105 protein-coding genes, 1 tRNA gene, 1 other RNA gene and 1 pseudogene (1 of these 108 running past the window's edge) are annotated in these 113,303 nt (G+C 67.3%); 51 read left to right on the forward strand and 57 right to left on the reverse strand.

All coding sequences use genetic code 11. From position 1 onward, the window contains the following. Positions 1–57: 57 nt before the first annotated feature. The 6 genes from AUL32_RS00005 to AUL32_RS00030 form a co-directional block, all read right to left on the reverse strand. Complete coding sequence (locus AUL32_RS00005; protein ID WP_062110884.1) at positions 58–792, reverse strand: spermidine synthase; 735 nt, start codon at positions 790–792, stop codon at positions 58–60. A 365-nt stretch (positions 793–1,157) separates the two neighbouring features. Beyond that, positions 1,158–2,195, reverse strand: coding sequence for a ribosome small subunit-dependent GTPase A (gene rsgA / locus AUL32_RS00010; RefSeq protein ID WP_062110885.1), 1,038 nt, complete (start codon positions 2,193–2,195; stop codon positions 1,158–1,160). A gap of 717 nt (positions 2,196–2,912) precedes the next feature. Beyond that, positions 2,913–4,064: an alpha/beta hydrolase fold domain-containing protein gene (locus tag AUL32_RS00015; RefSeq protein WP_202814366.1), complete on the reverse strand. Its 1,152-nt coding sequence runs from the start codon at positions 4,062–4,064 to the stop codon at positions 2,913–2,915. Between the two features lie 44 nt (positions 4,065–4,108). Next, positions 4,109–4,648: a DUF4142 domain-containing protein gene (locus AUL32_RS00020; protein WP_192847397.1), complete on the reverse strand. Its 540-nt coding sequence runs from the start codon at positions 4,646–4,648 to the stop codon at positions 4,109–4,111. A gap of 217 nt (positions 4,649–4,865) precedes the next feature. Beyond that, the gene (locus AUL32_RS00025) at positions 4,866–5,825 is read right to left on the reverse strand and encodes an AraC family transcriptional regulator (RefSeq protein ID WP_062110887.1); all 960 of its coding nucleotides are present in this window, start codon (positions 5,823–5,825) and stop codon (positions 4,866–4,868) included. 528 nt (positions 5,826–6,353) lie between these two features. Next, a tRNA-Ser gene (locus tag AUL32_RS00030) sits at positions 6,354–6,443 on the reverse strand. A 350-nt stretch (positions 6,444–6,793) separates the two neighbouring features. Between AUL32_RS00030 and AUL32_RS00035 the strand changes: the two genes are divergently transcribed. From AUL32_RS00035 to AUL32_RS00050, 4 genes are all read left to right on the forward strand, one after another. Continuing rightward, a complete protein-coding gene (locus tag AUL32_RS00035) occupies positions 6,794–7,126 on the forward strand; it encodes a hypothetical protein (protein WP_062110888.1) in 333 nt (110 codons plus the stop codon). A 3-nt stretch (positions 7,127–7,129) separates the two neighbouring features. Then, positions 7,130–7,798 (forward strand): peptide-methionine (S)-S-oxide reductase MsrA, encoded by a 669-nt coding sequence (msrA, locus tag AUL32_RS00040; RefSeq protein ID WP_062110889.1) that lies wholly within the window; start codon positions 7,130–7,132, stop codon positions 7,796–7,798. Between the two features lie 344 nt (positions 7,799–8,142). After that, a complete protein-coding gene (locus AUL32_RS00045) occupies positions 8,143–9,141 on the forward strand; it encodes a BMP family lipoprotein (protein WP_061973857.1) in 999 nt (332 codons plus the stop codon). 135 nt (positions 9,142–9,276) lie between these two features. Beyond that, positions 9,277–10,215, forward strand: a complete 939-nt coding sequence (locus AUL32_RS00050; protein ID WP_062110890.1) for a nucleoside hydrolase — start codon at positions 9,277–9,279, stop codon at positions 10,213–10,215. 35 nt (positions 10,216–10,250) lie between these two features. Here the strand turns inward: AUL32_RS00050 and AUL32_RS00055 are convergent, their stop codons facing one another. Next, a complete protein-coding gene (locus tag AUL32_RS00055) occupies positions 10,251–10,460 on the reverse strand; it encodes a SlyX family protein (protein ID WP_062110891.1) in 210 nt (69 codons plus the stop codon). Next, a complete protein-coding gene (locus AUL32_RS00060; RefSeq protein WP_061973864.1) occupies positions 10,457–10,909 on the reverse strand; it encodes an acyl-CoA thioesterase in 453 nt (150 codons plus the stop codon). Before AUL32_RS00060 ends, AUL32_RS00055 begins: the two co-directional genes overlap by 4 nt. Positions 10,910–11,075: 166 nt before the next feature. Here AUL32_RS00060 and AUL32_RS00065 point away from each other — a divergent pair, with 166 nt between their 5' ends. Genes AUL32_RS00065 through deoA form a run of 9 tightly spaced genes read left to right on the forward strand, consistent with a single transcriptional unit; the run spans position 11,076 to position 19,357 of the window. After that, complete coding sequence (locus AUL32_RS00065) at positions 11,076–12,605, forward strand: ABC transporter ATP-binding protein (RefSeq protein ID WP_062110892.1); 1,530 nt, start codon at positions 11,076–11,078, stop codon at positions 12,603–12,605. Next, complete coding sequence (locus tag AUL32_RS24335) at positions 12,602–13,549, forward strand: GIY-YIG nuclease family protein (protein ID WP_082659036.1); 948 nt, start codon at positions 12,602–12,604, stop codon at positions 13,547–13,549. The genes AUL32_RS00065 and AUL32_RS24335 overlap by 4 nt, the downstream gene beginning before the upstream one ends. Then, on the forward strand, positions 13,546–13,995 hold the full coding sequence (locus AUL32_RS00070; protein WP_062110893.1) for a VOC family protein: 450 nt from the start codon (positions 13,546–13,548) through the stop codon (positions 13,993–13,995). The genes AUL32_RS24335 and AUL32_RS00070 overlap by 4 nt, the downstream gene beginning before the upstream one ends. Further along, positions 13,992–15,128 (forward strand): ABC transporter permease, encoded by a 1,137-nt coding sequence (locus tag AUL32_RS00075; RefSeq protein ID WP_061973869.1) that lies wholly within the window; start codon positions 13,992–13,994, stop codon positions 15,126–15,128. Before AUL32_RS00070 ends, AUL32_RS00075 begins: the two co-directional genes overlap by 4 nt. Beyond that, entirely contained in the window at positions 15,128–16,096 is a 969-nt protein-coding gene (locus AUL32_RS00080; RefSeq protein ID WP_062110894.1) for an ABC transporter permease, read from the forward strand. Before AUL32_RS00075 ends, AUL32_RS00080 begins: the two co-directional genes overlap by 1 nt. Positions 16,097–16,099: 3 nt before the next feature. Beyond that, positions 16,100–16,495, forward strand: a complete 396-nt coding sequence (locus AUL32_RS00085) for a cytidine deaminase (protein WP_061973872.1) — start codon at positions 16,100–16,102, stop codon at positions 16,493–16,495. Beyond that, positions 16,492–17,292: a purine-nucleoside phosphorylase gene (locus tag AUL32_RS00090; protein WP_062110895.1), complete on the forward strand. Its 801-nt coding sequence runs from the start codon at positions 16,492–16,494 to the stop codon at positions 17,290–17,292. The genes AUL32_RS00085 and AUL32_RS00090 overlap by 4 nt, the downstream gene beginning before the upstream one ends. Further along, the gene (deoC, locus tag AUL32_RS00095) at positions 17,289–18,047 is read left to right on the forward strand and encodes a deoxyribose-phosphate aldolase (protein WP_062110896.1); all 759 of its coding nucleotides are present in this window, start codon (positions 17,289–17,291) and stop codon (positions 18,045–18,047) included. Before AUL32_RS00090 ends, deoC begins: the two co-directional genes overlap by 4 nt. Further along, entirely contained in the window at positions 18,047–19,357 is a 1,311-nt protein-coding gene (gene deoA / locus AUL32_RS00100; protein ID WP_062110897.1) for a thymidine phosphorylase, read from the forward strand. The genes deoC and deoA overlap by 1 nt, the downstream gene beginning before the upstream one ends. Positions 19,358–19,520: 163 nt before the next feature. Here deoA and AUL32_RS00105 read toward each other — a convergent pair whose 3' ends face one another. The 7 genes from AUL32_RS00105 to AUL32_RS00135 form a co-directional block, all read right to left on the reverse strand. Then, positions 19,521–20,051, reverse strand: a complete 531-nt coding sequence (locus tag AUL32_RS00105) for a retropepsin-like aspartic protease family protein (RefSeq protein ID WP_062110898.1) — start codon at positions 20,049–20,051, stop codon at positions 19,521–19,523. 888 nt (positions 20,052–20,939) lie between these two features. Then, positions 20,940–21,569, reverse strand: coding sequence for a uracil phosphoribosyltransferase (gene upp, locus AUL32_RS00110; protein WP_061973880.1), 630 nt, complete (start codon positions 21,567–21,569; stop codon positions 20,940–20,942). Positions 21,570–21,610: 41 nt separating this feature from the next. Further along, positions 21,611–22,636 (reverse strand): adenosine deaminase, encoded by a 1,026-nt coding sequence (add, locus tag AUL32_RS00115; protein ID WP_062110899.1) that lies wholly within the window; start codon positions 22,634–22,636, stop codon positions 21,611–21,613. Continuing rightward, positions 22,633–23,826: a phosphopentomutase gene (locus AUL32_RS00120; RefSeq protein WP_062110900.1), complete on the reverse strand. Its 1,194-nt coding sequence runs from the start codon at positions 23,824–23,826 to the stop codon at positions 22,633–22,635. Before AUL32_RS00120 ends, add begins: the two co-directional genes overlap by 4 nt. A gap of 248 nt (positions 23,827–24,074) precedes the next feature. Beyond that, positions 24,075–24,638, reverse strand: a complete 564-nt coding sequence (locus AUL32_RS00125) for a TadE/TadG family type IV pilus assembly protein (protein ID WP_062110901.1) — start codon at positions 24,636–24,638, stop codon at positions 24,075–24,077. Then, positions 24,638–25,084, reverse strand: a complete 447-nt coding sequence (locus tag AUL32_RS00130) for a TadE/TadG family type IV pilus assembly protein (RefSeq protein WP_062110902.1) — start codon at positions 25,082–25,084, stop codon at positions 24,638–24,640. Before AUL32_RS00130 ends, AUL32_RS00125 begins: the two co-directional genes overlap by 1 nt. 326 nt (positions 25,085–25,410) lie before the next feature. Next, positions 25,411–25,863, reverse strand: coding sequence for a pilus assembly protein N-terminal domain-containing protein (locus AUL32_RS00135; protein ID WP_062110903.1), 453 nt, complete (start codon positions 25,861–25,863; stop codon positions 25,411–25,413). A 263-nt stretch (positions 25,864–26,126) separates the two neighbouring features. On the opposite strand from AUL32_RS00135, the gene AUL32_RS00140 reads away from it, so the two are divergent. From AUL32_RS00140 to AUL32_RS00180, 9 genes are all read left to right on the forward strand, one after another. After that, on the forward strand, positions 26,127–26,318 hold the full coding sequence (locus AUL32_RS00140; protein ID WP_062110904.1) for a Flp family type IVb pilin: 192 nt from the start codon (positions 26,127–26,129) through the stop codon (positions 26,316–26,318). Positions 26,319–26,492: 174 nt separating this feature from the next. Further along, positions 26,493–26,999: an A24 family peptidase gene (locus AUL32_RS00145; RefSeq protein WP_062110905.1), complete on the forward strand. Its 507-nt coding sequence runs from the start codon at positions 26,493–26,495 to the stop codon at positions 26,997–26,999. A 106-nt stretch (positions 27,000–27,105) separates the two neighbouring features. Beyond that, positions 27,106–27,933: a Flp pilus assembly protein CpaB gene (gene cpaB, locus AUL32_RS00150; protein WP_061973896.1), complete on the forward strand. Its 828-nt coding sequence runs from the start codon at positions 27,106–27,108 to the stop codon at positions 27,931–27,933. A gap of 3 nt (positions 27,934–27,936) precedes the next feature. Beyond that, entirely contained in the window at positions 27,937–29,535 is a 1,599-nt protein-coding gene (locus tag AUL32_RS00155) for a type II and III secretion system protein family protein (protein ID WP_062110906.1), read from the forward strand. Then, positions 29,532–30,236, forward strand: a complete 705-nt coding sequence (locus AUL32_RS00160) for a CpaD family pilus assembly protein (RefSeq protein WP_062110907.1) — start codon at positions 29,532–29,534, stop codon at positions 30,234–30,236. Before AUL32_RS00155 ends, AUL32_RS00160 begins: the two co-directional genes overlap by 4 nt. Positions 30,237–30,246: 10 nt before the next feature. Beyond that, entirely contained in the window at positions 30,247–31,521 is a 1,275-nt protein-coding gene (locus AUL32_RS00165; protein WP_062110908.1) for an AAA family ATPase, read from the forward strand. A gap of 99 nt (positions 31,522–31,620) precedes the next feature. Then, positions 31,621–33,096: a CpaF family protein gene (locus tag AUL32_RS00170; protein ID WP_062110989.1), complete on the forward strand. Its 1,476-nt coding sequence runs from the start codon at positions 31,621–31,623 to the stop codon at positions 33,094–33,096. Beyond that, the gene (locus tag AUL32_RS00175) at positions 33,093–34,091 is read left to right on the forward strand and encodes a type II secretion system F family protein (protein ID WP_062110909.1); all 999 of its coding nucleotides are present in this window, start codon (positions 33,093–33,095) and stop codon (positions 34,089–34,091) included. The genes AUL32_RS00170 and AUL32_RS00175 overlap by 4 nt, the downstream gene beginning before the upstream one ends. A gap of 7 nt (positions 34,092–34,098) precedes the next feature. Continuing rightward, complete coding sequence (locus AUL32_RS00180) at positions 34,099–35,088, forward strand: type II secretion system F family protein (protein WP_062110910.1); 990 nt, start codon at positions 34,099–34,101, stop codon at positions 35,086–35,088. 86 nt (positions 35,089–35,174) lie between these two features. Here AUL32_RS00180 and AUL32_RS00185 read toward each other — a convergent pair whose 3' ends face one another. Continuing rightward, positions 35,175–36,020, reverse strand: a complete 846-nt coding sequence (locus tag AUL32_RS00185; protein ID WP_061973907.1) for a tetratricopeptide repeat protein — start codon at positions 36,018–36,020, stop codon at positions 35,175–35,177. Between the two features lie 109 nt (positions 36,021–36,129). Between AUL32_RS00185 and AUL32_RS00190 the strand changes: the two genes are divergently transcribed. The 3 genes from AUL32_RS00190 to AUL32_RS00200 all read left to right on the forward strand — a co-directional run bounded on the left by AUL32_RS00190 (position 36,130) and on the right by AUL32_RS00200 (position 38,809). After that, the gene (locus tag AUL32_RS00190; RefSeq protein WP_062110911.1) at positions 36,130–37,512 is read left to right on the forward strand and encodes a leucyl aminopeptidase family protein; all 1,383 of its coding nucleotides are present in this window, start codon (positions 36,130–36,132) and stop codon (positions 37,510–37,512) included. Positions 37,513–37,586: 74 nt separating this feature from the next. Further along, the gene (locus AUL32_RS00195; RefSeq protein WP_061977659.1) at positions 37,587–37,937 is read left to right on the forward strand and encodes a MarR family transcriptional regulator; all 351 of its coding nucleotides are present in this window, start codon (positions 37,587–37,589) and stop codon (positions 37,935–37,937) included. Continuing rightward, positions 37,934–38,809: a C40 family peptidase gene (locus AUL32_RS00200; RefSeq protein WP_062110912.1), complete on the forward strand. Its 876-nt coding sequence runs from the start codon at positions 37,934–37,936 to the stop codon at positions 38,807–38,809. Before AUL32_RS00195 ends, AUL32_RS00200 begins: the two co-directional genes overlap by 4 nt. A gap of 135 nt (positions 38,810–38,944) precedes the next feature. Here AUL32_RS00200 and AUL32_RS00205 read toward each other — a convergent pair whose 3' ends face one another. The 11 genes from AUL32_RS00205 to AUL32_RS00255 all read right to left on the reverse strand — a co-directional run bounded on the left by AUL32_RS00205 (position 38,945) and on the right by AUL32_RS00255 (position 51,752). Beyond that, a complete protein-coding gene (locus tag AUL32_RS00205) occupies positions 38,945–39,886 on the reverse strand; it encodes a 2-hydroxyacid dehydrogenase (protein ID WP_062110913.1) in 942 nt (313 codons plus the stop codon). A 204-nt stretch (positions 39,887–40,090) separates the two neighbouring features. After that, the gene (locus AUL32_RS00210; RefSeq protein ID WP_061973916.1) at positions 40,091–40,729 is read right to left on the reverse strand and encodes an NUDIX domain-containing protein; all 639 of its coding nucleotides are present in this window, start codon (positions 40,727–40,729) and stop codon (positions 40,091–40,093) included. Further along, on the reverse strand, positions 40,726–42,372 hold the full coding sequence (locus AUL32_RS00215) for an ABC transporter ATP-binding protein (RefSeq protein ID WP_062110914.1): 1,647 nt from the start codon (positions 42,370–42,372) through the stop codon (positions 40,726–40,728). The genes AUL32_RS00210 and AUL32_RS00215 overlap by 4 nt, the downstream gene beginning before the upstream one ends. A gap of 10 nt (positions 42,373–42,382) precedes the next feature. Then, positions 42,383–43,573 carry a cation diffusion facilitator family transporter gene (locus tag AUL32_RS00220; RefSeq protein ID WP_062110915.1) on the reverse strand — a complete coding sequence of 397 codons (1,191 nt, stop codon included), beginning with the start codon at positions 43,571–43,573 and terminating at the stop codon, positions 42,383–42,385. Beyond that, positions 43,570–43,995 (reverse strand): type II toxin-antitoxin system VapC family toxin, encoded by a 426-nt coding sequence (locus tag AUL32_RS00225; protein WP_187301296.1) that lies wholly within the window; start codon positions 43,993–43,995, stop codon positions 43,570–43,572. Before AUL32_RS00225 ends, AUL32_RS00220 begins: the two co-directional genes overlap by 4 nt. 5 nt (positions 43,996–44,000) lie before the next feature. After that, on the reverse strand, positions 44,001–44,234 hold the full coding sequence (locus AUL32_RS00230; protein ID WP_061973923.1) for a hypothetical protein: 234 nt from the start codon (positions 44,232–44,234) through the stop codon (positions 44,001–44,003). Between the two features lie 6 nt (positions 44,235–44,240). Next, positions 44,241–45,365, reverse strand: a complete 1,125-nt coding sequence (locus tag AUL32_RS00235; protein WP_061977660.1) for an ABC transporter permease — start codon at positions 45,363–45,365, stop codon at positions 44,241–44,243. A gap of 140 nt (positions 45,366–45,505) precedes the next feature. Beyond that, complete coding sequence (locus tag AUL32_RS00240) at positions 45,506–46,591, reverse strand: microcin C ABC transporter permease YejB (protein WP_062110916.1); 1,086 nt, start codon at positions 46,589–46,591, stop codon at positions 45,506–45,508. 56 nt (positions 46,592–46,647) lie between these two features. Then, positions 46,648–48,528, reverse strand: coding sequence for an extracellular solute-binding protein (locus tag AUL32_RS00245; protein ID WP_062110917.1), 1,881 nt, complete (start codon positions 48,526–48,528; stop codon positions 46,648–46,650). Continuing rightward, positions 48,525–50,516, reverse strand: coding sequence for an extracellular solute-binding protein (locus AUL32_RS00250; RefSeq protein ID WP_062110918.1), 1,992 nt, complete (start codon positions 50,514–50,516; stop codon positions 48,525–48,527). Before AUL32_RS00250 ends, AUL32_RS00245 begins: the two co-directional genes overlap by 4 nt. 333 nt (positions 50,517–50,849) lie before the next feature. Further along, complete coding sequence (locus AUL32_RS00255) at positions 50,850–51,752, reverse strand: c-type cytochrome (RefSeq protein ID WP_062110919.1); 903 nt, start codon at positions 51,750–51,752, stop codon at positions 50,850–50,852. A gap of 412 nt (positions 51,753–52,164) precedes the next feature. Here AUL32_RS00255 and AUL32_RS25850 point away from each other — a divergent pair. After that, positions 52,165–52,827 (forward strand): annotated as a pseudogene (locus AUL32_RS25850) (3-deoxy-manno-octulosonate cytidylyltransferase); the annotation flags it as partial. A gap of 117 nt (positions 52,828–52,944) precedes the next feature. Beyond that, entirely contained in the window at positions 52,945–53,769 is an 825-nt protein-coding gene (locus AUL32_RS25855; RefSeq protein WP_062110990.1) for a prephenate dehydratase, read from the forward strand. Between the two features lie 277 nt (positions 53,770–54,046). Here the strand turns inward: AUL32_RS25855 and AUL32_RS24900 are convergent, their stop codons facing one another. The 3 genes from AUL32_RS24900 to AUL32_RS00270 form a co-directional block, all read right to left on the reverse strand. Beyond that, entirely contained in the window at positions 54,047–54,193 is a 147-nt protein-coding gene (locus AUL32_RS24900; RefSeq protein WP_148639972.1) for a DUF1127 domain-containing protein, read from the reverse strand. Between the two features lie 141 nt (positions 54,194–54,334). Next, the gene (gene nudC / locus AUL32_RS00265; protein WP_062110920.1) at positions 54,335–55,309 is read right to left on the reverse strand and encodes an NAD(+) diphosphatase; all 975 of its coding nucleotides are present in this window, start codon (positions 55,307–55,309) and stop codon (positions 54,335–54,337) included. After that, positions 55,306–55,722, reverse strand: coding sequence for an HIT family protein (locus AUL32_RS00270; protein WP_062110921.1), 417 nt, complete (start codon positions 55,720–55,722; stop codon positions 55,306–55,308). The genes nudC and AUL32_RS00270 overlap by 4 nt, the downstream gene beginning before the upstream one ends. A gap of 30 nt (positions 55,723–55,752) precedes the next feature. Between AUL32_RS00270 and ffs the strand changes: the two genes are divergently transcribed. After that, positions 55,753–55,849: signal recognition particle sRNA small type (gene ffs / locus AUL32_RS00275), an RNA gene on the forward strand. 208 nt (positions 55,850–56,057) lie between these two features. On the opposite strand, the gene AUL32_RS00280 is transcribed toward ffs, so the two are convergent. Next, positions 56,058–56,660: a methyltransferase family protein gene (locus tag AUL32_RS00280; protein ID WP_062110922.1), complete on the reverse strand. Its 603-nt coding sequence runs from the start codon at positions 56,658–56,660 to the stop codon at positions 56,058–56,060. 312 nt (positions 56,661–56,972) lie between these two features. On the opposite strand from AUL32_RS00280, the gene AUL32_RS00285 reads away from it, so the two are divergent. The 3 genes from AUL32_RS00285 (at position 56,973) to recR (ending at position 60,055) form a co-directional block, all read left to right on the forward strand. Next, complete coding sequence (locus AUL32_RS00285) at positions 56,973–58,988, forward strand: DNA polymerase III subunit gamma/tau (protein WP_062110923.1); 2,016 nt, start codon at positions 56,973–56,975, stop codon at positions 58,986–58,988. Between the two features lie 52 nt (positions 58,989–59,040). Continuing rightward, the gene (locus tag AUL32_RS00290; RefSeq protein ID WP_062110924.1) at positions 59,041–59,364 is read left to right on the forward strand and encodes a YbaB/EbfC family nucleoid-associated protein; all 324 of its coding nucleotides are present in this window, start codon (positions 59,041–59,043) and stop codon (positions 59,362–59,364) included. Positions 59,365–59,449: 85 nt separating this feature from the next. Next, entirely contained in the window at positions 59,450–60,055 is a 606-nt protein-coding gene (gene recR / locus AUL32_RS00295) for a recombination mediator RecR (RefSeq protein ID WP_061973941.1), read from the forward strand. On the opposite strand, the gene AUL32_RS00300 is transcribed toward recR, so the two are convergent. After that, positions 60,052–60,531, reverse strand: a complete 480-nt coding sequence (locus AUL32_RS00300; protein ID WP_062110925.1) for a monooxygenase family protein — start codon at positions 60,529–60,531, stop codon at positions 60,052–60,054. The two genes, recR and AUL32_RS00300, sit on opposite strands and share 4 nt — an antisense overlap. Before the next feature lie 61 nt (positions 60,532–60,592). On the opposite strand from AUL32_RS00300, the gene AUL32_RS00305 reads away from it, so the two are divergent. The 4 genes from AUL32_RS00305 (at position 60,593) to AUL32_RS24355 (ending at position 65,015) form a co-directional block, all read left to right on the forward strand. Beyond that, complete coding sequence (locus tag AUL32_RS00305) at positions 60,593–61,132, forward strand: TetR/AcrR family transcriptional regulator (RefSeq protein ID WP_062110926.1); 540 nt, start codon at positions 60,593–60,595, stop codon at positions 61,130–61,132. 83 nt (positions 61,133–61,215) lie between these two features. Continuing rightward, positions 61,216–62,451, forward strand: coding sequence for a lytic murein transglycosylase (locus AUL32_RS00310; RefSeq protein WP_082659040.1), 1,236 nt, complete (start codon positions 61,216–61,218; stop codon positions 62,449–62,451). 95 nt (positions 62,452–62,546) lie between these two features. Beyond that, positions 62,547–63,455, forward strand: coding sequence for a cation diffusion facilitator family transporter (locus AUL32_RS00315; RefSeq protein WP_062110927.1), 909 nt, complete (start codon positions 62,547–62,549; stop codon positions 63,453–63,455). A gap of 75 nt (positions 63,456–63,530) precedes the next feature. Then, positions 63,531–65,015 carry an AlbA family DNA-binding domain-containing protein gene (locus tag AUL32_RS24355; RefSeq protein ID WP_156421263.1) on the forward strand — a complete coding sequence of 495 codons (1,485 nt, stop codon included), beginning with the start codon at positions 63,531–63,533 and terminating at the stop codon, positions 65,013–65,015. Positions 65,016–65,168: 153 nt separating this feature from the next. Here AUL32_RS24355 and AUL32_RS00325 read toward each other — a convergent pair whose 3' ends face one another. From AUL32_RS00325 to AUL32_RS00340, 4 genes are all read right to left on the reverse strand, one after another. Beyond that, entirely contained in the window at positions 65,169–67,196 is a 2,028-nt protein-coding gene (locus AUL32_RS00325) for a PhoX family protein (RefSeq protein WP_062110929.1), read from the reverse strand. Positions 67,197–67,422: 226 nt separating this feature from the next. Next, positions 67,423–67,866 carry a glyoxalase superfamily protein gene (locus tag AUL32_RS00330; RefSeq protein ID WP_062110992.1) on the reverse strand — a complete coding sequence of 148 codons (444 nt, stop codon included), beginning with the start codon at positions 67,864–67,866 and terminating at the stop codon, positions 67,423–67,425. A gap of 196 nt (positions 67,867–68,062) precedes the next feature. Beyond that, positions 68,063–69,541, reverse strand: a complete 1,479-nt coding sequence (locus AUL32_RS00335) for a serine protease (protein ID WP_062110930.1) — start codon at positions 69,539–69,541, stop codon at positions 68,063–68,065. A gap of 175 nt (positions 69,542–69,716) precedes the next feature. Then, complete coding sequence (locus tag AUL32_RS00340) at positions 69,717–70,847, reverse strand: DNA recombination protein RmuC (protein WP_062110931.1); 1,131 nt, start codon at positions 70,845–70,847, stop codon at positions 69,717–69,719. 99 nt (positions 70,848–70,946) lie between these two features. On the opposite strand from AUL32_RS00340, the gene def reads away from it, so the two are divergent. The 3 genes from def to truA all read left to right on the forward strand — a co-directional run bounded on the left by def (position 70,947) and on the right by truA (position 73,329). Beyond that, on the forward strand, positions 70,947–71,459 hold the full coding sequence (gene def, locus AUL32_RS00345; RefSeq protein ID WP_062110932.1) for a peptide deformylase: 513 nt from the start codon (positions 70,947–70,949) through the stop codon (positions 71,457–71,459). A gap of 79 nt (positions 71,460–71,538) precedes the next feature. Further along, positions 71,539–72,480, forward strand: a complete 942-nt coding sequence (fmt, locus tag AUL32_RS00350) for a methionyl-tRNA formyltransferase (RefSeq protein WP_062110933.1) — start codon at positions 71,539–71,541, stop codon at positions 72,478–72,480. 3 nt (positions 72,481–72,483) lie between these two features. Beyond that, complete coding sequence (gene truA / locus AUL32_RS00355) at positions 72,484–73,329, forward strand: tRNA pseudouridine(38-40) synthase TruA (protein WP_062110934.1); 846 nt, start codon at positions 72,484–72,486, stop codon at positions 73,327–73,329. Here truA and AUL32_RS00360 read toward each other — a convergent pair. Next, positions 73,276–73,866 carry a hypothetical protein gene (locus tag AUL32_RS00360; protein ID WP_061973965.1) on the reverse strand — a complete coding sequence of 197 codons (591 nt, stop codon included), beginning with the start codon at positions 73,864–73,866 and terminating at the stop codon, positions 73,276–73,278. The two genes, truA and AUL32_RS00360, sit on opposite strands and share 54 nt — an antisense overlap. Before the next feature lie 4 nt (positions 73,867–73,870). Then, entirely contained in the window at positions 73,871–75,076 is a 1,206-nt protein-coding gene (gene dapE, locus AUL32_RS00365; protein ID WP_062110993.1) for a succinyl-diaminopimelate desuccinylase, read from the reverse strand. 265 nt (positions 75,077–75,341) lie between these two features. Between dapE and AUL32_RS00370 the strand changes: the two genes are divergently transcribed. Then, a complete protein-coding gene (locus AUL32_RS00370; protein ID WP_156421264.1) occupies positions 75,342–76,631 on the forward strand; it encodes a lytic transglycosylase domain-containing protein in 1,290 nt (429 codons plus the stop codon). Between the two features lie 80 nt (positions 76,632–76,711). Here the strand turns inward: AUL32_RS00370 and AUL32_RS00375 are convergent, their stop codons facing one another. Further along, a complete protein-coding gene (locus AUL32_RS00375) occupies positions 76,712–77,188 on the reverse strand; it encodes a DUF805 domain-containing protein (protein WP_062110936.1) in 477 nt (158 codons plus the stop codon). A gap of 98 nt (positions 77,189–77,286) precedes the next feature. Next, on the reverse strand, positions 77,287–78,135 hold the full coding sequence (gene dapD / locus AUL32_RS00380; protein WP_061973970.1) for a 2,3,4,5-tetrahydropyridine-2,6-dicarboxylate N-succinyltransferase: 849 nt from the start codon (positions 78,133–78,135) through the stop codon (positions 77,287–77,289). A 93-nt stretch (positions 78,136–78,228) separates the two neighbouring features. Between dapD and AUL32_RS00385 the strand changes: the two genes are divergently transcribed. After that, a complete protein-coding gene (locus tag AUL32_RS00385; protein WP_156421265.1) occupies positions 78,229–79,101 on the forward strand; it encodes an LOG family protein in 873 nt (290 codons plus the stop codon). Positions 79,102–79,174: 73 nt separating this feature from the next. After that, the gene (locus AUL32_RS00390; protein ID WP_062110937.1) at positions 79,175–79,480 is read left to right on the forward strand and encodes a hypothetical protein; all 306 of its coding nucleotides are present in this window, start codon (positions 79,175–79,177) and stop codon (positions 79,478–79,480) included. A gap of 60 nt (positions 79,481–79,540) precedes the next feature. Here the strand turns inward: AUL32_RS00390 and AUL32_RS00395 are convergent, their stop codons facing one another. The 6 genes from AUL32_RS00395 to AUL32_RS00420 form a co-directional block, all read right to left on the reverse strand. Beyond that, the gene (locus AUL32_RS00395; RefSeq protein ID WP_062110938.1) at positions 79,541–80,266 is read right to left on the reverse strand and encodes a pyrimidine 5'-nucleotidase; all 726 of its coding nucleotides are present in this window, start codon (positions 80,264–80,266) and stop codon (positions 79,541–79,543) included. A gap of 64 nt (positions 80,267–80,330) precedes the next feature. After that, a complete protein-coding gene (locus AUL32_RS00400; RefSeq protein WP_062110939.1) occupies positions 80,331–81,527 on the reverse strand; it encodes an OprO/OprP family phosphate-selective porin in 1,197 nt (398 codons plus the stop codon). Between the two features lie 165 nt (positions 81,528–81,692). After that, on the reverse strand, positions 81,693–82,988 hold the full coding sequence (locus AUL32_RS00405) for an MFS transporter (RefSeq protein ID WP_062110940.1): 1,296 nt from the start codon (positions 82,986–82,988) through the stop codon (positions 81,693–81,695). A gap of 204 nt (positions 82,989–83,192) precedes the next feature. Then, positions 83,193–84,077 (reverse strand): acetylglutamate kinase, encoded by an 885-nt coding sequence (gene argB / locus AUL32_RS00410; protein ID WP_061973981.1) that lies wholly within the window; start codon positions 84,075–84,077, stop codon positions 83,193–83,195. A 142-nt stretch (positions 84,078–84,219) separates the two neighbouring features. After that, entirely contained in the window at positions 84,220–86,862 is a 2,643-nt protein-coding gene (locus AUL32_RS00415; RefSeq protein WP_062110941.1) for a response regulator, read from the reverse strand. Between the two features lie 144 nt (positions 86,863–87,006). Further along, positions 87,007–88,167: a fumarylacetoacetate hydrolase family protein gene (locus tag AUL32_RS00420; RefSeq protein WP_062110942.1), complete on the reverse strand. Its 1,161-nt coding sequence runs from the start codon at positions 88,165–88,167 to the stop codon at positions 87,007–87,009. Positions 88,168–88,377: 210 nt separating this feature from the next. Here AUL32_RS00420 and AUL32_RS00425 point away from each other — a divergent pair, with 210 nt between their 5' ends. Continuing rightward, positions 88,378–89,145 carry an SDR family oxidoreductase gene (locus AUL32_RS00425; protein WP_062110943.1) on the forward strand — a complete coding sequence of 256 codons (768 nt, stop codon included), beginning with the start codon at positions 88,378–88,380 and terminating at the stop codon, positions 89,143–89,145. Positions 89,146–89,192: 47 nt separating this feature from the next. Here the strand turns inward: AUL32_RS00425 and AUL32_RS00430 are convergent, their stop codons facing one another. Further along, a complete protein-coding gene (locus tag AUL32_RS00430) occupies positions 89,193–90,452 on the reverse strand; it encodes an AGE family epimerase/isomerase (RefSeq protein WP_062110944.1) in 1,260 nt (419 codons plus the stop codon). 721 nt (positions 90,453–91,173) lie between these two features. Between AUL32_RS00430 and AUL32_RS00435 the strand changes: the two genes are divergently transcribed. After that, positions 91,174–92,853 carry a methyl-accepting chemotaxis protein gene (locus AUL32_RS00435; RefSeq protein ID WP_306302881.1) on the forward strand — a complete coding sequence of 560 codons (1,680 nt, stop codon included), beginning with the start codon at positions 91,174–91,176 and terminating at the stop codon, positions 92,851–92,853. Between the two features lie 53 nt (positions 92,854–92,906). On the opposite strand, the gene AUL32_RS00440 is transcribed toward AUL32_RS00435, so the two are convergent. From AUL32_RS00440 to AUL32_RS00460, 6 genes are all read right to left on the reverse strand, one after another. Next, positions 92,907–93,956, reverse strand: coding sequence for an LLM class flavin-dependent oxidoreductase (locus AUL32_RS00440; RefSeq protein WP_062110946.1), 1,050 nt, complete (start codon positions 93,954–93,956; stop codon positions 92,907–92,909). A 266-nt stretch (positions 93,957–94,222) separates the two neighbouring features. Next, positions 94,223–94,381 carry a DUF3563 family protein gene (locus AUL32_RS24360; RefSeq protein ID WP_148639975.1) on the reverse strand — a complete coding sequence of 53 codons (159 nt, stop codon included), beginning with the start codon at positions 94,379–94,381 and terminating at the stop codon, positions 94,223–94,225. Positions 94,382–94,708: 327 nt separating this feature from the next. Further along, positions 94,709–98,191 (reverse strand): efflux RND transporter permease subunit, encoded by a 3,483-nt coding sequence (locus AUL32_RS00445; RefSeq protein ID WP_062110947.1) that lies wholly within the window; start codon positions 98,189–98,191, stop codon positions 94,709–94,711. Further along, entirely contained in the window at positions 98,188–99,378 is a 1,191-nt protein-coding gene (locus AUL32_RS00450) for an efflux RND transporter periplasmic adaptor subunit (protein WP_062110948.1), read from the reverse strand. The genes AUL32_RS00445 and AUL32_RS00450 overlap by 4 nt, the downstream gene beginning before the upstream one ends. A 53-nt stretch (positions 99,379–99,431) precedes the next feature. Next, positions 99,432–100,055 carry a TetR/AcrR family transcriptional regulator gene (locus AUL32_RS00455; protein ID WP_061977666.1) on the reverse strand — a complete coding sequence of 208 codons (624 nt, stop codon included), beginning with the start codon at positions 100,053–100,055 and terminating at the stop codon, positions 99,432–99,434. A 93-nt stretch (positions 100,056–100,148) separates the two neighbouring features. Next, complete coding sequence (locus AUL32_RS00460) at positions 100,149–100,451, reverse strand: hypothetical protein (protein ID WP_062110949.1); 303 nt, start codon at positions 100,449–100,451, stop codon at positions 100,149–100,151. A gap of 414 nt (positions 100,452–100,865) precedes the next feature. Here AUL32_RS00460 and ffh point away from each other — a divergent pair, with 414 nt between their 5' ends. The 6 genes from ffh to trmD all read left to right on the forward strand — a co-directional run bounded on the left by ffh (position 100,866) and on the right by trmD (position 106,479). Further along, entirely contained in the window at positions 100,866–102,431 is a 1,566-nt protein-coding gene (gene ffh / locus AUL32_RS00465) for a signal recognition particle protein (protein WP_062110950.1), read from the forward strand. Positions 102,432–102,529: 98 nt separating this feature from the next. Continuing rightward, positions 102,530–102,937: a 30S ribosomal protein S16 gene (rpsP, locus tag AUL32_RS00470; RefSeq protein ID WP_062110951.1), complete on the forward strand. Its 408-nt coding sequence runs from the start codon at positions 102,530–102,532 to the stop codon at positions 102,935–102,937. 137 nt (positions 102,938–103,074) lie between these two features. After that, positions 103,075–104,580 carry a sensor domain-containing diguanylate cyclase gene (locus AUL32_RS00475; RefSeq protein ID WP_062110952.1) on the forward strand — a complete coding sequence of 502 codons (1,506 nt, stop codon included), beginning with the start codon at positions 103,075–103,077 and terminating at the stop codon, positions 104,578–104,580. 189 nt (positions 104,581–104,769) lie between these two features. Beyond that, positions 104,770–105,375 carry a ribosome maturation factor RimM gene (rimM, locus tag AUL32_RS00480; protein ID WP_062110953.1) on the forward strand — a complete coding sequence of 202 codons (606 nt, stop codon included), beginning with the start codon at positions 104,770–104,772 and terminating at the stop codon, positions 105,373–105,375. A gap of 95 nt (positions 105,376–105,470) precedes the next feature. Next, positions 105,471–105,773, forward strand: coding sequence for a putative quinol monooxygenase (locus tag AUL32_RS00485; protein WP_062110954.1), 303 nt, complete (start codon positions 105,471–105,473; stop codon positions 105,771–105,773). Between the two features lie 4 nt (positions 105,774–105,777). Further along, entirely contained in the window at positions 105,778–106,479 is a 702-nt protein-coding gene (trmD, locus tag AUL32_RS00490; RefSeq protein WP_062110955.1) for a tRNA (guanosine(37)-N1)-methyltransferase TrmD, read from the forward strand. A 509-nt stretch (positions 106,480–106,988) separates the two neighbouring features. Here the strand turns inward: trmD and AUL32_RS00495 are convergent. Continuing rightward, a complete protein-coding gene (locus AUL32_RS00495; RefSeq protein ID WP_062110956.1) occupies positions 106,989–107,309 on the reverse strand; it encodes a hypothetical protein in 321 nt (106 codons plus the stop codon). A gap of 287 nt (positions 107,310–107,596) precedes the next feature. On the opposite strand from AUL32_RS00495, the gene AUL32_RS00500 reads away from it, so the two are divergent. Then, a complete protein-coding gene (locus AUL32_RS00500; RefSeq protein WP_062110957.1) occupies positions 107,597–108,424 on the forward strand; it encodes a DUF6030 family protein in 828 nt (275 codons plus the stop codon). A 141-nt stretch (positions 108,425–108,565) separates the two neighbouring features. On the opposite strand, the gene galE is transcribed toward AUL32_RS00500, so the two are convergent. The 3 genes from galE to AUL32_RS00515 all read right to left on the reverse strand — a co-directional run bounded on the left by galE (position 108,566) and on the right by AUL32_RS00515 (position 112,834). Beyond that, complete coding sequence (gene galE / locus AUL32_RS00505) at positions 108,566–109,555, reverse strand: UDP-glucose 4-epimerase GalE (RefSeq protein WP_062110958.1); 990 nt, start codon at positions 109,553–109,555, stop codon at positions 108,566–108,568. 136 nt (positions 109,556–109,691) lie between these two features. Beyond that, complete coding sequence (locus AUL32_RS00510; protein WP_062110959.1) at positions 109,692–111,053, reverse strand: HlyD family type I secretion periplasmic adaptor subunit; 1,362 nt, start codon at positions 111,051–111,053, stop codon at positions 109,692–109,694. Further along, on the reverse strand, positions 111,050–112,834 hold the full coding sequence (locus tag AUL32_RS00515) for a type I secretion system permease/ATPase (protein ID WP_061974020.1): 1,785 nt from the start codon (positions 112,832–112,834) through the stop codon (positions 111,050–111,052). The genes AUL32_RS00510 and AUL32_RS00515 overlap by 4 nt, the downstream gene beginning before the upstream one ends. A 291-nt stretch (positions 112,835–113,125) precedes the next feature. Here AUL32_RS00515 and AUL32_RS00520 point away from each other — a divergent pair, with 291 nt between their 5' ends. Then, positions 113,126–113,303 carry the 5' end (the start) of a mannose-1-phosphate guanylyltransferase/mannose-6-phosphate isomerase gene (locus tag AUL32_RS00520; RefSeq protein WP_062110960.1) on the forward strand. 1,244 nt of this gene lie beyond the right edge of the window, so only the first 178 of its 1,422 coding nucleotides appear in the window; the start codon lies at positions 113,126–113,128; the stop codon falls past the right edge of the window.

Genomic DNA, 113,303 nt, shown 5'->3' on the forward strand with positions numbered 1-113,303 from the left:
AAGCGGATTGGCCACCTTCGCGAGCCCAATCATCACGCCACGAAAGGGCTCGGCTGGTTACGCGCCTCCGGTTTTCGGAGCGCCTAGCTTGGGAATTTTCGGGGAACGAGGCGCAGGCTGCCGGTCTGCCTTCGTGGCGAACCAGAGGACATGCTTTGTTCCACGTCCGCGTCCGGCTTTCACGCGCATCTCCTCCACTTGGAAGCCGGCGCGGCCAAGGCGCGCGGTGAAGGCCGGGTCTGTCCCTTGTGACCAGATGCCGAGGATGCCGCCCGGCGTCAGCGCCTGCAGGGAGACGGCGAGGCCTGCCGGCCCATAGAGCCGATCATTGCCGCTTCGCGTCAGGCCGCCCGGCCCGTTGTCGACGTCGAGGAGAATGGCGTCGTAGGCACCGCGTGCCCGGCCGATCGTCTCTGCCACATCTTCCACGGCAATGGCGACGCGGGGATCCGTCAGCGTTTCACCGAAGACATCGGCCATCGGTCCCCGCGCCCAGTCCACGACGCCCGGCACGAGTTCGGCGACGGTGACGCTGGCCTCCGGCGCGAGGTTCGCAAGCGCGGCACGCAGCGTGAAGCCCATGCCGAGGCCACCGATCAGAACGCGCGCAGCTCCGCGCGGGCCGATCCGCTCTGCCGCGATCGTGGCCAGGGCCTCCTCCGAGCCGCTGAGGCGGCTGTTCATCAGCTCGGTGCCGCCGATCATGATGGAATATTCCGAGCCGCGCCGCATGAGACGCAGTTCGCCGCCGCCTGGGACGGGTGCGGTTCCGAGGTGCACCCAAGGAATCAACGTCCATTCCTCTCGGCAAGGGCGCCCGGGCGCTTGAGTTTGGCGACGTGGAGAAGAGCGGTCATCGGCAGGCTCGCTGTGGGATCTCAGAGCATTTCCAGGCAAAGCGTATCCGCTTCGCCTGGGATAATGCGGAAAAATCAAAAAACCGAGAAGCATGTCCGGTGAACCCTTCTTCACCGGACATGCGTCTCGGCGCCGCACTGATAACGCGCCGGCGGAGCGCCCGCGAGGGATTTTGCGATCCTCTGGCACGCCCATCTCCGTCGATGTCGGAGGCCTCCATGTGATGCTCGGCGCGCCCTTTGCGACCAGAGCGCTGAGGGCGATCTTTCTGTGAAACGGCGACAGTCTCGGACGGGCTTTCAGCGTCGCTTGCCGCGGCCCCCGCCGACCGGACCGCCTGCCGCTCGGGTCCGGGTCCGGTCGTTCTGCGCGTTCTCGTTCTGGAGAAGACGCCAGCGCTCCAGGCGCTGCGGATCGACGGTGCCCTCCGTCACGGCCGCGCGCACCGCGCATCCGGGTTCATGCTCATGGGTGCAATCGCGGAAGCGGCAGCGGGCCGCAAGTTCCGTGATCTCGGCGAACAGAACGTCCAGCCCGTCGGCGAGGTCGCTGACTTGCAAGGTGCGGATGCCGGGCGTGTCGATCACCCAGCCTCCGCCCAGGATGGGGTGGAGCGAGCGGGCTGTGGTGGTGTGACGCCCCTTGGCGTCCTGTTCGCGGATGGACCCGGTTTCTTGTGGCGGTTCCTCGGTCGCGCCGACCAGCGTGTTCACCAGCGTCGATTTACCGACGCCCGACGAGCCGACCAGGGCGACTGTTCGCCCGCTCCCGCACCAGCGCGCAAGCGCGGCGACGGACTGTGCCGCCTTGGGGTGGACCACCACCACGTCGAGTCCGCGCTGTAGGGCACGGGCCCCGTCTTCGTAGGACGCGAGGTCTTCAGTCAGATCGGCTTTGGTCAACACGATCACCGGCTCGATGCCGGCTTGATTGGCCCAAGCGAGATACCGCTCGAGCCGCGCCGGACTAAAGTCCAGGTTGCACGATGTCACGATGAGGAGCGTGTCGATGTTCGCCCCGGCTAGCTGGGGGACGACGCTGCCCGAAACGCGGCGCTCGATCAAGGACCGGCGTTCGAGGCGGCGGTGGAGATGCATCGTAACGGGATCGACAAGAACGAAGTCCCCCACGGCGAAATGGCTGGTGTTGACGTCTGGTCCAAGCACCGGCTCGACTGACCCATGCGCGGACAGGGCGGTCAGGCGCGAGCGGTGGACCCGGGCGATGCGAGCCGGTTCGAGCCCCGCATCGCCTGACGTGATCTGCTCAGCAAAGAATGCGCTCCAACCCAGCGCGCTGAGGGTGTCATGCTCGGCGCCTTGCGTCGGCGCGTTCAACGGCCGGTCCTATACAATACGACGTGCGCGTTCGAGTCCTGACCGGCGTGGTCACCCCTCGTTGCCATGATGTCTCGTTCCTGTTCGCTCAAGGCTTTTGGGTTCCAACGGGCTTTCCGTACCATCCCCTTCCTTATCGTTGCGCGCGGGGAACGGGAACAGCAAACGTGGCCGGGCTTGGCTGTAGGCCTTATTCTGGTTCCGATCTGCACGCCTGTCCGAGACTCTCCGCGGGTTGGCTTGCGCGTGCTCACCGACCAGTTGGCGACCTACTCGGCCGGTACCGCCGGCGTCCAGTTCGGCTCGTTCGCGGAATGGCCGCTTATCGCGCCATGCGCCCGAAAGCTGCCTGTCTGCTTTCGGCCCGCATCTGAAACCGACTGGAAGGCAGGGGAGGATGGAAACCGGAATGACAGCTTTCAGCCGATTGCATCGGATAACCGCCGTTCCACCTCCGCTCGATGCTCAGCCGCTGGGGAGATAGTTCGTTGCGGCAATGACGAAGCGTGCGGCGCTGGCATGGCGTAGCGACCCGTCTGATTTGCCAACTCTCGGCAGGTTCGTTTCGCGATTGCGACAGTGTTGCGGCTGCGTCCGGTCACGCTCGCCGTTGTTAACGCCTCGGCCAGCCTTGGCAATAGGTTGCGGTTCATAGACAGAAAGGCACCGGGACACATGATCCCGATGCCTGTGACGAAATTCTTTCGACCGTTCGGTTTATTTAGCCTTGGTTCCGAACGCTTCCTTCAAGTCCTTCACGGCGAAGTCCTGTGCTCGCTTGGCATCGTCCAGCACGGCGTCCATGCCGAAGAACTCGTGGGTGACGCCCTCGTTGTTCTGGTAGGTCGTCCTAACGCCAGCGGCCGCGAGCTTCTCGGACAACACCTTGCCTTCCGACATGAGCGGGTCGATCTCGGCGGTGATGACCGTCGCCGGCGGCAGGCCCTTCAGGTCGGCCATCGTGGTCAGGTTCAGCATGGGGCTCTTGGCGTCCTCGGGCTTGCCGAGGGTCTTGTCGACGAACCAGCCCATCGCCCCCTTCGACAGCGGCATGGCGTTCTGGTTGGCGATGTAGGACGGCGTGGTCATATCGGTGCCCGCCACTGGGTAGACAAGCAGCATGTGCAGCGGCGCTTGGACCTTCTGGTCCCGTGCCATGATGGCGACATTGGCAGCAAGATTGCCCCCAGCGCTTTCGCCCGCGACCGCCAGCTTCTTCGGATCACCGCCGAACTCACTGGCATGCTCCGTCACCCATTTGTAGGCTGCGAAGGAGTCCTCGTACGCCGCGGGGAACTTGTTCTCCGGCGCATGCCGGTATTCCACGCTGGCGACGATGGCGCCGGTTTTCTTGGCCAGCGCCATGGCAGATGACTCGTAGGTGTCGATGTTTGCGATAACCCAGCCGCCGCCGTGATAATAGACGATCACCGGCAACGGACCCGATCCGGCGCCTTCCGGCGTATAGATGCGGATCGGCTGCGTGCCATCCGCGATCGGGTAGGTCATGTCCTTCTTGGACACCTTCATGGCGGCCATCAAGGCCATCGGATCCTTACCCTGATCCTTGAGGACAGCCTTCACGGCATCGGCCGGGGTCGGCTGCGTGCGTGCCTCTTCGACGGTGCGGGACTCGATCGGCTTGACGCCAAGCTCCTGCAACTTCTTGAGCACGAGGGCCATGTCCTCCTGGTCAGCACGCTTCATCGTGCCGCTGTCCGGGCTTTCGGCGACCGACGGCTTGTCCGACATAGCGGCGTCGGCGGCTTTCTCGGTCGTCGCACCCTGCGCCATTGCCAGCGGTGACGTCATCACGACGCCGGCCAGGAGGCCGAGCGCGAGGGCAGATTTGGTGTTGATCGACATCATGGATTGATACTCGCAATCGAGGACGGGAAAAGGACGGTGCGGCGTTAAGCCTTCAACTCGCCCGTGATGCGTTTGCAGATCGCCACGTGCTCCTTGAAGACGGCGAGCATCAGCGACGCCAGATGGCGGCCTTGCTTGACGTCTGGATCGGTGCCGCCCGCCGTGTTGTGAAGAAAGGCGTCCGCGAGATCGCGGAGCTCTTCGTGGTTCTTGAGCTGCAACGCGATGTAGGCCTCGTCGAACGCACGACCTTTCTCGGCGGTCTTCATCGTCTCGACCACCATCATGGTGTCGCCGTCCATCTTCGGCGCCATCGCGCCAAGATCCTTCAGCACCATGTTCACCGTGATCGCTTCCCCGAGCTCGAAGCCGGCGAACTCCATCGTGTTCTTCTGGGTCGCCATGCCGACAGCGATCTGCGACGTCGCGAGCGAAAGCTCAGCCCGCGGAAGAACGCTGCCGTAGAAGTCCAACGGTGCTTTGAGATCCGTCGGCGAGATCATCGGAATGGCAGCAAACGCGCGGCTCGATAGGGTGGCAAGAGCGAGAGGGCTGGCCACGGCGACTGCGAGGCCTGTCAGCATGGATCGTCTGTCGGTGATCATCGGTCCGCTCCTGTTGATCGCTGGGAAGTCGGAAGGGGTGTTGCGTCCGTCATGGCGCCCCCATTTCATCCGACGTCGAAGGCTCAACAGTCGCTTTTCTACCGTGTTCCGCGACTCGCCTCGTTTTGGACGTCCGGCAACAGAATCTGGACGATGGAGCACCAGTCGTTGCGGTCCTCGGTGAAAGCTGATCACGTCAGGCGGGGTTCGACTGATCGACGGGCTCGGGTTCGGCCTCTTCCTGCCCGCCGAAGCGGCGATAGTTCGACGGCGAGACGGCGTACATCGCCTCGAAAGCCCGACTGAAAGCGCTCCTGCTGGCGTAGCCGATCGTGGTGGCGATGACCTTGACAGGAAGGGCGGTGCCTCCGAGCAAGCGGGCCGCGATACGCAGGCGAACCTGCTGCACGAATTCCATCGGACCCTGATGGAAGACGTCCGAGAACCGTTCGGCGAAGGCGGCCCGGCTCATGCCGGATAGCGTTGCCAGGCTTTCCACGGTGAAGGCCGCACCCGGGGTTTCCAGAATGGCGATCACCGCCGGCGCCAATTTGGGTTCTCGAAATGCCGTCATCAGGGGGGATGAGATCGCCTCGGCCGTGAGGTGTTGCCGGAGGAGAAGAATGAGGCACTGCTTCATGAGAACCTCCGTCATCGCCTGGGTTCCGACCCCGGGAGACGCGACCTCAGCAAGCATCAGCTCGAAGGAGGCTTGGAGGATGGCGTTGGCAGCGAAATCTTCGACGATCGGTCCCTGAAACAGCTCGAACAAACCGAGGGCGCCCGTATGGGTGTCCGCGATCTGGCCGCAGACGAGAAGCGTGTCGGGACTGCCATCTCCCGCCGTGAACCTCACGAGCCCGTCAGCATGCAGGGCGCAATGATCCTCGGCGCGAGCCTCCCCAACGAAATCGTCTGCTTCGCCGAGCACATGCCGTTGTCGAGACGGAACGATGATGATGCTGTGCGGGGAAAAGGACTGCCAGGGACCGTCCCCGACTTGTAGGCTTCCGCTTCCCCGCAGGACATAGTGGATCGTGATGGCGTCGAACGGACTGAAATCCAGCCGCCAACCCTGTTGGATTCGGCAGACCGAGAAAGATCGAACCCTGACGGCGAGCGTGACAAGAAGGCGATCGAGGAGATCCGTCTGCATCGTCGCGTACCCCGCTGCTATAGTCCGACCTCTCTTAAGCGCCCTTCAAAGCAAGTTGTTGCAAATGGCGTTGGCTGGACAGAACCAACCCGAATCTTGGTGATTGGCGACTGTCCACTTGATGCCGGCTGGCCGTGAGAGGCCGACAGTCCACCACAAAGAACTTCGCCGATGCGACGACGGAGCGGCTCGCGGGTTGGAGCAGCGTCGCGTCCGCTTCAAGGTGTTGGGAAAGCGACGTTGAAGGGCAGAGAAGGGTCGTTAGCTGAATGGCGGCTTTTCGCTTGATCACCCCGAAAGCGGATAGGCCGGTATCGGCCCAATGTGGCGTTGCTAACCGCGCGATAGGCTCCTGAATTCTACGCTTGAACCAAACCGAACCCGACTTTTGCCGAACGAGAATAGAGTCAGTTTGAGGCCTTTGAGAAGGACTGTCTTGCTTTCCGAAGTGCGGATTGGCTTGTCTGAAGCGCGGAGCCGTCGGCGTTTGCGCTCGGTCGCAATCCGAAACTCGGAGAGAGGACTAGATGGCGGAGGGAGCGGGATTCGAACCCGCGATACGGTTTCCCGTATACACACTTTCCAGGCGTGCGCCTTCAACCACTCGGCCACCCCTCCGGATCGGACGCGCCTGCCTTGCGGGAGGCGGCGCTGCGGCGCCTTGGTTAGGGGCGTCTCTGGTCCGATGGGGCGCACTATCATTGGGAGGGGAAGGGTGGCAAGCCCTTTTGCGAGGATCGCGCGATCTATCCGGGCTCGCGCCAGCTTGGCGGCCTCGCTCTTGCCCCCGCCAGAGCCCCCTGCGACGCACCGCGCCGCCCGGCCGCCATTGCGAGGCGCAGGGGGCAGCCCCATATTCCGCTTCATCGAGACGCAGCGAGACGGCTGCCGCCCGTGGACCTTGCCGTTGCTGGTGCGACCGGCCGGGGCGACGGGCGCGCGGGTCGCATGACGGGGAGGTCGGGTCCTTGCGGTTTCTTGCCTGGTGCCTGCGCGCGGCGGGGCTTCTGATTCTGGCGGCGGGCGTGGTGCTAGCGGTAGGCGATATCGCTCGCTCGCTCGCGTCGAGCCATGTGCGTCTCATGAGCATTTCCGAAACGCTCGCGGTCGCGGGCTGGAACACGCCGATCGAGAGCCCGGCCTCCGGTTCGGCCTTCACCGGCGGAGATCGCGGCCGGCTCATGACGGAGATCGGCCGGCAACCGGCCTCGGTGGTCCTGGGGATCGCCGGAATTGTCTTTCTCGCCGCCGGGCGCGCGCCACGCGCCGCCCGCTCGGGCGAGCCAACACGAAGGATCTGAGAGATGTTCGGTTTGAACCTTCTGAAGAAGACCAAGCTGCCCGCCGCCGAAGAGGCGCTGCCCGGCCGCTCGACGCCAATTCCGACGGCCGAGACGCATTTCGTGAACGGCGCGCCGCTGAAGGCCCCGTTCGGCGAGGGCGTCGAGACCGCGATCTTCGGCCTCGGTTGCTTCTGGGGCGCGGAGCGCAAGTTCTGGCAGACGCCCGGCGTGGTTTCCACGGCGGTCGGCTATGCCGCCGGCCTGACGCCGAATCCGACCTATGAGGAGGTCTGCTCGGGCCAGACCGGGCACAACGAGGTGGTGCTCGTCGCCTTCGACCCCAAGCGCGTGTCCTACGACGAACTGCTGGCGCTCTTCTTCGAGTCGCACAATCCGACGCAGGGCATGCGCCAGGGCAACGATGTCGGCACGCAGTATCGCTCCGGCATCTACGTCACGAGCGAAGCGCAGCGCGAGGCGGCGGAGCGCGCCAAGGCGGCCTATGGGCAGGCTCTCGCCAAGGCCGGCCACCGCGATCCGATCACCACCGAGATTCTGGAGGCGCCGGAATTCTTTTATGCCGAGACCTACCACCAGCAGTATCTCGCCAAGAACCCGCGCGGCTATTGCGGCCTCGGCGGTACGGGCGTGAGCTGCCCGGTAGGATTGAACGCGGTGGCCGCCGAGTAAGGGCGCGCGAGCTACTCTTCGGGTAGGGGAAGGAGTCTCCGGCCCATAGATCGGGATGGCCCACTCGCTGGAGGACGTCTTTCCTCAAGGCCAGCGGCCTCGCTTCGCCGCTGGATGAATCGATAAGGGCGCGAGGCTCCACAGCCGTCGCGCCTTTTTTCTGAGGGTGCCAAGGCAGGGAAATGTGCCGCAGGGCGCTGCGTTGAGGATATCTCCGCTTTTTTGCTGCGCGGGCCGACGCTTCGTGCCAGTTTCGCAAACTGGAATGAGCCTGGCGGACACAAGCCGGGCCGCGCCGCTCGGGGCCGCTCGCCCCGCCTCCTCAACAGGGACCCGCGACACTCATGAAGTCCATCCTCGCCGGCCTTCTCGCCGCCTGCCTCGCCGCCACGGCCGGCTCCGCCCTCGCTGCGGACCTGAAGCCCGCCGTGATCTTCGACCTCGGCGGCAAGTTCGACAAATCCTTCAACGAGGCCGCCTTCAACGGCGCCGAGCGTTTCAAGAAGGAATCGGGCACCGCCTATCGCGAGTTCGAGATGCAGAACGAGACGCAGCGCGAGCAGGTGCTGCGCCGCTTCGCGCGCGACGGCAACTCGCCCATCATCGCCGTCGGCTTCGCCCAGCAGGCGGCGGTGACCAATGTCGCCAAGGAATATCCCAACCTCCAGTTCGCCATCATCGACACGGTGGTGGATCTGCCGAACGTGCGCTCGCTCCTCTTCAAGGAGGAGGAGGGCTCCTATCTCGTCGGCATGCTGGCGGCGATGAAGTCGCAGTCCGGCACGGTCGGCTTCGTCGGCGGCATGGATATCCCGCTGATCCGCAACTTCGCCTGCGGCTACAAGGGCGGCGTTCTGGCGGCCAAGAAGGACGCCAAGTATCTCGAGAACATGACGGGCACGACGGCGAGCGCCTGGAACGACCCCGTGCGCGGCGGCGAGCTCGCCCGCTCGCAGATGTCGCAGGGCGCGGACGTGATCTTCCACGCCGCCGGCGGCACCGGCATCGGCGTGCTGCAGGCCGTGGCGGACGGCGGCAAGTTCGGCATCGGCGTCGACTCCAACCAGAACATGCTGCATCCCGGCCATGTCCTCACCTCCATGGTGAAGCGCGTCGACAACGCGGTGTACCAGACCTTCAACGACGCCAAGAACGGCACGTTCAAGGGCGGCACGGTGACGCTCGGCCTGAAGGAAGACGGCGTCGGCTATGCCGTGGACGACAACAACAAGGCGCTGCTGACCCCCGAGATGACCGCCGCCGTGGAAAAGGCCAAGGCCGACATCATCGCCGGCACGGTCAAGGTCCACAACTACAACACGGACAACGCCTGCCCCTATTGATCCCTATGGATTGAAGCGCGGTTCGCGGCCCGGGGCGTCCTGCTCCGGGCCGTTTTTCGTTTGAGCGGTCCGCATCTGGTCAAGCGGGGCCCGCCGGTGCTAGAGGCGCGGCTCGACAGCTGGGAAGGGCAGGCCATGCGCAAGGTGATCTTCGACACCGATCCGGGGCAGGACGACGCGGTGGCGATCCTCGCCGCGCTCGGCTCCCAGCAGGAGATCGAGGTGATCGGCATCTCGGCGGTGGCCGGCAACATTCCGCTGCACCACACCGTCAACAACGCGCTGCGCCTGATCGAACTGGCCGGCCGGCCGGACATTCCCGTCCATGCCGGGGCGGACCGGCCCTTCGCCCACGCTCTGGTGACGGCCGAACACGTGCATGGCGAGACGGGCCTCGACGGGCCGGACCTGCCGCAGCCCGTGACGCGGGTGCGCGAGGGCCATTCGGTCGATTTCATCATCGACACGGTGCGCCGCCTGCCGGAAAAGACGGTGACGATCGCGGCGCTGGGGCCGCTCACCAACATCGCCCTCGCCTTTCTGAAGGCGCCCGACATCGCCCGGCGGCTGGCGGGCATCGTCCTGATGGGCGGGGCCTATTTCGAGGTCGGCAACGTCACGCCGACCGCCGAGTTCAACATCTATGTCGATCCCGACGCGGCCGGCATCGTGTTCCGCTCGGGTGCCGAGATCACCGTTCTGCCGCTGGACGTGACCCATGGCATGCATGCGACGCCCGAGCGCATCGAGGCCTTCCGGCGCCTCGGCAACAAGGCCGGCGCGGCAGTGGCCGCCATGCTCAGCTTCTCGGAAACCTACGATCTCAAGAAGTTCGGCTGGGACGGCGCGCCGCTGCACGATCCTTGCGTCACCGCCTATCTCGTGGCGCCCGAGCTGTTCGAGGGGCGGCGTGTGAACATCGAGGTGGAAACCGCGAGCGCGCTGACGCGCGGCATGACGGTGGTGGATTACTGGGGCGTCACCGACCGCGCGCCCAACGCCTTCTTCGTGCGGCGCGGCGACGCGGACGGCTTCTTCCGGCTCCTGGTGGAGCGCGTCGCGCGCCTGCCTTGAGCGGGGCGGGCCGCGGGGCGCTTGCGCCCCTCGGCTCAATAGTGCGGCGGCTTGGTGATCTCGGGCCGGGGCGTCGCCACCTCCTCCAGCGCCAGGAAGCGCTCGGCCAGAACCTTCAGCGTCTTGCGCAACCGGTCGATCTCGCCGCCCTGGCGCGCCATCTCGGCGGACAGCTCCTCGATCGTCCGGTTCTGGTGGGCGACCTGAATTTCCAGCTCCGTGATGCGCGGGTCGAGGGCGTTCATCGCACGATCCTTTCCAGAATGGCGCGCAGCCCATCCGGCAGAGGAACGGGGCGGCGCGTCTCGGCGCTCACATGCACATGCACGAAAACTCCTTCCGCGGCGGCGATGTCGTCCTCGTTGCGAAACAGGGCGATGTCGTAGGCGATCGAGGAAGAGCCGAGCCGGGCGATGCGAAGGCCCACCGTCACCCGGTCGGGAAAGCCGATCTCGGAAAAATAGCGGCATCCCGTTTCGGCGACGAAGAGCAGTGTCTCGCCGGGGCTCGTCGGCAGGCCCTGTTGGAGTAGCCAGCTCGTCACCGCCGTGTCGAAGAACGTGTAGTAGGCCGCGTTGTTCATGTGGCCATAGGCGTCGTTGTCCGACCAGCGGGTCGAGACCTCGATGAAGGCGGCGAACTCGGCGCGGCTGCGGGGGCGCGGTCGGGGCGGGCTCGGCTCGGAAGGGGACATGGGACTGGCTGGCTCCGGCTTTGAGGGTTCGTGCGGGGAGTGGCCCGCAACGGCTTCGGGTTCAAGCCGTTTTCTTGAGCGCGGCGCGCCGATCGAGTCGGCTGGCAATCGGGCGCGGGCCTCTCTAAACTCGCGCGCAATTGAAATTCGAGATCTCAGGACCGGCATGGCGCCAGCGATCGAACTGATCGGCATTTCCAAGAGCTTTGGCCCCGTGCGGGCCAACCGCGATATCAACATGCGGGTGGAAAAGGGCACGATCCACGGAATCGTCGGCGAGAACGGCGCGGGCAAGTCGACGCTCATGTCGATCCTCTACGGCTTCTATCAGGCCGACGAGGGCGAAATCCGGGTGAACGGCGCGAGCCTGACGATCCCCGATTCGAACGCCGCGATCGCCGCCGGCATCGGCATGGTGCACCAGCACTTCATGCTGGTGGAAAACTTCACCGTCATCGAAAACGTCATGCTGGGGGCCGAGCAGTCCGGGCTCCTGTCCTCCGGCATCCGCCGCGTGCGGGCCGAGCTCCTGCGGCTGGAGCGCGAGCATGGGCTCGCCATCGACCCCGACGCCGTGGTGGAGACGCTGCCCGTCGGCCTTCAGCAGCGGGTGGAAATCCTGAAGGCGCTCTATCGCGGCGCCGAGATCCTGATTCTGGACGAGCCGACCGGCGTGCTCACCCCGGCCGAGGCGGACCAGCTCTTCTCCGTGCTGCGCCATCTCCGGGACGAGGGGAAGACCGTCATCCTCATCACGCACAAGCTACGCGAGATCCTGGCGGTGACGGACAATGTCTCCGTCATGCGGCGCGGCGAGATCGTGGCGACCGTCAAGACCAAGGAGACGTCGGCCCCCGAACTCGCAGAGCTCATGGTCGGGCGCCGGGTTCTCCTCCGGGTCGAGAAAGGCGCGGCCGTCCCGCGCGAGCCGCTTCTGGAGGTCACCGACCTCACCGTGCGGGACGGGCGCGGCGTCGCCATGGTGGAGAACGTCTCCTTCCAGATCCGCGCGGGCGAGATCGTCGGCATCGCGGGCGTCGCCGGCAACGGCCAGTCCGAGCTTCTGGAGGCCCTGTCCGGCATCCACGCGGCCGAGCGCGGCACGGTGCGCCTGTGCGGGGAGACGCTGGACCTCAAGCGCGACATGGACCCGGCGATGCTGCGCACGCGCGGCATGGCGCATGTGCCGGAGGACCGGCACCATATGGGCCTCGTCCTGCCCTTCACCGAGGCCGAGAACGCCATTCTCGGCTATCACCGCGACCCTGCCTATGCGAAGGGCCCCTTTCTCGACGTCGCGGCCATGCGCGCGGAAGCGCAGGCCAAGATCGCCGCCTACGACATCCGCCCGCCGTCTCCCGATCTCAGGACCGCCAACTTCTCCGGCGGCAACCAGCAGAAGGTCGTGCTGGCGCGCGAGATGGAGCGCGACCCGGCGGTTCTGCTCATCGGCCAGCCGACGCGCGGCGTCGATGTCGGCGCCATCGAGTTCATCCACAAGCGCATCATCGAGATGCGCGACGCCGGCAAGGCGGTGCTTCTCGTCTCGGTCGAGTTGGACGAGATCCGCGCCCTGTCCGACCGCATCCTCGTGATGTGCGCCGGCCGCATCGTCGGCGAGCGCGGGCCCGAAACCTCCGAAGGCGAGCTCGGCCTGATGATGGCCGGCGAGACCGTGGCGGAGGCGGCGGAATGAACACCACACCGTCAGAAATCATTGGACAATCCATCAAGCTGTTTTTGGTCGATGGATCGCCGAATGGCCTTGTGGTCGCAAGTATACCGAATTGGACCGGTTCGGTCGTTATCGCTTCCAACCTCGATCTGCCACGGCTGATGGAAAGGCCGGAGGCTGATCGGGCTGGCTGCTACATACTTCAGTCTGACCCTGATGCCGAAGAAGCACTCCCAACGGCCTATATCGGGCAGGCAAGAAAACTCGGCACTCGCTTGACGAAGCATCAACGCGAAAAGGACTGGTGGGTCCGCGTCGCGATCATCTCGACATCCGATTTTAGTTTTACCTCGGCCCATTATATGGCGCTTGAGTCGAAGATGATTCATCTTGCAAAGCAAGGGGGGCATGTCGCGCTCGACAATGGAAATTCGCCAGATGAATCGGCAGGCGTCCTTGGTGAGGCTGATCTGGTGGACGTCTCGAAATTCTTGAGTCAGCTCCGCATACTGCTGCCCGTTCTAGGTTTCAACGCGCTGCGCCCACCAGTCTTTGTAAAGATTGAGGCCAATTCGCCCAACTCTGATGCCCGTGAAACGTTTGAACTAACTCATTCAACGGGTGCAGCTGCGCGAGCTGTGATTATCGATGGCGACTTCATCGTCCTCGCGGGATCGAGCGCAAACGCGCACAAAGAATTCGCCCATAACAACTATAAGCATCTTCGCGAGAAGCTGATCGTGGAAGGTGTATTGATACCAAGTGATGATGCGCGCCTTCTAACATTCACCAGAGATTTCGCATTCAGAAGTCCAAGCGCTGCCGCTGCCGTTATCCTCAACCGCCAAGCTAATGGCCCCCGCAACTGGCGAACGGAACGAGATAACGTGATGCTCAGCGAATGGCTTGCCAGACGTGATATGAGCGTCAACTCCGACGGTGAAGAACAGGAAGCGGCCGAATGAAGGACGCCCGCATCACGCTGGTGACGCTGGGCGTCGCCGATCTCGCGCGCTCGTCCCGCTTCTACGAGGCACTGGGCTGGACGCGGACGGACCAGGGCAACGAGAGCGTCGTGTTCCTGCAAGGGGAGGGGATCGTGCTCTCCCTGTTCGGGCTGGAGGATCTGGCCAAGGACGCCGATGTTCCGCTGGAGCCGCTGCCGCGCTTTCGCGGGCTGACGCTGGCGATCAATCTGGCCGACGAGGCCGAGACCGACCGGTTCTTCGCCCTGGCGCTGGAGGCCGGCGGAACCGCCGTGAAGCCGCCGGAAAAGGTTTTCTGGGGCGGATATTCCGGCTATTTCGCCGATCCCGACGGGCATCTCTGGGAGATCGCCCACAATCCCTTCTTCGCGCTCGACGCCGCCGGGCGGCTCGATCTCACCGCCCAGCCGAAGGACCCGGCATGAGCCGACCCTATACCAAGCTTCCCGCCTGGATCGACCATGGCGTCCTTCCGCTCGTCAACGTCGTGGTGGCCTTTCTGGTCGCCGGGCTCGTGGTGCTGGCCGTGGGCGAAAGCCCGGTGGAGGCCGCGCGCCTCATGCTGCGCGGCGCCTTCGGCTATGGCGAGGGCTTCGGCTTCACGCTCTACTACACCACCAACTTCATCCTGACGGGCCTCGCCGTCGCGGTCGCCTTCCATGGCGGCCTGTTCAACATCGGCGGCGAGGGGCAGGCCTATGTCGGGGGCCTCGGCGTCGCGCTGGTGGCGCTCAATTTCGGCTCCATCCTGCCCTGGTGGGTGAACCTGCCGCTTGCCGTCGTGGCGGCCGGCGCCTTCGGCGCGGCCTGGGCCTTCCTGCCCGGCTATCTCCAGGCCAAGCGCGGCAGCCATGTCGTCATCACCACGATCATGTTCAACTTCATCGCCTCGGCGCTGATGGTCTATCTCCTGGTCGGCCCGCTGCGCCCGCTCGGCACGATGCAGCCCGAAACGCGCCAGTTCGATCCGGGCGGGCAATTGCCCAAGCTCGGCGGCCTGTTCGAGAGTCTCGGCATGAGTCTGGGCGGCGCGCCGCTCAACGTCACCTTCTTCGTCGCGCTCCTGGCCGCGCTCTTCGTCTGGGTGCTGATCTGGCGCACGCGGCTCGGCTACGAAATCCGAACGCTGGGCTTCTCGCCCGCCGCCGCCCGCTATGCCGGCATGAAGGAGACGCGGCTCGTCGTCACCATCATGCTGATCTCCGGCGCGCTCGCCGGCATCATGGCGCTGAACTCGGTGATGGGCGACCAGTACCGGCTGCAGTTGAACTTCCCCGCCGGCGCCGGCTTCGTCGGCATTGCCGTCGCGCTCATGGGCCGGGGCCATCCGCTCGGCATCCTGCCGGCGGCCTTGCTCTTCGGCGTGCTCTACCAGGGCGGCGCGGAACTCGCCTTCGACATGCCCACCATCTCTCGCGACATGATCGTCATCATTCAAGGGTTGGTGATCCTGTTCGCCGGCGCCTTGGAAAACATGCTGCGGCCCGGCGTCGGCCGGCTCTACGGCTTCGTGCGTCTGCCGCTGACCAAGCCCGTTCCCGCCGAGGAGGCCCGCTGATGGATATGCTCGGCCTTCTCAACCTTCTTGATTCCACCATCCGCCTGTCGACGCCGCTGCTCTTCGCCGCGCTGGCCGGCCTTTATTCCGAGCGCTCGGGCGTCTTCGACATCGGGCTGGAGGGCAAGATGCTGGCGGCGGCCTTTGCCTCCGCCGCCGTCGCGGCGCTCGCCGATTCCGCCTTCGCGGGGCTGGCGGCCGGCATCGGCGTCGCCATCCTCTTCTCGCTCGTCCATGGTCTCGCCTCGATCACCTATCGCGGCAACCAGATCGTCTCGGGCGTGGCGCTGAACTTCATCGCCTCGGGCCTTACGATCATCCTCGGCGCGGCCTGGTTCGGCCAAGGCGGCAACACGCCGACCCTTTCGGCCAACGGGCGCTTTCTCGACATCGCGCTGCCGGGCGCCGAAGCCGTGCGCGACGTGCCGGTGCTGGGCTTCGTCTATTCCGGTCTCCTGTCGGGCCAGAACCTCCTCGTCTATCTCGCCTTTCTCGCTGTGCCCTTCACCTGGTGGGTGCTCTACCGCACGCGCTTCGGCCTCCGGCTTCGGGCGGTCGGCGAGAATCCGGGCGCGGCGGACACGGCTGGCATTTCCGTCACCTGGCTGCGCTACCGCGCGGTCATCATCTGCGGCGTGCTTACCGGCATGGCCGGGACCTATCTCTCCATCGCCCAGTCCGCCGGCTTTGCCCGCGAGATGACGGCGGGGCGCGGCTATATCGCGCTGGCGGCGCTGATCTTCGCCAATTGGAAGCCGGTGCCGGTGATGCTGGCCTGCCTCCTGTTCGGCTTTCTCGACGCCGCCTCGATCCGCCTCCAGACCACGGCGCTGCCCCTGATCGGCCAGATCCCGCCGCAGTTCGTCCAGGCGCTGCCCTATATCCTGACGGTGATCCTGCTCGCCGGCTTCGTCGGCAAGTCGAGCCCGCCCAAGGCCGGCGGTGTGCCCTACGTGAAAGAGCGCTGACCCATGTCCGAAGACCTGTTTCTCAAGGCGCGCTCGGCCATGCGCAAGTGCCATGCGCCCTATTCCAACTTTCCCGTCGGCGCGGCGCTGCGCACGGAGGATGGGCGCATCTATTCCGGCTGCAATGTCGAGGTGGTGAGCTTTCCCGAGGGCTGGTGCGCCGAGACCACCGCCATCGCCCATATGGTGATGGACGGCGGCGGGCGGATCGCCGAGATCGCCGTGGTGGCCGAGCGGCTGCGCGGCTGCTCGCCTTGCGGCGGCTGCCGCCAACGCATCGCGGAGTTCGCCAGTTCCGACACGCGCGTCTTCCTGTGCGACGCGGCGGAGGGCGTGATCGAGACCATCCTGATGGGCGATCTCCTGCCCAAGGCCTTCCCGACGGACGCTGTCTCGTGAGCGCGGCGGCGGACGCTCTGCTTCAGCGGCTGGGCGCGCGACGGCCGCGCGTCGCACTCGTGCTCGGCTCCGGCCTCGGCGCCTTGGTGCGCGAGGTCGAGGACGCCGATCACATTCCCTATGGCGACTTGCCGGGCTTTCCCGTCTCGGCCGTGTCGGGCCATGCGGGCGAGATCGTCTCCGGCCGGCTCGCGGGCGTCGAAATCCTCATCCTGTCCGGCCGCATCCATTACTACGAGGCCGGCAATGCCGCCGCCATGCGCCCGGCGCTGGAGGCGCTGAAGGCGGTCGGCGTCGAAATCCTGGTGCTGACCAACGCGGCCGGTTCGGTAAACCCCGCCATCGCGCCGGGCGAGGTCATGCTGATCGACGATCACATCGCCTTCAGCGGTGCCAATCCCCTGATCGGGGAGCCGACCGATGCACGCTTCGTCGGCATGACGGCAGCCTACGATCGGCCGCTGCGCGAGGCGCTGCTGCGTGGCGCCGATAAGGCCGAGGTGCCGCTGCATCGCGGCGTCTATATGTGGTTCTCCGGCCCCTCGTTCGAGACGCCGGCCGAGATCCGGATGGCGCGGGTGCTGGGGGCGGATGCGGTCGGCATGTCCACCGTGCCCGAAACCATTCTCGGCCGTTTCCTCGGTCTTCGCGTCGTCGCCGCCTCGGTGGTCACCAATTTTGGCGCGGGCATGACCGGGGCCGAACTCAGCCACACCGAGACCAAGGACATGGCCCCGATCGGCGGTGCCAAGCTCGCGCGCATTCTCGCCGCAGCCCTGCCGGAGTTCGCGGCATGAGCGACCGCGCCACCGAAGCCCGCCAGCTGATCGCCTGTCTCGACCTCACCGATCTGAACGAGGATTGCACGTCGGCTGACGTCGAGACGCTGGTCCGGCGCGCAAGCACGCCCGAAGGCGATGTCGCCGCGATCTGCATCTGGCCGCGCTTCGTGGCCGAGGCGCGCGCAATTCTCCCCGCCGGCATCCAGCTCGCGACGGTCGTGAACTTTCCCGGCGGCGGCGAGGATGTGGCGGCGACGGTGGCCGAGACACACCAAGCGGTGGCGGACGGGGCGGACGAGATCGATCTCGTGATCAGCTATCGCCGCGTCGCGGCCGATCCCAGTTTCGTGGAAGCGCAGGTCCGCGCCGTGAAGGCGGCGGCCGGCACGGCGCGGCTCAAGGCGATTCTGGAAACCGGCGAACTGGCCGACCCCGATCTTATTCTTTCGGCCGCCGAGGCGGCGCTCGAGGGCGGGGCGGATTTCCTCAAGACCTCCACCGGCAAGGTGCCGGTCAGCGCGACGCCGGAAGCCGCTGGCATTCTGCTCCAGGCCATCGCCAACGCGGGCGTGCGGGTCGGCTTCAAGCCGTCCGGCGGCATCAGGCGTTTCGAGGACGCCAAGCTTTATCGCGACATGGCGGAGGAGATCTGCGGCCCCGGCTGGGCCAGGCCGGATCGCTTCCGCCTCGGCGCCTCCGGCGTGCTGACCGATCTCCTGCGCGTTGCCGGCGGGGCGGCGCAGGGCGCCTCGGCTCCCGGCGGCTACTGATGCAGCTCCCGGCAGAGATCATTCGGCGAAAGCGCGATGGCGGCACCTTAAGCGCGGACGACATCGCGGATTTCGTGCGCGGTGTTGGCGAAGGGGCGATCCCCGACGCGCAGGTCGCCGCTTTCTGCATGGCGGTCTTCCTGCGCGGCATGGGCTCGGACGAGACCGTGGCCCTGACGCTCGCCATGCGCGATTCCGGCGATGTGCTGGACTGGCGCTTCCTCGATCGCCCCGTGGCCGACAAGCATTCCACCGGCGGCGTGGGCGACAATGTCTCGCTCATGCTCGCGCCGATCCTCGCCGCCTGCGGCGCGGCGGTGCCGATGATTTCCGGGCGCGGCCTCGGCCACACCGGCGGCACGCTGGACAAGCTGGAAGCCATTCCCGGCTATACCGTGACGCCGCAAGCCGAGCGGCTGCGCGCCGTGGTGCGCGACACCGGCTGCGCCATCGTCGGGCAGACCGCGCGTCTCGCTCCCGCCGACGGGCGCATCTATGCCGTGCGCGACACCACGGCGACGGTCGAGTCCGTGCCGCTGATCGTCGCCTCGATCCTGTCCAAGAAGCTCGCCGCCGGGCTGGAAAGCCTCGTTCTCGACGTGAAGACCGGCTCTGGCGCCTTCATGGCGGGCGAGGCGGAGGCGCGGGGGCTCGCCCGCGCGCTGGTGGATGTTGCCAAGGGCGCGGGCCTTCGCTGCAGCGCCTTGCTCACCGACATGAGCGAGCCGCTGGCGAGCGAGGCCGGCAATGCGCTGGAGGTGCGCGGGGCCGTCCGCTTCCTTTCGGGCGAGGCGCAGGCGCCCCGCCTTCGCCGCGTGACGCTGGCCCTCTCGGCCGAGGCGCTGGTGCAGGCCGGGCTGGCGGGGGATACGCAGGCTGGAGAGGCGATGGCCCGCCGGGCGCTGGACAGCGGCGCCGCGTTGGAGCGCTTCGCCCGCATGGTGGCCGGGCTCGGCGGCCCCGTGGATTTCGTGGAGCGCATGGACGAGCACCTGCCCCGCGCGCCCGTTCTGCGGCCCGTGCCGGCCCCGGCGGCGGGCATTCTGGCCGAGATCGACACGCGGGCTCTTGGCCTCTGCGTGGTGCGGCTGGGCGGCGGGCGCACGGTGCCGGGCGCGGCGATCGACCCGGCCGTCGGCCTTTCCGATCTGCGTCCGCTCGGCACGGCGCTTTCGCCGGGCGAGCCGATGGGCTTCGTTCACGCGCGTGACGATAGCGCCGCCGCGCAGGCGGTGGCGGACATCACCGCCGCCATTCGTCTGGCCACCGAGGCCCCGTCCGCGCGGGACGTGATCGACACGCTGCGTTGATCGGGCCGGGCGCTCGATCGGGTGCCCTGCCGGGTTTTTGTGAGCCAGAGCGTTTGCCAGCCCCCGCATCCCTGCTCCGATGTGCGCTTCGTCCTGAAGGTTCAAAGCCTTGCGAGCCTCGAATGAGCCCTCAAACTCGGCGCGCGCGTCCCGACGCGGGCCTTCAGGGTGTCAGCGTCAGCGTGTCGCCGGTCACGGAATAGCTTTTCAGGCGCTTGAGAAAGCTCATGCCGAGAAGCGTCGAGGACAGGGCCTCGCCCTTGAGCACCATGACGTCGACATCGCGCACCTCCACCGATCCGATCGCGATCCGCTTGGCGGTGGCGAGCGCCACGGGAACCCGGCCATTGGCGGTTTCCGAGACGGCGGTGAACTTGTCCGGCGAAACAGTGATGCCGAGCCGGCGGGCGGTGCGTTCGCTCAGCGCAACATAGGTCGCCCCCGTGTCCACCAGCACCGGCTCCGAGCGTCCGTCGAAGCGCGCCTCGGCACGGAAATGCCCGTCCGGATCGGCGCGAAGGCGCAGCACGCGACCGTTGGGGATGGGGAGCGAGGCTTCCACCACCTTGGCCGGCGGATCGAGCCGCTCGGCCTCGCTGGCCGCGCTGAGGCTGGCCCGGTAGCGCTCGAAGGCGGAGGGAAAGGCCAGGGCTATGATCGAGGCGAAAACGGCAAAGCCGAGAAGCCGGGTCATGAGCGAAGGTCCTTCCAGGGGCAAGGGGCGCGGTGGACGTAAGCTTGCCGGAGGAGGGTTAGCGAAAGCTTGGCAAGGGAGCGCTTTGCCCCTCGAAGGTCAACGAGACCTTGGCATTTCGCGGACATTTGAAGCGCTGGGTGACGACTCGCGGGGCTTGGCGGCGAAGCGCAGCGCGGCAGGGCGACGTTCGCCGAAGGCAGCGGAGCGGCGACGCCGGTCTCTTCGCCGGAATGTTCGCGACGGCATGGAGCCCAGCGCTGTGGTCCGACCGGCCGCCGCAGGTCGGGACCGCGTTGCCTGAAGGTTCCGCGCTACGCTTCTTCGACCGAAGCCATGCCGCTACGATGGAAGGACCCCGTCTGCGCACTGAAAGCCCCGCTCGCGCGGGCCTCTCGTAGCGTCTGACGGTCCGGCTATTTCAGCTCGGCGTGGTGGTTGTGCTGTTCGCCGCCGCCCGAAACCCGTGCCTGCGGACAGTTGGTCGGCTCGCCCGGCTGCGGGCCTCGCTCTGCGCGCGAGTCGGGCCGGTCGGAGCGCCGGTGGCTGAAGCCAGTGTCGCCATGATGCCGGTTGGCAGTCCGAGTCTTCGTGGAACCCGGCACGGCGACCGATCCTCGCGCAGACCCCGATGGGGCCTGTTCTGGTGGAGAAGCATTCCCAAGCGAAGCGGCGACGCTTCGCCCTGTGGCTGGACCACCTTCTCGCGGCAACCCTCGCGGCCGAGATGGGCCTGCGGAACGAGAGGGAAATGGCATCGCTCCCTTTCCGTGGATCGAAAAAGCCGAGCCCGCATCCGGGGCGCGGTTCCAAACCGGAGCGCCCCGAAGCTCGTCAGCCGGCTTCAATTCCCCCACGCCGTCCTCGCGGCGTGGGGGAGGGGCGCGGTCATTTCGTGCCGTACATCCGGTCGCCCGCGTCGCCGAGCCCGGGCAGGATATAGCCCTTCTCGTTCAGCCGTTCGTCGATCGCGGCCGTGAAGACGGGAATATCGGGATGGGCGTCGCGGAAGCGCTTGATGCCCTCGGGCGCGGCCAGAAGGCAGAGGAAGCGGATGTTCTTGGCGCCGCGCTCCTTCAGCTTCTCCATCGCGGCGGTGGCGGAGTTGGCGGTCGCCAGCATCGGGTCCACCACGATGGTGAGGCGGCTCGCGAGGTCTTCCGGGGCCTTGAAGTAGTATTCCACCGGCTCCAGCGTGTCGTGGTCGCGGTACATGCCGATATGGGCGACGCGGGCCGCCGGTACGAGATCGAGCATGCCTTCCAGAAGACCGTTGCCGGCGCGCAGGATCGAGGCGAAGACCAGCTTCTTGCCCTCCAGGATCGGTGCGTCCATCTCCTGCATCGGCGTTTCGATGCGCATGGTGGTCAGGTCGAGATCGCGCGTCACCTCGTAGCACAGGAGCGTCGAGATCTCGCGCAGGAGACGGCGGAAGCTGGCCGTGGAGGTCTCCTTCTTGCGCATCAGGGTCAGCTTGTGCTGCACGAGCGGATGGTTGATGACGGTGACGCCGTCCATTCGGAAACCCTCTTTATGCCTGTTCTATCCTGCACTCTGGTCTAGAGGCTGGAGCCCGGCGCGCCAAGCGCCAGGGCGCGGATCGTCAACAGCTCGGAGAGGCGCTTGCGCACCGGCTCCTCCACGAAGGCGGCCTCAATGGCGTTGCGCGTCAGCGCCAGGCGCTCGGCCGGCCCGAAGCCGGCCTCGGCCGCGAAGCGATATTCGGCGGTGAGATCGCTGCCGAAAAAAGGCGGGTCGTCGGAATTCACCGTGAGCCGCAGTCCGGCCTGCCGCAGGCGCGCCAGCGGATGAGCGCTCGGGTCGGGAGTGACCCCGAGCGCGAGATTGGAGAGGGGGCAGACTTCCAGCGTGACGCCCTCCTCGCGCAGCCGGGCGAGCAGCGCCGCATCCTCCACCGCGCGCACGCCATGGCCGATGCGCGAGACGTTCAGCGCGTCCAGCGTTTCCGCGACGGCCTCCGGCCCGGCGAACTCGCCGGCATGGGCGGTGAGACCGAGCCCGGCCTCGCCCGCGATGCGGAACGCCTTCTCGAAATCGCGCGGCCGGTAAAGACGCTCGTCGCCGGCAAGGCCGAAGCCGGCGACCCCGGGCGCCCGGGCGGCAAAGCGGGCGGCGGCCTCCACCGCCTCCGGCCCGAGATGGCGCACGCCGACCACGAGAAAGCGGCAGACGATGTCGGTCTCCTGCTCCGCCTCTGCCGCGCCGCGCGCCAGGGCGCCGAGATAGGTCTCGGGCGACAGGCCGCTCGCCGCCGCATGGTCGGGCGAAATCGTCAGCTCGCTGTAGATCGCGCCCTGCGCGGCGAGGCCCGTCAGATAGTCGAAGGCGAGGCGGCGATAGTCGTCTTCGGTGCGAAGCAGGGCGGCCGCCCGGTCATAGGCGGCGAGAAAGCCGGAAAAGCCCACCCAGCGATAGGTCGCCTCGTCCGCGAAGCCGCTGAGATCGACGCCCTGGCGCGCAGCCAGTTCGCGGGCGAAGCCGGGCTGCAGCGTGCCTTCCACATGGCAATGAAGCTCGGCCAGTGGAAAGGGAGCGGCGGGGCGGCCGCGCGCGAAAAGGCTCACAGGAAGCTCCGCCCGTGCGGCCCGGCGGGCAGGCCGAGATGGGCGGCGACGCTTTCCCCGATGTCGCTGAAGGTCTCGCGGCGGCCGAGGGCGCGGGCGGCGATCCCCGGCCCGAAGCCGAGGATCGGCACCTCCTCGCGCGTATGGTCGGTGCCGGGATAGGTCGGGTCGCAGCCATGGTCGGCGGTGAGGATCGCAAGGTCCCCGGGGCGCAGCAGCGCTTCCAGCTCCGGCAGGCGGCGGTCGAAGGCCTCGAGCGCCGCGGCATAGCCCGGCACGTCCCGCCGATGGCCGAACAGCATGTCGAAATCTACGAAATTGGCGAAGACGAGATCGCCCTCGGCGGCGTCGCGCACCGCGCCCAACATGGCGTCGAACAGCGCCATGTTGCCGTCGCCCTTGCGCACCTCGCTCACCCCCTGGTGGGCGAAGATGTCGCCGATCTTACCGATGCCGATCACCCGGCGCCCATCGGCCAAGGCGCGGTCGAGGATCGTCGCCTCGGGCGGCGGCACGGAATAGTCGCGCCGGTTCGCCGTGCGGCGGAACGTGGCGCTGCTCTCGCCTGTGAAGGGGCGGGCGATGACGCGGCCGATATTGAGCGGATCGACATGGCGCCGCGCCGCCTCGCAGAGCCCGTAGAGCCGATCCAGGCCGAAATGCTCCTCGTGCGCCGCGATCTGCAGCACGCTGTCGCTGGACGTGTAGAGGATCGGCCGGCCGGTTCGCACGCTCTCCTCGCCCAGCGCCGCGATAATCTCGGTGCCCGAGGCATGGCAATCGCCGAGGATGCCGGGGATGCCGGTGTCGTCCACGATCTCGGAGATCAACTCGGGCGGAAAGCAGGGAATGCTGCGGGGAAAATAGCCCCAGTCGAACCGCACCGGAACGCCCGCGATCTCCCAATGGCCCGACGGCGTGTCCTTGCCCCGGCTGACCTCCGCCGCCCGGCCCCAGAGCCCTTCCGGCTCCCGGCCGCGCCCGCGCCCGGCGGCGTGGAACAGGCCGAGCCGTTCCATATGGGGCAGGTCAAGCAGCCCCGCGCGCAGCCCCGGCCGATCCGCCTCGCCCCTCGCCGCGGCCTCCTGGATATGGCCGAACGTGTCGGCGCCCACGTCGCCGAAGGCTCCCGCGTCCGCCGCGCCGCCGATGCCGAAGGAATCCAGAACGATCAGAACGGCTCGGGTCATGGCACTCTCCTTTCCCGGACTTGTGCCACGCCGAGGCGACTTGCGAAAGCCGATCGACCGGGCAGGCTCTGGAGGCTGTTATGAACCTTGGGCATGTCTTGTGCCGCCCGCCCCGAACCGCCGGAGACCGTCGCCGGTTTTGCCGGTAGCACCGCTATGTCAGGCAGCTTCGCTGCCGCGTGCACCCGGCCTCTACCCGGCGGATCGGGGCGGGCGGCACAAGACGTGCGAAGGGTTCATAAAAGCCTCTAGCCGCAGTCGCTGCAGGTGATGCCGGCGCCGTTGCTCGTGCCGCGCGGCCAGTAATAGGCCATGTCCTTCATCTCGATCGCGGAGGTGAAGCCGAAGCCGCCGAGCGGGGTGTAGAGATAGCTCGCCTCGGCCACCACGATGGCTGTGGACTTCTGGCCGGCGAGCGAGGCGGGCAGCGTGAAGACCGAGCCCTTGACCCGGGCGGTCGCGCCGTTCACGGCGCGCGACCAGTCCACCGTCGCCTTGCCCTTGTCGTCGATCAGGATCGAGGACAGGGCGATCCGCACCTTGCTTGAGTCGAGCGGCTGCATCAACGCGCGCGCCACGTCGAGCTCGGCTGAGATCGCGGCCTTCGTGGTTGTGGTGTCCTGCGCGATCAGGTCGGCCGTCGCATTGGCGGTCGCCTGGAGCTTGCGGTTGGCGGTGATGGCGAGCGTCGCGTCCGAGGCGCCGATATAGACGATCAGCATCACGGGAACCACCAGCGCGAACTCCACCGCCGCGATGCCGCGCCGGTCGCGGCCGAAACGCCTGGCGAGGCTGGTCCAAGCCGGGCGCATCAATAGGGCTCCGTGCGGAAGGCCGAGACGCTGGCGAGCACGACCTTGCCGTTGGCATTCGACAGGAGCTTCAGGAAGTCGGTCACCGGCGTCCAGGGATAGAAGACGCGCAGCGCCATGATGGTCTTGGAGGCGCCGGCCTCGGTTTTAGTGCCATATTGCTGGCTCGCGTCGGGCTGCGACAGATCGACGTCCTGGAACGAAGCGTAGCTGCGCAGGTCGATCGTCAGCTTGTCGCAGGACAGGAACACGCTGACCCTGTCGCAGATCAGCTTGCGAAAGACTTCCGGCTTCAGGTCGTCGGCGTCGAGCTGTCCTGTGCGCACGAGGCGGGACACCTGTTCCACGCCGCCGTCCAACGTCAGCTGCGACATAAACAGAAGCCCCGTCTCGATCGTGGCGAAGGTCAGGAACAGGAAGGGGACGGCGAGAATGGCGAATTCCACCGCCGTCGCCCCTGAGCGGTCCCGACGAAAGCGCTGGAGACTCCATCCGCGCCCGCCTCCGCAGCTTCTCGCGCCTCGCCAGCCAGGGGTCGTATCTCTGGTCATGATCGCTCCGGCGCGCTGCCGCATACACTTGCCCAAGCGGTGAGGGCTTGGCGGGCGGGGCGCTTGTCTTGGCCGAAACGGTAAGGCTACCCGTCTTGCGAAGGCGTTAAGAGGGCTTGGCAAAAGCTTCGGACGGGCAAGGATCGAGCGGATTTCCTTAAGCGCGAGGCGGCTGCGGCCAGGGAATTTAGATCGACGCGGTCTGGAAGAAGCCTTCAGCCCTACTGCCCGGCGGCGACCATCGACTCGTGGCTCTGGAACTGGCCGAGCGCCTGGCCGAAACTGTCCTGCTCGTCGCCGACGGTCACCTTCGGCTCGCAATGCGGAGAGCAGGAATAGGTGGTGCGCGACGCCTGGCGGTAGACGCGCACGGACCGGTCCTCGCGGCTCGTGACGGTGACGTCGTCGTCCAGCACGACTTCGCCGCCGGGATCGAGCACCACGACATTGGTCACGCCGTAGGATCGGCCGGTCAGAACCAGCGTTTCGGCATCGTGCACGGTCACGTCGACGATCGACGGATTGCCGATGATGATCGTGCCGGCCGCGCGCGGGATCTTCAGGATGCGCGCGTGATCCACCGCGACGTCGAGGCCGCCCGGCGAAGCGGCCGAGGCGAGCGAGGCGCCGAGCGCCAGGGAGGCGACGATCAGGAAGGATGCGAACCGGCGCATGGCGAGGCGAACTCCAAGGACTCGGGAACGCGACCGGCCCCGATGCGCCATCATCGTGCGATGGAATTAAGGATAAGTTTCCCCAAGCTCTTGGCTGTTTCTTTAGCATGGGGCGCTGAAAGCCAGCTTAACGCCCTGTTAACGATCAATTTTAAGCGAGCCGCAATCGTCGGCGACTAATTTGGAGCGAACCGAACGAGGCCAGATGGCCGGATCGTCGGGACGAGATCGCCAACCTGCTTGCTCCCGTAAGGAGACCTCCCATGATGAAGCTTCTCGCTCGCTTCAAGAAGAACGAATCCGGCGCCACGGCCATCGAGTACGGTCTGCTCGCCGCCCTGATCGGCGTCGCCATCATCGCTGGCGCCGGCTCGCTCGGCACGACCCTGAACGCCAAGTTCGGTGCCATCGGCACAAAGATCGGCAATACCGCGTCGACTTCGGCGACCCCGTAATTCTCAAATTTTTCTGCTCTAGGCAGATCCGTTTGAGGATGAACCGGGTAGGCGCATGCTTATCCGGTTCTTTTTTAATTGGAGCTGGGTTGCTTGGCAGGCTCTGCGACGTGATGTCATGTGAGTGCCGGCTTAATTTGTAAGCTCGGTCTGGTTGGTGCATCGGGAAACACGATGGTTTCGGTCGTATGCGGCTTTTTCTTTTTGCTGCTGATGCTGCGAGCGGTCGTTACCGATCTGGCCCATATGACGATATCCAATCGTCTGGTTGGGGCGATACTCGTCTGCTTCCTTATTTTCGTATTCGCCAATGGCTGGTCGCCGGCCGCAATCGGTCTCCATCTGGCTGTTTCGATGACGGCCTTGCTTCTGACCTTCGCGGCCTTCGCACTTGGGTGGATGGGCGGAGGGGATGCGAAGCTCATATCCGCGACCGCCCTTTGGTTCGGGCCAACGGTCGCGCTGTGGGACTATCTGTTTCTGGCGAGCCTGTTTGGCGGCATTCTTACGCTTCTGTTGATTCTCGCGCGCGCCTGCTGGAAGCCGCAAACCGGGAATGCATCACTCGACCGCCTGCTCAGTCCGACGTCCGGCGTGCCCTATGGTGTCGCGCTCGGCATGGCCGGAATCATCGTCGCGTCGCGCTCGCCCGACATGCAGGGCGTCTTCGCACTGATATGATCTCTGACAAGATACTGTTTCCTCCTCGTTAACCATGTCTTGAGAGTTTCCCGCCGATAAAGGTCAAAGGGGCGACGGATCGCCCGGCCTGATCGGGGAAGCCGCAATGCGTGTGTCGCGTCTGGCGATTTTTGGAGTGGCGGGTGTCGCCGCCGCCGGCGCGGGCCTCCTGGCCATCAACATGGCGGCGCCGCCTCCGCCCGAACCCGTGCTTATCACCGCCCAGCCCGCCGAGCCGCCGATCCGGCTGGTGGATGTTCTGGCCGCCTCGCGCGACATCGCCATGGGCGAGCGCGTCGACGACGCGCTGCAATGGGTGCAGTGGCCCGAAAGCGCCGTCTCCGAAGCGCTGCTGCGCCGCGACCAGAAACCCAATGCGCTCGAGGAGGCCAAGGGCTCGATCGCCCGGCAGGCCTTCTTTATCGGCGAACCGATCCGCGAAGCCAAGCTCGTGAAGACCGATCGCGGCTTCCTGTCCGCCATCCTGCCGGAGGGCAAGCGCGCCATCGCCGTGCAGATCGCCGCCGACACTTCGGCCGGCGGCTTCATCCTGCCCAACGACCATGTCGACGTCATCATGGCGCGCGAGAAGGCCGCGCCCGGAGCCTCGCAGGCCGCCGGCGTGGAAACCACGACGATCCTCAAGAACCTGCGCGTTCTCGCCATCGACCAGACAGTCGAGGAAAAGGACGGCACGCGCGTGGTCGTCGGATCCACCGCGACGCTGGAGGTCGATCCGCAGCAGGCCGAAGCGCTGACGGCGGCCACCCGCATGACCGACCGTCTGATCCTGTCGCTGCGCTCGCTGGCCGATTCCGTGCCCGGCTCCCCCGGCTATGCCCGCTTCCTTTTGGAGCAGGAGCAGGCTCCCCAAAAGTCTCAGGTCCGCGTGGTGCGCTACGGCAAGACCACCGACGTCACCACGAGGAACTGACGCATGGCGCTCCGTCTTCGCACCGTCCGTACACGCGCGCTCGCAGGTGGCCTGCAGGCCTCGCTGGCGCTTTGGCCGCTTCTGCCGTTGCCGGCCTTTGCCGAAAGCTCGGTGATCGCGGTCAACCGACCGCAGCAGACCATCTCGCTCGGCCTCGACAAGTCCAAGGTCATCGACCTGCCGCGAGACGCCCACGACATCGTCGTTTCCAACCCCGCGGTGGCGGACGCGGTGACGCGCACGGCCCGGCGGATCTACATCTTCGGCAAGCAGATCGGCCAGACCAACATCTTCGTCTTCGACGCGAACGGGCGCGAGATCGCGGTTCTCGATCTCAAGATCGAGCGCGACATTTCCGCGCTCGCCTCCACCATCCGCAAATACATCCCGTCCGCCGACGTGCGGGCCGAGATGCTGAACGACAACGTGATCCTGACTGGCACGGTGGAAAACGCGCAGGACGCCCAGCGCGCGGTGGATCTCGCCACGATCTTCGTGACGGGGGGCGAGGGTACGACCGGTCAATATATCAGGACCGCGACTTCGGGCGCTTCGGCGGCCGGCGGCGGCGGGGTCGCCATCGGCGGCGTGTCGCAGGCGCAGGAACGCCGGCAGACCAGCCAGATCGTCAACCTCCTCCAGATCCAGGGCGAGGACCAGGTCACGCTGAAGGTGACGGTGGCCGAGGTGCAGCGCTCCGTCGTGAAGCAGCTCGGCATCGACGGCGTCGGCGTCGGCTCGCTCGACGGCATCGCGTTCTCGGCCGCGAGCGACAATCCCTTCGGCCTCGGTAAGGCGATCTCGAACGCTGGCGCCGATATCTTCAATGGTGGCAACAGCGGCAACGGCATTTCTGCGCAGCTGCGCGCGATGGAGCAGGCGGGCGTGATGCGCACGCTGGCCGAGCCGAGCCTGACCGCGATCTCCGGCGAGAGCGCGTCCTTCAAGGTCGGCGGCGAATTCACGGTCGCCAGCGGCAAGGACGAAACACCTGCCAAGCGCACGCCGATCGTCAACAACAACGGCGCGATCGTCGGCTTCGACACGACGCCGGCCAGCGTCAACTATGAGCACAAGGACATCGACTACGGCATCGGGCTCGACTTCACGCCCGTGGTCCTGTCGCCGGGGCGCATCAGCCTGAAGATCCGCACGGCGGTCTCCGAGCCGACGTTCGAGTCGCCCTACGCCATTCCTGGCGGCGTCGCGCCGGGCGTCAATCTCGTCGGCATTCGCAAGCGCCTCGCCGACACCACGGTGGAACTGCCCTCGGGCGGCTCGCTGGTGATCGCGGGTCTGGTGCGCGACGAGATGCGGCAGGTTATTTCCGGCTATCCCGGCCTGTCCAAGATCCCGATTCTTGGGACATTGTTCCGCTCGCGCGACTTCCAGCGCTACGAGACCGAACTCGTCGTCATCGTCACGCCCTATCTCGTGCGGCCCGTTGCGCGTCAGCAGCTGGCGCGGCCGGACGACAATCTGAACTTCTCCTCCGACGGCGCTTCCAACTTCCTGGGCCGCGTGAACCGCGTCTATGGCGCCGCCGACACCCGTCTCCCCCCCGGCCGCTACCACGGCAACGTCGGATACATCTACAAATGACCGTGCGCCGCCGCTTCTCCCCCCGCCGTCGCCTTGCGTTGGTCTCGGCCGCCCCAATCCTTATCGGCCTCCTGGCTGGCTGCGCCAACCAGCATATCGAGGTGGGCGCGATCCCCGATGATTACCGCACCCGGCACCCGATCACCGTGCGCGAGGCGACCGAAGATCTGGAACTCTTCGTCGCCTCCTCGGATACGCGCCTGACCCCGGCCGACGAGACGCGGGTGGAAAGCTTCGCCACGCGCTTTCGCGCCTCGCGGGCGACGGTGATCCGGCTGCGCGTGCCGTCCGGGGGCCGCAACGCGGCAGCGGCCCGGCTCGTCGCCGACAATGTCGCCGGGGTTCTGCGCCGACATGGCGTGGCGCGCCAGCGCATCCTGATCGCGCCCTATCCTGCGGGGGGCGTCCCCGACGTGCCGCCGCTGCTCCTGTCGTTCAACGCGGTGGTGGCGGAGGTCGAGCCTTGCGGTCGCTGGCCGGAGGACCTCGCCGACACCAGCGAGAACCGCAATTACCACAATTTCGGCTGTGCCTCGCAGAGCAATCTGGCCGCGCAGATCGCCGATCCGCGCGACCTGCTCGGGCCGCGCGGCATGAGCGAGATCGACGCGGAACGCCGCTCCACCGTGGTCGAGAAGTATCGCCGCGGCGAGCGGACCGCATCCGAGGCGCCGCGTCAGGCGTCCGACTACAATTGGTAGGCCGAAAGCGATGATCGATCTTCCTTCCGGCGATTCCCCCTATCGCCTTTCCGACACGGACCTGCGCCAGCGCCTCGACGCGCTGCGCCCTGTCCCGCGCATCAGCATCCAGGCCTTCTGCGAGACCGCCGCCGTGGGCGAGGCGATCGAGGCGGCGGCGGGCGACCGGCGCATGGTGAAGGCGCATGTGCGCGTTCACATGGGCGGCATCCGCGCGGCGGTGGAGCACTACGCCACCGCTCCGACGCCCAATCTCGTGTTTCTCGAATCCACCCTGCGGCCGAACGAGCTTCTGGGCGAGCTGGAATCGCTCGCCGATGTCTGCGATCCCGGCTCCAAGGTGGTGATCGTCGGCCATCACAACGACGTTTCGCTCTACCGCGAGCTGACGCGGCGCGGCGTGTCGGAATACATGCTGGCGCCGGTGCATCTGGCCGACGTGCTCGCCATCGTCTCGCAGCTCTTCATGGCCGAGGGCAGCGATCCGCTCGGCCGCATCCTGGCCTTTGTCGGCGCCAAAGGCGGGGCCGGGGCCTCGACGCTCTGCCATAATGTCGGCTGGACCATGGCCCGGCTCTTCGGCAACGACGTGCTTCTGGCCGATCTCGACCTGCCCTTCGGCACGGCCAATATCGATTTCGACCGCGACCCGCCGCAGGGCGTGGCGGAGGCGGTGTTCTCGGCCGAGCGGCTGGACGAGGTGTTTCTCGACCGCTTGCTCGTGTCCTGCGCCGATCATCTCTCGCTTCTGGCCGCTCCCTCGACGCTCGACCGCGCCTATGACTTCGAGGCGGAGGCCTTTTCGGCGCTGATCGACGCGGCGCAGCGCGGCACGCCCCATGTCGTGCTGGACGTGCCCCATGTCTGGAACGGCTGGACGCGCACGGTCCTGGAGCGCGCGGACGAGGTCGTGCTCGTGGCCGAGCCGGATCTGGCTAACCTGCGCAACGCCAAGAACCTGATGGACACGCTGCGCAAGGCGCGGCCCAACGACCGGCCGCCGCATCTCGTACTGAACCGCGTCGGCGTGCCCAAGCGCCCCGAGATCGCCCCGGCCGAGTTCGCCGAGCCGTTGGGCGTTCAACTCATGGCGCAGATCGCCTTCGACCCGCTGGTGTTCGGCACGGCCGCCAACACGGGGCGCATGCTGGCCGAGCTCGACGGCAAGCATGCCGCCACGCTCGCCTTCAACGAGATGGCGCATGCGCTGACCGGACGGGCCGTGGCCAAGCAGGCGCCGAAACAGGCGCTGGGCGGGCTGCGCGCGCTGATGCGCCGGCGCTAGCGCCAAGACTGAAAGACAGTCCCGCTCCGGTTCGCCGGCGCGGGCACGGTTCGAGGCGCCGCCATGGCCTCGCAAGGCAAGCGGAAGGAACAGGACGACATGTTCGGCAAGCGTGGAAACGAGACGGGCACGATGGCACGGCAGGCGCCGGCCGCGCCTGCGCTCCCCGCGACGCCGGCCCCGGCACCCGTCTCGCGCGGCGAGGCGGCTCCCCCGCCGCGCGCCGCGCCCGCCAAGGCGGCGCCCGAGGCGCCGGCGCCCGTGCAGGCCGTCCGGGCACGCTCGGACAGCTACTACGAGACCAAGAGCAAGATCTTCGCCGCGCTGATCGACACGATCGATCTCAGCCAGTTGGCCCGGCTGGAAACCGAGATGGCGCGCGAGGAAATCCGCGACATCGTCAACGACATCATCTCGATCAAGAATTTCGCGATGACGATCGCCGAGCAGGAGGACCTGCTCGCCGATATCTGCAACGACGTGCTCGGCTACGGCCCGCTGGAGCCGCTTCTGGTTCGCGACGACATCGCCGATATCATGGTGAACGGCGCGCGGCAGACCTTCATCGAAGTCGACGGCAAGGTGATCGAGGCGGGGGTGCGCTTCCGCGACAACCAGCAGCTTCTCAACATCTGCCAGCGCATCGTCAGCCAGGTCGGCCGGCGCGTCGACGAATCCTCGCCTATCTGCGACGCGCGCCTGCCGGACGGCTCGCGCGTCAACGTCATCGCGCCGCCGCTCGCCATCGACGGCACGGTGCTGACCATCCGCAAGTTCAAGAAGGACAAGCTGACCCTGCCGCAGCTCGTCGACTTCGGCGCCATCTCGCCCGAAGGGGCGACCATCCTCGAGATCATCGGCCGCGTGCGCTGCAACGTTGTGATCTCCGGCGGCACGGGCTCGGGTAAGACGACGCTTCTCAACTGCCTGACACGCTATATCGACGAAGACGAGCGCATCATCACCTGCGAGGACTCGGCCGAGCTCCAGCTCCAGCAGCCCCATGTCGTGCGTCTCGAAACCCGCCCGCCCAATATCGAGGGCGAAGGCGAGATCACCATGCGCGACCTCGTCAAGAACTGCCTGCGCATGCGGCCCGAGCGGATCATCGTCGGCGAAGTGCGCGGACCCGAGGTCTTCGATCTCCTGCAGGCGATGAATACGGGCCATGACGGCTCCATGGGCACGATCCACTCCAACAGCCCGCGCGAATGCCTGAACCGCATGGAATCCATGATCGCCATGGGCGGCTTCTCGCTGCCCTCGCGCACGGTCAAGGAGATCATAGTCGGCTCGGTGGACGTGGTGATCCAGGCCGCGCGCCTTCGCGACGGCTCGCGCCGCATCACCCATATCACCGAGGTCGTGGGCATGGAAGGCGACGTGATCATCACGCAGGATCTCTTTCTCTACGACATCCTGGGCGAGGATTCGCGCGGCCGGCTGGTCGGGCGCCACCGCTCCACCGGCATCGGCCGGCCGGCCTTCTGGGACCGCGCGCGCTACTACAACGAAGAGCAGCGCTTGGCCCGCGCGCTCGACGCGGCGAATGTGGAAGTGGAGCGCGGGGTGTGATCACGATTCTGTTCGTGGCCCTCGTCGCGCTGTCGACCGGCGCCCTTCTCTACGGCGTGCTCCAGCCGCGCTTCGAAAGCGACAAGGCCGCGCGCTCGCGCTTCGAGCAGTTCTCGGCGTCCGAGAACGATCTGGCTCTGCGCCAGGCGGCGCGCGACCGGATGCAGGAAGTGTCCAAGCGGCGCAAGACGCTGCAGGCGACACTTCAGGACTTCGAGGAAAAGAACCGCAAGCGCAGCGACAACATGCGCAAGCTCACGCTCGAGGCGCGCATCCGGCAGGCCGGGTTCGACTTCGCGCCGCGCGCCTACTGGCTCGGCTGCGCCGGCATCGGCGTCGTCGCCTTCCTGTTCATGCTCGTGCTGACCGGCGCGCTTCTCCTGTCGCTGGGCCTTGCCCTGTCCGCCGGGCTCGGCCTGCCGCACTGGTTTCTGGGTTGGCGCCGCACCCGGCGCCAGCGCAGCTTTTCCGACGAGTTCGCCAATGCGCTCGACGTCATCGTGCGCGGCATCAAGTCTGGCCTGCCGCTGCAGGACACGCTTCGCATGATCGCCTCCGAAACGCCCGACCCCGTGCGGTCGGAATTCGCGCGCATCGTCGAGGCGCTGCAGATGGGCGCGCCGCTGACGGAGGCGGTGGGCCGCCTTTACGCCAGCATGCCCATGCCCGAGACGAACTTCTTCGCGATTGTCGTCTCCATCCAGTCCCAGTCGGGCGGCAATCTCGCCGAGGCGCTGAACAACCTGTCGCGCGTGCTGCGCGATCGCAAGAAGATGAAGGGCAAGATCAAGGCCATGTCCATGGAGGCCAAGGCCTCCGCCTATATCATCGGCTCGCTGCCGATCATCGTGGCCGGCCTCGTCTATCTTACCTCGCCCGATTACATCTCCATTCTGTTCACCGACCCCAAGGGCCACATGATCCTGATGGGATCGGGCCTTTGGATGCTGTGCGGCATCCTGGTGATGCGCAAGATGATCAATTTCGACTTCTGAGGTTCGCATGGACGCCGTGTTGCAGATGTTCGGCCTGTCCAGCCATGTGGCGCTCGGCCTCTTCGTGGCCGTCGCCATGTTCGCCACCCTCGTGTCCCTGGTGCTGCCGCTCCTGTCGGGGCAGGAAATGAAGGGGCGCATGAAGGCCGTGGCGCTGGAGCGCGATCAGGTCCGCGCGCGCGAGCGCAGCCGCATGGCCAACGAGCGGGACGGCGGGCGCGTCACCCTGCGCAAGCAGGCGGACCGCTCCTTCGCCGCCAAGGTGGTCGAGGCGCTGGACCTTCGCAAGGCGCTTCTGGACGAGGCGACGATGACGAAGCTGCGCATCGCGGGCTTCCGCACGCATCGCGCGCTGACGCTGTTCCTGTTCTGCCGTGTCGCCCTGCCGCTCGTGTTCGGCCTTCTGGCGGCCTTCTATATTTTCGGTCTCGGGATGATGGCCGACCGCGCCTTCTTCATGCGGGTCTTCGTCTGCATCCTGGGCGCCTATGCCGGGTTCTACGCGCCTATCCTCTTCGTCGGCAATGCCGGCAAGAAGCGCGCGCAGTCGATCCGGCGCGCTTGGCCGGACGCGCTGGACCTTCTCCTGATCTGCGTGGAATCGGGCAATTCCATCGAGGCCGCGTTCCGGCGCGTGGCGGACGAGATCGGCATTCAGTCCGTGCCGCTGGCGGAGGAGATGGTGCTGGTCTGCGCCGAGCTTTCCTACCTGCCGGACCGCCGGCAGGCCTACGAGAACCTCACCGCGCGCACCGGGCTGGAATCGGTTCGCTCGGTCTGCACGGCCCTCGTCCAGGCCGAGCGCTACGGAACGCCGCTCGGCGTCGCGCTACGCACCCTGGCGCAGGAAAGCCGGGACCAGCGCATGACGGCGGCCGAGGGCAAGGCCGCCGCGCTGCCGCCCAAGCTCACCGTGCCCATGATGGTGTTCTTCCTGCCGGTGCTCTTCGCCGTCATCATCGGCCCGGCCATCATCAAGGTCATGCCGATGCTGTAGCGGGCGAGCGCGCGCCGTGTTGGCAACGCCGCCGCCAATCGTCCCGCCGGCGGTTCTAGAGCCGGGAAGGGGAGGCGGGGCGCCCGTCAGCCCCGGCGTTCGCTCTTCAGCTCGCTCCAGGTGTTGCGCTGCGCCAACATCTGCTTGAGATAGGCGACATTGGCCCGCGCCTCGTCGGGCGAGAGCACGTCGGAGGCAATCTTCTCGGCCTCGCCGAAGCGCCCTTGGAGGCCCACCGCCAGCGCCAGGTTCTGGCGAACGCGCGGATCGGCGCCGGGCTTGGAGGCGGCGCGACTGAGATAGGTCTCGGCGCCTTTCAGGTCGTTCTGCAAAAGTGAGGACATGCCGAGATTGGACAGGATCGACGGCTCGTTCGGCTCCAGCGTCAGCGCCTTTTCGTAGACGATGCGCGCCTTGTCGGGCTGGCCGAGCTGGTCGAGGATCGCGCCTTCCGCCGACAGGAGCCGCCAGTCGGGCTGGTCCGGCGTCTGGGCGCGGCGGATCGTTTCCAGCGCCTTGGGCAGTTCGCCCGCCGCCGCCAGCGCCTTGCCATAGGCGCCGAGCACGTCGCGGTCGTTGGGATGGGCGATCGCCACCTGCTGCATCACCGCCAGCGACTGGTCGTTGCGGCCCGCCGTCTGAAGGGCCGAAGCGTAGGCGAGGCCCACGTCCTTGTTCTTGGGGTCGCGCTCGTAGGATGCGCCATAGATGCGGATCGCGCCGCTCAGCTCTTCCGATGTCATGGACGAGAGGTCGCGCTTGGGCGGCGCCTCGCCGCGTGGGGCGATCGAGCCCGTGTGCATGCGCGAGGTCTGCGTGCAGCCGCTCGCCGCCAGACCTGCCAGAAGCAGCAGAGCCAGCGCGCCTCGCCTTGCACCCGGCCTCGGGCGGGCGTAGGTCGGCGCGGCGTCCTCGTTTCTGAATCGGCGCATCGGCTTTTCCGTTCCTTCCACCCGCCGCGGGCAGGATGCGGACGGGTCATCTTTCGTTAACCCCTAAGTCCCGACCATTTCGCGGGGCTGACGTTCGCGAGCCTTTCCCATGACCGACCGCCTTCTCTCCTCCTCCGCCAACGCCCTGCCGATCCACGCCGCGCCCGAGGGCGGCCTCGATCAACTGCCCGAGGCCGCGCGCCGCTGGATGGAGGCGACGGGCTTCAAGGCTGGCGCCGGTTCCGTCGCGCTTCTGCCGGGCGAGGCGGGGCTGGCCGGCGCCGTGCTCGGCCTCGGCGCGCCGGAAGGGCAGGGCGATGCGGAGCGCGCGCTCCTCACCGGCGCGCTGGCGCAGGCGCTTCCCGAAGGCGATTGGGCGCTGGATGCGGCGGCCGGGCTCGACCCCACGCTCGCCGCGCTCGGCTTTCTGCTCGGCGCCTATCGCTTCGAGCGCTACCTGACCAAGCCCGCCAAGCCCGGCCCTCGCCTCGTGCTGCCGGCCGGAGCGGACGAAAGCGAGGTTCGGCTCCTGGCGTCGAGCGTCCATCTCGTGCGCGACTTCATCAACACGCCCACCAACGACCTCCTGCCGGACGGGATCGAGGCGGCGGCGCGAGGAGTCGCGACGGAGTTCGGCGCGGAAGTGAGCGTGACGCTGGGCGACGCGCTGCTCGAGGCGAACTTCCCGATGATCCACGCGGTCGGCCGCGCGTCCAGCGTCGCGCCCCGCCTGATCGACCTCACCTGGGGCCCCGCCGACGCGCCGCGCGTCACGCTGGTGGGCAAAGGCGTCGCCTTCGACACGGGCGGTCTCGACATCAAGCCGGCCTCCGGCATGCTCCTGATGAAGAAGGACATGGGCGGCGCGGCGAACGTCCTGGGTCTCGCCCGCCTCGTCATGGGCTCACGGCTCAAGGTTCGGCTGCGCGTGCTCATTCCCGCCGTCGAGAACGCCATTTCGGCAAATAGCTTCCGGCCGGGCGACGTGCTGCGCAGCCGGCTCGGCAAGAGCGTCGAGATCGGCAACACGGATGCCGAAGGGCGCCTGATCCTGGCCGACGCGCTGGCCCTGGCGGACGAGGAATCGCCCGAGATCCTCGTCGACATGGCGACGCTGACGGGCGCGGCGCGCGTGGCGCTCGGACCCGAGCTTCCCCCTTTCTTCACCGACGACGAGGCGTTGGCCGGCGAGATCGCGCTCGCGAGCCAGGCGCTGCACGATCCGCTCTGGCGCCTGCCGCTCTGGAAACCCTACGCCAAGGCGCTCGCCTCCAAGATCGCCGATACCAACAACGTGACCACGGACGGGTTCGCGGGTTCGGTGACGGCGGCGCTGTTTCTCCAGGGTTTCGTGCGCAATGCCAAGAGCTGGGCGCATTTCGATGTCTACGGCTGGCGCCCCCAGGCGGGTCCGCTCGGGCCGGCGGGCGGCGAGGCGCAGGGCATCCGCGCGCTGGCCCACGTCCTGGCGCAGCGCTACGGGCGGTCTTGAATCCGCCCGAAAGTGCCGGAATTTTGGGCGATGCGCGCCGGGCACGAGGCGAATCGGCGCGCCTGAGGGCGCTTATGGGTATCGACATCAAGCCGGCGCAGGCCTTGCGCCTGCTCTATCGCAACGCCATGCTCCAGGCGCATCATCCGGGCTCCGATCTCACCGCCCGGCAGACTGCGATTCTTCTGACCATCTATCTCGACCCGCCGCCCCATACGGTGCGCGGCCTCGCCGAAAAGCTGCAAGTGGCCAAGCCCGTGGTGACGCGGGCGCTCGACTCGATGGGACGCATGAACCTGCTCGAACGCCAGCGCGACCCCAACGACCTGCGCAACGTCCTCGTGCGCCGCACCGTGGAGGGCAGCCTCTTCGTGTCCGAAATGGCGGATCGGCTGGTGAGCGAAGCGGGAGCGCTGGGCCGATGACCGCCGCGCTCGACCCTCGCCTCCACGCCCACCGGCCCGACCTCGCCGACCGCCGTCTCGAAGGCCGCGTCGAGGCGGCGCGCTTCGTGGAAGGCCAGCCCGCCCATGTCGCCATGCCCGTGGCCGACCTGCGCCGCCGCCCCTCGGCCGACGCGCCGCTGGAAACCCAGGCGCTTTACGGCGAGCGGGTGCGCGTCTTCGAGGACACGATGGAGGGCTGGAGCTGGGGGCAGCTGGAGCGTGACGGCTATGTCGGCTGGATTCCGACCGTGACGCTTGTCGCCGGCGAGCCGCCGGAGCCGACGCACCGGGTCTCAGTGCGCCGGACGCTGGTGTTTCCCGGCCCCGACATCAAGCGACCGCCCATGCACGACCTGCCGCTCGGCGCGCGGCTGCGCGTGCGGGGAGAGGCCAGCGACCACAACGCCACCTATGGGCTGATCGACCCGTTCGGCGCCGTCGTGATGCAGCACATGAAGCCGGCGGGCGCGTTCGAAACCGATTTCGCGGGCGTCGCCGAAGGATTTCTCGGCGTCGCCTATCTCTGGGGCGGCAAGTCGGCGTTGGGGATCGACTGTTCCGGCCTCGTGCAGGTGTCGCTCGATGCCTGCGGCCTTTCGGCCCCGCGCGACACTGACCTTCAGATCGCGCTGGGCGAGGGCGTCGAGACGGACGCGCCGCTCCGGCGCGGCGATCTCGTATTCTGGCGCGGCCATGTCGGCATCATGCTGGACGGCGCGCGGCTTCTCCATGCCAACGCTCATCACATGATGACGGCGATCGAGCCCCTGGCGGAGGCCGTGTCGCGCATGGAGGCGCGGGGCGTTTCGGTTCTGGCAATCCGCCGCCTGCCGGAGTTCGCAAGCGCCTGACGACATGTCGTGAGGCCGGCGCCAGCGCGTTCCGCCGCCGTCGCCGGCGAAGGCTTACGGCACCCCTAAAGGTCCGCTTCCCATCGTCGGTGACATCTCCCAGCCACGGGACCCCGGGAGATGTCACCCAAGGGCTCAGTAGCCCGCGCCGCGATCCACCAGATTTTCCAGCGGCTCGCCGCGCCGATGGGAGGCGATTTGGCGCATGATGATCGGGGCCAGCGCTTCCGGCTCGGACGAGGCGGCGGCGTGTGGCGTCACGAAGACGCGGGGATGGCGCCAGAGCGGGCTCTCGGAAGACAGTGGCTCGCGCTCGAACACGTCGAGCGAGGCTTCCATCAGGCGGTTGTCGTTGAGCGCGCGCAGGATGGCCGAATCCACCTGCAGCCCGCCGCGCCCGGCATTGACCAGAACCGGCGTGCCGAGGGGCGTTTCGCGCTTGAGCCGCGACAGGAACGCGTCGTCGATCAGCCCGCGCGTGTCCGCCGTCAGCGGCAGGAGCACGACCAGGATGTCGCTCGACGCCAGAATCCGGCCGAGCCCGTCCTCGCCATGGAAGGTCTCGACGCCCTCGACGCGCTTCTCGCGCCGGCTCCAGCCCGCGACCTGGAAGCCGAGGCCGCGCAGCTTCTGGGCCGCGTCCCGCCCGAGTTCGCCAAGGCCCAGAATGCCGACCCTGATTTCGCCCGCCGCCGGCTGGCGCCGCTCGTTCCAGAGCCGCGCCGCCTGCTGCGCGCGGTAGACCATGCCGCGCCGGTGATGGTCGAGCACCCGCCACACGACATATTCGCTCATGCGCGCGGTCAGGTCCTCAGCCACGATGCGCACGATCGGCACGTTCGGCACCGTGCGGTCGGCCAGGATGTGATCGACCCCGGCGCCGAGCGAGAACACGGCTTCGAGGTTCGGTAGGCCTTCCAGAACGCCCGGCGGCTGCTTCCAGACCACTGCATAGCGGATCGAGGGATCGCCGGCCTGCGCCGGGCGCAGGATGATCGTCTCGCCGGGTGCGGCCGCCAGCATGGCGTCGTGCCAGCGGGTCGGGTCGAAGCCGGTGACGGAAAGAAGGATGCTCATGGAACACTCGTCGCGGTCGGAAAGAAGAGAGGCGAGACGCTTGGAACTTCGGACAATAGCGGCGGCCAGAGGATGAGCGAGGAATTTTTCTCGCTCACGAGGCACGAAGCGCAGCGGATGCGAGGGCGCATCGGCGATGCATTCGCAACGAGGTAAGCGGGGAAAAACCCTGACCAGGCGACCCCGGCCTGTTTCCCTCTGAGGCTATGCCGCATCCTGCAGAAGCTGCGCCCGGGCGCGGCCGTGGCGGGCGAACCAGTGCGCGGCCGTGATAAGGAAGCCGTTCTCGACCGAACCGGAATCCACCGCCTCGATCAGGGCGTCCACCGGTGCGCGAACGGCGATGATGTCCTCCTGCTCGTCCAGCTTGCCGCCGCGCCCGTTCAGCGCGCCCGCATCCACCAGCGCCAGGAAGTAGGTCGCGACCTCGTCGCATAGGCCGGGGGAGGAGAGGGCGGTGAAGCAGGGGGCGATGGCGGAGGCGACGAGACCCGTCTCCTCCTCCAACTCGCGCCGCGCGGCCAGAAGCGGCGCCTCGCCCGCGTCCACCAGCCCGGCGGGCAGTTCCAGCGCCGCCGCCTTGCCAGAGGTCATGGCCGCGCCGATGCGGAACTGGCGGATCACCACGATCTCATCGCGCGCGGGGTCGTAGGGAATGACGATCGCGGCATGGCCCGAGCGCAGGAACTCGCGCCGGGCGGTCAGCCACGCGTCGCGCCCTAGCGGCGCATGGCGCACGGTGACGGAGTCCAGCGGGCGAAACCCGTCGCAGAGCCGCTCCTCGCGCTCTACGGTGAAGTCCAGATGCTGGTCTTCCAGCCGCTGCCGATAGGGATCGCTCATTCAGAAACCTCTTGGGCGCCGGCCGCCTCGATGCGAAAGGCCGCCGCCATCAGCGCCTTGGTGTAGTCGGTCTTCGGCCGCTCGAAGATCTCTTCCGAGGGGCCATGCTCCACCACCTGCCCGCCGCGCATCACGATCACCTCGTTGGCAAGCGCGCGCACGACCTTGAGGTCGTGGCTGATGAAGAGATAGGCGAGATCGTGCTTGCGCTGGAGATCGCGCAGGAGGTCCACGACCTGCGCCTGCACGCTCATGTCGAGCGCCGAGGTCGGCTCGTCCAGCATCACGAAGCGCGGCTGAAGCACCATGGCGCGGGCGATCGCGATGCGCTGGCGCTGGCCGCCGGAGAATTCGTGCGGGTAGCGAAAGCGCGTCGCCGGGTCGAGCCCGACCTCGTTGAGGGCGGAGACGACGCGCGCGTCACGCTGCTCGGCAGACAGCGCCGGCTGATGGACGCGCAGCCCTTCGGCGATGATGTCGCCCACCGCCATGCGCGGCGAGAGCGAGCCGAACGGGTCCTGGAACACGATCTGCATGCGGTCGCGCAGGGGACGCATGGCCTTGAACGGCCGCTGGTCGATCCGCTCGCCGTCGAAGCGGATCTGGCCCTTGCTCGAGATCATGCGGCACAGCGCGAGGCCCAGCGTCGTCTTGCCCGAGCCCGATTCGCCGACGACGCCGACCGTCTGCCCGGCGCGCACGGTGATGTCGATCCCGTCCACCGCCTTCACATGATCCGTGATCTTGCGGAACAGGCCGGTGCGCACTGGGAACCAGACCTTCACGTCTTGGCCCTGCATGACGACGGGCGCGTTGGCGTTGGCGGCCGGCGGGCGGCCCTTGGGCTCGGCCGCCAGGAGGTGCCTCGTGTAGGGGTGCTGCGGATTGCTGAAGATCTCGGCGGTCGGGCCCGTCTCGACGATCTCGCCCTTGGTCATGACGCAGACCCGGTCCGCGATGCGGCGCACGATGCCGAGATCGTGCGTGATGAAGAGCAGCCCCATCTGCCGCTCTTCCTGAAGCTTCTTCAGGAGTTCCAGGATCTGCGCTTGGACCGTGACGTCGAGCGCGGTCGTCGGCTCGTCGGCGATCAGCAGATCGGGTTCGTTGGCCAGCGCCATGGCGATCATGACGCGCTGGCGCTGGCCGCCCGAAAGCTGGTGCGGATAGGCGCCGAGCCGCTTTTCCGGCTCGCGGATGCCGACCTGATGCAGGAGCGCCAGCGTGCGCTCGCGCGTCGCGCGGTCCGACAGGCCCTGGTGGACCTTCATCACCTCGCCGATCTGCCGCTCGATACTGTGCAGCGGGTTCAGCGAGGACATGGGCTCCTGAAAGATCATCGAGATCTTGTTGCCGCGCACCGCGCGCAGCGCCGCGTCCGGCGCGCGGATCAGGTCCTCGCCGCCGAACAGCACCTCGCCGCCGGGATGGCTGGCGGCGGGATAGGGCAGGAGCTTCAGGATCGACAGGGCCGAGACCGACTTGCCCGAGCCGGACTCGCCGACCAGCGCCACCGTCTCGCCCTTGGCGATGGTGAAGGAGACGCCCTTCACCGCAAGGCTCGTCGCCCCGCCCTGCGAGAAGGCGACCTGAAGCCCGCGCACGTCGAGAAGCGGGGTGGCGGCTGATGCGGCAGGGGTCAAGGGGCTCTCCTCAGGCCGGACGGGCGTTCAACGGGCCGGCGGGCGTCGCGGTTTCGCCGGGATGGGCCGAGCTGTGCGCGCCAGGGGCGGAGTCGTGGTCGTGATGGTCGTGGCTGCAGTCCGGCCCGTGCACATGGGCCTGCGCGTGGCCGTGACCATGCCCATGGTCGTGACGGCCACCCTGATCGTGCCCTCGATCCCGCGAATGCTCGTGACCATGGTCATGGTCATGGTCATGCGTCTGCGCGTCGGTGCAGCCGAGCGCGCCGTCGGCGCAGATCTCCCCCTCGACCTCGACCGTCGCGTGGCCGATGGCGAACTCCTCGCGCAGCGTCGCCTTGATGGCTCGCACGACGCCCGGCCCGTCCGCGCCCGGCGCCAGCCGCGCGTGGAGCGTCGCGGCGCGGCGCTTCGGGGTAATCATCCAGACATGGACGTGATGAACATCCGCCAGACCCTCGACCCGGCCCGTCAGCCTGCCGGCGATGCCGGCTCCATCGACGCCTGCCGGCGCGCCTTCGAGCAGGACATGCCCGGATTCGCGCACGAGGCGCCAGGCATTGGTGAGGATCAGGAGACAGACCAGCACCGAGAGGATCGGGTCGATCGGCGTCCAGCCGGTGAGCCAGATGACGAGCGAGGCGACGATGGCGGCGACGGAGCCGAGGAGATCGCCCATCACGTGCAGGAGCGCGCCGCGCAGGTTCAGGTCCTCCTTGTCGCCGCCATGCAGGACGAAGAAGGCGGCGATGTTGACGAGGAGGCCGCCCACCGCCACCGCGAACATCGGCCCGGCCAGGATCGGCACGGGGTCCGACAGGCGCCGCCAGGCCTCGAACAGGATGATGCCGGTGATGCCGAAGAGCACGAGACCGTTGGAATAGGCGACGAGGATCTGGAACCGGTCGTAGCCGAAGGAGCGGCGCGCATCGGCCGGGCGGCGCGCCATGCGTATGGCGAGGAAGGCCAGCGCCAACCCGGCGAAGTCCACCAGCATGTGCCCGGCGTCGGCAAGCAGCGCCAGCGAGTTCGAGATGAGCCCGCCCGCCACTTCGGCCAGCATGAAGAGGCCGGTCAGCCCCGCCGCGATCGCCAGTCGGCGCTCGCTCGCATGGGCGGCGTGGTCGTGTCCCTCGCCATGGGCGTGCCCGCCGGCATGGGCGTGCGATCGGTGGGAATGGTCGTGGTGATGCGCGCTCATGGCAGTTGCAGCCTTTTCGCAGCCTCGAGAATGGAGAGCCGTTCGATAGGCCCCTTGTCGCGCAGACGCTTGTCGTTCGAAACCAGAATCTCGCAGCCTGCCAGACGGGCCGTCGCCAGATGGATCATGTCCGGCAGCTTCGCCCCGATCTCGGCCCGCAGCCGGGCGCTCTCGCGTAGCACCGCGCGGTCGACCGGCAGCGTTTCCACCAGCCCGTCCGCCGCGAGAAGATCCTCGTAGATGCAAAGGAGATCGGATGATGCCTCGGCGAAAGGCTTGGTCAGCACCTCCGCCAGCGTGAGTTCGCTCGTCACGAAGCGGCGCCCCTCACCGGTGAGACGGCGCACGAGACGCAGGAAGTCCGCATGCGGGCCTTCCACGGATTCGATCAGGATATTGGCGTCGAGATAGACCGCAGCCACGGCCGTCAGTCCCACTCGTCTCGAAGCGCACGCACGCGCGCGACGGCCTCCTCGGTGGTGACGGGCCGTGCGTTGGCGCTCTGATAGGCGTCGATCCGCCGGAACAGATCGGACCAGCGATCCGACGCCTCTTCCACCGTCACCGTCACCCGGTGCCCCGGCTCGATCCCGCCGCGCAGTTCCTCGGGCAGGTTCTCGACGGGATAGTCCTCGATCACGATCCGCTTGTGTTCGCCCATCTTACGTCACCGGAAGCTCTTGCGGGGGTCGAAGGCGTCGCGCACCGCCTCGCCGATGAAGACGAGCAGCGACAGCATCAGAGAGAGGACGACGAAGCCGGAAATGCCGAGCCAGGGGGCCTGGAGATTGTTGCGCCCCTGCGCCAGAAGCTCGCCCAGCGAGGGCGAGCCGGGCGGCAAGCCGAAGCCGAGGAAGTCGAGCGAGGTCAGCGTCGTGATCGAGCCGTTCAGGATGAAGGGCAGGAAGGTCAGCGTCGCCACCATGGCGTTGGGAAGGAGGTGGCGGCCCATGATGGTCCAGTCGCCGACGCCGAGCGCGCGCGCCGCGTTCACATATTCGAAGTTGCGCGCGCGCAGGAACTCGGCGCGCACCACGCCCACGAACGAGACCCAGGAGAAGAGCAGCATGATGCCCAGCAGAATCCAGAAGCCCGGCGGCAGGATCGCGGCGACGATCAAGAGCAGATAGAGAACCGGGATCGAACTCCAGATCTCGATGAAGCGCTGGAAGAGAAGATCGACCCAGCCGCCGAAATAGCCCTGCACCGCGCCGGCGAAGACGCCGATCACGGCCGAGGCGGCGGTCAGGATCAGGCCGAACAGGACAGAGACGCGGAAACCGTAGATCAGCCGGGCGAGAACGTCGCGCGCCTGATCGTCCGTGCCGAGCCAATTCCAGTTGCCGATCGTGCAGTTGGGATCACTGACACCGCCGGGGTAACGGGCGCAACGCTCCTCCTTCGAGAAGGTCCAGGACGGCGGCGAGGGGGCGGGAACCGGGATCTCGTTGTTGACGCTGGCATAGGAATAACGGATCGGCGGCCAGACCATCCAGCCATTGGCCGCGATCTCCTCCTGAATGAAGGGGTCGCGGTAGTTGGTGACGGGCAGGAAGCCGCCGAAGACCTCTTCCGGATAGTCCTTGAAGATCGGCGCGTAGTACTCGCCCTTGTAGGAGATCAGCACCGGCCGGTCGTTGGCGACGAACTCGGCGCCGAGCGTCACCACGAAGAGCACGAGGAAGATCCAGAGCGACCACCAGCCGCGCCGATGGCCCTTGAAGTTCTGCCAGCGGCGTTGGTTCAAAGGCGAAAGGCGCGGTGGGCGCAGCGTCTCCATCGGCGGCGCCATCTGCGCCAGAGCGCCGGAATCGGCCTTGGCGTCCTCGGCCTTAATCGTCTCGGGCGGGCGGTCCTGCAAGCTGACCATGGATCAGACCTCCCGCCGCATGGCTGGTCCGGAAAACCGGGTTCCACTTTTCCGGGCCATGCTCAAACCTCCCGCCGCTCGAAATCGATGCGGGGATCGATCCAGGTATAGGTGAGGTCGGAGATCAGCGTGGTCAGGAGGCCCATCAGCGAGAAGATGTAGAGCGTGGCGAAGACCACGGGATAGTCGCGCTTGTAGATGCTCTCGAAGGAAAGAAGCCCCAGCCCGTCCAGCGAGAAGATGGTCTCGATCAGGAGCGAGCCGGAGAAGAAGGCCGAGATGAAGGCGCCGGGAAAACCGGCGACGATGATGAGCATCGCGTTGCGGAAGACATGGCCGTAAAGCACGCGCCGCTCGCTGAGGCCCTTGGCCCGCGCGGTGGTGACATATTGCTTGCGGATCTCGTCCAGGAACGAGTTCTTGGTGAGCAGCGTCGTGGTGGCGAAGGCCGAAAGCGCCAGGGCGATGAGCGGCAGCGTCAGGTGCCAGAAATAGTCCACGATCCGATCCGGCCAGGACAGCTGGGCCCAGTTGTCGGAGGTGAGGCCCCGCAGCGGGAACCAGTCCAGAAACGAGCCGCCGGCAAAGAGAACGATCAGGAGAACCGCGAAGAGGAAGCCGGGGATCGCATAGGCGACGATGATGACGGCGCTGGTCCAGGTGTCGAAGCGCGAGCCTTCCTTCAGCGCCTTGCGGATGCCGAGCGGGATCGAGATGATGTAGGACAGAAGCGTGATCCAGAGGCCGAGCGAGATCGACACCGGCAGTTTCTGGACGATGAGGTCGATGACCGTCGCGTTGGAGAAGAAGCTCGTCCCGAAGTCGAAGCGGGCATAGTTCCAGATCATCTCGCCGAAGCGGACATAGGCCGGCTTGTCGAAGCCGAACTGCACCTCCAGCCGCTTGATGAATTCGGGGTCGAGGCCCTGCGCGCCGCGATAGCCCGACGTGTCGCCGCTCTGGGCCGCCAGATCGCCGCCCCCACCGCCCAGCCGATCGGCCGCGCCGCCGCCCTGGCCCTGCAGCCCGGCGATGACCTGTTCCACCGGCCCGCCCGGCGCGAACTGGATGACGATGAAGGAAACGGCCATGATCCCGAACAGGGTCGGAATCATGAGAGCCAGACGTCGAAGGATATAGGCGGCCATTCACCGGTTCCAAAGGGGGGCGGTCATGCGAGGGGGAGGGCGGCCGGCGTCGCCGCTCAAGCGCGCCCCGCCGCCTTCGCCTTGGATTCGTCGTACCACCAGAGGCGTTCCACCGGAAACCCGTAATCGGGCTTCTCGTCCCGAAAGCCGAACATGTCCCACCAGGCGATGTTGTGGCCGGGCGAGCCGATATTGGGCAACCAGTCGAGCCGCCAGCGCAGCACCCTGTCGAGCGCGCGCATGGCGGTGACGAGATCGGCGCGGCTCTTGGCCTCGCCGATCTTGTCGATCAAGGCGTCCACCGCCGGGCTCGCCGTGCCGGGATAGTTGTAGGAGCCGTTCCGCTCGCGTGCCGCCGAGCCGAAGAACAGGCCCATGCCCTCGCGTGTCGGCGTGCCATTGAACGAGAAGGCGCCGAGGATCATGTCGAAGTCGAAGCGGTTCTGCCGGTCCTGATATTGCGCGGCGTCCACCAGACGCATCGAGGCGTCGATGCCAAGAAGCTTCATGTTCTCGATCATCTTGCCGTAGACGCGGGCCTGCTCGGGGTCGTTGATGAGGAATTCCAGCCTGAAAACCGTGCCTTTGGCATCCACCAGCTGCGAGCCCTTGCGCGTCCAGCCGGCGGCCTGGAGCAGCGTCGAGGCCTCGCGCAGGAGTCGCCGGTCGGTCCCCGACCCGTCCGAGACCGGCTGGCGCCAGACTTCGCCGAAGACCTCCGCCGGCAGGTCGGCGCGCAGCGGCTCCAGAAGTGCCAGCTCCTCGGGCGAGGGGGCACCCGTCGCCACGAAGTCGGAGTTCTCGAAGGGCGACTGCGAATGGACGCGCAGCCCGTAGAGAAGATTGGCGTTGGTCCATTCGAAGTCGAAGCAGAGATTGATGGCGCGCCGCACCCTAGCGTCCGCGAACTGTTGGCGCCGCTGGTTCAGCGCCCAGCACTGGAAGCGCGGCCATTTCTCGCCCGCGATCTGCGCCTTCTTCACGCGCCCTGCGCGAAGGGCGGGAAAGTCGTATTCCGTCGCCCAGGCCCGCGTCGTGAACTCCTCGCGGAACGTCGAGTCGCCTTTCTTGAAGGCCTCCAGTGCGGCCTGCCGATCGCGGAAGAACTCGACGCGGATCGTCTGGAAATGATCGAGCCCGCGCGAGAAGGGCATGTCCCTGGCCCAATGGTCTGAACGCTTCTCGTATTCGATGAAGCGCCCCGCGATGTAGCGGCCAACCTTGTAGGGGCCCGAGCCCGGAATCTCCGTGAAGCCGCCCTCGGTGAAGGGGCGGTCCTTGAAGAAGCTTTCGGGCACGATCGGGATCGACAGGGCCTGAAGCGCGGTCGGCAGCGTCTGGCGCCCGGTGAAGCGGATCGCGACCGTGCGCTCGCCCTCCGCCGTGACCTCGGCCACTTCCGCTAGCGTGATGGCAAGGCTCGGATGCCCCTCGGCCTTCATCGTGCGATAGGAGAAGGCGACATCGCCGGCCAGCACGGGCGCCCCGGTGGAAAAGCGCGCCTCCGGCCGAAGCTCGAAGCGGAACGTGTTGCCATCTGGCGAGACCGAGACGCTCTCCGCCAGATGGCAGTAGATCGCGTCCGGCTCGTCCAGGGTCGAGAGCATCAGCCCGTCATAGAGCAGCTCGATGCGCGGCGGCGCGTTGCCCTGCAGGATGAAGGTGTTGAACGTGTCGAACGTGTCGGGCGCCTGATTGAGCACCCAGTTCGGCACGGTAAACACGAAGCGCCCACCCTCCGGCGCTTCCGGGCTGGCATAGTCGAACCGCTCGTAGCCGGTGGGATATTTCACATCGCCGAAGGCCGAGAGCCCGTGCAGCTTGGTGCCCGGCGGACTGGCGGCGAAGAGGCGGCCGGGCGCGCTCGCGAGCGCCGCCCCGGCGAGCGCCAGCTTGCCGAAGTCCCGGCGCGACAGGATGCGGAAGCTCTCCGTCACGGCGTGACCGGGGGCTGCGCGGGGGGAATGGCGGGCGGTGCGGACGGATCAGCCTTTTCGGCCGCCGCCGCGTCGGCCGGCGTGTTGACGGGCACCTCGCCCTTCACCCACCAAGAGAACGGGTCGATCCCGGCATAGGCCGGCTGTTTCTCGGGCATGCCGAACTTGTTCCAGTAGGACAGCCAGATTTCCGGGTTGTTCCACTGCGGAACGACATAGAAGTTCCACAGGAGCACGCGGTCGAGCGCATGGACGGCGGTGACGAGACTGTCGCGATCGGGCGCGTAGATGACCTTGTCCACCAGCGCGTCCACCGCCTCGTTGCGGATGCCGGCCATGTTGCGGCTCCCCGGCAGAGAAGCGGCCGGCGTCGTCCAGAACTCGCGCTGCTCGTTGCCGGGCGAGAGCGACTGGGCCATGAGGTCGGTGACGATGTCGAAGTCGAAATTGTTGCTCAGCGCCTGATACTGAGACACGTCGACAATGCGCGTCGTGGTCTGGATGCCCAGCCGCTTCAACTGGTTGGCGAAGGGATCGATCGTCCGCGAGGAGGAGGGATCGGCCGCCAGGAACTCGATCGTGAAGGGCTCGCCTCTGGCGTTGACGAGCTGGGAGCCCTTTCGCGTCCAACCGGCGGCGGTCAGAAGGTCGAAGGCCTGCTTGAGATAGGTGCGCTCGGCATTGGGCTGCGAATAGTCGGGCAACGTAAAGGGCTTGGTGAAGACCTCGGGCGGGATCTTGTCCCGCAGTGGTTCGAGCAGCTTCAGCTCGCCCTCGCTCGGCAGACCCGAGGAGGCCAGCTCCGTTCCCTGGAAATAGCTCGAGGTTCGCTTGTACAGGCCATAGAACAGGTTCTTGTTCATGTCCTGAAAGTTGAAGGCCAGCGTCAGCGCCTGACGCACGCGCGGGTCGGCGAACTTCTCGCGCCGCGTGTTCATGACGTAGCCCTGCATGGGCTCTCCGGTCCCCGACGGCACGGCCATCTTCTTCACCCGGCCGTCGTTGAAGGCGGGGAAATTGTAGCCCTGCGCCCAGCGGCCGGCGCTGTTCTCCAGCCGATAATCCTGGAAGCCGCCGCGCTTGTAGGCCTCCCAGGAGGCGCTCTGGTCGCGGAAATAGGTGTAGCGGATTTCGTCGTAGTTGAATCGGCCGATGCGAGGGGCCTTCGCGGCCGCCCAATAGTCCGGCACGCGCTCCCAGACGATGGCGGAGCCGGCGTCGAAGCTCTTCACGCGGTAGGGCCCGGAGCCGACCGGGATTTCCAGCGTCGGGTTCGTGATGTCGCGCTTCTGGCCGTTCGGACCCGTGCCCTCCCACCAGTGTTTCGGCAGCACCACGAGATCGCCCATGATGTTGGGCAGTTCGCGATTGCCGGTCTGGTTGAAGCGGAACGTGACCTCGCGCTCGCCGGTCTTCTCCGCCTTGGTGACGCTGCGATAATAGTTGGCATAGAGCGGAGAGAGCGCCGTCACCGTCTCGAAGCTCCAGATCACGTCCTCGGGAGTGATCGGCTGGCCGTCCTGGAACTTGGCGTCGGGGTCGAGCCGGAAGGTCGCGGAGGAGAAGTCGGCGGGATAGCGCAGCGCTTCGGCGATCAGCGCATGGCTGGTGCCCGGTTCGTCGGGCGCCTGGTCCAACAGCGTGTCATAGGCGATGCCACCTCCCAATGCAGCGAAGCCCGCTGCCGGCGTTCCGCGCACGGGGAAGGGATTGAAACTGTCGAACGTGCCGGGCGCGGACAGGCGCAGGGCGCCGCCCTTCGGCGCCTTCGGGTTCACATAGTCGTAGTGCTGGAAGCTTTCGCCGTATTTCGTCGGTTGAATGATCGAGGACCACGTCTTCCACTCGCCTTCCTGGGCCGCCGGCCCTGCGGCTGTGCCGGCTTGTTCCGACTGCGTGGGCGCCCCTTGCGCGAAGCTGGGCAGCGCGGTGCCGGCGAGAAGCGCGGACGCGAGAAGGAGGGAGGCGGCGCGGGATGCGATCGGCAAGACGAACTCCAGATGGGAGGGGCGCGGACGAGGCCGAGACGGCCCAGCCCGTGCAGACGGCGGGATCAATATGGCCATCCTCGGGCGGGAGGCGCTTCATACGGCAAAGTGTAATCTTCGCAGCGCTCGTGTCTATGCCCGCAGGTTTTGGCGGCGCGGCGTAGCGGCGGTCTTGCCGCGGCCGGTACGAGGGCCGCTTCCATCACGCGGGGCGAACCGTCGCAGTGGGCGCCGGCTTCCGTGCAAAGCCACCATGAGAAGCAGTTAAGCGTTGCCACAACACGAAAAGGCCGGGCGTCGCCGCCCGGCCTTTTCGGTTTCAGTCGGCTGCGGTCACTGCGCCGGGGCAGGGGCCGCCGGGGCGGCGGGGGCGGGCGCTGCCGGTGCGTCAGGCAGCGGAGCCGGCGGGGCCGGAGCGTTGCCGGGGTTCTGCGCCTCGGCCGGGGTCGGCGCCTGCGGCGGTGCCGAGGTCGCGTTGCCGCCGGTCACGGGCACGGCGCCCGATGGCGGGGTGGTCGGCGTCGCGCCCGTGGTGGCGTCGGTCGTGCCGGCGCCCTGCGGCTGCGTCACCGGGTCGTTGCCCACCGTGCCCGTGTTGGTGGTGGTGGCCGGATTGGTCGCGGCCGGCGCGGCCGCGTCGCCCTCGGCCGGGGCCTCGGCGGCCGCCTCGCTCGCGCCGGCATCGGGCGCGGGCGGGGGAACCGGGCTGTCGGCCAGCGTGCCGAGATAGGCCAGGAGATCGGCCCGCTCCTGGTCCTTCGGCAGGCCGGCAAAGCCCATGGCCGTGCCGGAAATGTACTGCTTGGGGCCGTGCAGGAAGTGGTTCAGGTGATCCCAGTCCCAGGCGACGGTCTTGCCCTTGGAGAACTCGGTCATCGCCGCGGAATAGGAGAAGCCTTCGTGCGCGGCCATGGGCCGGTTCACGATGCCCCAAAGGTCGGGACCGACCTTGTTGGGGCCGCCCTTCTCGCCACTATGGCAGGCCTGGCAGCGCTTGAACACGGCCGCGCCCGCCTCGGCGTTGGCGGTCTGCATGATCTTGCCGACCGGCGTCACCTCGTTGGCGGCCGGCGCCGCGCCGCCGCCGGCGGTCGGCTCGGCGGCGGTGATGGCGAATCCCGGCTTTTCCGGCGCTTCGGAATGGAAGATGGCTTCGGCCAGAAGGCTGCCGCCGAACAGAACGAACACGGAGCCCAGAATGGCGCCGAAGATCTTATTGGCCTCGAATGAATCCATGTTGCTGGGCGGCTCCCTCTCCAACCGGCCCGGCGACCGGCGAACACTGCGGACACGTCGTGTCGGATGCCGCAACCCCAGCCGCTTCGCAGCTGTTGCCCCGGCCTCCGTAATCTCATTTCCGTTTCGGGCGGGAAAAGAGAGGTTCTCCTTTCCCTCGAAACGCATCGGGGCTTTTGCCGTGTGACGGCACCCCCTATAAGCCCCCTGGCGTGTCTTTCGATAGCTCGGGAGGCCGGCTGGTTCGCCCTCTCGCGCCAGCCTTCGGTCCCCCAGCTTTCCAAAGGCACGCAAAGTCTGGAAGCGTTCTGACATTCCGTCCGGAATGGATCAAGCGCCCACCTGTCACAGCTCCGTACTATCTCGCGCATTCGGGCGCGAGATGGCGCGCATTCGGGCCGGAATCCTTGTCATGTCCACACTCGTCCTCATTCCCGCGCGCCTTGCCTCGACGCGCCTGCCCAACAAGCCGCTGGCCGACATCGCCGGCGCGCCGATGATCGTGCGTGTGGCGGAGCGGGCGCGCGACGCCGCGATCGGCCGCGTCGTGGTGGCGACCGACAGCGCCGAGGTGCTGCGCGCGGTCGAGGCGGCGGGCTTCGAGGCGGTGATGACGCGCGCCGACCACCCGTCCGGCTCGGACCGCATCTTCGAGGCCTTGCGGGCGATCGACCCGGCCGGCGAGGTGGACGTGATCGTCAACCTGCAAGGGGATCTGCCGACCATCGAACCGGACACGGTGCGCGCCGTGCTGAAGCCCTTCGAGAACCCGGCCTGCGATATCGCGACCGTCGTGGTGGAGATCGCGACCGAGGCCGACGCGAAGGATCCCAATGTCGTGAAGCTGATCGGCACGCCGAACGGCGACCGCCGGCTGAACGCGCTCTACTTCACCCGTGCCACCGCCCCGACGGGCGAGGGGCCGCTGTTCCACCATGTCGGCATCTATGCCTATCGCCGCGCCGCGCTGGAGCGCTTCGTGGCGCTGCCGCCTTCGCCGCTGGAGGTGCGCGAGCGGCTGGAGCAGCTGCGTGCGCTGGAAGCGGGGATGCGGATCGACGCCGAGATCGTCGATGCCGTGCCGCTCGGCGTCGACACGGCCTATCAGCTGGAGGAAGCGCGACGCGCGTTCCGTCCCGCCGCGCGCACCGGGCGCATCGCCTTCCAGGGCGAGCGCGGCGCCAATTCCGACATGGCCTGCCAGACCATGTATCCCGGGCTCGAACCCTTGCCCTGCCCGAGCTTCGAGGACGCCTTCGCCGCCGTGCAGAACGGCGCGGCCGATCTCGCCATGATCCCGATCGAGAACACGCTGGCGGGGCGCGTCGCCGACGTTCACCATCTCCTGCCGGCCTCGGGCCTGCATATCGTCGGCGAGTTCTTCCTGCCGATCCGCTTCCAGCTCATGGCCAAGCGCGGCACGCAGCTTTCGGAGATTTCCGAAGTCCACAGCCATGTCCATGCGCTCGGCCAATGCCGGGGCATCATCCGGCGCAATGGCTGGAAGCCGGTGGTTTCGGGCGACACGGCCGGTGCCGCGCGTATCGTCTCGGAAATGGAGGAGCGCAACGTCGCCGCCCTCGCGCCGCGTCTGGCGGCCGAGCTCTACGGGCTCGACATCCTGGCCGAGAATGTCGAGGACGCCGAGCACAACGCCACGCGCTTCGTCGTTCTGACGCGCAAGGAGGCGGGCAAGGCGCTTTGGGCCGCCAACAATGGCCAACGGGTGGTGACGACCTTCGTGTTCGAAGTGCGCAACGTCGCCGCCGCGCTCTACAAGGCGCTGGGCGGTTTCGCCACCAACGGCGTCAACATGACCAAGCTGGAGAGCTACCAGCTGGAAGGCAAGTTCGTGGCGACGCAGTTCTATGCCGATATCGAGGGCCACCCGGAGGATGTCGGCGTCGCCCACGCGCTGGAGGAACTGGCCTTCTTCTCCAAGCGCCTCGCCATTCTGGGCGTCTACCCGGCGGCGGCCAACCGGCCCGACATTCCAGCGCCCGCTATCGGCGAATAGGCAAGGGCGGCTTCGGCCGCCGCTTTCGTCATCCAAGAGTCCGTTTGGAAACTCGGCGGCGGAGGGCCGGCGAGGGATTTTTGGGTGTCGCGAGGCGCCAACCGCAGTCGATGCCGGCGGCATCGGCTAGGATTGGCAACGAAGCGACGGCGAAAAAGACCCGTTGGACCGACCCGACCGAGTTTCCAAACAGACTCTAGGGCCCAGACAGCAAAAAGCCCCGCTCGGCGGGGCTTTCGTCATTTGAAGCCTGAGAGGCTTCGGATGTCGCGGGCGCTTAGCGGCCGACGCGGACCATGCGCTCGATGTCGCCGCGCAGCACGCCGATGTCGCTCAGCATGCGGTCGTCCATACGGGCGAGCTCGGCAACGGTGCGGCGGTGCGAGCGGAAATTGCGGAGGCGGGAGGCGATGTCGGTGATCATCGGATTGTTCCAGTGGGTTCGTTCGTTGACCCTGATATACGCCTCCGACCTGCCTTCTAGGAGAGCAAACTCTGCACGCCAGTTGTGCAGCCTGCGCATGGCATGACCAGTTCGCTCTTCATCTTCGGTTAAGCTTCTGCCTCAAATGGCGGCAATCGCGCCCTCTTTGCCTTCGCAAAAGGCACGGATCAGATGATGCGCGATGGCGAACGGCGCTGGCAGGGTGATGCCCTCCTCGTGCCGCCCGTCCAGCATGGCCCGCGCCGCCTCCCGGCTGAACCAGCGGCAGTCCTCCAACTCCAGCCCGTCGAAATGGATCTCCTGCGTCAGCGCATGCGCCATGCAGCCGATCATCAGCGAGCCGGGAAAGGGCCAGGGCTGGGACGAGTGGTAGGCGACCGCGCCGACCGTGAGCCCGGCCTCCTCGAAGGTCTCGCGCCGCACGGCGTCCTCGATCGTCTCGCCCGCCTCGATGAAGCCGGCGAGGCAGGACCACATCTTCTCGGGAAAATGCGGCTGGCGCCCGAGCAGGCAGTTCCCCGCCCCGTCATGCACCAGCATGATCGACACCGGGTCGGTGCGCGGAAAGATCATGTGGTCGCAGGCCGTGCAGCGCCGCCGAAAGCCTGCCGAATCGGAGACGGTGGGCGAGCCGCAGCGCCCGCAGAATCGCGCCGAGCCGTGCCAGTTCAGGAGATGGGCGGCCTGGGCCAACTGGCCTTCGGTGTCCGCGTCGAGCGCGGCCCGCATGGCGAGTGCGCGCAGATCGAGCATGGGCAGGCCGCCCAGCCTTCGCTCCGCCCCTTCGCCCTCAAGGCCGAGCGCGGCGATCCGCTCCGCTCCCAGTCGGGCGGCAAGGCGGGGATGACCCTGTGCTGTGTGGCCGAGCAGGATCTCGATCTCGGTCTCTCCGAAGATCGTCCGCGCCGCAGTCAGGTCGAACAGCGCATCCACCGTCTCGCCCGCCGCGCGCGCCAGCCAGAGCCCGTCCGCCTGGAGATAGAGGCCGGCGTCTTCGTGCGCGAGCGCCTCTTCAAGCGTCGCCTCGCCCCTCGTTTCCCCGTCGCGGACGAGGCGGTTGCCGGCAAAGCCGAGGCGAATGGGCTGATCTGTCATGACAGGCTTTCTTGCAGGCGGGCGACGGTCGCCTCGGCCTCGAACGGGGAATAGGCTTGGCGCGAGCCGAACCCCCAGACGGGGGCGGGCCAGTTCGCATCGCCCGAGGAGCGCGCGACGACATGGAGATGGAACTGCCGCACCACATTGCCGAGGGTGGCGATGTTCATCTTTTCGGCGCCGGCGAGCGTCTTCAGGGCCTGCGCCACGCGGCAGGCCTCGGCGTCGAGCTGATGCCGGTCGGCCTCATCGAGGTCGAAAAGCTCTGTGATGCCCGGGCGGCGCGGCACGAGGATGGCCCAGGGCCAGCGCCGGTCGTTCATCAGGAGAAGCTGGGACAAGGGTAGGTCGAGGACGGGAAACGTGTCGGCGCGAAGGCGCGCGTCGAGTTCGTGATCGTATGCGGCTTGCATTCGGCTGAATTCTCCACGATATGAGCGGCGGGAGGTTGGTGGTGGACGAGCCGCTCGCCAACCGGGTCAGGTCCGGAAGGAAGCAGCCCAGGTGAATCCGGCGCGGGTCATCGTGCCAGCCTCCCACCCTTTTCCTCGCCCTTTTTCAGCGCTGCGCCAAGCCTCGACCGGGGCGGGGCTTTTCGGCTTGCGCGTTTCGGAGCCCGGGACGAAGCCGGCTGGGGTCCTTTCCCCGCTCACATCGTCGCGAATGCCGAGCCGCACTGCCGGCATCGCTCAAGCCTCACGCCTCGCGAACGGGCGAAACGCCTCGCCCGCATGTCCTGTCCTGAGGTCTAGTAGACGTAGAGCGCCGCGTCGATGACGCCGGACTGCTGCAGGTGCTCGATCGTCTCGAAGGCGGGAATGGCGGCGAAGAAGAACAGGCCGTCTCCGAGCGTGCGATAAAGCCGGTGCGGCGTCACGGTCAGCGTGTTGTCGTCTCGAAACAGGCGGGGGTCGGGTAGGAAGCGCGGCACGCGCGCGCAATAGGCGAGATAGGGCGCGCCGAACAGCGCCGCGAGATGCTGCTCCTCGCGCCGGATCACCACGGAAAAGGCGAGCCACGTCAGAAGCGCGAAGGCGAGCGCCATGAGGAGGCTGCCGGTCTGCGCCCCCATGCCGGCCGCCGCGATCGCGGAAAAGACGTAGAGCGGATTGCGCGACATGGAGTAGGGGCCGACATCGACGATCTCGCGCGCCTTGCGCCCGCCGATATAGAGCGTGCACCAGAGCCGGCCGAGAATGCCGATCGCGATCAGCGCCGCGCCGGCCATCTCGATCGTGAAGTGATTCGCCTCGTCCCAGACCGGCCGGATGAAGAGAAGCGGCGCGAGGCTTGCCGCCAGCCCCAGCGCCAGCATGAGGCGGCGAAGCTTCTGGAACCGGGACAGGGTCATGGAGCGGGCCTCTTCTGGGTGCCGGCGCAACGGGCGGCAAAGGGGGGGCGGCAGGGGGCAATGGGCGATCGTATTCGTTCCTCCTCCAGTCCGAGCGGAAGGCGGCGACTTTGCGGCGCGGTGCCGCACCATCCCCGGATTTGCCGGCTTCGCTTTCCGAGCGCCGGGCTCTTCGAGCGCCGGGCTTTCCGAAAGCCCGCTTGCTGATCGGCCCGCATCCGGCCAAAAGCCGCTCGGGACGGCCCGGGGCGGGTTCCAATCGACGCCCGTTCCTTTAGTGTCCGGGCGCAAGGCGCATCTAGACGAGACGGCATGGCTGAGAGCACGCACGACCAGGGTGAGACGGGACGCTCCACGGGCTCCTATCGCGTGCTTGCGCGCAAGTACCGGCCGCGCTCCTTCGACGACCTGATCGGCCAGGAGCCGATGGTGCGCACGCTGACCAACGCCTTCGAGGCGAACCGCATCGCCCAGGCCTGGATGCTGACGGGCGTGCGCGGCGTCGGCAAGACCACGACGGCCCGCATCCTGGCCCGCGCCCTGAACTACGAGACCGCGACGGTCCACCAGCCGACCATCCACATGATCGAGCCGGGCGTGCACGATCAGGCCATCATGGAAGGCCGGCATGTCGACGTGGTGGAGATGGACGCCGCCTCCCACACCGGCATCGACGACATTCGCGAGATCATCGCCCAGGTGCGCTACCGCCCGGTTTCGGCGCGCTACAAGGTCTATATCATCGACGAGGTGCACATGCTCTCGACGCAGGCCTTCAACGGCCTGCTGAAGACGCTGGAAGAGCCGCCCGAGCATGTGAAGTTCGTCTTCGCCACGACCGAGATCCGCAAGGTCCCCATCACCGTCCTGTCGCGCTGCCAGCGCTTCGACCTGCGCCGCGTCGACCCCGCCACGATGATGGCGCATCTCAATCGCGTGCTCGGGGCCGAGAAGGTGGAGGCCGAGGAGCCCGCGCTGCGGCTGATCGCCCGCGCCTCGGAAGGCTCGGTGCGCGACGCGCTGTCGCTTACCGATCAGGCCATCGCCCATGGCGCCGGCCATGTCTCGGCCGCCACCGTGCGCGACATGCTGGGCCTTGCCGACCGCGCCCGCGTCGTGGATCTGTTCGAACTTCTGATGAAGGGCGACGGCGCGGCCGCGCTGCGCGAGTTTTCCGAGCAATATCAGGCCGGAGCCGATCCGGTCGTGGTGCTGACGGATCTCGCCGACTTCACCCATCTCGTCACCTCGCTGCGCTTCGTGCCGGAAACGGCGGGTGACGCCTCGCTTTCGCCCGACGAGGTGGAGCGCGGGCGCGACTTCGCCGCGCGCCTCTCCGTGCGCACCCTGTCGGAAGTCTGGCAGATGCTGCTCAAGGCGATCGAGGAGGCGCGCGCCGCCGCCTCGCCGCGCCAGGCCGCCGAGATGGCGCTGATTCGCATCGCTCACGCCGCCGACCTGCCCTCGCCGGACGAGCTCCTGAAGCTTCTGCGCGAAGGCGGCGACCAGCTTGCCCGCATCGGCGCTTCGGTCGGTTCTGCCGGTGCGGGGGCGCGTTCCAATAATGGGGGGCCGAACGGCGGCTCGCCCAATGCCGGGCCGCCGAATGGCGGCGGCACGGCCGATGCCCGCGCTTCTTCGCTCTCGGGCGGGGAGGGGCCGGGCGCCCCCGCGCCCGTCATGCAGCTGCGCACCATTCCCGGCGGGGGCCAGTCGCTGGCCGCGCGCATGGCCGCGCCCGCGCCGGACGCGCAGCCCGCCCGCTTCGGCGCGGCGGAGCTGGTGGCGCCCGAGGCCATGCCGGCCTCCCTGCGCGATCTGGAAAAGCTCGCCACCGAGAAGCGCGATTCGCTGATGAAGGCGCGCATCCGGCGCTATCTGCGCCTCGTGCGCATCGAGCCGGGGCGGCTGGAATTCTGCCCGGCCGACGGCGCGCCGGTGACGCTCGCGGCCGATCTGCAGAAGCGGCTCTTCGACTGGACCGGGGTGCGCTGGTCGATCAGCGTGGCGCCGGGCGGCGGCGAGACGCTGGAGGAGATCGAGGCCGCGCGGCGCGCGGCGCTGATCCGCGAGGCCGAGGCCGACCCGGATGTCGCGGCGATCCTGGCCGCCATGCCGGGCGCCAAGGTGCTTGAGGTGCGCCTGCGCGGCGAGCCCGAGCCGGAAGTCGCGCCGGAACCTGCGGAGCCCACGGAGGCTTTCCTCGCCGATGACGGTCTGCCCGAGCAGTACGATGTCGGCGAGCCCGACCTTGGCATGGGCGGGGCGGATGACGACATGGAGTTCGACGCTTCGCTCGATCCGAGCGAAGCCGAAGACGACGACTGACCGAGACCGCCGGACACCGGCGACCAACCCCAGCCAAGGAGCGCAGCCCGGCATGAAAGATCTCATGGGCATGATGAAGCAGGCCAAGGCCATGCAGGAGAAGATGGGCAATCTGCAGGCCGAGATCGCCGAGGCGAGCGCCACGGGCCAAGCCGGCGGCGGCGTCGTGTCGGTGACGCTGAAAGGCTCGGGCGAGCTGGAGTCGCTGAACCTCGACCCCTCTCTGCTCAAGGGCGACGAGAAGGACATTCTGGAAGACCTGATCGTCGCCGCCCATGCCGACGCCAAGCGCAAGCTCGACGCCCTGATTCAGGAAAAGACGCAGGCCCTCACCGCCGGACTGCCGCTGCCCCCCGGCCTGAAGCTGCCCTTCTAGTCCTTCGCTCAAGGCCTTCCCGGGCGGCCCCGCGCGGCCGCCCGCCCCCTGTTTCGACGACCCCTTCCCGAAAGCAGACGTCCGCATGGCCAAGTCCATCGCCGGTCCGGAGATCGAGCGGCTGATCCAGCTTCTCGCCAAGCTTCCCGGCCTCGGCCCCCGCTCGGCGCGCCGCGCCGCGCTGCACCTCGTCAAACGGCGCGAGCAATTGCTCCGCCCGCTCGGCGCCGCCATGGCGGAAGCGGCCGAGGAGGTGAAGATCTGTTCCAATTGCGGCAATATCGACTCGCGCGACCCTTGCACGATCTGCACCGACCCCGCTCGCGACCGCTCCACCGTGGTGGTGGTGGAGGACGTGTCGGACCTTTGGGCGCTGGAGCGTGCCAAGGCGCTGAACGCCAGCTACCACGTGCTCGGCGGCGTCCTGTCGCCGCTGGAGGGCGTCGGGCCGGACGATCTCACCATCCGCCGCCTGGTGGAGCGCGTCGCCGAGGGCGGCATCTCGGAGATCGTGATTGCGGTGAACGCCACCGTCGAGGGCCAGACCACGGCCCATTACATCATCGACCAGCTCGACGGGTTCGAGGTCTCGGTGACGCGCCTCGCCCATGGCGTCCCCGTCGGCGGCGAGCTCGACTATCTCGACGAGGGCACGCTCTCGGCCGCCATGCGCTCGCGAACGAAGATCTAGCCGGCTGCCCGCCGCGCCTCGGCGTCGGCGCGCAGCCGATCGCCGCCGGTCATGAAAGGGCCGGTCGGGGCGCGTTCGGGCGCGAAGCCGGCAAGGCCGCCGGGGCGATCCAGATTGACGTAGATCCCCTCGACCCCGCCTTTGGCGTGATAGGCCTCGTGCCAGAAGCCGCACGTCTGCGCGTCGCGCGAGAAATCGCGCCACCAGAGCGAATGCGGCGCTGCGCGCGTGAAGCGCTCCAGACTGTCGGGGTCGCGCCAATATTGGCGAATGCCGACATGGTTCCAGCCGTAAAGGAACTGCTGGTCCCAGAGCAGACCTTCCGGCGGCTGGTCGCGCAGGCTTCTCAGCCCGCGCCCGATGCGCATCAGTGCCGGCACCCCGCGCCAGCCCCGCACCTGAAACCCCAGAAGCACGAGAACGAGATCGGGATGGGCCGATAGGTCCACCGTCTGGCGATGCGGTTTGGCTTGCATGACGATGTCCTCGCTGTTTACATCGTAAACGTAATGCGGAATGTGTACGGTGTAAACAGGCATGGCGGCCGAAGACGGATCTTTACGCGAGAGGCTGATCGCGGTGGCGGTCCAGGCGCTGGAGCGCGGCGAGGGCGATGTCAGCCTGCGCGCGCTGGCACGCGAGGCCGGCGTCTCGGCCATGGCGCCCTATCGGCATTTCACGGACAAGGCCGCGCTGATGGGGGCCGTCGCCGGCCATGGCTTCGAGCAACTTCGCGCCGCCCTTCTCGAAGCCGACGCGGAGGCGGAGGGCAGCGCGGCCGTGGTGGCGCAGGGGCTTGCCTATTACCTATTCGCGCAATCGCATCCGGCGCTGTTTCGCCTGATGTTCTCGGGCGCCTGCGACACGCCGAGCCCAAGCGGCGAGACGGCCTATGGCGTGCTCGCCGCCCGCGTCGCGACGCTGACAGACGATCCCGACGCCGTTCTCGCCTGCTGGGCCCTGGTGCATGGGCTAGCGGTGCTGGCGCTGGGTCGGCAGGGGCCGCCGGGCGGGGGAGGGGGAGGCGAGCCCGCAAGCGTGCTGCGCCTGCTGGCGGATCGGCTCGCGAAGGCGTGAACCCGGCCGCCACGAGATCGGCGCAAGCTTGGCACAAGGAGCCTTCCGGCAGGAGTGGGACTTGCCTCGGGGGATTTTCGGACATGATGAAGCGCCTTGCGACCCTCCTCGTCGCTTTCGCGGCCCTTGCGAGCCCGGCGGTGGCCGCCTCCAAGCCGGAGATCGAAGCCGGTTTTCGCCGCTTCCTCGACACGGACATCTGGCCGGAAGCGCGGGCGGGCGGCGTCTCGCGGCCGGTCTTCGACGCCGCCTTTCGCGGCGTGAAGCCCAATCTCACCCTGCCCGACCTGCAATTGCCCGGCGAGAAGCCGAAGGTGGAGGAGGTGAACCGGCAGGCCGAGTTCCAGAGCCCCGCCGGCTATTTCAATGAGGAGAAGATCGCCGGCGTGGTGCAGAAGGGCCGGGCCTTGCTCCAGACCCATGCCGCGCTCCTCAAGCGCATCGAGGCCGAAACGGGCGTGCCGGGGCCGATCGTGCTCGCCGTCTGGGGCCGCGAGTCCGGTTATGGCGCGGCGAAGATTCCCTACAACGCCTTCGAGGTGCTGAGCACCAAGGCCTATCTCTCGCGCCGCAAGGATATGTTCCGAGCCGAGCTGATCGCCGCGCTGCAGATCGTCCAGGAAGGGCATCTTACCGTCGCCGACATGAAGTCCTCCTGGGCGGGCGCGCTCGGCCAGCCGCAGTTCATGCCGTCCAAGTTCCGCGCCCTGGCGGTGGACGAGGACGGCGACGGCCGCCCCGACATCTGGCGCTCGGTGCCCGACACGCTGGCCTCCATCGCCCATTATCTCCAGAAGAGCGGCTGGCAGCGGGGCCGGCCCTGGGGCTACGAGGCGAGCTTCCCCGCCGGCGTTTCCTGCACCGGCGAGGGGCCGGACCGGCCGCGCCCGATCGTGGATTTCGCCAAGGCCGGCGTCGCGCGCGCCGCCGGGCGCCCCTTCCCAGCAGCGGAGCTTGCGCGCCCCGGCCATCTCCTGATGCCGGCGGGCCGCGCCGGGCCGGGCTTCGTCGCGACGCCCAATTTCTACGTCATCAAGGAATACAACAATTCCGACCTCTACGCCCTGTTCATCGGCCATGTCGCCGACCGGATCGCCGGCAACGGCGCCTTTGCCGGACGCTGGCCGGGCGCGTCCGGCCTGACGCGCGGCGACGTCTCGCGCCTGCAGGAGCGTCTTCAGCGCGCGGGCTACGATGTCGGCGGCACGGACGGGCTCGCCGGCTTCAAGACACGCCGCTCCATCGGCCAGGCGGAGGAAAAGCTTGGCCTGCCCGCCACCTGCTGGCCGACGCCGGCCCTCGCCAAGCGGCTCGGCTGACGCGTCTTCGGCTGGAAAAGCGGTCGCGGCTAAGCCTGCTTCTTTAACCCCGCTGCCCTAGCTCCTTGGCAACGCCAGAAAGGAGCCCGAGATCCATGCCCGCCGCGCCCAAGGAAAGCACCGTCCTGAAGCGATCCATCGCGATGACGCTGCTCGTCGGGGCGACGGGCGTCGTCTTCGGCATTCTCTCGGGCTCGCTGTCCATCGCCTTCGACGGCGTCTTCTCCGTGGTGGACGCGTCGATGACCGGCATGGCGCTGCTCGTCACGCAGCTCATCGCGCGCGACACCAGCCGGCGCTTCCAGATGGGCTTCTGGCATTTCGAGCCTATGGTGCTCGCCTTCAACGGCGGGCTCCTGTCGCTCCTGTCCTTCTACGCCTTCGTCAACGCGGTGGGCACGATCCTCGACGGCGGCCGGGCGCTCGAATTCGGCTGGGCCATCGTCTACAGCTTCTTCGTGGTCGTGGTCTGCGTCGTCATGGCGCTTTATGGGCGGCGCGCCAACCGCGTGATCGGCTCCTCCTTCATCGCGCTGGACGTGAAGGGCTGGACCATGTCCGCCGCGATCACCGCCGCCCTGCTTGGCGCTTTCATCGTCGCCTTCGCGCTGGAGGGCACGGCCTATGCGCATTGGACCCCCTATGTCGATCCGGCGATCCTCGCCGTCCTGACGCTCTGCCTCATTCCCGTGCCGCTGCGGACGGTGGTGCAGGCCGTGCACGACATCCTGCTGCTGGCCCCGGCCGATCTCGACGCCCTGGCGCGGCGCGTGGCGGACGAGACAGTCCAGCGCTACGGTTTCCTGCGCGCCCACACCTATGTCTCCAAGGCCGGACGTTCGCGCATGGTGGAGATCCATTTCGTCGTCCCCAGGGACCGGATGTTCGGCACGATCGACGCCTTCGACGCGGTGCGCGAGGAGGTCGGCGCGGCGATCGGCGGCGCCGGGCCGGACCGCTGGCTGACCGTGGCGTTTACGGGCGACGAGAAATGGGCGGTTTGATTGGCTAGACCAACAAGAGATTCTTGCATTTTCTGGTCATCACCTTCAACCATCGGTTGATGTGTGGAGGCATCGGTGAGCAAACGTAATATCACAGATGAAGAAATTGGGCTTATTAAAGCAATGCTCAAGCGAGGCATGCGAAACGATGCAGCCCATTTTCATTTCAATCGCCAAGACCGATTGATCAGTCCCGGACGAATAGCGCAGATCAAGAGCGGAAAATACGGCGGGGCGATTGCCTCTGCTGATGACGTAGCGTTGGACCGCTTCCTAACGGAATTCTGGCAGCGATCAGGAGCGTCGCCGAAAGCGCCGATGTCTTCAGAACAAAGTTTAATCGAATTATTTGAGAATGACGGTGCTAATGGTTGGAGGTTAAAGGGTGGTGAGACCGATCGTGTGGAATGTAAACGTAGCTTTCGCATAGCCCCAGAACAGCGCTTCGCCGAAGTGGTTAAGGCGATTGCAGGAATGGCTAACAATAAAGGTGGAATCATCCTATTCGGTGTGGTGGATAGAACACTTGCCGTCGAAGGATTGACCGATGACGAGTTCGAGAAGATAGACCCCGCGATGATAAATCGCATTTTAGCTGGTGCTCTCGATCCGATCCCCCACGTCACCAAGTCGTCAGTGATGGTAGGTGGTAAGGCCGTTGGCATTCTCACGGTCGAGCCTCATGCAAGTGCTCCAGTAATAGCATTGAAAATGATGGGGCAGGACGTAAAGGAGGGGTGTGTCTACTTTCGCTATGTTGGTGAAACTCGAACGATTAAACCGGGTGAGTTGAGGCAGATTATTGCTATGCGAGAGCAGCGTGCTGTCGCTGATTTCTCACGCCGGATGGTAGGAGTTGCTACCGGCACCCAAGCAACGCTTGATCTAGAGAGTGGCCAAGTACAAGGTAATACCGGTGCCTTTGTCATCGACCAGACTTTGTTACCGCAACTCCAATTTATTCGAGAAGGCGATTTTAGCGAGGTCAGAGGTGCGCCTGCTCTCCGGCTCGTAGGCGACGTTCAACCAATCGATAAGGAAGCCCGAGAGAAAGCACGGATCATACGTGACTCGGTAACGCCAGACTCCGTAATTCGCAATTTCCTCAGTGGTGAGAAAGTTGCTGACGCTTTGCAATATATATACGCTCAGGCTCACTGTCAGCGCGGATGGTTGCCTCTATGGTATTATGTGAAAGGTGCAGGACTGGCGACAGATGCTTTGGTGGAAGATTTGCGATCATTAGTGGCAACACATCCTTCAAGTCGGGATAACGTCGTCCACCGGCTTCGCAACATTCAAGCTGCTTACAAGGTGCATCCTGGGAGGCCAAGCGTGATTTTGAAGCGGTTGGTGGCTGGAGAAGTGATGGCGGCCGGTTCTAGTACAGAGAATATGGCACTTTCTAAAGCTATTATGGGTTTGCCGGATGGATTCCAAGCGGCTGTCTCGATGAAATCAGTAGTGCTTGAAATGCTTGATAAGACTTCTGCGGGGTCAGCGGTGCGTAGTGCTATTTACCGGGCCGCGTGTAGGTTGGACGAAATACTTTATCGATAGGTAGTCGTCGATCCTATGAATACTGCATGATCGGGGCCATGAGTTAACACTGAATATCATATTGATCTAAAGCCATTTGGACTCAGGATCAGTCAGCATCAGTAGAAAAGCCCCCGGATCGCTCCGGGGGCCTCTTGTCGGATGCCGCCGATCTCAGGCGATGCGCCCGCCGCCTTGGCGGGTGATGGCGACCACTGAGGGGCGGGTCGGCATGTCGGGGTGGAAGTCGGGCCAGCGGGTGGAGAGGTCCTCGTAATAGGACAGGCGGCCGAAGCCTTCCCAATCCTCGCCGCCGTCGCCGGGATGCTGCACGGCGACGAAGGCGGTCTGCATGTCGGGCAGGAGCAGGGGGCCGCACATTTCCGCGCCCACCGGCACGCGGAAGAAGAGCTTCGAGGTGCCGCGCGCGGCGCCTTCCGTTTCCACCGCCCAGAGCCCGTCCGTGCGGCCGGTGCCCTTGGGCGAGTTGCCGTCGGTGGAGACCCAGAGCCGGCCCTCCGTGTCGACCGAGCAATTGTCGGGCATGCCGAACCAGCCGTTCTTCGTGGTCTCCGAGGAGAAGGTCGCGCCGACCTCGGCGACGCTGGGATCGCCGCATTTCAAGAGCACTTCCCAGCGGCCCTTGGTGGCGGCGAAGTCGCCGCCCTCCTCGTGGATCTCGATGATGTGGCCGAAGGCGTTCTTGGCGCGCGGGTTGGCGGCGTCGACCTGCTCTTCCTTGCGACGCGTGTTGTTGGTCAGCATGACGTAGACACGGCCGTTCGTGGCGTTCGGCTCCACGTCCTCCGGCCGGTCCATGGGCGTCGCGCCGAGAAGATCGGCGGCGCGGCGCGTTTCGATCAACACGTCGGCCTGGGTTTTGAAGCCGTTCTCGGCGGTCAGCTTGCCCTGCCCGTGGACCAGCGGCAGCCATTCCATCGTGCCGTCCTCGCCGAACTTGGCGACGAAGAGCGTGCCCTCGTCGAGAAGGCGCATGTTGGCGGCGCGGTCGCCCTCGACGAAGCGATCCTTGGTCACGAACTTGTAGACATAGTCGAAGCGCTCGTCGTCGCCGAGATAGAAGACGACCCGACCATCCTTCGAAACGATGGACTCGGCGCCCTCGTGCTTGAAGCGGCCGAGCGCGGTGCGCTTCTTCGGCACCGAGTTCGGGTCCATCACGTCGACCTCGACCACCCAGCCGAAGCGGTTCGGCTCGTTGGGCGCCTTGGACACGTCGAAGCGCTCGTGAAAGCGGCCCCACTGATAGGTGCCCTCGGGAATGCCCATGCGCTTGTAGTTGGCGGCCTCGCGGTGGCCTTCCGGCAGCTTACCGGTGAAGTAGCCGTGGATGTTCTCCTCGGCCATGATGTAGGTGCCCCAGGGCGTGACGCCGCCGGCGCAATTGTTGATCGTGCCGAAGACGCGGCGCCCGCTCGGGTCGGCTGCGGTCTGGAGGCGGAGGTGGCCGGCGGCGGGGCCGGTCAGTTCCATCTCGGTTCCGGCGGTGATGCGGCGGTTGAGCGCGCCGTCCCGCACCACCTGCCACTTGCCCTCCACTTTGCGAATCTCGACCACCGTGCCGCCATGGGCGGCCATCTCGATGTCGACGCGCGTCCGGTCGGCGTCTTTGATGGCGAGAATGGGGATTTTCTTTTCCGGGTTCTTCTCGTCCGCCTTCTCGCTCAAGCTGACGATGCCGGGGAACATCAGATGCTCGTTCGTGTATTCGTGGTTCACAACCAGCAGCCCGTGCTCGGACGAGCCGTTCAGCGGAATGAAGCCGACATAATCGTTGTTGTAGCCGAACTGGCGGGCCTGGGCTTCCGGCGTCTGGTTGCGCGGGTTGAAGGCAGGCGAGTCGGCAAAGAGCGGGTCGCCCCAGCGCAGAAGCACGTCGGCGTCGTAGCCGCTGGCGACGTGATGCGTCTCGTCCACGCCGGCCTCGACCTCGGTGAAGTCGAAGCGCGAAGCCGGGCCTTCGGCCTTGGCGTCGCCAGCGCTCATGAGCGCCACCGGGCCGAGCGTCGCCGCGATGGCGGTGGTGGCCAGCGCGCCGCGCAGCAGGTCGCGCCGCGAGAATCGGGCGGTGATGATCTCGCCCATCGTGCGGTTTGCGGTGGGGTTCAGGCCCTCGCCTTCGGCATCCTCGAGCCGGCTAGTGGGAAAGGCGGCGTGGCGGGGTAGGGCGTGCTCGGTCATCTCGGGTCCTTCGCGCTAGTCTGGAACGGTTCCAGCGCGCCCTAGGAGGCCGAGATAACAGGCCCATGACACAAAGCACGCGAGGCTTAGCAAAGCCCCGCGCCGCCGCGTCAACTCAGGAAAAGGTGATGCGAAAGCGATCGGGCGTGATCGTTTTCCTCGCGCTCGGCTGCGGCTTGAACCCCGTCCGCCAGCCTTGAGGTCGGCGGACGGGAGAAAAGAAAAGTTACCAGAGCAACTCGACATGCGGGCGCCCGTCGGAGGTCTTCTCCAACGTGCGACCGTTCCGGTCGACCCGGCATGAGACGCGCTGGCGGAAGGCGGAAAAGCTCTCGAAGGTCACGACGTCCACCGGCTGGTCGAAGCGCAGAACGAGGCGGAACCGATCGGCCTCGCCGGGCAGCGCCTCGACGCCGAGGATGGATGCCTCGAAGGGCTGGCCGAGATAGAAGCCGCGCACGCGCGCCCCGAGCCGGTAGGGGTCGAACGCGCCGCGATTGCCGACGCGGGCATGAAGCGTGTTCCAGTCGCGATAGCCATATTGCGCGGCGACGAGTTCGAGGGCCCGCGAATGGGTCAGGCTTTCGCCACCGCGCGACAGCGCGGCGCGCAGGCGCTTGGCCTGATCCTTCAGGCCTTCGAGCGCTGGAAGGGGCGTGGGATATGTCATGGCGGTCTCCACTCTCGGCATGTCTTCGAGGCGAGGGGAGTCCGCGTTGCCGCTCGCGACATGCCTGAACAGGAATGACCGATAAGCCGAGATCGAAGAGAGCTTCACCAGGGCGCCGAAACGCCTGCGAACGGCCGGGGCTCTCAGCCCGCAGCCGTCCTTATACAGCGAAATCGGAGTGTTGGGTAGCGGGCGCTCACTTCGTCCCGAGGCAGAGGACAGGATAGATCGACTCCTGCACCTTAGCCGTCGCGTCCGGCACGCTTTCCAGCGCCGCCTTGGCGTCAGCCGTCTCAAAGGCGACATGGTGCTGGGTCAGGAAGCGAGCGGCCGCGTCCGGACGGATGGCGAAGTTGATGGACTGCGGAATGTCGCCCGTCAGATCGGCCACGGCCACCGCGTTCAGCTTGGCGGTGACGACGCCGACGACCCGGCCGGCGAGGTCGATCAGCGGGCCGCCCGAATTGCCGGGCTGCACGGGCGCCGAAATCTGCAGGTAGTTCGCGTCGTTCATCAGGCCCATGAGCGAGGAAATGTTGCCACGCGTCACGTTGAGGCTGTCGGCCAGGATCGAGCGCAGCGGGAAGCCGAGCGCCAGAATGTCCTCGCCCAGGCGCGGCTTGCTGGAGACGATCGGCAGCGGCTGGCCGAGCGCGGCATCTACCTTCACCAGCGCGAGATCGTGGTCTTCATCCACGATCACCTGGCTCGCGGCGCCGAGATCGCCGACCAGAACGGTCTTGCAGCTCTTGGCGACATGGGCGTTGGTCAGGAGCCAGCCGTCCTTGGACACGACGAAGCCGGTGCCCGAGGAGTCGAAACCGGGGGCGGCCAGCGCCGGACCCTGCGGCTGCGGCGCCGGCTCGTGCTCGCCGAAGGCGACGCCCTCGGCGCGGCCCGAGCGGAACAGCTTGGCCATGGGGCCGATATCGTTGGCGCGGGGCTCGCCGGAGAAGGGGTCGAACGTGTTCTCGGCGACCACGGTGTAGGGTTTCACGTCGCCGTCATGCGCCTTATCCCACGCGACGGAGAAGCCGCGCAGATCGCCGTCTCGGCCTGAAAAGCGGATCAGGAAGGAGCGCCCGTCTTCCTGGCCGCGAATCGTGAAGGCGTCGCCGGCCAGCGACGAGGAGGAAACGGTCTTGTTCTCGGCTTGCGTGGACAGGACGTTGAAGACGCCTTCCAGCGAATAGCCTTCGTCGTGGAAGCGAACGGTCTCGATCTCCACGCCGCTGTCGGCCGAGCGCCAGATCGAGCCGACCTCGGTCTCACCGGCGGGCGAGACGAGCGCGCCGGGCAGGCCGAAGCGCACGCCGGTGCGGTCGTCGCGCACCAGATGGAAGCCCAGCGCGTCGCGCGCCTTGTCGCTTTCCGCGATCACCTTCTTGAGGAAGGCGTCGGTCATCACGCCATCGGCGGAAAAGCCGTTGCGGGCTTGAAAGTCGCGGATCGCGCGCAATGTCTGAGGTCCGACGCGGCCGTCGAACGTGCCGACATAATCGCCCGTCCAGGCGAGGCGCGTCTGGAGGCCGATGCGGAAGGCGGCATCGGTGTTGTCGTTGTAGGCCGAGGCGAGATCGGTGCTGGCGAAGGCGGGAGAAACGGCCATCGGAAGCGCCACCGGCGACGCGCACAGCACGAGACCTGCCAGAACTGCCTTCAACATCCCGCGCATGGCGTGTGTCCCCGAATTCCCAATCTTGTGGAAAACGCGGCGAAGCCGTTTTCGATCCCGCCACGTTAGCAGATTGTCAAGAATTGACTGTCGGAATTTTCGGCGAGGTTTCTGATTCGTCTCGAAAATTCGTCGATTTGAATCGATCCCGCCGAACGCCCGTTTCGGTCGCCTCTCAGTTTGGAGCGAACCGTTCGGGCTCGCTCGGTTCCAGTTCCAGCCCGGCGATCCGCTCGCCCCGCCGCACCAGCTTCTCCGTCGAGACCAGGATCTGGTCGACATCCCGACCGGTCTGGTGGAAGTGGGTCTTGAGCGCGGCGACGCGGGCGTCGAGTCGTTGCAGATCTTCCGCCAGAAGCATGACTTCCTTCTGAATGCGGCCGGCTTCCTGGCGCATTCTCTGGTCCTTCAACAGCGCTTTCACCACCTCGATCGAGAGCATCAGGAGCGAGGGGGAGACGATCACCACGCGGACCCGGTGGGCGCGGCGGATGATGTCCTCGAAATGCTCGTTGAGCTCGGCGAAGACCGATTCGGAGGGAACGAAGAGGAAGGCCGTGTCCTGCGTCTCGCCCGGCAGGAGATACTTCTCCGACACCGCCTTGATGTGAACGTCCATATCGCGGCGCAGGCGCGTGGCGGCGGCGTCGCGCGCCTCGTCGCTCGGGGCCTCGCGAAAGGCGTTCCAGGATTCCAGCGGAAACTTCGCGTCGATCACCAGCCCCGGCGCGCCGTTCGGCATGGGGATCACGCAGTCCGGCCGCTTGCCGTTGGAGAGCGTCGCCTGGAAGGAATAGCTGCCGCGCGGCAGCGAATCCATGACGATCGCCTCCATCCGCGCCTGCCCGAAGGCGCCGCGCGCCTGCTTGTTGGCGAGAATGTCCTGCAACCGCACGACCTCGCCGGCCAACCCTCGGATTTCGCCCTGCGCCCGGTCGATCACTGCCAGCCGCTCCGACAGGCGCGACAGGGTCTCGCCGGTCTGCATCTGCGCCTCGGCCAATGTGCGCCCGACCCGGTGGCCCATCCCGTCCAGCCGCTCGGCCACAGTGTGGGCCAGCTCGGCCTGCCGCGCGCCCAGCATCTCGCCCATGGAATGAAGCCGCCCCGCCAGCTCGGCCTGCGCCCGTAGAATGGCCTCGGCGCCCTCGCCGGGCGCCTCGTCCGCGCCGCCGAGACGCCGAACGAGGCGCCAGAGAAAGATCAGCGCGGCCAGGGCGAGCAGCACTTCGCCGACGCTTACCGGCCGCTGGCCGAGCGCGAAAAGCGGACTGTCGAGAAGGCTGGCGATCTGCACGAAGCTCATGACGGCGAGCCTATCCGATTCGCTCCAAGGCCACCAGATCAAAACAGGAACATCGCCGGGTCGGTTGACCGTTCTCGCGCCTGCGTTTACCTGACGCGCATGACCGTCAAGCCCCTTGTCATCCTGCCCGATCCGATCCTTCGTCGCGTGTCCGAACCGGTGGCCCGCATCGATGATGGCGTGCGCCGTTTCGCCGACGACATGCTGGAAACCATGTACGACGCGCCGGGCATCGGCCTTGCCGCCATTCAGGTGGGCGAGCCGCTGCGCATGCTGGTGATCGACCTCGCCAAGGAAGACGAGGAGAAGGCGCCGCAGGTCTTCCTCAACCCGGAGATCCTCGCCTCCTCGGACGAGCGCTCGGTCTACGAGGAAGGCTGCCTCTCGATCCCCGACTACTATGCCGAGGTCGAGCGCCCCGCGACGGTGCGCGTTCGCTATCTCGATCTGTCGGGCGAGACGAAGGAAATCGAGGCGGACGGGCTGCTCGCCACCTGCCTCCAGCACGAGTTAGACCACCTCAACGGGGTCCTCTTCATCGACCATATTTCCAAGCTCAAGCGGGACATGGTGATCCGCAAGTTCACCAAGGCCGCCAAGAAGCCGCTTTGAGACGGCCCGGCGCAGCTGCCGCTTGCCGAACGGTTCGCTCGAGGCTTTCCACCGCCGCAGACCCCGAAAGGGCGAGATCATGACGCTTCGCGTCGTCTTCATGGGCACGCCGGCCTTCTCGGTGCCGACGCTGCGCGCGCTGGCCGAGGGCGGGCACGACATCCCCGCCGTCTACTCGCAGCCGCCGCGCCCGGCGGGCCGGCGGGGCCTCGCGCCGACGCCCTCGCCCATTGCGCTGGAGGCCGAGCGGCTGGGCATCGAGGTGCGCACACCCGCCTCGCTGAAAGGCGCGGAGGAGCAAGCCGCCTTCGCCGCTCTCCGGGCGGATGTCGCGGTGGTGGTGGCCTACGGACTTCTCCTGCCGCCCGCGATCTTGGACGCCCCGCGCCTTGGCGCCTTGAATGGCCATGGCTCGCTTCTGCCGCGCTGGCGGGGCGCGGCCCCCATTCAGCGCGCGATCGAGGCGGGCGATGCCGAGACCGGCATGATGGTGATGCGCATGGAAGCCGGCCTCGACACCGGCCCGGTGGCGCTCACCGACACGCTCACCATCGGCGCGCGGGAAACGGCGGGCGAGCTGCACGACCGGCTGTCCCTCTCCTCCGCCGCGCTGATGGTGCGCGCGCTCGACGCGCTGGAGGCGGGAACGCTTCGCTTCGAGCCGCAGGACGAGATCGCCGTGCGCACCGGGCGCGAGGTGCTTTACGCCCGCAAGATCGAGAAGAGCGAGGCTGAAATCGACTGGACGCGCGGCTCCGGCGAGATCGCTCGGCGCATCAACGCCTTTTCGCCGTTTCCCGGCGCCTGGACCACGCTCGCCGGCGAGCGGCTGAAACTCCTGCGCGCGGAAAGCGCCGAGGGCTCGGGCGCGCCCGGCACGGCACTGGACGACCGGCTTCTCGTGGCGACGGGGGAGGGGGCGGTGCGCCTTCTCGACGTGCAGCGGGCCGGCGGCAAGGCGGGGCCGGCGGAACTTTTCCTGCGCGGCGCGAGCGTTCCCGCCGGCACGCGGCTGGGATAGGTCATGCCCCGCTACAAGCTGACCATCGAATATGACGGCACGGCCTATTGCGGCTGGCAGCGGCAGAAGAACGGCATGTCGGTTCAGGAGACGATCGAGATCGCGCTCCAGGCCTTTTGCGGCGAGGACGTGACGCTGTTCGGCGCTGGGCGCACCGACGCCGGCGTCCACGCCACGGGCCAGGTCGCCCATGTCGATATCCCCAAGCTCTGGCGAACCGACACGGTGCGCGACGCGCTGAACGCGCGGCTGCGCGAGGAAGGCGGCGTCGCCATCCTTTCGGCCGAGCTGGTGCCGGAGACGTTCGATGCGCGCTTCTCCGCCCGCAAGCGGCATTATCTCTACCGCATCCTGAACCGCCGCCCGCCCCCGAGCATCCTCAAGGGGCAGGTCTGGTGGTGCTGGAAGCGGCTGGATGTCGAGGCCATGGACCGCGCCGCCAAGCGCCTGCTCGGCACGCACGACTTCAACACGTTCCGCTCGGTGAACTGCCAGGCCAAGAGCCCTGTGCGCACGTTGGAGCGGCTGGACGTGGTGCAGGGGCCCGGCGAGGAGGTGCATATTCACGCCTCGGCGCAGTCCTTCCTGCACAATCAGATCCGCTCCTTCGCCGGCTCGCTGAAGCTCGTCGGCGAGCATCGCTGGAGCGAGGCCGATCTCGTGGCCGCGCTGGAGTCCCGCGACCGTAAGCGCTGCGGCCCGGTCGCCCCGCCGGACGGGCTCTACCTCACGCGGGTGGACTATGCCGCACTCGATCTTTCGAGTGCCGCACTCGAGACACCCAGCGCTCCGCCCTCAGGCGAGGGTGACGCCGAAGAGATCGGAGACGGCGGCGTAGGAGAGGAGTGAGACGAAGACCATCATCGTGACGATGGCGACCGAGAGCGGCAGTTCCGTCACCGTCGCGTTGGCGACGAGCCGCACGGTGAGCACGATCGAGGCGATCGCCACGAAGAGGCCGATCAGCGCCGTCACGTCGCTCGACCCCGCGAGAAGCAGGAGGACGAAGAAGGGCGAGAAGATCCAGGCCAGGAGCGCCCCGCCCCAGTTCGTCGCCACCACCAGCGGCACCATCTTGCGCGAGAAGCCGAGCGGGCGCGCGAACGAGGCCAGAAGCAGGATCGGCAGGAGCCAGGCGGTCACATCCGCCAGCGCATGGGCGCCGTAGATCGCCAGCCGCCCCGGATGGGGCGAAAAGGGCGGGCGCTCCACCGTCTCGTATTCCAGCCAGGCCAGCACGGTCGGCGGCAGGGCGACGACGAGCGCGGCGAAGGAGCGCCAGAACCCGTCGGCGCTGAGATCGAGAAGGGCCAGCCCGTCGCGCCGCCCGGCCATGAGTCGCGCGGCTCCCGTGAAGTAGCGCACGATCTCGGCCAGACTCGGCATGAAATCAGGACTGGGCGGCGAACCAGCGGGTGACGAAGGTCTCATAGATAGCCGTCAACGTTTCGAGGTCGGAAAGAGCCACGCGTTCATTGGCCATATGCATCGTACGGCCGACAAGCCCGAATTCCACCACCGGGCAATGGTTCTTGATGAAACGGGCGTCCGACGTGCCGCCTGAGGTAGAGAGTTCAGGCACCCGGCCCGTCACCGCCTCGACCGAGGCCGAAAGCGCCTCCACCAGCGGCCCGGGCGAGGTGACGAACACGTCCGACACCGGGGTGCGCCAAATCACCTCGTAGAGGTCCGCCGCCTTGCCCTCTGCGCCCGAGGCCGCGAGCCCCGCTTCGATCCGCCGCAGCACTTCGGCCCGCAGCGAGTCCGGCGTCCAGCGGTCGTTGAAGCGGATGTTGAAGCGAAGCTCGACGCGCGCCGGAATGACGTTGCTCGCCGGATTGCCCGTATCGACCGTGGTGACTTCGAGATTGGACGGCTGGAATCGCTCCGTGCCGGCGTCGAGCGGCGTGTCCAGAAGGGTTGCAAGCACGGGCGCGAGGCGCCGCGTCGGATTGTCGGCGAGATGGGGATAGGCGACATGGCCCTGCCGCCCGAGAAGCGTGACGACGCCCGTGAGCGAGCCGCGCCGACCGATCTTGATCATGTCGCCGAGCGCCGCCGGGTTGGTCGGCTCGCCCAGCAGGCAGGCGTCGAAGCGGTGGCCCCGCGCCTCGGCATAATCGAGGAGCTTCACCGTGCCGTTGATCGCCGGCCCCTCCTCGTCGCCGGTGACGAGAAGGGAGATTCTCCCGGGTGGAAGGGCGCCTTTTGATTCGAGTCGGGCGAGAGCGGCGAGGAAACAGGCGATTCCGCCCTTCATATCCACAGCGCCCCGGCCATAAAGTTCGCCATTTTTCACCTCGCCCGAAAAAGGCGGAAGCGACCAATCGGCCTCTGATCCGGGGGGCACGACGTCCGTGTGGCCGGCAAAGCACAGGTGCGGTCCGGCCTGCCCAAGCGTCGCCAGAAGGTTCTCGATCGCGGGTGTTCCCGGTTCCTCGAAGATCGGGCGTTCCGCGTGGAATCCCAATGGCTTCAGGAGGGATTCCACCAGCTCCAGAGCGCCCGCGTCGGCGGGCGTCACGGAGGCGCAGCGGATCAGCCGGGCGAGGATGTCGGCGGGGTCGAGCGAGGGGGCGAGGGGCAGCGTGTCCATGCCTTCGTGATAGCGCGCGACGCGCCGCTTCGCCACCGAACTTGTCCACAGGCTGGATTTGTCGTTTTTTGGGACTGGTGCTTTTTGGTCACGTTGCGGTAACCTTCGTGAACGGTTCGTAACCTTCGATCCAGGCCTGCCACGTTTCGGCCGGGTTTGGGCCTGAATGCGAACCGAGCGAAACAGCTTTGGGGGTTCCTGCATGACGCATCAACGGGCCGATGGAGCCCGGACCGCGCCTTCGCGTTCCGGCCGTATGGTTTCGGTGGCCAGCCTGGCCCTCCTCGCACCTTTGATGCTTTCGGCCTGCGTGTCCGATGGCGACAAGCTCAGCGGCACAGCCGACATTTCCCCCACCAAGACGGCGGCCCGGACGGGCGTCGTGGAAGTGGCGGGCAACGATAAGGGCCCGACCCGGATCGTCGCCCCCTCCACCAAGCCCGATGCCAAGACGGCCGCCGCGGACTCCAAGGGCGGGCGCGTGGTCGCCACCAAGGTGGCGCAAGCGCAGCCGGCGCCCGCCGCGCCGTCCCTCGGCAGCCGGGCCTATGGCACCGCCGTCGCCGCCAAGAACAGCGTCGTGGCCGGCGCGGCCCGTGTTGGCGCGGGCGCCGTCGCCGTCGCCTCCGTGTCCGCCGCCACGATCCAGAACGTCGCGCAGGCCGCCAAGGATTCGATCACGGGCGATCCCAAGATCGACCGGATGATCGCCGCCGCCGCCGACGAGAACGCCATTCCGCGCGAGCTGGCCTATGCCGTGGTGCGCGTCGAGAGCCACTACAATCCGCGCGCCAGGGGCGCCGGCGTCTACGGCCTGTCGCAGATCAAGCCGGCGACGGCCCGGGGTCTCGGCTTCTCCGGCCCGGCCGAGGCGCTGCTCGATCCCGAGACCAACCTTCGCTACGGCATGCGCTATCTCAAGGGCGCCTACGAGGAAGGCAATGGCGACGTCTGCCAGACGGCCATGAAGTACAAGGGCGGCCACCGCACCACGGTGATGTCGAAATCCGCCAGCGTCTACTGCTCCAACGTCAAGCGTCACATGGCCGAGATCCGCTCGCGCAAGACGCCGGCCATGTCCGATACCGCGACGCTCGTCGCCGCCGTGGAGCCGACGGTCCGCAAGGGCATCGTGGCCCGCACCGTCGCCGCCAAGCCGGCCGAAGCGCGTGGGCAGGCTGAGACACTCAAGACGCATGCCGCCAAGGCCGAGGCGCCCGCCGCGCTGACCGCCGCCGCCCATTCCGCCGAGGCCACCGAGGTGGCGAGCGCCGCCGCGGCCCTGGCGCCTGCCGCGAGCGCGCCGGCCAACGGCGCCGTCGCAGCGATCGCCGCGCCGGTTCCCGCGCCGCGCCCGATCATTCGCCTTGCCGAAAACCGCATCGCCCCGCTGATCGGCCCCTCGCGCAACGAGGCGGGCGTGCCCGTCGGCGGCCGCGTCGTCCACCGCTCGCAGCCCGAGATCGACCGCGACCGTTTCGGCGGCGCCTTCGACGCCTCCACGCCGGCAGCCTCGTCCGTGCCCGCCAGCAACGGTGGCCTTGGCTACAACTGATCCGCCATCGACCTTCACGCAAAAAAAGCCGGGGCTGACCCGGCTTTTTTTATGGCTGCAAACAGGCCAGTCCTGTGTCGTCAGGCTCGTTCTCGGGGCTCCCGTCCGCCTTTAAAGCCCAGAATGCTCCAGAGCGGGATATAACAGAGCAGCCCGATCGCCAGCGTCGGAAGCATCGCCGCGCCCGGCGGATCGACCGCAAAGGGAAGGCCGATCCCGAAGAGGATGGGGATGAACATCAGGATCAGAACAGCCCCGGACACATCGGCATCGCGAAGCCGCTTGATCGACAGGGCGAGAAACATCAGCGCGGCGCCGATCGCAACCAGACCGATGGCGATATTGTAGGCCAGCGAACTGCGGCGCTCGCTGAAGCTGCCGTCCGCCTTTTGAACGATGTCGGCCCGGATCTCGCCGATCGGCACGACATAAAGCAGCAGAATAGCCAGTGCGATAACGGCGACGACGCTGCCGACCAGCAATCCGCAGCAGCCGAGCCACCACTGGCCCCGCGAAGTCCTGCCCTTAAAGGAAAAGAAAAGATCGCGTGTCCGCATGACGGCAGGCTCTCCGCTGGGTTGTGCGGAAAACCTAACGCTGCGTCATACGGAGGGAAGGGTGGCGGTCAAGCATGCCGACCGCCACCACGCGGCTGTCAGGCGCGAAGCAGGTCGTTGATCGAAGTCTTGGAGCGGGTGCGCTCGTCCACGCGCTTGACAATTACGGCGCAGTAGAGCGCCGGGCCGGGTTCGCCATTGCCCATCGGCTTGCCGGGCAGCGAGCCGGCGACCACGACGGAATAGGGCGGCACTTCGCCATAGGTGATCGCGCCGGTCTCGCGGTCCACGATCTTGGTGGACTGGCCGATGAAGACGCCCATGCCGAGCACCGAGCCCTCGCGCACGATGCAGCCTTCCACGACTTCCGAGCGGGCGCCGATGAAGCAATTGTCCTCGATGATGGTCGGCCCGGCTTGCAGCGGCTCCAGAACGCCGCCGATGCCGACGCCCCCCGAAAGATGCACATGCGCGCCGATCTGCGCGCAGGAGCCGACGGTCGCCCAGGTGTCCACCATCGTGCCCTCGCCGACCGAGGCGCCGAGATTGACGAAGCTCGGCATCAGGATGGCGTTGCGGCCGATATGGGCCGAGCGGCGCACGATGGCGCCCGGCACGGCGCGGAAGCCCGCCTCGCGAAAACGGTTCTCGCCCCAGCCGTCGAACTTCGAGGGCACCTTGTCCCACCACTTGGCCTCGCCAGGGCCGTTCGAGACGAGTTCCATGTCGTTGAGGCGGAACGACAGGAGCACTGCCTTCTTCAGCCACTGATGCACGGTCCAGCTGCCGTCGGCCGAGCGCGTCGCGACCTTCAGCGCGCCGCGGTCAAGCCCGTCGAGGGCCTGATCGACGGCCTCGCGGACCTCCCCGCCCGTCTGTGCGTTGATGGAGTCCCGGTTGTCGAAGGCGGTTTCGACGATCTGTTCGAGCGCTGCGTGGTCGGTCATCCCGGTGTCCTCTTGCGACGGCCTGAAAGCTTGGGGCATGACGCTTCCTCTAGGGGAAGCCTCTGGGACAATCAACGCGAAGGAGCGGTGCGCGTGGTGGCTGAGACCGACAAGGACCTTCTCTCCGGCGGCGAGGGCGAAGAGGCCTTCACGCCTTTTCCGAGTTCCGGCGAGGACCGGGCGCGCCAGACGGCCAAGCCCCGCACGCCCCAGACGCTTTCACCGACCTATCGGCTGGCCTATGACGACCCCGACTTCCTCGCCTCCGAGCCTATGCGCGGCGTGCGGCTGCAGCTGGAGCTGATGAAGCCGGACATGGCGCTGGCGGAGGCCGGCATCCTGTCGACGGTCGTTCTGTTCGGCGGCGCGCGCATCCCCAAGCCGGGTCACGAGCCCTGGGCGGCGCGCAACGAGGGGCAGGCCGAGCGCCTGCGCGCCAACAGCCATTATTACGAGGAGGCGCGGCGCTTCGCGCAGCTCGCCTCGCAGCATTCGGCCAATTCCTCCGGCGGCAAGGAATTCGTGATCGTCACCGGCGGTGGGCCGGGCGTCATGGAAGCGGGCAATCGCGGCGCGGCCGATGTCGGCGCGGTGTCGATCGCCCTCAACATCACGCTGCCGCACGAGCAGGCGCCCAATCCCTATGCGACGCCCGAGCTCTGCTTCAACTTCCATTATTTCGCGATCCGCAAGATGCACTTCCTCCTGCGGGCCAAGGCCATGGCGATCTTCCCCGGCGGCTTCGGGACCTTGGACGAGCTGTTCGAGGCGCTTACGCTGATCCAGACGCGGCGCATGTCGCGCATTCCGGTCGTCCTGTTCGGCAAGGAGTTCTGGCACCGCGTCGTGGATTTCGATTTCCTGGCCGAGGAAGGCACCATCGCGCCGGACGATCTCGGCCTCCTCAACTTCGTGGACACGGCCGAAGAGGGTTGGGAGATCATTCGCCGCGCCTACGAGTTCTGAGCCGCGAGCGGAACTCGCCTTCGCGCCGTCCGTTTCAGCCCCAAGCCAATCACAACTGGGGAGGAGATGTGCCATGGGCGATCTCGACACGGATTCCGCCATGATGCGGCGGCAGCAGGGCCAGGACGTATCCGAGACGCTGGCGGAGGACGAGACAGGGGGCAAGGCGTCGCCGACCGATCTCGACCCGGAAAGCCGGGCGGCGCGCGAGGCGTCCAAGGCCGGCCAAGCCGTTTATGCCAACGAGCAGATGGACGCGATCTTCAATTCCAACAAGCGCGCCGGCGAGGGCCAAGCCGAGGCCAATATGATGGAAGACCGCGCGACCGACGGCGCGGCCTCGCTCGTGCGCCCGGACCGGTCCGTTCTCGGCTCGTAGCGCCATTCGATTCCATGAAAACGGCCGGGGCAGGTGCTCCGGCCGTTTCTGTATTCGGTGCTAAGCCGTGCGGATCGAACGCAGGAAGGTCGTCAGATTGTCGGTGACGAAATCGATATGCTCGCCCTCGCGCCCTTCGTGCTCCCAGGCATCACCGATCGCGGTCTCGAAATTCTCCGGCACGATCAGCACGGTGCGCATGCCCAGCGCCTTCGGCACTTCCAGATTGCGGGCGAGATCCTCGAACATGGCGGCATGGGCCGTGTCCACCCGGTGCAGCGCCATGAACTTGTCGTAGGTCGCGGCGGCGGGCTTGGGAACGAGACCTGCGGCCACGATGTCGAACACGTCCTCGAAATGCTCGAAGATGCCGAGCTGGCGCGCCGTGCGCTCGGCATGGCCCCGGTCGCCATTGGTGAAGATGAACTTGCGGCCCGGCAGCGCGGCGATCTCGGCGCCGAGCTCGGGGTCCGGCGACAACCAGGAATAGTCGATATTGTGGACATAACGCAGAAAGGCGTCGGGATCGATGTCGTGAACCGACATCAGCCCGCGCAGCGTCGTGCCGTATTCGCGGTAGTAGCGCTTCTGCACGTCCTTCGCCTCGTCCGGGGCGACGCCCAGAAGCTCGCCCACGAAGCTCGTCATCCGTTCGTCGATCTGGCGAAACAGATCGGTGCGGCGGGGGTAGAGCGTGTTGTCGAGGTCGAAGACCCATGTGTGCACATGGGAAAAGTCCTGCGGCGTGGCGTCGGCGGTGCGGAGGATCGTGGTTTGCTCGTTCATCGCTTCTTTCCGCATGCCGGCGCTGCGGCGTCAATCCTGCGCAAGAGCGCATGCACCCTCAGGTTCAATAGACGATCGTGGCGCGCAGCAGCGTCGCGTTGACCCTGTCGCCTTCGTCCGGGCCGGCGGTCACCTCGGTATAGGTGTGGCTCGCGGTGAAGCGCAGCACGTCGGTCGGATACCAGTTGAGGATCGCGGTGCCGGCGATCTCGGCGCCCCCGTCCTCGGCGTCGGTCAGGTCCAGCCCGTCCAGCCGCGCGCCGATCTCGAAGGCGCCAATGCCGCCCTTCGACACGGAATGGGCCGGCTTCACCCGCTCGAACTGGCCTTCCTTCGCCTCGTAGACCCGGTGGTCGTCGGTCAGGAACAGGAGCGCGGAGAGATAGCCGCCATGAAGGGTCGCTTCGCCGCCGTCGCGCGCCTCGACGCGGCTCACCGTGTATTCGCTCTGGAGCGTGAAGCGGCCGAGCGTCGCGGCCAGTTCCGCGTTCGCCGACAGGAGCTTGGCCGAGCCCGCGAAGTCACCGGTAGAGATGGGCGAGGCGGCGACGAGATCGGTGCCGGTGCCGCCAGAGAAGGAAAGCGGCTCCTGCCGGTCGAAGCCGCCGGCAAGGCCAAGGCCGAGATGCACGGCGTCCTCGCCCTCCATCCAGGGCGCATAGGTGGCGCGGGCGCCGAGCGTCACGCCGTCGTCGAAGGGTTGGGCGTTGATGTCGCCGCCGAACACGCCGGCCTGAAAGCTCCAGCGATCGCCGCCCATCAGCGCCACGACGCCCACCGCGTCGGCCAGTTGCAGTGTCGAGTTCAGCCCGTCCTCAGCGAAGGTCGCCGAGCGGCTGCCCATGATGTTCTGCAGCGAGAAGGGCACGTCCTGATAGCCGGCCTGAACGGTCAGGGCCTCGGAAATCTTGTAGTTGAGATAGGCGTAGGTGACGGCTTCCTCTTCCCAATTGGCGAAGTCGAGCGTCAGCCGGCCGCCGAAATCGTCATAGGCGAAGTCGGCATAGAGACGCCCGCGCCGGACCTCGCCATTGCGCCGGTCTTCCGGAGCGACGAGATCGTCCGGCGAGGAGGAGGCCCAGCCGCCGTCGAACTGCACGTAGGGCGACAGGCGGAGGTAGCGATCCTGTGTGCCGATCTCGGGTGCGGTTTCCAGGCGCTCGGCCAGCGAGGCCTCGCCGCGCTCCCCGGCAGAGGCGGTGGCGACAATCGGCGGAAGGGGGAGGGCCAGGCAGGCGAGAACCAGGGCAGCGCGCGACATGATCGTCTTCCTTCGCATGGAAGAAAACTCGTGGCAGCGGGACGCGTCACATGCCAGTGCCGCCAGGCCACAGGGCGGCGGCAAAGCCGGCGAGCGCGCCCGAACGAAAAGGCCCGGCGCCTTGGGAGCGCCGGGCCTTGGATGCGGTTGGGAGAACGGTTCGGCTCAGGCGAACTCGCCCCGGCGCGGCGTCGCCATGAGCGCGATCGCCGTGATGACGGCTGCAGCCGAAAGGTAGTAGCCGACAGCCGCGAGGCCGTGGTCGGTGGCAAGGCGCGTCGCGAGATAGGGGGCCAGCGAGGCGCCGACGATGCCGCCGAAATTGAAGGTCAGCGAAGCGCCGGTGTAGCGCACCGCCGTCGGGAAGAGATCCGACAGCGCCGTGCCGAGCGGGCCGTAGGTCATGCCCATCAGCGCGAAGCCCACGATCTGGAAGGCGATGACGCTGCCCACCGTCCCCGCGCCGAAGAGCGGGTGGAACAGGAAGCCGAACAGGCCGATGCCGAGCGTCGCGAGGAGCAGGGTCGTGCGCGAGCCGATCCTGTCCGCCATCACCGCCGAGACGGGGATGGCGAGGCCGAAGAAGACGACGCCGAGCATCTGGATCGGCAGGAAGCTGGAGCGGCTGTAGCCGAGCGCCGACGTGCCCCAGGACAGGACGAAGGTCGTCATCAGGTAGAACAGGACGAAGGTGGCGAGCGCGGCGAAGGTGCCGGCCAGAAGCCGGCCCTTGTGCTCGGCGAAGACCGAGAGCAGCGGAACCTTGACGCGCTCGTGCCGCTCCACCGCCTTCTGGAAGGCCGGCGTCTCGTGGATCTTCAGGCGAACCCAGAGGCCGACGAAGACCAGAAGCGCCGAGGCGATGAAGGGAATGCGCCAGCCGAACTGGAAGAACTGCTCGTCGGTCAACACGTCCGACAGGATCAGGAACGAGCCCGTGGCGCAGATGAAGCCGATCGGCGCGCCGAGCTGCGGGAACATGCCGTACCAGGCGCGCTTGCCGGGAGGGGCGTTCTCGGTGGCGAGCAGCACCGCGCCGCCCCATTCGCCGCCGAGCCCGAGGCCCTGGCCGAGGCGGCAGAGCGCCAGAAGCAGCGGCGCGAGGACGCCGGCGGAGGCATAGGTCGGAAGCAGGCCGATCGCCACAGTGGACAGGCCCATGGTCATGAGCGCGGCGACGAGCGTCGCCTTGCGCCCGACCCGATCCCCGAAATGGCCGAAGATCGCCGCGCCGATGGGGCGGGCGAAGAAGGCGATGGCGAAGGTGGCGAAGCTCTGCAGCGTCGCGGAGGTCGCGTCGGACCCCGGGAAGAAGAGCTTGGGAAATACGAGAACCGCCGCCGTCGCGTAGATGTAGAAATCGAAGAATTCGATCGTGGTGCCGATGAGGCTGGCGAACAGGACGCGCGCGCGCGAATTGGCGGGCGCGGCCTCGGAAGGGGAAGCGGGAACGGCGGACAAGGCACGGGCTTTCAGTGGGACCAGGAAGCGTAACGCAGGGTACGCGTTGCGGGAGTAACTGACGTTACCCCCGCTTGCAAGCCGAAACACCAAGCCAGACTTGCAAAACATCGGAGCGGCGGCTCTGCCCCCGACAAACGAACGGCCGAACCGACGCGAGGTCGATCCGGCCGAAATCTCTATCTAGCTGGGAAGGGACGAGGGTCAGGGCACGAGAAGCGTGCCGGCCCCGTGCTCGGTCAGGAGTTCGAGCAGCACGGCATGGAGAACCTTGCCGTTCAGGATCACGACGCCCTCGACGCCGCGATCCAGCGCCTCGATGCAGGTCTCGACCTTGGGAATCATGCCGCCCGAGATCGTGCCGTCCTTGATCAGGGCGCGCGCCTCGCCGACCGAGAGTTCCTTGATGAGCTGGCCGTTCTTGTCGAGAACGCCCGGCACGTCGGTCAGGAACAGGAGCCGCGCCGCCTTCACCGCGCCGGCGATGGCTCCGGCGAATGTGTCGGCGTTGATGTTGTAGGTCGAGCCGTCGCGGCCTGGCGCCACCGGCGCGATCACGGGGATCATCTCGGAACGGGCGAGAAGGTCGAGCAGCGTGCGATCGACCTCCACCGGCTCGCCGACGAAGCCGAGATCGAGAACGCGCTCGATGTTGGAATCGGGATCGACGACCGTCTTCGTGGCCTTCTCGGCGAAGACCATGTTGCCGTCCTTGCCGCACAGGCCGATCGCCCATTCGCCTTCGGCGTTGATGAGCGCGACGATCTCCTTGTTGATGGAGCCGGCCAGAACCATCTCGACGATCTCGACCGTGCGCTGGTCGGTGACGCGAAGCCCGTGCTCGAAGCGCGATTCGATGCCCATCTTCTCGAGCATGCGGCCGATCTGCGGGCCGCCGCCATGCACGACGATGGGGTTTATGCCGGACTGCTTGAGCAGGGCGATGTCGCGGGCGAAGGCGCGGCCGAGCTTGGCGTCGCCCATGGCATGGCCGCCATATTTCACCACGACCGTCTTGTTCTCGTAGGCCTGCATGTAGGGCAGCGCCTCGGCAAGGACGCTGGCCTGGTTCTGGGGCTGATCGGACATGGCAACTCCTTAGCCTGCAAGGGCCTGACATTCGGCCGCTTCCTAGCTCAGGACCGCGCCCGAACAAAGGGCAGAGCGTTGCCGCATTGCAAAAAACCTCGGCCGGGGCTTCGTCCGGCCAAGGTCGCCAACAAGGCGCGGCTCAGGCCTCGACGCGGCTCTGCGCGCTGGCCTTGGCGATGGCCTTGTCGAGATCGCTCATGTCGTAGGGCTTCAGGAGCAGCGCGGTGTTGGCGGCGAAGCTCTCGATCCCCGGCACGTGCCGGTCGCCCGTGGCGAAGACGATGCCGATGCGTGGGCGGGAGGCCACCGCGCGCCGGGCGAGGTCCGGCCCAGACATGCCGGGCAGGTTCACGTCCGTCACAAGCACGTCCACCGGCGCGGTTTCGAGGGCCACGAGCGCGTCCTCCGCGCTGCCCGCCTCCACGACGACATGGCCGAGATCCTTCATCATGTCGGCCGTGTTCATGCGGATCAGCGCGTCGTCCTCCACGAAGAGCACGGTGCAGGGCTTGAAGTGGCGCGGGCCGGGCTGCTCTGCCGGGCCTTGCGAGGACACGGCACCGGGGGAGGAGGTGCGCTGGACGAGCGGCTCCCCGGCGAGTGCGGGGCTGGCGATGTCGGGCCGGCGCTGGTTCTTCTGGGCGCGGTTGGCCAGGACGTGGCGGAACTTCCGCGCCAGCGCTTCCCGCGTATAGGGTTTGGACAGAAGCTCGACGCCCGAGTCCAGCCGCCCGCCATGCACGATGGAGTTCTCGGTGTAGCCGGAGGTGAATAGAACCGCGAGATCGGGCAGGCGCTCCTTGGCCTTGCGGGCCAGTTCCGGGCTCTTCAGCTTGCCGGGCATCACGACGTCGGTGAACAGGATGTCGAGCGGGATGCCGCTTTCCACGACGTTCAGCGCCGACTGCGCGTCCACGGCCTTCAGCACGCGGTAGCCGAGATCGGTCAGCATCTCCACCACGGTGGCGCGCACCTCGTCGTCGTCCTCCACCACGAGAACGGTTTCCGTACCGCCCGAGATCGGGCCGGTGTCGACCGCGACCTCGACATCCTCGGCCTGTTCAGCGCGGGGCAGATAGAGCTTGATCGTAGTGCCGTGGTCGACTTCGGAATAGATCTTCACGTGGCCGCCGGACTGCTTGACGAAGCCGTAGACCATGGAAAGCCCGAGGCCGGAACCCTTGCCCTCGGCCTTGGTGGAGAAGAAGGGCTCGAACACCTTCTCGATGATGTCGGCGCTCATGCCGCAGCCCGTGTCGCTCACCGCCAGCATGACATATTGGCCCGGCGTCACCTCGGCATGGGTGCGGGCATAAGTGTCGTCCAGCGAGGCGTTGCCGAGTTCGATCGTCAGCTTGCCCTGGCCCTCCATCGCGTCGCGCGCGTTGATGGCCAGATTCAGGAGCGCGTTCTCGATCTGCGTCGGGTCGATGAACGTGTTCCACAAGCCGCCGCCGACCACGGTCTCGATCTCGATCCCTTCGCCCAGCGCCCGGCGCAGCATGTCGTCCATGCCGCGCACGAAGCGGGTCACGTTGACGACCTTGGGCTCCAGCGCCTGCCGGCGGCCGAAGGCGAGAAGCTGCGACGCCAGCTTGGAGCCGCGCGCCACGCCCGCCAGCGCGTTGCCGATACGCCGTTCGGCCCGCTCGTTGCCGGTGAGATCGCGCAGGAGAAGCTGAAGATTGCCGGACACGACCTGAAGCAGGTTGTTGAAGTCGTGCGCCACGCCGCCGGTGAGCTTGCCGATCGTCTCCAGCTTCTGCGACTGGGCTAGCGCCACCTGTGCCTGCCGGCGCTCCTCCAGCGCCTCGATCACGCGGCTTTCCAGCGTCTCGTTCAACTGGCGAAGCTGCTCCTCGGCGCGCTGGCGGTGGCGCACCTGCCGCTCCAGCATCTCGGCGTGCTCGCGCAGCGAATCCTCGTAGGCGCGCACGTCCTCGACATCGGTGTGGACGCCGACCCATTCGCGCAGCGTGCCCTTCTCGTCGAAGGTCGGCACGGCGCGCACGGCGAAGCGGCGATAGTCGCCACCCGCCACGAGGACGCGATGCTCGTGGACGAAGGTCTGCCCGCTGTCCACCGCCTCCTGCCAGGCCGCGATTGAGGCCGGCACGTCTTCGGGATGCACGGCCTTGGACCAGCCGAAGCCCTGGTAGTCGGCATAGGTCTGGCCGGTCAGGCGACCCCAGCCGGGCTGTTCGCCGACCATGCGCCCGTCGGCGCTGTTGGTCCAGATCGTGCCGTGGATGGCGTCCATCGCCGCGCGAAAGCGCTGGTTGGAGCGGAAGGTCTCGCGCTCGGCGACGACCCGGTCCGTCTTTTCCAGAACCGTGCAGAGCACGCCGCCGATGCCGCCGTCGTGGTTGCGGATGGGCGTGTAGAACAGGTCGAAATACACGTCCTCCGGCTCGCCGTGGCGGCGCAGCTGCAGGACCTGATCGGTGTAGGACTGGATCTCGCCCCGGAAGCCGGCCTCCAGGACGCGCCTGTTCCAGTCCCAAATTTCAGGCCAGACATCGGCCACGCGCCCGCCGAAGGCGCGGGGATGGTAGCCGCCGGCGACCTCGATATAGGGATCGTTGTAGATCATCACATGATCCGGCCCCCACATGAGGACCTTGGCCACCGGCGAATCCACCACCGTGTCCACGGCCATGGTCAGCCGCTCGGGCCAACTCTCGCGCGGGCCGAGCGAGGTGGTCGACCAGTCGAACCCTTCCAGCAGGCGTCGCGTCTCCGTCTCGACGGGAACGGCGCGGCTCGTGACGGGATCGGCCATGGAAGAGGCTTCCTTCATGTGGGATCAACGGCAAGTCGAATGGCCATCTGGAATGGCGTTAAAATGTGACGATCACAAGCCGTTTGAAGACACAAGAGCGGACAAACTATCTGCCCGCCCTCCGATTTCATTGCTCGCGGGCCGTCAGGCGAGAAGGCCTCGCGCGGCGAGATTGCGCATCAGGGCCGCGAGGCCGAAGCGCCAGGGCGGCGCCTTGTCGGTGTGGGTCACGGTGTTGGTGAGCGTGCCGAGGCGCGGCGAGCCGATGCTGACACGATCTCCCAGCTTGTGCGTGAAGCCCTTGCCGGGCGCGTCGCGATCCTCCACCGGGGCGAACAATGTTCCAAGAAACAGCATCATCCCGTCGGGATACTGGTGATGGGGGCCGAGCGCCTGGGCGACGAGATCGGCCGGGTCGCGGCTGATCTCGCGCATGGAGGAGAAGCCTTCCATGCGGTATCCGTCGCCCGCGCCCTCGACGGTCAGCGTCAGTTCGGCGGCGCGCACGTCGTCCAGCGTGAAGCCGGCGTCGAACAGGCGGATGAAGGGGCCGATGGAGCAGGAGGCGTTGTTGTCCTTGGCCTTGCCCAGAAGCAGCGCCGAGCGCCCTTCGACATCGCGAAGGTTCACGTCGTTGCCGAGCGTCGCGCCTCGGATTTGCCCAAGAGAATTGACCGCGAGCACCACCTCCGGCTCGGGATTGTTCCATTCGGAGGAGGGCAGGATGCCGACCTCCGCGCCATGGCCGACGCTGGCGAGAACCGGCGCCTTGGTGAAGACCTCGGCGTCCGGCCCGATGCCGACCTCGAGATATTGCGACCAGTATCCGCGCTCCTGCAGGATGCGCTTCACCTCGGCGGATTTAGGCGAACCCGGCACCACGTCGGCCAGCGCGCCGCCGATCACCGAGCCGATCTCGCCTCGAATGGCGTTGGCCTGCGCGAAGTCGCCCTTGGCGCGCTCCTCGATCACGCGCTCTACCATGGAGCGGGCGAAGGTGACGCCGCAGGCCTTCACCGCCTGAAGATCGCAAGGGGCGAGCAGCACGGGGCCATCGCCGCCGGATTCGCTCGCTGCCAGAACCTCGGCGAGGTCCCAGGACCGGCCGCCCTCTGCCTCGCGCAGCCGGGCGGCCGGGTCGGCCTCTTCCAGAAGCTGCGATACGGTTGGCGCGGCGGAGGACACGTCCACCAGCCGATCTCCCCTGACGTGGACCACGGCCGGGCCGCCGATCTCGGGGTCGAACAGGCGGCCGACCAGAAGGGCGTCGCCGGCATCTACCGGCAGGGGAGAAGAAGGGCTCATCGATCACTCTCGTCTGCTGCGCCGCAGTTGCGCCTCCCTCCCGGAATCGCTTGGCCAGCGGCGGGAAACAGGGGAACGACGGATCGCGCCCGAGCGCAAGCGAAAGCCATGCTGCGCTGCGGCATCGCCCGCCGGTTTCCCGTCGCCGGGATCGCTGCTACGTCCCTCGGCTGAGAGCCGCGCGGGCGGAGATGTTGGGAGAGCGTGCCGATGACGTCTGGATTGTTCGACCTGTCCGGGCGGCTGGCGCTCGTCACCGGCTCCAGCAAGGGGATCGGCCTCGCGCTCGCCCAAGGTCTGGCCGAGCACGGAGCGCGTGTCGTGCTCAACGGGCGGGACGAGGCGCGGCTGGCCGAGGCGCGGGACGGTCTGGCCTCCGCCGGCTTCGACGCGGAAACGCTTGCCTTCGACGTGTCGGACCCCGCCGCCGTGGAGGCGGGCTTTGCCGAGTTGGAGCAGCGCTTCGGCGCGCTGGATATCCTCGTCAACAACGCCGGAATGCAGCACCGCGCGCCTCTGGACGAGTTTCCCGTGGAGCGCTGGAGCGAGATGTTCCGCGTCAATGTCGACTCGGCCTTTCTGTCGGCCCGCGCGGCGGCGCAGGGCATGATCGCTCGCGGGCGCGGCAAGATCATCAACATCGCCTCGGTGCAGAGCGAACTCGCCCGGCCCGGCATCGCCCCCTACACCGCCACCAAGGGCGCCATCCGCCAGCTGACGCGCGGCATGGCGGCGGACTGGGCGCGCCACGGGTTGCAATGCAACGCCATCGCACCCGGCTATTTCGAGACGGAACTGAACCGGGCGCTGGTGGAGGACGCCGAGTTCAGCGCTTGGCTCGCCAAGCGCACGCCGGCCGGGCGCTGGGGCCGCGTGGAGGAGTTGGTCGGCGCGGCGGTCTTCCTTGCCTCCGACGCCGCCTCCTTCGTCAACGGCCACACGCTCTATGTCGACGGGGGCATCACCACGTCGCTTTGACGCGGCTCCCAGGCGCGGCGTCGCCTCCCCTGGGAGCGCGGGGCAAGTCAGGAGGCGATGCTCTCGTCTCCGTCCAGCCGGCCTTCGCGAAGTCCTTTGGCGAGGCCGATGTCGGTCGGCAGCAGGGGCAGAAGGCAGGCCTGGAGCGCATGGTAGAGATCGGGCTTGCCGGCGAAGGGCTCCGGCTTGGGACGGTTGTCGGGGCCGAGCTGCGGGTGCCAGCCGCCATGGCGGCGGTCGATCAGGTAAAGCGCCGAGAAGTCCCAGATGCGGCGATACCATTCTTCGTAGAAGGGCTCGCCCGTCACGCCGCGAAGGGCCGCCGCCGCCGCGATGCCCTCGCATGCCGGCCACCAGTAGCGGTCCGCGATGCGTGCCTGCCCGTCCCAGCCGAGCGTATAGTAGAAGCCGCCGCGCTCGCCGTCCCACCCGTCGGCCACGGCCTGGGCGAAGAGGGAGCGAGCGGCTTCCAGCATCCAGTCGCTCGCGCGCCCTTCCAGCTCCCATAGCTGCACGAGAAGCCGCGCCCATTCCAGCCAATGGCCGGGCGTCGTGCCGAAGGGGCGGAAGATCGGGTTGCCGTCATAGGCGCGGTCGACCTGCCAGTCCGTCGTGAAATGCTCCGGCAGATGCCAGCCGTTGGCGCGGGCATGGCGATTGACCACGAGATCGGCGATGCGATGCGCCTTCTCCAGATAGACCCGCTCGCCCGTCGCCTCGAAGGCGGCCATCAGGGCCTCCGTCAGGTGCATGTTGGAGTTCTGGCCGCGATAGGTGTCGAAGGGCCGCCAGTCGCGGGTGAACTCCTCGGCGGAGGCGCCGTGCGCCTCTTCCCAGAAGCGCGTGTCGAGAATCTCCGTCACGTCGGCGAGCAGCCGACGGGCGTCGGGATGGCCGGCCTGCAGCGCGCTGGAGGCGGCGAGCAGCACGAAGGCATGGCCATAGGCCTGCTTCTTGTCGTCCACGAAGCCGGACGGGCCGAAGCTCCAGCTGTAGCCGCCATGCTGGGCGTCGCGATGGCGCTCCCACAGGGCGCGCATGCCGTGATCGACGATGGCATCGGCGCCGGGCCGGCCCTGAAGGCTGGCCAGCGCGAAGCAGTGCACGAGGCGGGTCGTGGTGTGGAGTTCGGTGGTGCCGTCGCCGGCCAGCGGTCGCCCGTCGGTGTCGGGCACCGCGATGGAGCCGGAGGGGCCGAGGCTCGCCGCCTCGAAAAAGCGGAACAGGTCGTCCGCCTCGCGCAGGAGCCATTGCCGATGCGCCCCCCGCATCACCCAAGGCTTCACTGAATCGTGATTGTTCGCCATCGCTCGCTCTCCCCCTTCTCGCGCCCCACATCCCTTGAGCGCCTGCGTTTCCCTCCGCTAGCGAAGCCCGGTGCGGAAGGCCAGAGCGACGTTTGGCAGACTGTCGTTTTGCCGATCCGGCGCGTTCCGATCCATGCAGGAATAGAAGGTATTGCATGGCAGCCATGCGAAACTGGGCTTGCTCAATTGCATCGCAACATGGTTATGTGGCGTTGCATTGTTTCCTCCCAGATACCTTGCATTCTTAGCCCACTCGGTCCTCCCCCGAGTGGGCTTTTTCTTTTTCCGTGGATGAAGCGGATTTCCCCGCCCCTGGAAACACCTCGCGCACCGACCTTCGCTATCGTCGGCTTGGACCGGCGTCTCAGTATCGCGCAAGCGCCGGCGATCGCGTGCGGGGAGGGGTTTATGCGGATCGAGACCTTGGTGACGATCTTCGTCCATGGCACGGCCTTGGCCATGCTTCTGGCGGCAGGTTGGGTGGGGCTGGCGCTGTTCCTGCCCTGACGTTTTTCCCGCGTACCGCAGAGAAGTCCGGCTCGAAGCGGGCCTCAGAGTCTCGAGCCGGCGGCGACGGACACAGGGTGAGTTTGGGAAATCCTAACCTCAACATTTCGCAGCTGCGAAATGAATGTTTCCCGCTGGCCTTTCCTTAACCCGTTTCGGCGACTCCTGGCCTTGCATTTCGAGGGCACACAACGCGTCACAGGAGTATCGAGATATGCGTATGACGGTTGGCAGGAAGCTTTTCCTGCTCATGGCCTTCGCGATCGCCATCGCCATCGGCTATGCAGGTGTTCAGCTCTGGACCTTGCGCGATCAGCTCTGGGCCGATCGGGCCGACCTTCTCAAGGCGCAGATCGACGCCTCGCTCTCGACCATGGCCTCGCTTCAGGCCCGCGTGGATGCCGGCGAGTTGACCGTCGAGGAAGCGCAGAAGACGGCGCGCGACGTCCTGCGGCCCATCCGCTTCGGCGGCGACAATTATCTCGTCAGCTTCGACTCCAAGGGCATCCGCACGATCTATCCCAAGGCCGAGCAGGAAGGCGAAAGCGGCTGGGAGCGGCGCGACGGGAACGGCGTGTACCTCAACCAAGAGATGATCCGGCGCGGCATGGAAGGCGGCGGCTACACCAGCTACTCCACCAAGCGGCTCGGCGGCACCGAAGACGTGCCGAAATACGCCTATTCCGCCTATTTCAAGCCGTGGGACTGGGTCGTCGCCACGGGCGTCTATGTCGACGACATCCAGGTCGTTCTGCGCCAGCGCATGATCGAGGCGGCCTGCTGGCTGGCTGGCATGGCGCTTCTGATGGCGATCGGCGGCTTTCTCGTCACGCGCAACATCACGCGTCGCCTGTCCGGTTCGGTCGCGGTGGCCGAGGCGATCGGCCGAGGCGATCTGTCGCAGCGGATCGAGCCCAAGGGCTCGGACGAGATCGGCGATCTCCAGCGCGCCATGACGGCGATGAACGCCAAGCTGCGCGAGATCGTGGGCGAGGTGTCGAGTTCGGCCGCCATGGTGGCCACGGGCTCCGGCCAGTCGGCGGCGACGGCCGAGTCCCTTTCCTCCGGCTCCACCGAGCAGGCGGCGGCCAGCGAGGAATCGTCCGCCGCCGTGGAGCAGATGACGGCCAACATCCGCCAGACCGCCGACAACGCCGCCACCACGGAGAAGATCGCGGCCCAGGCGGCGCGCCATGCCGCCGAAAGCGGCGCGGCCGTGGTTCAGTCCACCGAGGCGATGCGCAGCATCGCCGAGAAGATCGCCGTGGTGCAGGAGATCGCGCGCCAGACAGACTTGCTTGCGCTCAACGCGGCGATCGAGGCCGCGCGCGCCGGGCAGCATGGCAAGGGCTTTGCCGTGGTGGCCTCCGAGGTCCGCAAACTTGCCGAGCGCAGCCAGATCGCCGCCGCCGAGATCGGCACCTTGTCCACGTCCACGCTGGTGGTCGCCGAAGGCGCGCAGGTGAAGCTCGCCGCGCTGCTGCCCGATATCCAGCGCACGGCCGAGCTCGTCCTGGAAATTTCGGCCGCTTGCCGCGAGCAGTCGATCGGCGCCGAGCAGATCAACCAGGCGATCACGCAGCTCGATCAGGTCACGCAGTCCACCGCCAGCGCGGCGACGCAGATGGCGGCGACCTCCGAACAGCTTTCCGGCGAGGCACGGCGCCTGGCCGAGCGGGCCTCGTTCTTCAAGCTCGGCGAAATCCGCTCCGCTGCGCCGACGGCCCGCGCTGCGCCGGTCGCCGCGAAGGCCGTGCCCGCGCCGGCCAAGGCCCAGCCGGCTCCCGGTCCGCGCGCCGCCAAGCCGCAGCCCGCCCCGGCGCCTCGCTCGAATGCGCCATCCGGCTTCGATCTCGATCTGGAGGATGGCGGCTTCGAGCGGCTCAGTGCCTGAGAGGCCATGACTTGAATAAAAAGGCCGGCTCGCGAGAGCCGGCCTTTTTTGTTTCAACTTTGGAGATGCTCGCGCACGAGGGGCATGACGCGGGTGCCATAGAGTTCGATGCAGCGGAGCAGCGCCTCGTGGGGCAGGGGGCCGGCGCTGTATTTCAGCTGGAAGCGCGACAGGCCGAGCGTCTTGACCGTTCGGGCGATCTTGGCGGCGACGGTTTCCGGCGAGCCGACATAAAGCGAGCCGCGCTCGATCTCGCGCTCGAAGCTCGTCTTTTCCAGAGGCGGCCAGCCGCGCTCGGAGCCGATCTGATCGTGCATCCGCTTGTAGTCGGGCCAGAAGGTCTCGCGCGCCGCCTCGTCGGTTTCTCCGACGAAGCCCGGCGAATGGACGCCGATCGGCTGCACCGGACGGTTGAACTCGGCCGCGGCCCGGGCGGACAGATCAACATAGGGGCGGAAGCGCGAGGGATCGCCGCCGATGATGGCGAGCAGCATGGGCATGTCGTAGCGCGCCGCGCGCACCACCGATTCCGGACTGCCGCCGACGCCGATCCAGGTGCGCAGCGGCTGGCTCTCGGGTGGCGGAAAGACGCTCTGCTGCGTGAGCGGCGGGCGGATCGAGCCCTGCCATGTCACCGGCCCGCCGGCGCGCAGCGCCGCGAACAGATCCAGCTTCTCCTCGAACAGCGTCTCATATTGCCGGAGGTCGAAGCCGAACAAGGGGAAGGATTCCGTGAAGGAGCCGCGCCCTAGGATCACCTCGGCCCGGCCGCCCGAAAGCCCGTCGAGCGTAGCGAAGCGCTGGAACACGCGGATCGGATCGTCGGAGCTCAGCACCGTGACCGCTGAGCCCAGGCGGATGCGCGTCGTGCGCGCGGCGATGGCGGCCAGGACCACGTCCGGCGCTGACACGGCGAAATCGACGCGGTGATGCTCGCCGACGCCGAAGAAATCGACGCCCACGCTATCGGCCAGCACGCCCTGTTCCACCACCTCGCGCAGGACGGCGGCATGGGGGCACAGCGCGCCGTCCGGGCCGCGCGTCACGTCGCCGAACGTATCGAGCCCGAATTCGAGGGACCCGAAGTCGATGGAAGAGGTCATGGGAAAGCTCCGCGAACCAGACCGCAAGGGGAGCTATCGCAACATCTGCTGGGCTGAAGGCTCGGCGCGCGATCCTTAGCAAAGGTGCAAGGGTCGGCCGGTGTCTCGCGTGGCAGCGTCGTCGACAGGCTCGGACCGGCCTATCGGCCTCGGCCCGAGCGGAGCCAGTCTATGCGGGCTCCGGTCTCGGCTGTCGAGCAGGGAAGGGTGAATGCACCGTCACCCGGCCGCCGCGAAACGGGCGCGGCGGGTTGGTCGCGTCAGGATCAGAAGGCGCTGCGGTTGCGGTTGTAGCGACCGCGATCGATTTCGCGCTGACGGCTTTCGAGATCGACCAGAGAGGTGGCTTCGTTGAGATAGGCAGCCTCGCGCTCGCTGTCGCGGATGGGGCGAAGAGCTTCGCGCAGGCGTGTGGTGAACTTCATGGCAGTGATCCAATCGGCTGAGGAATTAGCCATAAGATACGCTTGCCAAGTTCATGCTGCAATGCAGCAGGCCGCATAAGAGCCATGTCCCGAGCGCAGGGCCCGTTAAACGTCGTGTAGCGATCATAACCATTTCGCAGCGCTTGTGGCGAAACAGCGGCAAACGGGTCTGCATTGGGTGCATGGCAATTCATCAAATTGCCCGTTCTTTCGGCTCTGGCGCCCCAAGCGGGTGGCGCAGCGATCCGACGAAAAGACCATCGCAAACGAAAAAGGGCCGGTTCGAAAACCGGCCCTCGTGTCGGGATGGCGGCGACGGCTTAGAGCCTATTCCGCCGCCGGCTGAAGCGCGCCGCCGCCCTTGTTCTCGTTGCCGCTCTTGCGACCGCCGAACTCCGTTACCCGCTTCCAGTCCGGTGCCGCGTCGAGATCGGGCGCCAGCGAGGGGGCGGGGTGGGCGTGATGGTGGCCGGCATGGGCGGGAGCGCCTTCCGACCCCTCGGCCTGGTTGGGCTTCAGGAGCTTGCCGAAGAGCCGGCCCGTGACGCGGCTGAGATCGTCCATCAGCGTGTAGAGCGAGGGGATGAAGATCAGCGACAGGACGGTGGAGACGAGCAGGCCGCCGATCACCGCGATCGCCATGGGCGCGCGGAACTCGCCGCCTTCGCCCGACGCCATCGCCGCCGGCATCATGCCCGCCGCCATGGCGATCGTGGTCATGATGATCGGCCGGGCGCGCTTGCGGCCCGCGTCGATGATCGCATCGCGCTGGTTCATGCCGTGCTTCTCCTGCTCCACCGCGAAGTCGACCAGCATGATCGTGTTCTTGGTGACGATGCCCATCAGCATCAGAATGCCGATGACCACGGGCATGGAGATGGCGTTGTGCGTGAGCCACAGCGCGCCCACCACGCCGCCGATCGACAAGGGCAGGGCGGCGAGGATCGTGATCGGCACGAAGACGCTGCCGAACAGGAGGATCAGCACCACCAGCACCATCATGATGCCGGCGCCCATGGCCGAGGCGAAGCCGGCGAAGACCTCGCCCTGGATCTCGGCGTCGCCGACCTGCTGAAGGCGCACGCCGGGCGGCAGGTTGCGAACCGCCTCGCTCTGCGCGATCCAGGCCGAGCCTTCGCCGATCTCGTGGCCCGGCGCCATGGCGGTGCCGACCTTGGCCAGCCGCTCGCGGTCGTAGCGATCGATGGTCGAGGGGCCCTGGCCGAAGCCGATATCCGCGATGGCGTCGAGCGGCACGGTGCCGCCCTTGGCGGTCTGGACGCGCAGCGACTGGACGGAGCCCAGATCCTGGCGCGCCGTCTCGCTGATCTGCACGCGGATCGGAACCTGCCGCGTGCCGACATTGAACTTGGCGAGGTTGGCGTCGGCATCGCCGATCGTGGCGACGCGCACCGTCTGCGAGATGGCCTCGGGCGCGATGCCGAGATCGGCCGCCTCGTCGAGGCGCGGATGGATGCGGAGCTCGGGCCGCGCGAAGGACATCATGGCCGACGGGTTGGCGAAGATCGGCTCGCGCCGCATCTCGCTTTCCAGCCGCGCCGCCGCCTCGCTTACCGCCTCGCCGTCGCTGCCGAGAAGGCCGACGGACAGTTCGCGCTCGCCCCGGTCGTTGACGAAGTAGGAGCGAAGATCGGGGATGGCGGCGAGCTTGGCGGCGATCACGGGCTCCAGCTGCGCCTGGGAGCGATGACGCTCGAACTTGCGCACGAGATTGATCGTCAGCGCGGCGCGGCGCACCTCCAGCGTGCCGGTGGGCGAGGAGCCGCCGATCGACAGGACGGAGCGCACTTCGGGCAGTTCGCGGATGCTGGCGGCCGCCCGGTCCACCGCGCGGCGGGTGGAATCCAGCGTCGTGCCGGGCGGCAGCTCGACCGAGACCACGATGCGCGAGGCGTCTTCCTTCGGGATGAAGCCCGTCGGCAGATATTTCGTGGCGTCCATCGACAGGAAGAAGAGGCCGACGCCCACCGCCAGCGTGAGCCAGCGCCAGCGCACGGTGAAGCCGAGAAAGCCGGTATAGGCCCGCATCAGCGTGCCGTCCCGCTGTTCGGCGGGATGCGGGCGGTTGAGGAAGGCGAGAAGCAAGGCTGCCACCGCCGCGCCGATGGCGATGCGCATGGACCACGTGCCGGCCTGGTCCCAGGTCACCATGGGGGCGTGCAGGCGCAGCCAGTCGAGCGCGCCGTTGCGGCCGGCCGTGTCCGGCAGGGCGGCGAGCGCGAAGACGGCGCCGATGGCGAGGCCCGCCAGCGGCGCGAGGCCGAGGACGTAGCGGCGCAGAAGTCGGCCGAAGCCCGGCCCCTCGTGCCGCTGCGGGCGGAAGAAATAGGCCGCCAGCATGGGCGTGATGAGGCGCGCGACGAGCAGCGAGAAGAACACCGCCACCGCGACCGTCAGGCCGAACTGCTTGAAATACTGGCCGGCGACGCCGCCCATGAAGGAGACCGGCGCGAAGACCGCCATGATAGTGAGCGTGATGGCGATCACGGCGAGGCCGATCTCGTCCGCCGCTTCCATCGAGGCCTTGTAGGGCGGCTTGCCCATGGCCATGTGGCGCTCGATGTTCTCGATCTCGACGATCGCGTCGTCCACCAGGATACCGGTCACGAGCGTGATGGCGAGAAGGCTGACGAGGTTCAGCGAGAAGCCCATCATGCTCATCGCCGCGAAGGTCGGGATCGCGGCGAGCGGCAGCGTGATGGCGGCCACCGTCGTGGCGCGCCAGTCGCGCAGGAACAGAAGCACCACGACGACGGCCAGGAAGGCGCCTTCGCCGAGCGTCTCCATGGCGGATTCGAAATTGCCGTAGGTGTAGGTCACGCTGTCGTCGATGCGCGTGAAGCCGACCTGCGGATGCGCCTTGGCGAGCTCGGCGATGCGCGTGGCGGCAAGGCCCGCGACCGTCGTGTCGCTCGCCCCCTTGGAGCGGTAGATCGAGAAGGCGACCACGGGCTGCCCGTCGAGCCGGGCGAAGGAGCGGGGCTCCTGCACCGTGTCGGTCACCGTGCCGAGTTCGGACAGACGCACCTGACGCCCGCCCGAAAGGGCGATGCGCGTGTCGGCCAAGGCCTGCACAGTGCCGGCCTGGGACAGGGTGCGGATCGCCTGTTCCTGGCCGCCGAACTCGCCGCGCCCGCCCGACAGGTCGACATTGGTGGCGCGCAGCTGCGCGTTCACGTCGGCCGCCGTGATGCCCAGCGCGCCGAGACGATCGGGATCGAGGCGCACCTGCACCTCGCGCTGGACGCCGCCCATGCGCTCGACGCGGCCGACGCCCTTGATGCCCTGGAGGGCGCGAACCACCGTGTCGTCCACGAACCAGGAGAGCTGCTCGGGCGTCATGCCCGGCGAGGACGCGGCATAGGTGACGATCGACTGGTTCTCGACCTCGATGCGCTGGACGATCGGCTCCTCGATCGTGCGGGGCAGGTTGCCCCGGATCTTGGCGATCGCGTCCTTCACGTCGTTCAAGGCGCGGTCGGTGTTGATCTCCAAGCGGAATTCGGCCGCCGTCACGGACTGGCCGTCCGTCACGGTGGAGGTGATGTGCTTGATGCCCGAGACGCCGGCGACGGCGTCCTCCACCAGCTTGGTCACCTGGGTTTCGAGTTCGGCCGGAGCCGAGCCCGATTCCGTCACGGTGACGGAAATCACCGGCACGTCGATGTTGGGAAATCGGGTGATCGGCAGGTTCATGAAGCTGACGACGCCGAAGGCCACCAGCACCACGAAGAGAAGGATGGGCGGAACCGGATTGCGGATCGCCCAGGCGGAGATGTTCCAGTTCATCGCGTCACCTCCGCCGTTTCCAGCGTCTCGGCGGCGACCGGAGTCACCTTGTCGCCGTCGCGCACGAAGGTGCCGGCCACCGCCACCACGGTTTCGCCGGCCTGGAGGCCGGAGCGAATTTCCACCACGTTGCCGGCGCTAAGGCCGGTCTTGACGCTGCGCGTCTGCACCGTGCCGTCCACCACGACCTGGACGAAATCGCCCTTCGGCCCGGTGTTGACGGCGGTGCGCGGCACGGCGACGCCATTGGTGCGCGCGGTTTCCACCACGGCGCGGGCGAAGGCGCCGACCCGAAGGCCCGCCTCGCGCGGCAGGGCGATGCGCACGCGGCCGAGGCGCGAGGCCTGGTCGACGCGCGGCGAGACGAGGCGCACCTCGCCCGTCACCTCAGCGCCGCCGGCGGCGATGATTTTGGCCGGCTCGCCCTTGCGCAGCTGGCCGAGTGCTGTTTCCGACACGTCGGCGTCGAGCTCGATCAGCCCGTCGCGCGCCATCTCGAACAAGCCGCCGCCGGCCGCCGAGACGATCTGCCCAAGCTGGGCCACGCGGCGCAGCACCAGCCCGTCGGTCGGCGCCTTGATCTCGGCCTTGGCGCGGCGCAGTTCCAGCTCCGCCCGCTCGGCGCGGGTGGCGGCAAGATCCGCCTCGGCCAGCGCCACGCTCTGGCGCGCCGAGGCGAGGCGCGCGGCGGCGCCGGCGGCGGCGGAGACCTTGGTGTCGAGCACATCCTGGCCGACGATGCCCTTTTCGCTAAGCGCGCGGGCGCGCTTGAGCGAGGCCTCGGCCTCGACCAGTGTCGGCTCGGCCTCGCCGATCAGGGCGTTGGCCTGTGTGATCGCGGCCTCGGCGCGCGCCACCTGCGAGGCCGAGCGGGCGAGGTTGACCTCCACCACGTCGGTTTCCAGCCGGGCCAGAGCCTGCCCCGCCTTCACCTCGTCGCCCTCGTCCACCAGGAGTTCGCGAACCCGCAAGCCGTCGACGTCGGCGCCGACCGTCACGGTCTCGCGCGGGGTCAGCGTGCCCGTCACCGTGACGGTCGCGACGATCTCGCGCGCCTCGGCCGGCAGGACGGAAATGTTGGGCGGCGCGGGCGCTGCGACAGGCGCGGGCTCGGCCGCCAGGGCCGGCGCGAGAGGCGCTGCGAGGGCGACCGACGCGGCAAGAGCGAGCGAAAGACATTTCAGCATGGGAGAACTCCGCAAGCGGGCGGGGCGAGGCAAGGAAGGGGCGAAAGAATTCGTCATGCCTGGCTCGCTCCGAGCAGGCTCGCGATCATGCGATGGAGATAGGGGCGAAGGGTCTCGAGCGGTCGCTCCGGCTCCAGCCGAAGCCGCATGACGAGCCCGTCGCCGATGCTCATGAGAAGGGTCAGCGCGAGTTCGAGATCGAGATCGCCGGGAATCTCGCCCTGGTCCTGCGCGCCTTTCAGCGCCTGGCGGATGCGGCTGCGGGCTTCGTCCTCGACCATCTGGAAACGAGCGCCGACGGCGGTGTTGCGAAGGGATTCCGAACAGATCTCGACGATCAGGTTGCCGGTCTCGGGATCGCAGGCGCCGGTGAGATAGGCGAGAGCGGCCTCGGTGATCCGATCCACGACCGGGCCGGGCCCTTCGAGGCCCGCCAGGCATGCGCCGGCCGCGACGCGCTCCTCCTCGGCGATCGCTTCGATGATCGCGTCCTTGGACGGGTAGTAGCGATAAAGCGCGCCCGGGCTCATCTTCGCTTCGGCGCAGATCTCGCTCATCGAGGCGCGGTGAAAGCCGGAGCGCGAAAAGCAGATGCGGGCCGCGCCCAGGATATGATCCTTGCGCGTCGGCGCGGCGGCGAGATCGTCCTGCGGAGGCACGGCGGAAAGAGTGGACATGACAATCCGGTTCAAGCTGAGAGCGAACGATCGTTCTCATAGCAAGATGCGGCGCGACAGTCCAGCGTCGATCAATTATCTGTGATTTCAGAATCAGGCGTTCAGGTTGTTGCCCGAATCGCCATTGGCCGGCGAGCCCACGGGCGCCGGCGTACGAAACGCATCGAGAATCGCTGAAGCCTTCGAATTCCGCTCGAGTGCCGCCGAAATTGTAGCTTGATGTAGCCCGGTGACGGCCAGAAGCAGATGCAGCGCGGGTTTGTCTCGCCCTAGCGCAAAGGGCGGCGGTCGGCTCAGCGGCGGGTCGATGACACCATCTTCCAGGCGCGCGTCATCGCTTGAGCCTCGCGAGGAGGCTCCGACGATGCGGACGGAAGGGAAGCGCAGGATGTTCATCGCACGTTGGACAAGAGAAAGGGGCTGATCGAAACAATATCATCCGACACTTAAGAAAGTGGCGACGACTGGATAAGGCAGGCCGCGTGGTTTCTTGGCCTGGATTCTCTGACAAAGCGTGAAGGCCGGCGCCTTTCCGCCCGCAATCGGCTGCCGGGGCTTGACTTTTCGGCTCCCGTTGGGATTAAAGACCCCATTCTTGCGACCGTTCCGTCCGCAAACCGCCGACCATGCCCCTCGCTCGCCGAGCCGCATGGAGGTCCCCATCCGCCAGCGAGATTCGCCCGCGGATGCGTTCCGCTTTGGCGTTGCGGCTTGGAAAGGGCGTTTTGGGTTCCCATTCTTGCCTCAGCGCAAGAACCAGGACTTGCTCATTCCCGCGCTTGCGCGGGGATCAGGACTTGAAGGACACGGATGTTCGAATCGCTCCAGGACCGCCTCGGGTCCATCCTGAACGGCCTCACCGGCCGCGGCGCCCTGTCGGACTCCGACGTGGCGGCCGCGCTGCGCGAGGTGCGCCGGGCGCTTCTGGAAGCCGACGTCTCGCTGGAAGTGGTGCGCTCCTTCACCGACCGGGTGCGCGAGAAGGCGGTGGGCGCCGAGATCGTCAAGTCGATCAAGCCCGGCCAGATGGTGGTGAAGATCGTCCATGACGAGCTGGTCGCCACGCTGGGTTCCGAGCAGGTGGCGATCGACCTGAACGCCCCCGCGCCGGTCACGATCATGATGGTCGGCCTTCAGGGCTCGGGCAAGACCACCACCACGGGCAAGATCGGCAAGCGGCTGACGGAGCGCCAGAAGAAGCGCGTCCTTATGGCCTCGCTCGACACGCGCCGCCCCGCCGCGCAGGAGCAGCTGCGGGTGCTCGGCGAGCAGACGGGTGTCGCCACGCTGCCGATCATCGCGGGCCAGGACCCGGTCGAGATCGCCGCGCGCGCCTCCCAGGCCGCCCGGCTCGGCGGCTACGACGTCCTGATCCTCGACACGGCCGGCCGCACGCATATCGACGAGCCGCTGATGGCGGAGATGGCCGAGATCAAGGCCAGGACCGCGCCCCACGAAATCCTTCTCGTGGCCGATTCGCTAACCGGCCAGGACGCGGTGAATCTCGCCCGCTCCTTCGACGAGCGCGTCGGCATTTCCGGCATCGTGCTGACCCGCGTCGACGGCGACGGGCGCGGCGGCGCGGCGCTGTCCATGCGCGCCGTCACCGGCAAGCCGATCAAGCTGATCGGCACCGGCGAGAAGATGGACGCGCTGGAGGATTTCCATCCCGCGCGCATCGCCGACCGCATCCTCGGCATGGGCGACATCGTCTCGCTGGTCGAGCGCGCCGCCGAGAACATCGACGCGGACAAGGCCGCGGCGATGGCCAAGAAGATGCAGTCGGGCAAGTTCGACTTGAACGATCTGGCCGACCAGATCGGCCAGATGCAGAAGCTCGGCGGCATGGGCGGCGTCATGGGCATGATGCCCGGCATGGCCAAGATGAAGGACCAGATCGCCTCGGCCGGCCTCGACGACAAGCTCCTGAAGCGCCAGCTCGCGATCATCTCGTCCATGACGCAGTGGGAGCGCGCCAATCCCGACCTCCTCAAGCATTCGCGCAAGAAGCGGATCGCGGCGGGCTCGGGCACGGACGCGGCCGACATCAACAAGCTGCTCAAGATGCACCGCCAGATGGCGGACATGATGAAGGCGATGGGCGGCAAGGGCGGCAAGGGCGCTGGCATCATGGGCAAGCTCATGGGCGGCCTTGGCGCCAAGATGGGCCTGCCCGGGGGCCTCGGCGCCGGCGGCATGCCGGACCTGTCCAAGATGGACCCCAAGCAGCTCGAGGAGATGGCCAAGTCGCTCCAGAAGGGCGGCCTTGGCGGAATGGGCGGGCTGCCCGGCGGCCTGCCCCCCGGCCTCGGCGGGCTCCCCGGCCTGCCCGGCGGCCTTCCCAAGCTTCCCGGCCTGCCGGGCAAGAAGAGATAGGAACCGGCCTTCCGGTTTCTCGACCACGACACCTCTGACAAACGAACCCACGGCGACGCCAAAAAGACGCCGGGACCCAAGAAGACAAGGATAGACCCATGCCCCTGAAAATGCGCCTCGCCCGTGCCGGCTCCAAGAAGCGCCCCTATTACCACATCGTCGTCGCCGACGCCCGCTCGCCGCGCGACGGCCGCTTCGTCGAGAATATCGGCTCCTGGAACCCGATGCTGCCGAAGGACGCCGAGCGCGTCACGCTCAAGGAAGACCGCGTCAAGCATTGGCTGAGCGAAGGTGCCCAGCCGACCGACCGCGTGCTGCGCTTCCTCGATAAGGCCGGCATCGTGAACCGCCCGGCTCGCGAGAACCTCACCAAGGGCCTGCCCGGCAAGAAGGCGCAGGAGCGCGAGGCCGAGCGCAAGCAGCGCGAGGAAGATGCCCGCGCTGCCGCCGAAAAGGCTGCCGCCGAGAAGGCCGATGCCGAGCAGGCGGAAGGCTCGGCCGAATAAGGCTGCTGGCCTCGAAGGCCGCTTAAGGCGTGTTCGAACGGAGCTTTTAAGCTTTTGTGATAGTAAGGTGGCGCGCCGGTCTTTCCGGCGCGCCATTTTTGTGTCGCCGTCCGGCCCCTTCGCGAAGGTCTGTGTGCATGAAGCGTGAGCCCACGACACCCGAATCCGCGCTCGGCCCCGCATCGACCGCCGCTTCCGCCGATCTCTTCCCCATCTTCCAGCTCACGCCCGTTCCACTCTGGCTGGAGGATTGGAGCGGCATCCGCCGGCTGGTGGAACAATGGCGCAAGGACGGGATGACGGACCCAGGTGCCTTTCTGGCCGCCGATCCCGCGCGCGTCCGGGCCTCGATGGAGGCGATCCGCATCCTCGAGGTGAACGCGGCGACGCTGCGCCTGTTCGAGGCGCGCGACACGGCCGAACTCGTCGGGCGCCTCGCGGACGTGTTCCAGGGCGCGATGGTGGAAAGCCACCGCGAGGAGATCGTTCAGATCGCTGGTGGAGCCGCCGAGTTCAGCAGCCAGGCGGTCAACCACACGCTGTCCGGCCGGCGGCTCGACATTCAGCTCAAGGGCCGCATCCTGCCGGGCTACGAGGCGAGCTGGGAGCGCGTCCTGATCGCGACCGAGGATGTCACAGAGCGCGAACGCGCCCGCCGGGGTCTGGCCGAGAGCGAGGCCTATGCGATGGGCCTGTTCGAGAATTCGCCGGTCTCGCTCTGGGTGGAGGATTTTTCCGCGATCCGCGAGCTGCTGGAAGACGTGCGTGCCACTGGCGTCGCGGACTTCCGCATCTTCCTGGATGTGCATCCCGAATTCATCACGCGCTGCATGAGCGAGATCCGTGTCGTCGCGGTCAACCGCCAGACGCTCGGCACCTTCCGGGCCGACCGGTTCGAGACGCTCCTGTCGCGGCTCGGCGACGTGTTCCGCGACCAGATGGTTCATCCGTTCAAGGAGCAACTGGTGGACCTCTGGAACGGCCGCCTGTTCCAGAGCCGTGAGGTGGTGAACTATTCGCTGGACGGGGAGGAAATGCATTTCGTCATGCAGTTCAGCGTCCTGCCCGGCCACGAGGCGGACTGGTCGCTTGTTCAGATCGCGCTGACCGACATCACCGCGCGCAAGAAGGCGGAGGCCTATCTCGAATATCTCGGCAAGCACGACGTCCTGACCAAGCTCTACAATCGCTCCTTCTACAATGACGAGCTGAACCGGATCGAGCGGCGAAAGACCGAGACCTTCAGCGTGCTGGTGGCCGATCTCAACGGCTTGAAGAGCTTGAACGACCAGCTCGGCCATGCCGCGGGCGACACGCTGCTGCGCCGCGCGGGCGAGGTTCTGGCCGAAGCCGTGCGCGCGCCCTGGACGGCGGCGCGCATCGGGGGCGACGAGTTCACCGTGCTGATGCCGGGCGCGACGTTGGCCGAGGCGACCTCGCTCATGAACTCCATCACCGAGCTTTGCGAGGTGAACAACCAGTTCTATCCCGGCGCCGACCTGTCGCTCGCCATGGGCGTCGCCACTTTGCTGCCGGGCGAGCGGCTGGAAGACCTGATGCGGCGGGCTGACCTTCTGATGTACGAGGTCAAGCGGCGCTTCTACGAGACCTCCGGCGCCGACCGGCGGGGCCTGCCGCTCTGACGCCTCTTAGGCACGGGAGTTGACGGCGTGACCTTACGCCGTCAAACACGCCACGCGTTTCGCGACGTGCCGAAGCCTCGCCCGAACCTTGAGCGCTCTCGCTCGCCGAGCGAAAAACTCCAATCCGCCTTCGCGGAGCGCCCGACCCCGGCGGCGCCCGCAAGGCCCAATCTGCCGAGTCCGCCCGCCGTGTCCGATCCCAAAGCGCCAACCGACCCCGTTCTTCTTGGCATCGTAGGGGGTGCGCATGGCATTCGCGGCGAGGTGCGGGTGAAGTCCTTCACACAGGACCCCGAGGATCTCGGCGCCTATGGGCCGCTCTTCGACGCGCAGGGCAGGCGCTACACCGTGCGGTCGGCGCGGGTGCAGAAGAACGTCGTGGTGGCCCGCATCGCCGAGGTGACGGATCGAAACGCTGCCGAGCGCCTGAACGGCACGGAGCTTTTCGTGGATCGCTCCGTCCTGCCCACCGAGGGCGAGGACGAGTTCTACCAGTCCGACCTCGTCGGCCTCGTGGCGCGGCTGACCGACGGGACGGTGATCGGCGAGGTCGTGGCCTTCCATGACTTCGGCGCCGGCGACATTCTGGAGATCGCGCCCGAGAACGGCACCAGCGTCATGATTCCCTTCACCGAGGTGGCCGTGCCGGAGGTCGATCTCGACCTCGGCTTCCTTCTGGTGGAGCCGGTGGCGGCCGGCTTGTCCGGCGCGGTGGAAGTGCGCGAAGGCGACGAGGACGACGACGCGGACGAGAGCGAGAGCGAAGGCGAGGCGAGCAGGGACGGCGGAGCCTGATTTCCCGCCGCGCCGCCGCCCGAGGCGCGTTGCCATCGGCGGCCGAGCGCATTATCGCTGGCGGCGCAGTCACCCTGCGGAAGGAGCCACCCATCATGATTATCCTGTCGGGCACGCTGAAGGCCACCGACGAACGCCTGGACGCGCTGGCCTCGGCCATGCGCACGGTGCTTGAGGAGACGCGCCGCGAGGCGGGCTGCATCGTCTACTCCTTCGCGCGAGACGTGCTGGAGCCGGGCCTCCTGCGCATCTACGAGGAATGGGAAAGCCGCGAACTGCTGGCCGCCCACGTCAAGACCGCCCATGTCGCGGCTTGGCACAAGGCGCTGGCCGATGCGGGCGGCGCCGAGGCGAATCTTCACCTGATCGAAGTCTCGTCGGTCGAGGATTTCGGCTGAGCCCATGGGTTTCCGCGCGTCCGTCCTCACGCTCTATCCCGAGATGTTTCCCGGGCCGCTCGGCACCTCGCTGGCCGGCCGGGCGCTGGAGCGGGGCGACTGGACGCTGGAGACGAGTTTCATCCGCGAGTTCGGCGAGGGCCGGCATCGTCTGGTGGACGACACGCCGGCCGGCGGCTCGCCCGGCATGGTGCTGCGGGCCGACGTCCTGGCCCGCGCCATCGACCAGGCGAGTCCAGCCGGCGACACGCGGCCGCGCCTTCTCATGAGTCCGCGTGGCCGTCCGCTCACGCAGGACGCCGTGCGCGAGCTGGCGAGCGGGGAGGGGGCGGTGATCGTCTGCGGCCGGTTCGAGGGCGTGGACGAGCGCGTCATCGAAGGGCGGAACCTGCGCGAAGTCTCGATCGGAGACTATATCCTGTCCGGCGGCGAAATGGCGGCGCTGGTGCTGCTCGACGCCGTGGTGCGTCTCCTGCCCGGTGTCATGGGCAACAGCCGCTCGGGCGAAACCGAAAGCTTCGAGAACGGCCTTCTGGAGCATCCCCACTACACGCGACCAGCCGTGTGGGAAGGGCGCAAAATACCCGCCGTCCTCACCTCCGGCGATCATGGTGCGGTGGAGCGCTGGCGTCAGGCCGAGGCCGAGCGCCTGACGCGCGAACGCCGACCCGATCTCTGGCAGCGGCTCGGCCGTCAGGTCCGCTGAGAGATGGTTCGACAAGCCGGCCGGGTCGGTCCGATCGGGTTTTCAGCCCACGCCCCATCGCGAGACATGGCGCTTGGTCGTTTTCGCCAGCGCCCTTGCATCACTCGGGTTGGTGCCTCGCTAACGTCGAAACGTCATTCGGTCCCCCTCCGCCGCCAAGCGGTCGGCCAGCCTCCGAGCACGGCGCCGACATCGGCATTCCTTCGGTCATTCGGCTGGCTCGATTGCATCCGACTCGTTCTACTAGTTTCGCCGCCGTGCCAAAGCGCGACGGGGCCTCTCGTTCGTCCACTGATCCTGCTTGGAAGTGGGATCGAGTCGATCGGCTTCGCCGCGTCGAGGGAGCCTACGCACCTCGACGCAAAGCAATGCCAAGCCTGACGTGCGGCGGAGACTCGGTCTGTCCGGTCCCGGTCGCTGACGCCCTGCCTATCCGCCATGACACCTTTCGAACTCCGCATTCGGCAGGCCTTGGGGCGTCCCCCGCCGCCGCCCCTCCGATCGAGCATTCAGCAGTTCGGAACCGTGTTCGCGCGCTGCCCACGCCCCACGCTGCGCGTGTCGCAGCCGCCGTTCCGCTGGCCTTGGCCGAAAATGCCGTTTTCGCGGTAGCGGCCGGTGCGCGGCGCCAGCGTTCCGTCGCTGCCCTGTCGCAGGGTGCGCGAGGACGGGCGCGGCGGTGTGCCTTGCGTCGTCGTGCGGCGTTCGATCTGGCGACAGGCGCCGTCGTTGCCTTCGCATTGGCGCACGGTCTGCGCGAGCGCCGCTTCGGGAATCAGCAGCGCTAGACAGCCGAAGACCGGTAGCCAGCGTCGAAAGCGCATCGTCATCAGGTCGTCTCCACCATCCGGCCTCGCGCGCGCCATGCCGCGCGGCGCAGGCCGGGACAAGCAGCATAGACCGCTTCGAAGCCGGGGACAAAATCTGCCCGGGCAGGTTGGCCGAAGCTATCCCTCACGCCTCTCAAGCGGCTCGAATTCCTCGCTTATTCCCCGTTCGCGAGGCCCCCGCCGGGGTTCTTTGCCGCAAGCCCGCTGCCCGTCCGACGCTTGCGCGCGAGGCCTACGCGGGTGCAAGACAGAAAGCTTCCATCCAAGGACGAAAGAGCGGGCCTTTCTTGTTCGAGACCCTTCGCGTCTTCGGGGCGTCCGCGGCCGGCGCGATCGCCCTGCGTCTGATTCTGTTGATCCTCGTGATCGGCGGGGCGCTGTTTCTCCTGCCGGTCTGGCAGCGGGAAGGGGAGGAGCCGGGTGCGATGCCGACGGTGCGCCAGCCCGTGCTTCTGCCTGTTGCGCCTCCGCCGCCGCAGGCCAAGCCGCGCCCGGCTCTCAGTCCCGATCAGGCCCGGCGCTGGTTTCGCCCGCTGACCCTGGGGGAGGCGCGCTTCGCCTTTCAGCCCAAGCACGGCGTCGCGCCGGCCGATCTTTGCGCGCGCCTGCTGCAGACCGGCTGGGCGCGGGACCGCGCGGGCGCGGCTCCGGGCGGCGAGCGGGAGGAATGCGCGCTGACTCGCGTCTATCCCAAGCCCGCCGGCGGCCAAGCGACGCGCCTCTTCGCGCTGGCGCGCGGCGCGCGGGGCATGGAGGACGCGGCGCTCGACATCCGCGTGAAGATCAATCTCTACGACGAGGGCGCGGCGGAGGCGGCGGGGCAGGACGTGTCGGCCGCCCTGGTGGCGCTTCTGGACGCGGCGGGGCTCGCGCCGGAAGCCACGACGCTGTCCGTACTCGCCGGGTTCCAGCCCTTCGAGGCGCAGGCTGGCGGGGCTAAGATCGCCTTGAAGACAGAGCGCGCGGACATCCGGCGCTTCAACCTCACCATCCTCCTGCCGCGCCCCTTCGAAGGAGGCGCGACGGATCGGTTCGACCCGCATGCCGCCATGCCGAAGGGCTATCCGCCCGCCGGCTTGGCGTCGGCCGGTATGGGTGAGGGGGGGCAGCCGTAACGAGGATCGAGTTCGTCGGCGCCGTTACGGCTCGTCTCCCGCGACGGTTCGGGCGAGCCTGACGGCGAGGTGCGGCCGGCGGCGTTCTGCCGCCGGCGCTAAGGGTTCGGGGCCGGAGCCGGCCCCTTGATTGAGGCCGCCTCAGACGGCGTTGCGGCGGGACAGGCGCTCTTCCCAGGCCAGGGCGTCGGCGACGATGCGGTCGAGATCGTCGAAGCGCGGCTCCCAGCCGAAGCGCGCGCGCGCCAGACCCGCATCGGCGACGATCGAGGTCGCGTCGCCCGGCCGGCGGCCGGACATGCGGACCTCGAACTCGCGTCCGACGACCCGGCGCACCGTGTCGAGCACCTCCAGCACGGAATAGCCGTGGCCATAGCCGCAATTGGCGATGATCGACTCGCCGCCGGCCCGGAGATAGCGCAGCGCCTGCGCATGGGCGTCCGCGAGGTCGCTGACATGGATATAGTCGCGCACGCAGGTGCCGTCCGGCGTGTCGTAGTCGGTGCCGAACACGTCGATATGGGTCCGCTTGCCGAGCGCGGTCTCGCTCGCGACCTTGATGAGATGCGTCGCGCCCTTGGTGGACTGGCCGGTGCGCCCCTTGGGATCGGCGCCCGCCACGTTGAAGTAGCGCAGCGCCGCGAAGGTCAGCGGATGGGCCGCCGCCGTGTCGCGCAGCATCAGCTCCGTCATCCATTTCGACGTGCCGTAGGGGGATTCGGGCGCGGGCGGCTGGGTTTCCTGCACCGGCATCTGGCGGGGCGAGCCGTAGACGGCGGCGGTGGAGGAGAAGATGAAATTCTTCACCCCGCAGCGCACCGCGCTCTCGATCAGCGCGCGGCTGGCGACCGTGTTGTTGAGATAGTAGCCGAGCGGATCGGAGACCGATTCCGGCACGACGATCGAGCCGGCGAAATGAATGATCTCGCTGACCCCGAACTCCTTGAGGACGCGCTCCACGAAGGGCTGGTCGTTGATGTCGCCGACCTGCAGCCGCGCCTCGGGCGGCACGGCCCAGTCGAAGCCCGTCGACAGGCGATCGATCACCACCACGTCCTCGCCGGAATCGACGAGGTTCCAGACCATGTGGCTGCCGATATAGCCGGCACCGCCGGTAACAAGAACCGTCATGCTACTCTTTCCGCCTTTTCCCGTGGGGCCATGCCCCGGTGGGCGCCACTATGCCGATATAGTGCAGCGCGGCAAGATACGGGAAAGCAGGATGGGCGGGAGAGGGCTCGCCCGGCAGCGCCGGGGAGACAGGCCCTCAGGTTTCGCGGAAGGCCCGGCTGAAACTATCTTCCAGCGGCTTCAGGAGATATTCCAGGAAGGTGCGCTCGCCCGTCTTGATATAGGTCTCGACCGGCATGCCGGGGTAGATCTGTGCGAGATCGACGCCCGGCGGCAGCCGTTCGGCCAGCCGCAGGCGGGCGATGTAGTAGGGCTGGTCCGTGCGCGGATCGACGATGCGGTCGGGCGAGACGAAGGTCACCGTCGCGTCGACGCTCGGCGTCAGCCGGTTGAGCGCGGGAAAGCGCAGCTCGGCCGGCTGGTTGGTGTGAACCTGATCGATGTCCTGCGGCGTCAGCCGCGCTTCCACGATCATGCTTTCGCCGGTCGGCAGGATTTCGGCCATGGGCTGGCCGGGCGAGACCACCGCGCCGCGCGCGTTGTAGTTCAGCTTCACCACTATCCCGGCGCTGGGCGAGCGCACGGTGACGCGTTCCAAGACGGTTTCGGCGGCCTGAAGCTGCTCGTCGATATCGGCGATGCGGGCCCGCGCCTCGTTGAGGTCGGAGGCCGCCGTCTCGACGCGCTTGCTCTGGAGGCGGGCGATCTGCTCGCGCCGCTCCTCCATCTGCGTGCGGGCGGCCAGAACGCTGGCGCCGAATTCGCCGATCTGGCCGGTCAGCTGCGCCTGCGACAGGAGAAAGTCGGTGTATTCGCGCCGGTTGGCGAGGCCGCGGTCGAGCAGGCTCTTGCGGCGCTTCAGCTCGTCCTTGACCACGGCGAGCTGTTCCTGCGCGGCGACCTTCTGGTCCCCCAGGCCCCGGATCTGCTCTTCCAGCGCGGCGATCTGCTGCTGGATGATCGCCATTTCGCGGCGATGCCCTTCGAGCTTGGTGGTGAACTCTTTCACCTGCTCGTCCAGAACCTTGGCCAGCGCCGGGTCCTCGGGGCGCACCTGCAGCACGTCGGGGAAGACGAGAGCCCGCTCGCCGTCGCGCTCGGCCGCAAGCCGCGCGGCGCGTGCTTCCAGCGCGAAAAGCTGGTTGCGCAGCCGGTTGCGCTGCGCCGCCGCGCCCGTGGAGTCCATCCGGTAGAGGGCCTGGTTGGAGTCGATCCTGTCCCCCTCGCGCACCAGGATGTCGGAAATGATGCCGCCTTCCAGATGCTGGATCTGCAGATTGCGCCCGGCGGCGGCGACATAGCCGTGGGCGATCGCCGCGCCGGATAACGGCGCCGTGGTGGCCCAGATGCCGAACCCGAGCAGAAAGGCGCCGGAGGTGAGCAGGCCGACCAGCGTCATGGTGCGCGAATTGGTCGGCACGCCGTCGGTCCAACTCGGCCGGATGGCGAGCGCTTCGCTTGGGCCCGCGGGGCGGGGGATCAGGGCGTCCTGGCTCATCGCGCTGCTCCTTGGGCCCCGGCGGCGGGCTGCTGGCCTTGGCCGAACTGGCCCTTGACCACGAGATTTTCGAGCTTGCGGCGGGCCTGCGCCTCGCGCTGCTCCTCCTCCGCCTTGCGGCGGGCGGCCTGGCGGGCATAGACGTCGGCTTTGGGCCCGACATCCTCGATGATCCCGTCGCGCAGGATCATGATGCTGTCGGCGAGATCGGCGACGTTGCGCCGCTGCGTGACGAGAAGAACCGTCACCCCGTCCTGGCGCGCGTTGCGTAGGGCCCGTTCGAGCGCGACGTCGCCCTCGTTGTCGAGATGGGCGTTGGGCTCGTCCAAAAGCAGGAGACGCGGGCCACCGAAAAAGGCGCGCGCGAGGCCCACGCGCTGGCGCTGGCCGCCCGAAAGCTGGTGCCCGGCGGGGCCGAGCGGCGTGTCGTAGCCCTTGGGTAGGCGCTGGATCAGCTCGTGGACCTGCGCCTTCTGGGCGGCCTCGACGATCTCGGCATCGGTGGCGGCGGGATCGAAACGCGCGATGTTCTGCGCCACGGTTCCCGGCAGCATCTCCACATCCTGCGCGAGATAGCCGATGCGCCGGCCGAGCTGTTCGGAATCCCAGTTGCGGATGTCGGCGCCGTCGACCCGGACCGAGCCGGACTGGATCGGCATGGCGCCGACCAGCGTGCGCACCAGCGTCGACTTGCCGGCGCCCGACGGGCCGACGAGCACCATGCAGCTTCCCGCCGGGACCTGCGCGGAGACGCGCTTGATCAGCGGTTCGGCGGAGGCGCCGTTCGGCGCCATGACCACGAGCTGGTGCATCGACAAGGTGCCGGCGGGGTCGGGCAGTTCGGTCGCCTTGGGCCGAAGCGGCGCGCTGGCGAGCGCCTTCTGCAGGCGATCCCATGCCTTGCGCGCGTCCACCAGCTGCTTCCAGCCGGCGATCACCTGGTCGATCGGCTGCAGGCCGCGACCCGAGATGAGCGAGGAGGCGAAGATCATGCCGCCGGAGATTTCACGCTGCAGCACGAGATAACCGCCGGTGCCAAGGATCGCGATTTGCAGCCCCAGGCGGAAGGCCTTGGAGGCGCCAGCGAACCAGGCGTTGACGCGGTTCATCCGGTCCTGCGCGGCGAGCGAACGCGCTTCCGAGGCGCCCCAGGCGTCGATCGTGTTGCCCATCATGCCCATGGCGCGAATGCTCTCGGCATTGCGCACGAAGCTCTGGGCCGACAGCATGGCGGCCATGGAATGCTCGCTGGCCGCGCTCGCCGCGCGGGCCGTGGCCTGCTGGTTCAGAAAGGCCAGAAGCGCCAGCACGGCCGCGCCGCCGAGCGTCAGGAAGAACAGCACCGGGTGGAGAAACCAGAGAAGCCCGATGAAGAGCGGGGCGAAGGGCAGGTCGAGATAAGCGAAGATCGCCCGCCCGCCGATGAAGCTGCGCACGGTCTGGAGATCGCGCAGCGGCTGTGTGTCGCCCACGGAGGCGCGCGAGCCGCTCATGGCGGCGATCATCGCGTCATTGGCGGCGGCGACCTCGATCTGCGCGCCGATGCGACTGGCGATGGCGTTGCGCACCGCGTCGAGCACGCCCATCAGAAGAAGGGCGGCGGCCGCGAGAATCGAGATGTAGATCAAGGTGTCGACCGAGCCGGACGACAGGACGCGGTCATAGACCTGCAGCATGTAGACGGGCTGAGTCAGCAGAAGCATGTTCACCACGAAGGTGAACCCCATCAGCCCGGCCAGTCCGGCCCAGACGACGCCGCGCACGCGCTCGATCGCATTCATGGAAGACACGTCCCGCCCTGCCCGAAGCCCATGCCTAAGGTCAGTTAACCCATTAAGCGGCAAGGCTGTTTTTGTTGTCTTAAAGGCTGGCGGCGACGCGGAACAAGGTTGCCAGTGGCTTAACGCGGACAGATGGCGTCGCCCGCGCGAAACTCATGCCTCTTTACCGCAAAAAGCACAAGCTGGGTGCGGAATGGATTCCACGGTTGCGCTGCAGTGCCCACTCCAGCACAAAGGGCCCTATCTCGAGACCGGACGCGGGCCGGCGATCATCACCCGGAAGGAAAAGACATGAGCGCCTTCGACGTGCATCCCATCATCATTGCGGGCGGCGCGGGAACACGCCTTTGGCCGGTCTCCCGCGACACCATGCCCAAGCAGTTCGTGCCTCTGCTGGGTGACGGTCGCACGACCTTCGAGGAAACGATGCTGCGCGTCGTCGGCCCGCGCTTCGCCAAGCCGGTCGTTG

It is taken from the genome of Aureimonas sp. AU40, assembly GCF_001463785.1.
In the GTDB taxonomy this organism is placed as follows: domain Bacteria; phylum Pseudomonadota; class Alphaproteobacteria; order Rhizobiales; family Rhizobiaceae; genus Aureimonas.

Coding starts and splice junctions, on each gene's coding strand:
- AUL32_RS00015 (WP_202814366.1), bottom strand. CDS start 4,064: ATGATGTCGATCAACACCAAATCTGCCCTCGCGCTCGGCCTCCTGGCC.
- AUL32_RS00020 (WP_192847397.1), bottom strand. CDS start 4,648: ATGCTGACAGGCCTCGCAGTCGCCGTGGCCAGCCCTCTCGCTCTTGCC.
- AUL32_RS00025 (WP_062110887.1), bottom strand. CDS start 5,825: ATGCAGACGGATCTCCTCGATCGCCTTCTTGTCACGCTCGCCGTCAGG.
- msrA (WP_062110889.1), top strand. CDS start 7,130: ATGTTCGGTTTGAACCTTCTGAAGAAGACCAAGCTGCCCGCCGCCGAA.
- AUL32_RS00045 (WP_061973857.1), top strand. CDS start 8,143: ATGAAGTCCATCCTCGCCGGCCTTCTCGCCGCCTGCCTCGCCGCCACG.
- AUL32_RS00050 (WP_062110890.1), top strand. CDS start 9,277: ATGCGCAAGGTGATCTTCGACACCGATCCGGGGCAGGACGACGCGGTG.
- AUL32_RS00055 (WP_062110891.1), bottom strand. CDS start 10,460: ATGAACGCCCTCGACCCGCGCATCACGGAGCTGGAAATTCAGGTCGCC.
- AUL32_RS00060 (WP_061973864.1), bottom strand. CDS start 10,909: ATGTCCCCTTCCGAGCCGAGCCCGCCCCGACCGCGCCCCCGCAGCCGC.
- AUL32_RS00065 (WP_062110892.1), top strand. CDS start 11,076: ATGGCGCCAGCGATCGAACTGATCGGCATTTCCAAGAGCTTTGGCCCC.
- AUL32_RS24335 (WP_082659036.1), top strand. CDS start 12,602: ATGAACACCACACCGTCAGAAATCATTGGACAATCCATCAAGCTGTTT.
- AUL32_RS00070 (WP_062110893.1), top strand. CDS start 13,546: ATGAAGGACGCCCGCATCACGCTGGTGACGCTGGGCGTCGCCGATCTC.
- AUL32_RS00075 (WP_061973869.1), top strand. CDS start 13,992: ATGAGCCGACCCTATACCAAGCTTCCCGCCTGGATCGACCATGGCGTC.
- AUL32_RS00080 (WP_062110894.1), top strand. CDS start 15,128: ATGGATATGCTCGGCCTTCTCAACCTTCTTGATTCCACCATCCGCCTG.
- AUL32_RS00085 (WP_061973872.1), top strand. CDS start 16,100: ATGTCCGAAGACCTGTTTCTCAAGGCGCGCTCGGCCATGCGCAAGTGC.
- deoC (WP_062110896.1), top strand. CDS start 17,289: ATGAGCGACCGCGCCACCGAAGCCCGCCAGCTGATCGCCTGTCTCGAC.
- deoA (WP_062110897.1), top strand. CDS start 18,047: ATGCAGCTCCCGGCAGAGATCATTCGGCGAAAGCGCGATGGCGGCACC.
- AUL32_RS00105 (WP_062110898.1), bottom strand. CDS start 20,051: ATGACCCGGCTTCTCGGCTTTGCCGTTTTCGCCTCGATCATAGCCCTG.
- upp (WP_061973880.1), bottom strand. CDS start 21,569: ATGGACGGCGTCACCGTCATCAACCATCCGCTCGTGCAGCACAAGCTG.
- AUL32_RS00120 (WP_062110900.1), bottom strand. CDS start 23,826: ATGACCCGAGCCGTTCTGATCGTTCTGGATTCCTTCGGCATCGGCGGC.
- AUL32_RS00125 (WP_062110901.1), bottom strand. CDS start 24,638: ATGCGCCCGGCTTGGACCAGCCTCGCCAGGCGTTTCGGCCGCGACCGG.
- AUL32_RS00135 (WP_062110903.1), bottom strand. CDS start 25,863: ATGCGCCGGTTCGCATCCTTCCTGATCGTCGCCTCCCTGGCGCTCGGC.
- AUL32_RS00140 (WP_062110904.1), top strand. CDS start 26,127: ATGATGAAGCTTCTCGCTCGCTTCAAGAAGAACGAATCCGGCGCCACG.
- AUL32_RS00145 (WP_062110905.1), top strand. CDS start 26,493: ATGGTTTCGGTCGTATGCGGCTTTTTCTTTTTGCTGCTGATGCTGCGA.
- cpaB (WP_061973896.1), top strand. CDS start 27,106: ATGCGTGTGTCGCGTCTGGCGATTTTTGGAGTGGCGGGTGTCGCCGCC.
- AUL32_RS00155 (WP_062110906.1), top strand. CDS start 27,937: ATGGCGCTCCGTCTTCGCACCGTCCGTACACGCGCGCTCGCAGGTGGC.
- AUL32_RS00160 (WP_062110907.1), top strand. CDS start 29,532: ATGACCGTGCGCCGCCGCTTCTCCCCCCGCCGTCGCCTTGCGTTGGTC.
- AUL32_RS00165 (WP_062110908.1), top strand. CDS start 30,247: ATGATCGATCTTCCTTCCGGCGATTCCCCCTATCGCCTTTCCGACACG.
- AUL32_RS00170 (WP_062110989.1), top strand. CDS start 31,621: ATGTTCGGCAAGCGTGGAAACGAGACGGGCACGATGGCACGGCAGGCG.
- AUL32_RS00180 (WP_062110910.1), top strand. CDS start 34,099: ATGGACGCCGTGTTGCAGATGTTCGGCCTGTCCAGCCATGTGGCGCTC.
- AUL32_RS00185 (WP_061973907.1), bottom strand. CDS start 36,020: ATGCGCCGATTCAGAAACGAGGACGCCGCGCCGACCTACGCCCGCCCG.
- AUL32_RS00190 (WP_062110911.1), top strand. CDS start 36,130: ATGACCGACCGCCTTCTCTCCTCCTCCGCCAACGCCCTGCCGATCCAC.
- AUL32_RS00195 (WP_061977659.1), top strand. CDS start 37,587: ATGGGTATCGACATCAAGCCGGCGCAGGCCTTGCGCCTGCTCTATCGC.
- AUL32_RS00200 (WP_062110912.1), top strand. CDS start 37,934: ATGACCGCCGCGCTCGACCCTCGCCTCCACGCCCACCGGCCCGACCTC.
- AUL32_RS00205 (WP_062110913.1), bottom strand. CDS start 39,886: ATGAGCATCCTTCTTTCCGTCACCGGCTTCGACCCGACCCGCTGGCAC.
- AUL32_RS00210 (WP_061973916.1), bottom strand. CDS start 40,729: ATGAGCGATCCCTATCGGCAGCGGCTGGAAGACCAGCATCTGGACTTC.
- AUL32_RS00220 (WP_062110915.1), bottom strand. CDS start 43,573: ATGAGCGCGCATCACCACGACCATTCCCACCGATCGCACGCCCATGCC.
- AUL32_RS00230 (WP_061973923.1), bottom strand. CDS start 44,234: ATGGGCGAACACAAGCGGATCGTGATCGAGGACTATCCCGTCGAGAAC.
- AUL32_RS00235 (WP_061977660.1), bottom strand. CDS start 45,365: ATGGCGCCGCCGATGGAGACGCTGCGCCCACCGCGCCTTTCGCCTTTG.
- AUL32_RS00240 (WP_062110916.1), bottom strand. CDS start 46,591: ATGGCCGCCTATATCCTTCGACGTCTGGCTCTCATGATTCCGACCCTG.
- AUL32_RS00255 (WP_062110919.1), bottom strand. CDS start 51,752: ATGGATTCATTCGAGGCCAATAAGATCTTCGGCGCCATTCTGGGCTCC.
- AUL32_RS25855 (WP_062110990.1), top strand. CDS start 52,945: ATGGCCTGCCAGACCATGTATCCCGGGCTCGAACCCTTGCCCTGCCCG.
- AUL32_RS24900 (WP_148639972.1), bottom strand. CDS start 54,193: ATGATCACCGACATCGCCTCCCGCCTCCGCAATTTCCGCTCGCACCGC.
- nudC (WP_062110920.1), bottom strand. CDS start 55,309: ATGACAGATCAGCCCATTCGCCTCGGCTTTGCCGGCAACCGCCTCGTC.
- AUL32_RS00270 (WP_062110921.1), bottom strand. CDS start 55,722: ATGCAAGCCGCATACGATCACGAACTCGACGCGCGCCTTCGCGCCGAC.
- AUL32_RS00280 (WP_062110922.1), bottom strand. CDS start 56,660: ATGACCCTGTCCCGGTTCCAGAAGCTTCGCCGCCTCATGCTGGCGCTG.
- AUL32_RS00285 (WP_062110923.1), top strand. CDS start 56,973: ATGGCTGAGAGCACGCACGACCAGGGTGAGACGGGACGCTCCACGGGC.
- AUL32_RS00290 (WP_062110924.1), top strand. CDS start 59,041: ATGAAAGATCTCATGGGCATGATGAAGCAGGCCAAGGCCATGCAGGAG.
- recR (WP_061973941.1), top strand. CDS start 59,450: ATGGCCAAGTCCATCGCCGGTCCGGAGATCGAGCGGCTGATCCAGCTT.
- AUL32_RS00300 (WP_062110925.1), bottom strand. CDS start 60,531: ATGCAAGCCAAACCGCATCGCCAGACGGTGGACCTATCGGCCCATCCC.
- AUL32_RS00305 (WP_062110926.1), top strand. CDS start 60,593: ATGGCGGCCGAAGACGGATCTTTACGCGAGAGGCTGATCGCGGTGGCG.
- AUL32_RS00310 (WP_082659040.1), top strand. CDS start 61,216: ATGATGAAGCGCCTTGCGACCCTCCTCGTCGCTTTCGCGGCCCTTGCG.
- AUL32_RS00315 (WP_062110927.1), top strand. CDS start 62,547: ATGCCCGCCGCGCCCAAGGAAAGCACCGTCCTGAAGCGATCCATCGCG.
- AUL32_RS00325 (WP_062110929.1), bottom strand. CDS start 67,196: ATGACCGAGCACGCCCTACCCCGCCACGCCGCCTTTCCCACTAGCCGG.
- AUL32_RS00330 (WP_062110992.1), bottom strand. CDS start 67,866: ATGACATATCCCACGCCCCTTCCAGCGCTCGAAGGCCTGAAGGATCAG.
- AUL32_RS00335 (WP_062110930.1), bottom strand. CDS start 69,541: ATGCGCGGGATGTTGAAGGCAGTTCTGGCAGGTCTCGTGCTGTGCGCG.
- AUL32_RS00340 (WP_062110931.1), bottom strand. CDS start 70,847: ATGAGCTTCGTGCAGATCGCCAGCCTTCTCGACAGTCCGCTTTTCGCG.
- def (WP_062110932.1), top strand. CDS start 70,947: ATGACCGTCAAGCCCCTTGTCATCCTGCCCGATCCGATCCTTCGTCGC.
- fmt (WP_062110933.1), top strand. CDS start 71,539: ATGACGCTTCGCGTCGTCTTCATGGGCACGCCGGCCTTCTCGGTGCCG.
- truA (WP_062110934.1), top strand. CDS start 72,484: ATGCCCCGCTACAAGCTGACCATCGAATATGACGGCACGGCCTATTGC.
- AUL32_RS00360 (WP_061973965.1), bottom strand. CDS start 73,866: ATGCCGAGTCTGGCCGAGATCGTGCGCTACTTCACGGGAGCCGCGCGA.
- dapE (WP_062110993.1), bottom strand. CDS start 75,076: ATGGACACGCTGCCCCTCGCCCCCTCGCTCGACCCCGCCGACATCCTC.
- AUL32_RS00375 (WP_062110936.1), bottom strand. CDS start 77,188: ATGCGGACACGCGATCTTTTCTTTTCCTTTAAGGGCAGGACTTCGCGG.
- dapD (WP_061973970.1), bottom strand. CDS start 78,135: ATGACCGACCACGCAGCGCTCGAACAGATCGTCGAAACCGCCTTCGAC.
- AUL32_RS00390 (WP_062110937.1), top strand. CDS start 79,175: ATGGGCGATCTCGACACGGATTCCGCCATGATGCGGCGGCAGCAGGGC.
- AUL32_RS00395 (WP_062110938.1), bottom strand. CDS start 80,266: ATGAACGAGCAAACCACGATCCTCCGCACCGCCGACGCCACGCCGCAG.
- AUL32_RS00400 (WP_062110939.1), bottom strand. CDS start 81,527: ATGTCGCGCGCTGCCCTGGTTCTCGCCTGCCTGGCCCTCCCCCTTCCG.
- argB (WP_061973981.1), bottom strand. CDS start 84,077: ATGTCCGATCAGCCCCAGAACCAGGCCAGCGTCCTTGCCGAGGCGCTG.
- AUL32_RS00415 (WP_062110941.1), bottom strand. CDS start 86,862: ATGGCCGATCCCGTCACGAGCCGCGCCGTTCCCGTCGAGACGGAGACG.
- AUL32_RS00420 (WP_062110942.1), bottom strand. CDS start 88,167: ATGAGCCCTTCTTCTCCCCTGCCGGTAGATGCCGGCGACGCCCTTCTG.
- AUL32_RS00425 (WP_062110943.1), top strand. CDS start 88,378: ATGACGTCTGGATTGTTCGACCTGTCCGGGCGGCTGGCGCTCGTCACC.
- AUL32_RS00430 (WP_062110944.1), bottom strand. CDS start 90,452: ATGGCGAACAATCACGATTCAGTGAAGCCTTGGGTGATGCGGGGGGCG.
- AUL32_RS00435 (WP_306302881.1), top strand. CDS start 91,174: ATGCGTATGACGGTTGGCAGGAAGCTTTTCCTGCTCATGGCCTTCGCG.
- AUL32_RS00440 (WP_062110946.1), bottom strand. CDS start 93,956: ATGACCTCTTCCATCGACTTCGGGTCCCTCGAATTCGGGCTCGATACG.
- AUL32_RS24360 (WP_148639975.1), bottom strand. CDS start 94,381: ATGAAGTTCACCACACGCCTGCGCGAAGCTCTTCGCCCCATCCGCGAC.
- AUL32_RS00445 (WP_062110947.1), bottom strand. CDS start 98,191: ATGAACTGGAACATCTCCGCCTGGGCGATCCGCAATCCGGTTCCGCCC.
- AUL32_RS00450 (WP_062110948.1), bottom strand. CDS start 99,378: ATGCTGAAATGTCTTTCGCTCGCTCTTGCCGCGTCGGTCGCCCTCGCA.
- AUL32_RS00455 (WP_061977666.1), bottom strand. CDS start 100,055: ATGTCCACTCTTTCCGCCGTGCCTCCGCAGGACGATCTCGCCGCCGCG.
- AUL32_RS00460 (WP_062110949.1), bottom strand. CDS start 100,451: ATGAACATCCTGCGCTTCCCTTCCGTCCGCATCGTCGGAGCCTCCTCG.
- ffh (WP_062110950.1), top strand. CDS start 100,866: ATGTTCGAATCGCTCCAGGACCGCCTCGGGTCCATCCTGAACGGCCTC.
- rpsP (WP_062110951.1), top strand. CDS start 102,530: ATGCCCCTGAAAATGCGCCTCGCCCGTGCCGGCTCCAAGAAGCGCCCC.
- AUL32_RS00475 (WP_062110952.1), top strand. CDS start 103,075: ATGAAGCGTGAGCCCACGACACCCGAATCCGCGCTCGGCCCCGCATCG.
- AUL32_RS00485 (WP_062110954.1), top strand. CDS start 105,471: ATGATTATCCTGTCGGGCACGCTGAAGGCCACCGACGAACGCCTGGAC.
- trmD (WP_062110955.1), top strand. CDS start 105,778: ATGGGTTTCCGCGCGTCCGTCCTCACGCTCTATCCCGAGATGTTTCCC.
- AUL32_RS00495 (WP_062110956.1), bottom strand. CDS start 107,309: ATGACGATGCGCTTTCGACGCTGGCTACCGGTCTTCGGCTGTCTAGCG.
- galE (WP_062110958.1), bottom strand. CDS start 109,555: ATGACGGTTCTTGTTACCGGCGGTGCCGGCTATATCGGCAGCCACATG.
- AUL32_RS00510 (WP_062110959.1), bottom strand. CDS start 111,053: ATGAGCCAGGACGCCCTGATCCCCCGCCCCGCGGGCCCAAGCGAAGCG.
- AUL32_RS00515 (WP_061974020.1), bottom strand. CDS start 112,834: ATGAATGCGATCGAGCGCGTGCGCGGCGTCGTCTGGGCCGGACTGGCC.